This window comes from Janthinobacterium sp. 1L-D-8-B-C4, from assembly GCF_057291295.1.
Map to the genome: position 1 here is coordinate 1 of NZ_JBXAVX010000019.1, position 112589 is coordinate 112589.

The window sequence follows — 112589 nt, forward strand, 5'->3', positions numbered from 1 at the left end:
CATCCCGAACAGGACCGTGAAACAACTTTGCGCCGATGATAGTGCTGCAACCAGTGTGAAAGTAGGTTATCGTCAGGCTTGTTATTCGTAGTAGAAGAAAACCCCATCAAGAAATTGATGGGGTTTTTTTTCGTCTGTAGAGTTGTTATAGATAACCCCAAGCGAAGGCTGGGGTCAGACCCCTGCCAGGCCAACGCCGGGTGTGAAGCTGACGGTGTGGGGTCTGACCCCGGCTGTTCAAGGGTTCGGGTGAAACAACACCGTAACCAGCGAATCGGCTGTCGCCAGCAGTGCGGCTGGCGCATGGTAGATGCGCTCCATCACCACAATGCCGCGCGTCAGGGTGGCAGCCAGGCGAGCTGCGTCGGCGGGCGGCAGGTTCAATCGCGCGCGCGCATCTGCCATAGCCAAGCGCACTAACAAAATCTCTTCCAGTTCATCGAGCATGCCGCGCAAGGCGGCACGTACCGGTTCATCCATGGCAGTTTCGTCGGTGGCGATTTTTGTCGTAAGGCAGCCACGCGTGGATGCTTCCTGCGAGGGCGCGACAGGCGCTACCGCTTCGGTCATGGTATTGATGGTATAGGCGAAAAAATCGTGCAGGGCGGTGGCGGGATCGTCGTCGGCAAGTTGCAACTGCGCTGCATCGAGAAAATTGCGGCGATAGCGCTCGAACACGCGCAGGAAGATCGCCTGCTTGTCGCCATAGGCGTTGTAGAGTGAGCCGCGCAGCACGCCCGTCGCATGCGCCAGGTCCTGCATCGAGGTGGCAGCATAGCCGCGTTCCCAGAAAACGCTGATTGCGCGATCGAGGGTCTGTTCTTCGTTGAATTGTTTTTTACCGGCCATACGACGATTATGGGTATTCTTGACACTGCTGTCAAGTTTGACTAAGCTGTCAAACATGATCACTGAAGAAAGACTTTCATGAGTGTAATATCACCCATCAATGAACAAGACAATACCGGCGCCAGCTTGCGCGCAATTGCCGCCGGCCTGTGCGCCAGCCTGGTCGGTATCGGCCTGGCCCGCTTTGCCTACACGCCCTTGATCCCTTCGCTGATTGAGGCGCGCTGGTTTTCCGTGGACGACGTGATCTATCTGGGCGCTGCCAATCTGCTCGGCTATCTGGCTGGCGCCTTGCTGGGCCGGCCGATGGCGCGGCGCTTCAGCGCGCATGTCATCCTGCGCGGCATGATGCTGCTCGCTTCGCTGGCATTCTTTGCCTGTGCGTTTCCTTTGTCGGTCAGTTGGTTCTTTATCTGGCGCTTCTTGTCGGGCCTGGCCGGCGGCAGCATCATGGTGCTGGTCGCGTCGACCGTGCTGCCGCAGGTACCGGTGCAACGCAGGGGGCTGGCAGGCGGGGCGATTTTTGTCGGCGTCGGCTTTGGTGTTGCCGCCTCGGGTACCCTGGTGCCGCTGCTGATGCAGCTGGGCCTGCGCGCCGCGTGGCTGGGATTGGGCAGCTTGTCGCTGTTGCTGGCAATCATCAGTTGGACCTTTTGGCCGGCCACGCCGCCGACGGGAGCGCCTGCTCCCGCCAAACATGGCGCCGGAGCCCAACCTGGCACGGCGCTGGCCCTCAATACCCTGTTCGTGCAATATGCGCTGATGGCCGTGGCGCTGGTGCCGATGATGGTATTCCTGGTCGATTACGTGGCCCGTGGCCTCGGCTGGGGAGCGCATGAGGCCGCTGTTTTCTGGATCATCTATGGTCTGGGAGCGATTGCCGGGCCCATGCTGTATGGCGCGCTGGCAGACCGTATCGGCCCGGCCATGACCAGCCGCATGGCATTGTTGCTGCAAGCGGTGGCGTTGTGCGTGATGATGATGTCGCACCAGCATGCCGTGCTGATGCTGGCGACCTTTGTGGTGGGAACCTTCCCGCCTGGCATCGTACCAATTACCCTGGGGCGCTTGCACCAACTGCTGCAACATGATGCAAGCGCGCAACATGCTGCCTGGAGCCGTGCCACTACCGTGTTTGCGCTGTTCCAGGCGCTCGCCGGTTATGGTTATTCCTGGATGTTTTCGCATAGCGGCGGCAATTATCATCTGTTGCTGGCCACGGCCATCGGTGCGCTGTTGCTGGCCTTGCTGGCCGATATGGCACAAAAAATTCTGAGTGGAAAACGCTCGCCTGCTACACTTTGATTTTATCGATTTGAAAGCACGCCTTGTCCACTACTTTGGAACAGTTGCGCGCCGGCCAGTTGGCCGGCGCGCAGCGTTTGAGCTTGTCCTGCGGCCTGACGGCCTTTCCACCCGAAATTTATGACCTGGCCGATACGCTGGAAATCCTCGACTTGTCGGGCAATGACCTGACATCCTTGCCCGACGACCTGCCACGCCTGCACAAATTGCGGATAGTCTTCTGCTCCGATAACCGGTTCACGTCTTTGCCGGTGGGGCTCGGTTCATGTCCTGAGCTGAGCATGATCGGCTTCAAGGCCAATCAGATCCGCAGCGTGCCGGCGCAAGCCCTGCCACCCAAGCTGCGCTGGCTGACCTTGACCGATAACGCCATCGAAGTAATGCCCGACGAGATTGGGGACTGTGTGTTCCTGCAAAAGCTGATGCTCGCCGGTAACCGCTTGAGCACCTTGCCGGCCTCGCTGGCGCGTTGCACGCGGCTGGAATTGCTGCGTATTTCCGCCAACCGCCTGCCGTCGCTGCCCGCCTGGCTGCAGGACTTGCCGCGCCTGAGCTGGCTGGCTTGTGCCGGCAACCCGTTCAATGAAGCTCGTGAAGCGACCGCCCTGGACGCGGCCGGCATGGAGCATATCGATTGGAAGCGTTTGCAACTGGGACGACAGCTGGGCGAGGGCGCCTCGGGCGTGATTTCGCAGGCCACGCTTGACGGCCAGCCGGTCGCCGTCAAGGTCTTCAAGGGTGCCATGACCAGCGATGGCTTGCCGCGCAGCGAGATGGCCGCCTGCGTCAGCGCAGGTGATCATGCCAACATGATCCCGATCCTCGGAACGGTAAGCGCTCACCCGCAAGGATCACTCGGCCTGGTGATGCCGCTGATCGATCCGGACTATATCAACCTGGCAGGTCCACCCAGCCTGGCGTCCTGCACGCGCGACATCTATGACGGCGATGTGCGCTTCAGTGAGCGGCAGCTGCTGGCGATCGCGCATGGCATCGCGTCGGCGGCGCGCCAATTGCATGCGCGCGGCATCGTGCACGGCGACTTGTACGCGCACAATATTCTGCACCATCCGGATGGCCGCTGTCTGCTGGGCGACTTTGGCGCAGCCTCGCTGTTTGCGCCCGACGCGACCATCGCCGCTGTACTGCAAGGCATCGAGGTGCGTGCGTTTGGCGTGCTGCTGGCGGAATTGCTGGACCGCTGCGCGACGCCCTTGCCGGCGCTGCAGGCGTTGGCGAGTGCTTGCTTGCAGGAACGGCCTCTGCAGAGGCCCCGTTTCGGGCAGCTGGAGCAGGTGCTGGCAGCTTTGCTGGCGGCATAAAAAAATGGCGCAGCCTTCGCAGGCTGCGCCACTATTTTGAAGCCGAGCCTGGTCAGGCTACGGTTTCTTTTTCCGGCAGGGCGATCTGGTTGTCGACGCTGAACTGGTAGTCCTTGAAGACGTGTTCGGCCGACAGGATCTGGTATTCGCCATTGTCGAGTTTGTGCGTGGTGTCCTTCAGGCGGTAGGTGTAATGGCCGCAGGTCCAGCAGTTGAAGTTGCGCATGTGCGTGCACAAACAGGTCTTGTCCATCACCGACACGACTTTCAGCTCGGGGTGGGCCGCCACTTCGCGGTTGTACGAGTTGATATACGCGCAGTTGCCGGTCGCATCGAGCAGGTAGCCATACGATTCGCAGCCGGGACGGATGCCGGCGCCGATGGCCGGCGTGTTTTTCAGCATGCGCATCGGGTAGCCGGTCGGCGAGACGCCATTGACGATGATGTCTTCTTCCGACGCCTTGTAGTATTCCTGCTTGACCTTGTCCGGCAGGCCGCATTCGCTGGTGACGGTAAAGCGGGTGGCCACTTGCACGCCAGCCGCGCCCGCTTCCAGGAACGACACGGCGTCGCTGCCCGTGAAAATGCCGCCAGCGGCGATCAGCGGAATGTCGAGCTGCTCCGCTTTCAGGTAGGCCAGCAATTCGGCGGTGATCGTGTGCAGGTCGTAATTGGCCCAGTCCATGCCGAAACCCAGGTGCCCGCCAGCGAGCGGGCCTTCGACGATGACGAAGTCGGGCAGGCGGTTCAGCTTGGCGTTCTTGCGCAGGAAAATTTGCAAGGCGCGTACCGACGACACGATGATGCCCAGCTTGGCATCGCGGAAACGCGGATGGTCGGCCATCAGCGCGAACGAGCCGAAGTGCAGGCCGGCCGACAGGGTAATGCCGTCGATGCCGGCGTCCAGTGCCGCGTTCAGGCGCACGCGCAAGGTTTCGCGCGGGCCGTTCATGGTCAGCTTTTCCATGCAGTTGACGAAAATCAGGCCATCGCCTTTTTTCGCGTCCATGGTGGCGCCGATGTGGCGGCGCTGCGCGTCGGCCAGGCGGCCCAGGTCGAACTGCACCACGGCCTTGTCGCTGTTATTGATATTGAATTTGTAGAGTTTCGTCTTGTCCTTGACGAAGGTGGTGTCGAAACGGCGGTCCGACACATCTTCCACCATGGCATCGGAGATATGGCCGATACCACCGAGCCGGGCCGCTTCCAGCGCCAGCTCCGACGTGGAAATATCCACGCCCATGCCGCCGATCATGATGGGCACATACTCTTTTTTGCCAAATCGCAGGCGGAAATCATCAACACGTTTCATTGCTATCCTTAGACTACCGTCGTTATTACTGTGCGCAAGCCCAATTTTACCGCAAGCGGGCAAGGGTCTTGGTGCGACACCCCACTGTTACGAGACAAGGATCAGTCGCGGAAATTGTTAAATTCCAGCGGCATGTCCGGCACGTCCTTGCGCAGCATGGCCATCGCCGCTTGCAGATCATCGCGCTTGGCGCCCGTGACGCGCACGGCTTCGCCCTGGATGCTCGCCTGCACTTTCATCTTGCTGTCCTTGATGACGCGCACGATCTTTTTCGCATCATCCGTTTCGATGCCATTCTTGATCTTGATGATCTGCTTGACCTTGTCGCCGCCGATCTTCTTGATGTCGCCCTCGTCGAGGAAGCGGACATCAACCTTGCGCTTGGTCAGTTTGTTGGTCAGCACATCGCGTACCTGGCTGAGCTGGAAGTCGGAATCCGCAAACGCGGTCAGTTCATTTTCCTTGTGTTCGACGCGCGCGTCGCTGCCCTTGAAGTCGAAACGGGTCGAAATTTCCTTGTTGGCTTGTTCGACCGCGTTTTTCACTTCGATCATATCGGCTTCGGAAACTACATCAAATGACGGCATGGTCAGTCCTTTCGTGTTTGGAGCGGTGCGCGCCTGGCGCGCCGGCTGGCCACTGTTGCAAGCGGCGCGGCCCTGTTAAAGATGCGACATTTTAACGGACAACGGCCTGCCTGCCCTTGTCTTGCGCTGGTTTTTTGTCGCATTCACTCTATAATCGAGCAAAATAAACGGTATCCCATGTCTCCAGAGCTCACCATCGAACACAATTATCCGCTGCAAGCGCTCAATACCTTCGGCATTACGGCCCAGGCTTGCGCCTATGTGCGCATCACTTCCACCGTTCAACTGCAAGCGGCGCTGCAAGATCCGGCGCTGGCCGCCATGCCACGCCTGATGCTGGGCGGCGGCAGCAATATTGTCCTGACCGGCGACTTTCCCGGCGCCGTGCTGCACATGGCGACCACCGGCATGCGCCTGGCGCAAGCATCGTTCGACACCATTCTAGTCACCGCGGCGGCAGGCGAAAACTGGCACGCCTTCGTGCAGTGGACCCTGGCGCAGGGCGTCGGCGGGCTGGAAAACCTGTCGCTGATCCCGGGCACGGTGGGCGCGGCGCCGATCCAGAATATCGGCGCCTATGGTGTGGAAATCAAGGATTATCTGCATAGCGTGAGCGTGATGCACGCCAGCAGCGGCATCGTCTTCGACATGGACCGCGAGGCCTGCCGTTTCGGTTACCGCGACAGCATCTTCAAGCATGCCGACGGCGCCGAGCTGATCGTGCTGGAAGTGACGTTCGCCTTGCCGGCGCAGTGGCAGCCGAATTTGCGCTATGCCGAATTGGCGCAGGCGGTGGCTGAACAGCAACTGGCAAACCCAACTGCGCAGCAGGTGGCCGACACGGTGATCGCGATACGCCGGCGCAAGCTGCCGGACCCGGCCGTGATTGGCAATGCCGGCAGTTTTTTCAAGAATCCGGTGGTGTCACAAGCGCATTGCGCACAGTTGCTGGAGCGCTATCCTGCGCTGGTGCACCATGCGCAGCCGGACGGCACCGAAAAGCTGGCGGCGGGCTGGCTGATCGATCAGTGCGGCTGGAAGGGGAAAAACCTGGGGCCCGCGGGAGTGTATCCCAGGCAGGCGCTGGTCCTGGTCAATAATGGCGGCGCTCGTGGCGCGGACATTACCGGTTTGGCCGAGGCGATCCAGAAGGATGTCGAGGCGAAGTATGGGGTGCTGCTGTCACCGGAGCCGGTATTCGTTTGAATTAACCGAAATGGCAGACGTAATCGACGGTCTCTAAAGTTTCAATGTCGAAATGGCTGTTGCCCGGGATGCTGAACTGCTGGCCCGCGCCATGGCTGGTCCATTCGGTGGCATCGGCCAGGCGCACCTTGCACAGGCCGCCCACAATTTCCATGATTTCCGGTGCGCCCGTGTTGAAGCGCAGCGATGACGCGAAAATCACGCCCACGCTTTTTTTCGTGCCATCAGGAAAAATAACATTGTGCGAAATGCACTTGCCATCAAAATAGATATTTGATTTCTTGACGACGCTGACATTGTCCAGTTGTGCGCTGTTGCTCATACTTATGCTTTCCTTTCTTGCGGTTAAAAATCAGGTAGTCGTGTCCTCGGCCTTCAGCACGTTGTTGCGTCCGTTGCGCTTGACGGCGTACAAGGCCTGGTCGGCACGGTTGATCAGTTGCTCGACGGTCGACTGTGGCGACGGCACCACGCTGGCCACACCGATCGAGACCGTGACGATGCCCAGCGCGGCGACCGGGTGCTCGATCTGCAGGCTTTCCAGGTGGCGCCGGCACGCTTCGGCGATCAGCATGGCGCCGTCGATATCGGTGTCGGGCAAGACCAGTGCAAATTCCTCGCCACCGTAGCGGGCGGCCAGGTCGGCCGGGCGCTTCAGGTGCTCGGTCAGCACGGCGGCCACTTTCTTCAGGCACAGGTCGCCCGCCAGGTGGCCGAACTGGTCGTTATAGGACTTGAACAGGTCGATATCGCAGAAAAGCAGGCTCAGCGGCTCTTTGTCGCGCTGGCCGCGCTGCCATTCGATCTGCATGGTTTCATCGAAGCGGCGGCGGTTGGCAATGCCCGTCAAGCCGTCCAGGGCCGCCAGTTTTTGCAGTTCTATATTGGCTTCGGCCAGGTTTTTCTGGCTTTCGCGCAGGAAACGGAACGCCTGGTCGCGCTGCAGCCGGCTGATATGGGCGTTCGAGTGGTAGCGTATGCGCGCCAGCAATTCGAGCTTGTCGGGCAGTTTGACGACATAGTCGTTGGCGCCCACCGCAAAGCTGTAGGCCTTCAGTTTCGGGTCATCCCTGGCCGACAGCACGATCACCGGCACGTGCGCCAGCGCCTCGTGCTCGCGGTACTGCTTGATCAGCGCAAAGCCATCGGTGCCCGGCAGCACCAAATCTTGCAGAATCACCGTCGGCTGCATGCGCACGGCCGTTGCCACCGCCAGTGCGGCATCGGTAACGTAATGAAACTCGATATCCTGCTGGTCGCTCATCATGCGCCGGACCGCTTCCGCGATGATCAGTTGATCGTCCACCAGCAGGACGCTGACCTTGAATTCGGTCAGCGCGGTATCGGGAGGCAGGAAGCGGGTGGAAAATTCGGGCATTGCGGTCTTTTCAGAGGTTGGGGAAGGGTAGTCAGCCATTATTGAGCCGGCTACCCACTCGATTGCGCAAGCTTGCGCCTATCTTGTCGAGCGGCAGGATCTGCTGCGCCGCGTCGAGTTCTGCCGCCGCGCGCGGCATGCCGTAGACCGCACTGCTGGCCTGGTCCTGGGCGATCGTCGTCTTGCCGGCGCGGCGCATGGCCAGCAGGCCGTCGCCGCCATCGCGGCCCATGCCGGTCAGCAAGATGCCGACCGCCTCGCCACGCCAGTGCTGCGCCACGCAGTGAAAAAACACATCGACCGAAGGCCGGTACACATAGTCGCGAGGTGCTGCATCGTAACGCAAACGATAATTTTGATCCAGCAACAGGTGATCATTGGTCCTGGCCACCAGCACCGTGCCGGCCACCAGTTCGTCGCCGTCGCCGATCACGCGCACCGGCATGGCCAGCTGGTCGTCGAGCCATTTGGCAAAATGCGAGGCAAATGTTTCATCGATATGCTGCACCACCACGATGGCGCAGCCGGGCGGCGGGACCCAGTCCGACAATACCTTCGCCACCGCCGACGGGCCGCCGGTGGAGGCGCCGATCGCCACCAGGGTCTGCACCTGCCCATCGCCGCGCTCGCCGCCCTGTTGCTGGCGTGGCGGCGGCGCGGTGTCGCTGCTGTGGCGTATCAGCTTGCCGATGGTCTTGATCTTGGCCAGCAATTCGCTATCGCCGCCGGCCTTGCCCTGCAGCACAGGCGTGGCGGTGACGTCGAGCGCGCCGGCGCCCAGCGCGCGGAACACATGGTTGACATTGTCCTGCGGCCGGCCGGTCACTACCAGGATCGCGCACGGGCTTTGCTCCATGATCTGGCGCGTCGCTTCCACGCCATCCATTTCCGGCATGTTCAGGTCCATCAGGACCAGGTCGGGGCGCTGGTCCAGGCACATGCGCACGGCTTCGAGCCCGGTGCGGGCGATCCACAGCACCTGGTGCTCCTGCGTGCTGGCGACCACGCGCCGCAGCGCCTCGGCCGCCATCGCCACATCGTTGACGATGGCAATTTTCATGTAGTCGTTCTCATAAGCGGGCGTCTCCTATCAGGTCGGCCACGGCGTCGAGCAGGGTCTCGTCGTGGAAGCTGCCCTTGGTCAGGTAATAATCGGCGCCGGCGGACAGGCCGCGCGCGCGGTCCTCCGGGCGGTCCTTGTACGAGACGATCATCACCGGCAGTTTATGCAGGTGCAGGTCCTTCTTGACCAGCGAGACCAGTTCGATGCCGTCCATGCGCGGCATGTCGACGTCAGTGATCACCAGGTCGTATTCGCCGCTGCGCACCATGTTCCAGCCGTCGATGCCGTCGATCGCCACATCGACCGCAAAGCCGCGCCCGAGCAGCAGCTTGCGTTCCATTTCGCGCACCGTCAGCGAGTCGTCGACTACCAGAATGCGCTTGGCGCGGCGCTGCTGGGTGGCGCCGCCCTGCGCCAGCTGGTGCAGGCCGCCTTCGTGCAGCAGCTTGTCGATCGACAGCAGCAGGTCGGGCACGTCGAGGATCAGCACCGGCTCGCCATCATCCAACAGCGCGGCGGCGGAAATGTCGCGCATCTTGCCGAAGATCGGGTCGATTGCCTGCACCGCCAGGCTTTGCTCGCCGCGGATCGCGCCCACCACCAGCGCATAGCTCTGCTTGCCGCGCCCGACGACCACCACCGGCAGGTCGTCGCCGCTGGTATCGGCCTCGCCCAGTTCAAGTACCTGGGCCGCCGAGACCAGCCCCAGATGTTCGCCCTTGAGTTCGAAAAACTGCTTGTTTTCCAGCGTATGGATGGCCGTTTGCGGCACCCGCACCACGCTTTCGACCTTGACGATGGGAATCGCGTAGGCCTGGCCCTGGATTTCGATCACCAGTGCGCGCACGATCGACTGCGTCAACGGCAGGGTGATCAGGGCGCGAAAGCCGCGCCCCGGTTCCGATTCCAGGCGCACCGTGCCGTTTTGCTGGCGGATGGTTTCATGCACGATATCGAGACCCACGCCGCGCCCGGACAATTCACTGGCTTTTTCCTTCAGGCTGAAGGCGGGCAGGAACAAAAATTCCAGCAGTTCGCCAGCCGACAGCGCCGCCGCCATGGCCGGGCTGGCCATCTTGCGGGTGATCACCGACTGGCGGATTTTCTCCAGGTCGACGCCACGCCCGTCGTCGCTGATCTCGATGCTGAGCATGCCGGCGCGGTGGCGCGCTTCCATGCGGATGGTGCCCAGCGCCGGCTTGCCCGCATCGATGCGTTCGTACGGGCCTTCCATGCCATGGTCGATGGCGTTCCTCAGCATGTGGTTCAGCGGACTTTCGATCTTCGCCAGGATGTCGCGGTCGACCAGCGTGTCTTCGCCGTCGATCTCGAGCTGCACTTCCTTGCCCAAGCCGCGCGCCAGATCGCGCACCATGCGCGGAAAAGCCTGGATGCCGTCGCGGAATGGGCGCATGCGCAGCGCCAGCACTTCGTCGACCATGCCTTGCGAGACAGCCAGCAGGCGCCGCTCGTAGTTTTCGATGTCGGCGATATGCTCGAGCACGAATTGCTTGAGCGGCTGGGTTTTTTGCAGCGCCAGCAAGGACTTTTCCATCAGGCCGGCATCGCCCGAGCGCGCTATCGCCTCGTGCAACTGCTCGATGGCGGACACCAGGCTGCTCTGGTTGCGCTTGAAGCGCTGCAGCGCGCCGATAAACGGATGCATCTGGTGCGCGTTGATGCGCGATTCGCTGGCCAGCGACAGCAGGCGGTCGAAGTTCTGCGCCGGTGCCTTGGCCGGTGCCGGGCTGCCGGTACGTGGCGCGATCGCCGGCGCTGCCGCAGCTTCAGGCGGCGAAGGCGGCGGGGAACCGAGCAGCGCGGCCATCTCGCCGGCCAGCGCGGCCTGGATATCGTCGGGCAGCCCGGATAGGGCAGGCGCCGCTGGCGCCGGTATCCTCGATGGCGTGGATGGCAGCGGCGGCAGGGCCGGCAGTTCCGGCAGCTCGGCGATGCCGGCAATCGCCTTCAGGGTCTGCTCGATCTGCGCCGCGTTGGCGGCCAGCCAGGCTTCGGCGCCGGCGTCATCCAGCCGCGACAGCTGCACGATCAGGTCGACGCCCGACAGCAGCACGTCGACCCGTTCCGGCGTCAGCTTCAGGCTGCCATGCTGGGCGGCGATAAAGCTGTCTTCCATGCCGTGCGCCAGTTGCACCACCACTTGCAGGCCGACGATGGCGGCGGCGCCCTTGATCGAGTGCGCCGCGCGCATCATCGGCTCGATGGCGGCGGCGTCGCCCGCGTGGCGCTCCATGGTCAGCAAGCCGTCGGTGAGGATCTGGGTCTGGCTGTCGGCCTCCATGCGGAACAGGTCCAGCATGGAAAAGGCGCTCAGGTCGCCGTGCTGGTCCTGGCTCATCGTAATAGTCTCGCAAGTTGAAAGCCGATCAGCGCCGTATCGAGGCAGCCGATGCGCATGTCGTTTTCGGTGATCACGCCAGAAAGAAAGCGCGACAGTCCCTTGTTGAGGGTGGCGGCCGGCGTTTGCAGCGCGCTGCCCGCGTAGCGCACGATGCCGTGCAGGTCGGCCACCGGCAGCGCAAACGACTGCTCTTCCCAGCGCATCAGCAGCAGGCGCGCAAACGTGTGGCGCCCCTTGGCCGCCGGCGCGCCCTGTTCATCGATGCCCAGCAGGCTGGCCAGCGACATGCAGGGATACAGCTTGCCGCCGATATTGACGATGCCGAGCAAGCCGCGTCCGCTGCGGTGCGGCAGCACGTGCGGCGTGGCCTGCGGCGCGACGGAGTCGAAGACGCGGGTGGGCAGCGCCAGCCATTCGCGGCCGATGCGAAACACCAGCACCGAATTGTCCCGGGCGTCGCCCTCGGCCTGGCGCGCGCGGAAATGGCTGGCCCAGTCCTGGCGGTATTGCCCGTCGACGGCGCGCTGCAGGTTGCGCTGTGCGGCATCGGCATACACCTCGCAGTTGCGGCAATGGATATTGGCGGGCAGCTTGTCGCAGCTCTGGTCGCCGACCACGCCGATCTGGTTCCAGCAGTCGCTGATGGCGTCGCGCAGCCCGGTCAGGGGAAGACTGGTCAGGGCAGGGCGGTTCATGGTCGTGTACTCCGCATGTTAGTTGCCCGCGCTGGCCTGGCGGCGCTGGTAGATGCGCGCCGCGCGCGACTTGAGCGTGGTGGCGGCCGTCTGGTTGCCATTGCGCTCGGCCAGCAGCGCCAGGTGGCACAGCGCTTCGTAGTGGTCTGGCTGCAGATAGATGCAGCGGCGCCAGTAGTCGTCGGCCAGGTCCATCTTGCCGGCCAGCTCATTGATCAGCCCCAGCAGATAATACGCTTCGGCCGCCTCGGGCGCGCGCGCCAGGTGCGCATGGCACTTGTCACCGGCTTCGCGCAGCAGGCCGCGGTCGGCCAGGCTGCGCGCCTCGGCCAGCAGATCGGCGGCCGGCGCGGCGGCGGGCGCCGGGCGTGGACGTGCAGGCACGGCGGCTGGCGCGGGCGCCGCCGTCGGCACGCGGCGCGGCACGGCTTTTTTGAGCACCGGCGGCGGCGCCGGTGCCCGCGCGACGGCGGGCGGCTTGCCATCGTCTTTTTTCAGCGCAAACGCCTGGCGGTACTGCAGCGGCGCAAAGCCGTTCTGGCAGAACGAGGGCACCTCGGCATAGCCCGCCAGCAGCATGCCGTCGTCGGCCAGCAGCGCCGACAGTTTGGCAATCGCCGCGCGCGTGGTGGGCTTGTCGAAATAAATCAGCAGGTTGCGGCAAAAGATCACGTCGTAGTGCTTGCCCAGCGAATCGGTATCGAACTGCAGCAGGTTGCCCTGCCTGAACGTCACTTGCGTGCGCAGCGCGTCGATCAGACGGTAGGCGTCGTCGGCCACATGCGTGAAATAGCGCTCGTGAAAGGCCACGTCCTGGGCGCGAAAGGCGTTGCGGCCATATACGCCCGCTTGCGCGCGCTCGATGCAGGCCGGGCTCAGGTCATAGGCGTCGATGCTGAAGGCCTGTTTCGGCAGATTGGCGTCGCGCAGCGCCATCGCCATCGAATACGGCTCTTCGCCGCCGGCGCACGGAATCGAGGCGATGCGCGTGATCCTGCGGCGCGACCAGCGCTCCCGCACCAGGTCGACGGTGGCGTAAAACGCCTGCGGGTCGCGAAACAGCCATGATTCGGGCACCACCACCAGTTCCACCAGCTGGGTCATTTCCTCTGGCGTGATACTGTCCAGGTAAGCTTCGCTGTCGTCCTGGCCAGTGCGGTCCATGCGCTGGCGCACGGCCCGCTCCGCCATCGATTTCGAGACGGACAGGCCGGTGGCGCGGCGCAGCAGCGCTTGCGCCGGCGTCATGCCGCGCCGCCTTGCTGGAACAGCAGCGCACGCACTGCGGCCGGCAACAGGTGATCGAGTTCGATCAGCTGCAGCATGCCATCGGCATCGCTGGCCACCTGGCCCAGGAAGGGCGCGCTGGCCACGCCACTGTCGCCCAGCTGATCCTGATTGACATCGGCGATGCCGCGCACGCGCGAGGCCATCAGCCCCAGCGCATGCTTGCCACCATGGGGTGCGCGGTAGTCGACCACCACGATGCGGGTGTCGAATTGCAGCGCCGCAGGCGCGAACCCGGCCAGGCGCGACAGGTCGATCACCGGCACCGGCTCGCCATGCAGGTCCATCAGCCCGGCCACGTAGTCGGGCGTGAGCGGCAGCTGCTTGAGTTCGAGCAGCGGCAGCACGCGCACGATGGCCGCCAGGCGCAGGCCGTAGCGGTCATCGCCGATGTGAAAGACCAGCACTTTCATGGCTTAGACGGCGACCGCGAAGTTCGACACGCTCGACTGCAGGTCGCCGGCCGCATACTGCAGCTGGTGCACCGCTTCGCTGGTGGCTTTCAGCGATTCGACCGTCTGCTGGGTGGCGTCGTTCAACTGCATCATGGTGTCGGAAATCTGCGACGCGCCGATCGCCTGCGACTGCATGCCCTGCAGCACGGCGTCGAACTGCGGCGCCAGTTTCTGCACCTGGTCCATCACGCCAGAGAGCTGGTCGGTGACCTGGCGCACTTCGCCCACGCTGCGGCGTATTTCTTCGGAAAACTTGTCCATGCCCATTACGCTGGCCGACACGGCCGACTGCATTTCCTTGAGCATCTGCTCGATATCCCAGGTCGATACCGACGTCTGGTCGGCCAGGCGGCGGATCTCGGTGGCCACCACCGAGAAGCCGCGGCCCGCTTCGCCGGCTTTTTCGGCTTCGATGGCGGCGTTCAGCGACAGGATATTGGTCTGGTCGGCCACCTTGGTGATGGTGATCAGCACGCTGTTGATATTGCTGGCTTTTTCCGACAGGGCGGCCAGCTTGGCGTTGATGGAATCGGTGGCCGAGACCATGTGCTGCATGGTCGAATCCATGCGTTTCAGGTTGTTCTGTGCTTCGGCGGTGGCATTGGTGGTGTAGTCGGCCACGGCCGTGGCCTCTTCCATGGTTTTCAGCAGCTCGCTGGTATTGGCCGAGATTTCCTTGGTGGTGCTGAGGATTTCCACGCTGGTTTGCGCCTGCTCGATGCCGGTCGCTTCCTGCTGGCGCGCCGAGGCGGCGATCTCGGTGGCCGAGGTGGTCACCTGGATGCCGGCCTTTTGCACATTGTTGAGCAGGCTGCGCAGGTTTTCGAACATCTTCGCCAGGCCATTGCCGAGCTGGCCGATGGCGTCGCTGCCGGTGATGCTGACCTTGCCCGTCAGGTCGCCCGAGGCCGCTTTCGACACCACTTCCAGCAAGGAGTCGACCTTGGCGCGCAAACTATTGGTGGCCGCCAGTTCATTGGCCTGGTTGTCCTGGATGGTTTGCGCCATGCGGTTGAATTCTGCCGTTACCTGGCCCAGCTCGTCGCGCGACAGTATCACGGCGCGCGCGCTCTGCTCGCCGCCGGCGATGCGCCCGACCGCGTCGGTCAGGTTGTTCAGCGGCCCCAGGATGGCGCGGCCCAGCAGGTAGGAGATGCCCAGCGCCAGCCCGATGCACAGCAGGCCGCCCAGCGCCAGGGTCAGCATCATGGTTTCCTGCAGCCTGGCCGAGGTGGCCGTGCGTTCGGCCAGCAGGCGCGTTTCTTCGGCGGCGGCCTCGTCGAGCAGCTTGTTGGCCTGCACGATGGCCGGATAGCCGCCGGCCACCATGCTGCGCGCCACGGTTTCGGTGGCGCCCGGCGCATTGCCCAGCGCGCGGCGCTTTTCGATCTGCGGGTTGATCCAGTCCTTGACCCAAGTGGTGGTCAACTGGTCAATCTTGCGAAAACGCTCCGCCTGCGCCTTGTTGTCGATCGTCATGGCGAGCGTTTTTTGCGTATGCTGGGTCAGCACCGCCATCTCGTCGGTTTCCGGGTTCAGCGACGCTTCATTGCCGGTCAGAATGTAGCCGCGCGCTTCGACCTGGATCTGCAGGATGGAATTGTGGATCTTGCTGATCTCGCTGAGCACTTCCATCGTGTGGCGGTCCCACTGGTTCGCTTCGGACAGGCGTGAAAAACTGTTGTAAGCGACTGCCAGCAGGATCAAAATGATCGCCACGATGGAGCCGAAGCCCAGGTACAGTTTGTTCTTGATGCTCAGGTCTTTGAACATGGGGGCTCCGGTTCGATAAGGTCAGCTTGCTGGTACTTCATTGCAGTTCAGCATTTTGCCACGCGGGCGCAAATAATGGGGCGTTCTGGCAGGCCGGCGTGGCGGCAATCGGCCTGGAATTGACTGCCGAGTGCGTTCCAGATACAAAAAAACCGCCCGAAGGCGGTTTTTGCACCACAAGCTTGCGCTTATTTTTGGCCGCGTTTTTCGCGCGCAATCGCCGCGATGCGCATGCGCAGCGCGTTCAGCTTGATGAAGCCGCCGGCGTCGGCCTGGTTGTAGGCGCCGCCGTCTTCGTCGAAGGTGGCGATGTTCATGTCGAACAGCGAATCGGTTTTCGAATCGCGCGACACGACGATCACATTGCCCTTGTACAGCTTGATGCGTACCCAGCCGTTGACGGTCTGCTGCGTATGGTCGATCAGGGTCTGCAGCGCGACGCGCTCGGGCGCCCACCAGTAGCCGTTGTAGATCATCGACGCGTAGCGCGGCATCAGGTCGTCTTTCAGGTGGGCCACTTCGCGGTCCAGCGTGATCGATTCGATGGCGCGGTGGGCTTTGAGCATGATGGTGCCGCCCGGGGTTTCATAGCAGCCGCGCGACTTCATGCCGACGTAGCGGTTTTCCACCAGGTCCAGGCGTCCCACGCCATGCTTGCCGCCAACCTTGTTCAGTTCGGCCAGCACGGTGGCCGGCGACATGCGCACGCCGTTGATGGCGACGATATCGCCTTGTTCGTATTCGATGTCCAGGTATTCCGCTTCGTCCGGGGCGTTTTCCGGGCTGACGGTCCAGCGCCACATGGTTTCTTCGGCTTCGGCGCTCGGGTTTTCCAGGTGGCGGCCTTCAAAGCTGATATGCAGCAAGTTGGCGTCCATCGAGTACGGCGCGCCGCCGTTCTTGTGCTTCATGTCGATGTCGATGCCAGCGTCTTCCGCGTATTTCAGCAGTTTTTCGCGTGACAGCAGGTCCCATTCACGCCAAGGGGCGATGATTTTCACGCCTGGTTTGAGCGCGTAGGCGCCCAGTTCGAAACGCACCTGGTCGTTGCCCTTGCCGGTGGCGCCGTGCGAGATGGCGTCGGCGCCGGTGGCGTTGGCGATTTCGATCAGGCGCTTGGCGATCAAGGGGCGGGCGATGGACGTGCCCAGCAGGTATTCGCCTTCGTAGACGGTATTGGCGCGGAACATTGGGAAGACGAAATCGCGCACGAATTCTTCGCGCACGTCTTCGATATGGATGTTTTCCGGCTTGATGCCGAACTTGATGGCCTTGGCGCGTGCCGGTTCCAGCTCTTCGCCCTGGCCCAGGTCGGCCGTGAAGGTGACGATTTCGCACTGGTAGTTATCTTGCAGCCATTTCAGGATGACGGAGGTGTCGAGTCCGCCGGAATAGGCCAGGACCACTTTTTTAATGTCGCTCATAATGCTTCCAGTTGTCGTTGAGGTGTTTGTTTTGTTTGTTATTGCTGTTTTATGCAATTTTGCCCAGCAACAGATATTCGATCAGCGCCTTTTGCACGTGCAGGCGGTTTTCGGCCTCGTCCCATACCACCGATTGCGGGCCGTCGATCACTTCGGCGGCCACTTCCTCGCCGCGGTGCGCGGGCAGGCAGTGCATGAACAGCGCGTCGGGCGCGGCGCGGGCCATTTTTGCGCCGTCGACGATCCAGCCGTCGAAAGCGGCAATGCGGGCCGCGTTTTCCGCTTCGTAGCCCATGCTGGTCCAGACATCGGTGTTGACCAGGTGCGCGCCTTCGCAGGCGTCTGACGGGTTGTCAAAGAACGTGTAGCGTTCCGTCTTGACTTGCGCCAGGTCGATGTCATAGCCTTTTGGGGTCGACACATTGACGTGGAAGCCGAACACTTCGGCCGCCTGCAGCCACGAATACAGCATGTTGTTGGCGTCGCCGATCCAGGCGACGACCTTGCCGGCGATCGAGCCGCGGTGTTCGATATAGGTGAAGATATCGGCAAATACCTGGCAAGGGTGGTGTTCATTGGTCAGGCCATTGATCACCGGCACGCGCGAATTGGCGGCGAAACGCTCGATGATTTCCTGGCCGAAGGTGCGCACCATGATGATGTCGCACATGCGGCTCATCACCTGGCCGGCGTCTTCGACCGGTTCGCCGCGGCCCAGTTGCGAGTCGCGCGTGTTGAGGTAGATGGCGGCGCCGCCTAGCTGGTGCATGCCGGCCTCGAACGAGAGGCGGGTGCGGGTGGAGTTCTTTTCAAACACCATCACCAGGGTGCGGTCGATCAGGGGATGGTAAATCTCGTAGTTCTTGAACTTGCGTTTGATCAGGTGGGCGCGTTCGATCACATAGTCGTACTCTTCCAATGTGAAATCGGAGAACTGGAGGTAGTGCTTGATCGGTTTTTTTGTCGACATAAATGACCACTAGAAGATGCGCAGGCCGCCGGCGGCGTGCCTTTCCCGCCGGCCTGCCTCCGTGTCGATGACACTGTACGGATGGCGGTGCTGCCCGGCGCGCTGCTGTGTGCGGTTTGCCAAGTTGAAAAAAATGCAATGGCAGGTACGTCAGCCGTTCAATTATAAGGGTTTTGCTTTTAGATTGGAAAGACCGGCCGCGCCACGCTGGCCGGTCCGTGCAACACGGGCCTTCAATAGATGGCCGGCGGCATGGCGCCATCGAATTGCGGCGCCACCAGCGGCAGGTCGAGCGTAAAGCGGCTGCCGGCGCTGCTGCTGGCGACCTGGATCGTGCCGCCCAACAAGGCGGTGACGATGTTGTAACTGATCGACAAGCCCAGCCCGCTGCCGCCCTGACCCAGCCTGGTGGTAAAGAAAGGATCGAAAATGCGCGACAGATGCTGTTCGGCGATGCCGCCGCCGTTGTCCTCGAACACGATGATCACCCGCGTGTCGCTGGCGCTGGCCTGCAAGCGCATCAGGCCGCCGCCGGCCTGCCGTCCGGCGTCGCCGAACGCATGCACCAGGGCGTTGTTGATCAGGTTGGTGATCACCTGGCCCAGCGGCCCCGGGTAGCTATCCATGCCGATGCCGGGTGCGATCGCGGTCTCGATGCGGTGGCTTGATGCGCGGATGCGGTTCATCACGGTGGCGATGATTTCATGGCTGAGCTGCAGCAGGTCGAACGTGCGGCGCTGCTCGGTGGTGCGGTCGACGGCCACCTGCTTGAAGCTGTTGACCAGGTCGGCCGCGCTGTGCAGGCCGCGCATCACCAGCGCGGCCGCCTTGCCGGCATCGTCGATATACGCCGCCAGGTCCGAGCGGCGCAGGCCCGGGCCGTTCATCAGGCGCGCCACGTCATCGGTTTTTTGCTGCATGGTGCTGGCGATCAGCAGGCTGTTGCCGATCGGCGTGTTCAGTTCATGCGCCACGCCCGCCATCAGCGCGCCCAGGGCCGCCAGTTTTTCCTGCGACACCAGCTGCGCCTGCGCATCTTGCAACTGGTGGTAGGCATTGGCGTTGTCGAGCGCGATGGCGCCATACGCGCACAGGGTGCGAAAGATCAGCCGTTCGCGCTCGCCATAGGCGTCGGCATGGCAGGCTTGCACCGTCATCACGCCGAGGATGCGCTCGCCCACCGTCAAAGGCACGTACAGCACGCTCTGGTTATGCAAGGTGCCGGGCACGGTGTAGGCGTGGCGCCCTGAGGGTACTTGCGCGATATACACTTCGCTGCGGCTTTGCAGGCAGCGCACCGAATAGGCGCGCGGATTCGACAGAGCAATGGCGTTGTCGGGCAGCGGCAGGCCGGCCTCCATGCCGTGCGCGCGGCGCAGCGCCGTGCCGGCCGCGTCGAGCATGTAGACGGCGAAGGTATTGACGGGCAGCAGGGCGTGCACATGGCGGTCCAGTACCTGGAATACGGCGCCGGCGTCCAGGTGGGTGGTGATTTCCTGGCCGATCGCCGACAGGCGTTCGAGCGTGTCGCTGGTCTGCTGCAGCACTTCGGCGCGCCGCGCTTCGGAAGCGGCCAGCTCGCGGTGGTGGTCGCCCTCGGAGCGCGCATGCTCGCTCTGATGGCGTACCTGCATGGCGATCGCCCGGTTGGTGGCCTGCTGGGTATGGCTGCGCTCGCGCGCAGCGCCCGCTTCGAGGGCGATATCGTAGGCGCGCGCATAATCGCCCGCATGCGCATATTCGCGCGCCAGCGCGTCGAGCAGTTCGCCTGGCGGCGAATAGCCGCCGATGCTTGAGGCGACCTGCAGCGCGCGGTGCAGATAATGCAGTGCCGGATTACGTTCGAGCATGGCGGGCGGCGCCGGCAGCTCGTGGCGCGCATGCAGCATGGCCAGCACGCGCAGCGTCGCCACCTGGTTGACGGCGTCGCCGTGTGCGCCGGCCAGCTCCAGCGCGCGTTCGGCCGCCAGCAGCGCATCGTCGGGGCGGTCCAGGTAGGACAGGGCGTGTGCGCTGCCGCGCTGGGCCATGCAGCGAAAATCGGCCTGGTCCAGCGCTTCGGCGCGCTGCGCCAGGCGGCTGAAGGCGTCAAGCGCCATGTCGTAGTCGCCCGTATCCAGGCTCAGTTCACCCAGGTAGAACAGTGCGTTGGCATAGCTGCGCGCGCCCGACACGGGGGCCAGTACCTGCAGCGCTTCACGCAGCAGTGCGCCGGCTGCGTCGAGGCGGCCCAGCTTGCGCATGGTTTCGGCCGTATGCGTCTGGCAGGCGCCGATGCTGCGCGGCCACAAGGTCGGGCGTGCCAGGTCCAGCGCGCACTGCATCCATTCGAGCGCCGATTGATGATCGTTCAGGTTGCCGAAACAGTCGCCGATATTGATGGCGGCCGTGATCGCCGGGCGCAGCTGGCCACTGGCCAGTGCCGCTTCATAGGCCTGCATGTAATGGCCCACGGCCGTGCCCAGGTCGTGCGAAGCATAGGCCAGCACGCCGCGAAAATCGTGGACCCAGGCCGCCAGTGGCACCGGCAGTTGTTGGTCATCTGCGCCGAAGCGTGATCCCCACAGCGCTTGCGCGGCCGGCGCGTCGCGCAGCACGGCCCAGCGCGCGGTCGCTGCATCGGCCAGGCTGGCGCGGGTGGCGTCACCGGCGCTGCTCGCTTGCTGTCGCGCCAGGCGCAGTTGCGCGGTACAGCGCAGATGGTCGCCGCGGTCGACCGCAATCGACGCCAGCAGCCAGTGCGCGTCAGAGCAGGCGGCGCCGTCGCCATGCGCGCACAGCACCGCGTGTGCGGCCTGGGCCAGGGTTTCGGCTTCATCGAGCGCGCCGCGCAGCCATTGCACTTCGGCCCGCACCAATTGCAGCCGGGCCAGGGCCAGTTGCTGCGCAGCCGGACTCAATTCCGCCTGGGGCAGCCATCGTTGCGCTTCTTCCGCCAGGTGCAGCGCTCGCGCGCCGTCGCGCTGGCGCAAGTGCCAGCACAGCGGCAGCAATACCGGCAGGCGCGCCGCGCCGTGCAGGGCCGGCAAGGCGTTTTCCCACTGCGTGATGTCCTGGTCGAGCGCGAACATGTCCATACAGCTTGTCTCTCCGCAAAAAGCCGCACCAGCCTGTCGTCAGGCCGGCTGTGCGTCTTGCATTGTAAGCTGCATTGGCGGGGAAATGTTCGTCAGGGGCGCCGCGCCAGGCCTGCTGGGCGCGGCCTTGGTCAGCGCGAAACCAGGCGGATATGGGTGGCGCCGTCGGTGCTGCTGGCGGTGCGCATGTCGTCGATGACGCGCAGGCCCGGCAAGGCCTGCGCGTCATCGATCACCAGCTGTTCGCCGCTGTTGCTGAAGGCCAGACTGGCGCCCTTCCGGGTAACGAACTTGCCCGGTCCGCTGGGTTGCAGTTCGACTTCATGCCGCGCCGGACCGTTGGCGCGTTGCGCCAGCTGGCCGAAAAACTGATGGTCCTGCTGGCGCACGAAAAACACTTGGCCGTTCGACAGCCGGTACGGCCGGTCGAGCGTCGCCGCTTCCTCTGCAGTAACGTGGTATGGCGTGGCGGTTGTAACGCGCACGCTGTCGGTGACGGCGGGCGTGGCGGTGGTCTGGGCCATGGCGCCGGCGGCGGCAAAACTCAACAGGGCGGCGGCAAGCAGGGCGTAACGTGATTGATGCATGACATTCACCTTTGATCAGGATGGGTTGCTGGAAAACCTGGGAGGGGGGTAGTCACTGGCAGTGTTTGCAGCGACTGATGGCAAGATAGCAAAGGTGGTGCGGGCCGGTGAGGCGCCAGCGATGAAATGCAGCTTTTGCGGGATGAAATGCTGAAAATGAGGAATGGATGGTTTGGAAGTAAATCCGGAAAGCGACCTTGTCAGCGAAATTTAATTTCGCTTCACGGGTCGCTTTTTTGATTAAATTTGACTATGGGATGCTGTTCAATACAGCGTCTGCGCCGACTCGTGCAGCAGCTGGCCGTACAGGGTATGGCGCATCCTGGCGATCTTGCCCTCGGCCACGGCCTGCAGGATCGCGCATTGCGGCTCGATCAGGTGGCGGCAGTTGTAGAACTTGCAGCCGCCCAGGTAGGGCTGGAATTCACGGAAGGCGCGTTCCAGCATGCCTTCCGACAAATGATACAGGCCGAATTCCTGGAAGCCGGGCGAATCGATGATGGAACTGTTTTCACCCAGTTCGGGCAACTGATACAAGCGGGTAAAGGTGGTGGTGTGCTTGCCGGTGTCGAGTGCGGCCGAGATTTCGCGCACGGCGATATCGGCGTCCGGCACCAGCAGGTTGATCAGGGACGACTTGCCCATGCCCGACTGGCCGATCAAAATCGACGACTGGCCGGCCAGCAGCGGCGCCAAGGTAGCCACCGCATGTTCGGGGTTGGCCCGCGCCGACACTTCATCGACCGGGTAGCCCATCGACGAATACGGCAGCAGGCGTTCGCGGGCCCTGTCCAGTGAAGCGGTGACATCGGTTTTATTGAGGATGATGCGCGCCTCGATGCCGGCCGCGTCGGCCGCCACCAGCGAGCGCGAAATCAGGTCGTCGGCAAAGCCCGGTTCGGTGGCCACCACGATGAACAATTGCGTCAGGTTGGCGGCCAGCAATTTGGACTTGTACTGGTCCGAGCGGTACAGCAAGGTGTGCCGGTCTTCGATGCGGTCGATCACGGCCTGGTCGTTCGAGGTGCGCGTCAGGTGCACGATATCGCCGACCGCCACATTGGTCTTCTTGCCGCGCGTGACGCATTGCAGCTTGGCGCCATCGACATCGGCCAGGTAGTGGCGGCCATGGGCGGCAATGATGATGCCAGTTAGCTTGGCATCGCTCATTTTTCCACCTGTCGGCCGGCGTAAATGGAATCGGCCTTGGCGGCGCAGACGAAGTCGTTTTCCGACAGGCCGCCGGCGCCCTGGTTGACCGAGTGCGTGTCGTAGCGCACGGCGCAGGTTTTGTAAGTGATGATGAGCTCCGGATGATGGTCTTGCGTGTGTGTCATCCAGGCCAGGGCGTTGACGAACGCCATGGTCTGGTAATAGTTCTTGAAATCATAGCTGCGGCACAGCTTGCCGTGTTCCAGCGCCCATTCGGGCAGCAGCGGCAGCAGGGCGGCAATCCCGGCCTCGCTCAAGGCGTGCTGCAGCGGTGCGCAGGTTTTCAGGGTCAGTTCTTCGAAGGTAGTTGGCAGGTTCATGCGATTGCCCCTTTCAGGTGGCGGATGCGGACGCTCGCTGGCGGGTGCGAGTCGTAAAAGGCCGAGTGCAGCGGGTCCGGTGTCAGGGTCGAGGCATTGTCTTCATACATTTTCACCAGCGCCGAGACCAGGTCGTCGGCCTGCGTGTGTTGGGCGGCAAAGGCGTCGGCCTCGAATTCATGTTTGCGCGAGCTGAGCGAACTCAAAGGCCCCAGCAGGAAAGTAAATACCGGCAGCACCAGCATGAACAGCAGCAGCGCGATGGCGTCTGTCGGCTGGCCCGTCAGCGCCAGCGCCATCGGATCGATGCCCAGGCCGGCATAAAACCACGGCTGGGTTTTCAGGTAGCCCAGCAGTGCCAGGAAGCCCAGCGAAATGGCAAACATCATGCCGATGCGCTTGACGATATGCTTGAGCTTGAAGTGGCCCAGTTCATGCGCCAGCACTGCTTCAATTTCATGCGGCGCCAGGCGCGACAGCAGGGTGTCGAAAAACACGATGCGCTTGTTGGCCCCAAAGCCGGAAAAATAGGCATTGCCATGCGCGCTGCGCTTGGAGCCATCCATCACGAACAAGCCTTTCGAGGCGAAACCGACGCGCTGCATCAGGCCTTCGATGCGGCTTTTCAGCGATTCGTCGGCCAGCGGCGTGAATTTGTTGAACAGCGGCGCGATCACGGTGGGATACAGCACCATCATCAGCAGTTGAAAGCCGCTCCACACGCACCAGGCGTAGAACCACCACAGTGCGCCGGACTTGGCCATCAGTGCCAGCACCACCCACAGCAGCGGCAGGCCGATCACCGCGCCCAAGGCCATGCCCTTGAGCATGTCGATAAAAAACAGGCTGCGGCGCATGGTATTGAAGCCGAAGCGCTGTTCCAGCACGAACTGGCGGTAGTAGTCGAATGGCAGGTCGATCAGGCCCGAGATCGCGACGAAGGCGACGATCAGGCCGATCTGGTAGACCATGCCCGGCCCCGTCAGCTCCTGCAGGTGCAGCGCCAGCCATTGCAGGCCACCGAGCAGGGTAAAGCCGACCAGCACGGCCGATTCGACCAGCAGGGTCAACAGGCCGAACTTGGTCCTGGCCACCGTATAGTCGGCCGCCTTCTGATGCGCGGTGAGGGCGATTTTTTCGGCAAATTCGGGCGGCACCCGCGCGCGGTTGGCCAGCACGTGGCGGATCTGGCGCGAAGCGAGCCAGAAGCGCACGAGCAGGGTCAGAACAAGGATGGAAACAAACAAAATCGAAAACGCGAGTGAATACATTCTGTGCCTGTGAGAAAATGGCTGATTATTCAGTTGATTAGGCCAAGAGAGAATTATGTCACAAGCCACCGATTTAGCCGCACCCGCCGTCCTGCCCCGTCCCAACGAGATGAACCTGGTCTGGGTCGACATGGAAATGACCGGCCTGGAGCCCGACACCGACCGCATCATCGAAGTGGCCGTGGTCGTCACCGACATGCACCTGAACCTGCTGGCCGAAGGCCCCGTGTTCGTGATCCACCAGTCCGATGAAACGCTGAACAAGATGGATGCCTGGAACAAGGGCACCCACGGCCGCTCGGGCCTGATCGACAAGGTCAAGGCGTCGACCGTGACGGAAGCGCAGGCGGAAGCCGAACTGATCGCTTTTCTGAAAAAATACGTGCCAGCCGGTAAGTCGCCGATGTGCGGCAACACCATCGGCCAGGACCGCCGCTTCATGGTGCGCGGCATGCCGAAGCTCGAAGCGTTCTTCCACTATCGCAACGTCGACGTGTCGACCCTGAAAGAGCTGTGCAAGCGCTGGAAGCCCGAGATCGCCACCGGCTTCAAGAAGCACCAGAAGCACACGGCGCTGGCCGATATCCTCGAATCGATCGAAGAGTTGAAGTACTACCGCGAGCACTTCATCAAATTGTAAGTGGTGGTGTCGGATTACGCGGCTTCGCCGCTAATCCGACCTACGAAGCTGTGCGGCAGTATTACGTAGGTCGGCTTAGCGCGCAGCGCGTAAGCCGACGCTCAGGCGTATGCGATATTGATCAACCGTACCGTGCCATCTTCGCCGGTGGCCTCCAGCGCAAACGGCCCCGTTTGCCGCAAGCTGGTGATCCACACGGTAGCATCGGGCTGCCTGAAGTATTCCACGCAAGCGCCACCTTGCGCCAGGCTGCACACGATCAGCCCTTCGCCCGCCACCGCGCACCATTGTTCATCTGCATCGATCAGCGCGACCGCCGGATCGCCATAAAATTCGCCGATGGCCTTTTTCCTGCCATCGCCTGCCACCAGCGAGGCCGATTCATATTCATGCTCGATGCGGTAATGGCGGCTGCCTGCCAAGGTGCGCGCGCTCATGCTGTTACCTCGGGCCAGACGGTTTCCTGGTCGGCGCGCGCTTCGGCGATCAGCCATTCGCAGAAAGCATGCACCAGCGGGCGCGTCTCGGCCTGCGGCGAGCGCAGCAGGTAGTAGCAATGCGGCCCCAGCACCTGGTGTTCGAACAGGCGCACCAGGCGGCCCGAGCGCAGGTCGTCGCCAATCAAAGGGCTGGCGGCGATTGCCACGCCCTGGCCGCTGGCGGCCGCGTCGAGGCACAGATAGGTATGCGAAAAACGCGCGCCGCTGTTGCCGCTATAGGCGACGCCGCAGCTGTGCAGCCAGCGGCCCCAGTCGATTTCGCCGGCCAGGTGCACCTCCGGTTCGTCGTGCAGCAGCGGATAGCGCAGCAGGTCGGCAGGGTGCCGCAGCTTGGCGGCGCTGGCGCGAAAGCCGGGGCTGCAGACGGCCGAAAACCGCTCTTCCATCAGCAAGTCCACCTTCAGGCCCGGATAGCGGCCTGGCCCCAGCCGTATCGCCACATCCACCCCATCGCGCGCCAGGTCCACCGGATGCATCGAGGCCAGCACGCGCAGTTCGATCTGCGGGTGGCGGTCGCGCAGCCGGCCCAGGCGCGGCATCAGCCAGCGCGACACCAGCGAACTGGTGGCCGTTACCGTCACCACTTTGTCGTCGCCCTGGCGCCGCGCCGCTTCCGACACTTCGGCCAGCTGGTTCAGCACCGGCCCCAGCGCGGCCGCGTAGCGCTGGCCGGCATTGGTCAGCACCACGCCGCGCGGCAGGCGCTGGAACAGCGCCACGCCCAGCCAGGCTTCGACCTGCCGGACATGGTGGCCGATGGCGCCGGCCGACACATGCAGTTCTTCGCCGGCGCGCTGGAAGCCTTCATGGCGTGCGGCCGCTTCGAACGCGTGCAGGGCGGCAAGCGGGGGTAATTGACGGGACATGCGAGCCTTAATTAAATTGAGTCTATCCGTGAAGAATATTGGTTTGTTTCATTTTCCGCAAGCACTTATCATGTCGATGATGCGTCAAATGCACCCGCAAATTCATTGACGCATGTCCAATACTTTCAAAGCCACCCGCGAGCGGCTTTGCTCCCATTATTTGAAGAGGTAAGTCATGTCTGATCGCCGCGCCGTAGCGCTGGTGTTGTTGTCGGCCGCCGGTTTCGGCAGCTCCGCAGTCTTTGCCAAGGCGGCTTATGCGTCCGGGGTCAACCCGTCGACCATGCTGGCCCTGCGTTTCGTGATCGCCGCCATGCTGCTGTTGCCGCTGGTCTGGCTCGGTGGCTGGCGCTTGCCGCGCGGCCGCCTGCTGGCCGGCTATGTGTTGATGGGCATGATGTATACGGCCCAGTCGCAAGGCTATTTCAACGCCCTGCTGTATGCAAGCAGCAGCCTGTGCGGCATGCTGCTGTATGCCTATCCGGTATTGGTGACGATCCTGGCGCTGGCGCTGGGTTGGGAAAAACTCGACCGCCGCATGCTGGTGCTGATGGTGCTGGCGATAGCCGGCATGGCCGTCACCCTGGGCGGCAAGCTGCAGGGCCAGCCGATCGGCATCGCGCTGGCGCTGATGGCCGCCGGCGTGTACGCCGTGTATATCCTGTTCGGCAATAGCCTGTCGAAAAGCGCGGTCGTCATCCACCCACTGGCCGCCTGCGTGGTGATACTCGGCACGGCCGGCCTGGCCAATAGCGCGATTGCCGTGTGGCAGGGCGTCTCGCTGCCGGGCACGGCCACCGGCTGGCTGGCGGTGGCGGCAATCGCCCTGTTTTCCACCGCGATTGCGATCGCGGCGTTTTTTGCCGGCGTGGCGCAGATCGGCGCAGCCCGCGCATCCATTATTTCCACCTTCGAGCCAGTGATCACCATGGCCTTCGGCGTGGGCATGCTCGGTGAAAAAGTCAGCGGCACCCAATTGCTGGGTGGCGCGATGGTGCTGGCGGCAGTGGTGTTGCTGGCGCATAAGCCGGCGGCCAAGCCCGCCCTTATGCCGGGCACGCAGGCCAGCGCCTGACTTTGAAAATGGCGGAATGCCTGAGCGGGAGACTCAGGCTTTAATCCGTTTTGCCGGTGTTCTGGTGGCCTGGGGCGATAACCTGACGTCACTATTCTGACGCGGCCATTTTCCGTGCGGACACAATACAAATAAATCTTCAATCGAGAATGATTCGCATTTATAATTGATGCACCATTCCCCACCAGCCAGCTTGCCGCCAGCCAGTGTTCGCCTTGAAAGGAGACCACCGTGCCCGCCATGTTCCCATCACGCAGTATCGAGATCGCCGAAGCGTTCGCCCGTTTGCGCAGCGAAAAAAATGCGCGCCACCGTGATATCGCGCAGCAGCTGCATATTTCCGAAGGCGAACTGATCGCCGCGCATGCGGGCCTGTCGCTGGCCGACGGCGCCTTGTTGGGCGCCGAACGGCTGCAGCAGCAATGGCCGGCCATCATTGCCGCGCTCGAACCGGTGGGCGAGGTGATGGCCCTGACGCGCAATGCCTCCTGCGTACATGAAAAAACCGGGGTCTACCGCCAGGCCAGCCACAACCATCACGTGGGCCTGGTGCTCGGTGGCGAGATCGACCTGCGCGTGTTCTACCGCCAGTGGGCGCATGGCTTTGCCGTGCGCGAACTGAAGGAGAACACAGTGCAGCGCAGCCTGCAGTTTTTCGACGCCGCCGGCCACGCCGTGCACAAGATTTTCCTGAAACCGCAAAGCGACCTGGCCGCCTGGGAGGCGCTGGTGACGCGCTTTGCCGACGACGACCAGGAGCCGGGCATGGCGGTGACGGCGCCGCCGGCGCCGGCGACCGAGCTGCCCGACGCGCGGATCGACGTGGCCGGCTTTCGCGCCGGCTGGGCCGACCTGCGCGACACGCATGATTTTTTCGCCTTGCTGAAAAAATACTCGGTCTCGCGCCTGCAGGGTCTGCGCCTGGCCGAACCGCGCTTCGTGCAGCAGCTTGAGGCGTCGTGCGTGCTCGACCTGCTGAACGAGGCGGCGCGCGAAAAGGTCGCCATCATGGCGTTTGTCGGCAACCCGGGCATGCTCCAGATCCATTCGGGACCGGTGCACAAGGTCGCCGTGATGGGGCCATGGATCAATATCCTCGATCCCCGCTTCAACCTGCATTTGCGCGAGGACCATATCGCCAGCGCCTGGGTGGTGAAAAAGCCCACCGTCGATGGCCTGGTGACGTCGGTCGAACTGTTTGACGCGAAGGGCGACACCATCGTCATGTTCTTTGGCGAGCGCAAACCGGGCAACCATGAATTGTGCGAATGGCGCCATATCGTTGAAAACACGGTACGGGAGGGCGAATTATGCGCCGCATGATCGCTGCCAGCGTGGCGCGCCGCATCGCGCTGAAAAAAATGGGGGCGGGCGCTATCGCCCTGGCCGCGCCGATGCAGGTGCTGGCGGACGCCGACACCAGGGTGGCGGAGAAACCGCTCCATAAAAAACGCCGGGACGGTGCCCGGCGCTGAAGTGCCTTCGTGCTTTAGTGCGGCTTACTCGGCAGCAGGCTCGGCTGCCGGCTCGGCGCCGCAGCATTTCTTGTACTTCTTGCCGCTGCCGCAAGGGCAGTCGTCGTTGCGGCCCACTTTCGGCTCTTCGCGTTTCAGGGTCTGCACGGCCGGCTTGCGGCGCGGTACCCAGAAACGGTGGATCGCCGGCAGGTTCGCTTCCAGTTCCTGCGCCAGCTTGTGCGCCTTGACCGGGTCTTCCACCAGTTTCAGTTCTTCTTCCTCGATCTCGTCGGCGCCCAGCAGGTAGATCGGCTGCATCAGGTCGCCTACTTCCGAGTCCCAGATCTCGTTCCACGAGCCTTCGCGCAGTTCCATGCCGTCCCAGAAACCCCAGCACCAGGCTTCGGCGTCGATCAGGGTCTGGCCTTCATGGTCGTGCTCGACGAACAGTGGCTCGAATTCCTTCGGCGCCACTTCGAACGTCACCAGCACTTCGTTCATGAAGCGCATGATCAGGTTGACGATGCGTTCTTCTTCCTTGCTGTTCTTGAACTTGGGCGCGTCCTTGATGTCTTCGCCCCACACGCGCGGCAACCACTCGGCCGGCATGATCGGTTCCGGACCGATGGCCACGGCCGTCAGATAGCCGTGCAGCATATCCATGGTCATGGCGTCTTCGGAGCACCGGTCCGACAACAGGAATTGGTCTAGTTCGTCAAATTCTTTTTCTGATAATGGCTGTTCGAGTTGCATGGCTTGCTCTTTGTTTTGGATGTAAGCCGTCAGTATACGCTTAGCTGCCTGCGCCCGCCGAAGTGTTTATGCAGCACGCCGTGGCGCGCCGTACAATGGCGCTTATGCACAACGAAAACCAGCCGCACGAGGACGCCCGGCCCGTCCACCCTTATTCCGAACTGAGCCCCGACTGCGTGCTCGATGCGCTCGACAGCGTCGGCCTGTACGGTGACGGCCGGCTGCTGGCCCTGAACAGTTATGAAAACCGGGTCTACCAGGTCGGCATCGAAGACAGCGCGCCGCTGGTGGTCAAGTTCTACCGCCCCGGGCGCTGGAGCGACGCCGCCATCCTGGAAGAGCACGCCTTCGTGTCGGAACTGGTCGAGCGCGAAATCCAGGTGGTGCCGGCGCTGGAGATCAACGGCAGCACGCTGCACCAGTACCAGGGCTTCCGCTTTGCCGTGTTTCCGCGCCATGGCGGCCGCGCGCCGGAACTCGACGACCCGGCCACGCTGGAATGGACCGGGCGCTTTATCGGCCGCATCCACGCCGTCGGCGCCTTGTCGAGCTACCAGGAGCGTCCGGCGCTCGATCCGCAGACCTTTGGCGTCGAGCCGCGCGAATTTTTATTGTCCGGTAACTTTCTGCCGCCCGAGCTGGTGGCCGCCTATTCCAGCGTGGCGCAACAGGCGCTTGACGGCGTCAAGCGCTGCTATGACCGCGCCGGCGACGTCGCGCTGCTGCGCACGCATGGCGATTGCCATGGCGGCAATGTGCTGTGGACCGACGCCGGCCCGCATTTCGTCGATTTTGACGACAGCCGCATGGGCCCGGCCATCCAGGACCTGTGGATGATGCTGTCGGGCGAGCGCAGCGACCAGGTGCGCCAGATGAGCGACATTTTGGCCGGCTACGAGGACTTTTGCGATTTCGAGCCGCGCCAGCTGTACCTGGTCGAGGCGCTGCGTACCTTGCGATTGATCCATTATTCGGCCTGGCTGGCGCGCCGCTGGGACGATCCGGCCTTTCCGGTCGCCTTTCCATGGTTTAACACGCAACGTTACTGGCAGGATCGCATACTGGAATTGCGCGAACAGGTCGCTCTCATGGACGAAGCGCCGCTCTGGCCAATCTGATCTAAATAGGGAAAAGCACGGTAAACAGGCCTCTGCTTGCCGCGCTGATGCCTGCCTGCGGACGCGATAATGGCGGTAATAATTCCAGCAGGAATTTTGTACTTCACCCGATTCAGCGAGAAATTATGTCAGCACAGCACAATCAGCAAGCCGCCGCCGCCCTCGACGACGACGAGTTCGACCAGGACAGCATCGTCTCGCTGCATGATTTCCAGGACCTCGACCCGGCCGCCGGCACACCGGTGGCCCAGGCCAAGGCCGTGCCGGTATCGCCGGCGCCAGACACCGATGTCGACGGCGGCGCATCGGAGCCCGTTGCCGGGCGCCAGCAGATGGAGCTGAAAGCCATCCACGAAGCCATCGCCCGCGTCGAAGCGGAAGCGAAAGCCACCTGCGCCGCCGAAAGCCGTGCGCTGGCCGAAGCGCGCGTGCGCTCGCTGGCCGAAGACCGCGCCGCCATCGATGTGGCCGCAGCGGCCGCCGCCCAGCAGAACGCGCAAGCGGCCGAGGAAGCCATCGCCGCCAACCGCGACCGCCTGGAAACCATGCGCGCCGCCGCACAGGCCAGCGTGGCGCGGCTCGAAGCGGTGAAGCTGGAAACGGCCGAACTGCGCGCGCGCGTCGACTCGGACAATGAAATCCGCCTGGCCGCCGAACAGCGCACGCGCGCCGAGCAGGAAAACCGCCTGCGCGCCAGCGAGCAGGTGGCGGTGCAGTCGGAACTGGCCGAACAGGCCGCGCGCGCGGCCGAAGAATTGCAGGTACAAACAGAACAGGCCCGCTTGCAGGCGGTCGAACGGGTAGCCGCCGTGCAGGCGGCCAAGGACGAAATGGTCGGCATCGCTTCGGCCGACGCGCGCGTGGCGGTCATGGCGCGCGAACGCGAACGCCATGCCCACGGCGCGCGCAAGACGGCGCAAATGCTGGCCGAAGCGGAAAGCGAAGCGCTGGAGCTGACGGTGCAGCGCGAACGCGCCGACCAGATCGCGCTGGAATCGGCCTTCAACCGCGCCGCCGCCGAAGTGCGGGCACTGGAAGAAGCGCGCGCGCTGGCCCACCTTGAACAGGAACGCGAAGCGATCGCGCTGGCGCAGGCCGAATCGGAACGCCATGCGGCGCAGTCGCTGCATTTGCGCCTGCAGACGGAAAAAGAACTGCGCGACACGGCGATCCACCGCGAACGCGTGGAAATGGTGGCCGCCGCCAGCGCCCAGGCGAGGCGCGACGCCGACGTGCGCATCCTGGCCGCGACAGAAGCGCGCATCGAAGTGGACCGCCAACTGCGCGCCGTGGCGCTGGCGCGCATCGCGGCCGAGCAGGACGCCGAAATTGCCGGCCATGCGCGTCTGGAAGCGGAAAACGCGGCGCTGCAGGAAACGCGCGTGCGCGAAGCTGCCGAGCACGATGCCAGCCTGGCTGCGGCGCGCGAACTCGAAGCGCAGCAGCAGGCGGCACGCCTGGCCCTGGCGCGCGCAGAAGCGGCGCAGGCGGCCAGCGAGCAGGCCGAGCGCCAGAACGCCGCCGAACAGCAACTGCTCGCCAGCGCCGAAGCCCAGCTGGCGGTGCAGCGCCAGGCAGCCGAACTGGCTGAGGAAAAAGCGCTGCAGGCAGAACGCCTGGCGGCGCAGGAACAGGAAACCGTCAAGGCCGAACAGGCAGCCATCGCCGCCCTGAAGGCGAAGCTGGACGCAGAAGCGCTGGCCTTGCAGGCAAGCGAAGAACGCACCATCGCCGAACTGGCGCAGCTTGAGGTGCTGCGCGCGCAACAGGAGGCCGAATTGGCCTTGAAGGACGCGGCCGAGAGCGAAGCGGCCGCCACCCGCATTTTGCTGGAGCAGGCGCTGGTGGACGCAGAACAGAAACAGGCGGCCGCCCAGGCAGTGCAGGCGCAGGCGCGCCTGGCGGTGGAACTGGGCCTGGTGCATGGCGAGCGCGCCCGCGTGGAAGCCGACAAGGCGCAGGCCGCCGAAGCATTGCTGGCGTCCGAGCGTGCGTTTGTCGCCAGCGAGCGCGAATCGCTGGCGCTGATCGATGAAAAACTGGCGCAGCAGCGCCAGGCCAGCAGCGCCGAAGAGCGCGCATCGAAAGCCATCGCCGGCCGCCTCGACGCGGAAAAGCAGTCCGCCGTGGCGGCCGAAGCGCGCGCGCTGATGGAAGAGCAGGCGCAGGACGCCATGCGCTTGCGTGAACAGGCCGAAATGGCCGCCTGCCAGGCCGCGCGGGAAAAGCTCGAAGCCCAGCAAGCGCTGCTCGACAGCGCCCAGGCCCATGCGGCCGTGCAGCGCAAGGCGGCCGAGACCACGCGCGCAATGGCGGTGGCCAAGCAGCAGTTGCTGGAACTGGAAATGCGCCGCGCCCAGCAGCAGGAACGCGAACTGGCCGACCTGCGCGCCAGCCTGCGTGAAAAACAGGGCGAGTTTTCGGCAGCCCTGACGGCGGCGCGCAGCAAGGTCGAACAGCTGCACTCGGCCAACGTGACGCGCGAAGTGCTCGACCGCCTGACGCACACGAATACGGTGACGGGCACCGTATGGCGCGCGCGCCAGGAAGACCAGGGCTGAAACTAGCCGATCAAGGGTTCAGCACGACCTTGTCGGCATAGTACTCGGTCTCGCCGAAGCATTGCGTCGGCACGCCCTTGTGCTGGTTGTAGCTGATCAGGATATGCTTGCCGGCAGCGGCCGTCAGCTGTTTTGCCACGGCTTCGTCGCGCACGCTGAACTGAAATTTCTCCGGTATCGTGCCCGGCAGCGCCGTCAGCATCAATTCGCCCTCCCAGGTCTTGCAGACCCAGCCCCGCTTGGAAAACTTCAGCAAGTGGCCGGCCCGTTCGCCTTCCGAATACGAAAAGCTCAGGGCCAGCCAGGTATAGGCCGCCAGCAGCAGGCTGCCCGCCAGCAGGAAGATGACAAAGGCAATGCTGACTTTTTTGGTGGTGGGGGTCATGTGGTTTATCTATAAGGGTGGCGTTAGTCCTTGCGGCCCGCTTTCCAGTTCAAGCCGAAGTTATACCGTTCGTCCATCGCCTGGTGCGCCGTGATTTTACCTTGGCCGCCGAAGTATTCCACCAGTTTTGTCACCTGCAGGTTGCCACCCTGGTTTTCCAGCATGGCGATCGCGCACATGGCGTGCTGGCTGTCGCTGTCGAGGCGCACTTCGACGGTCGGCTGGCCAGGCACGTCGATGGTCACCACGCCGTCGGTGGCGGCCCAGTTGGGTACGCCTTCGTAGATAAAGGCGTACACCAATACACGCTTGATCTGGTCGAAGTGGGTGCCGTTGATAAAGATGTTTTCGCCGCTGCTGATGCTGCCCGTGCGGTCGTCGCCTTCCAGATGGATATACGGTGGACGGTCGAACGCGCCCCAGCTGTTGCCGAGCGCCTGCACCGCGCTCTTGCTGCCGTTGCTCATCTCGAACAGGCAGCCGATATCGAGGTCGATGCCGCCCGCGCGGCCGGCCGGCTTGGCGAACAGCTTGCCGAGGAAACCGGTATCGAGTTTCGACGCCGGCGCCTGGCCTTGCGCGGCGTTCTGGTTCCAGTTCAGGTTGACCTTGATGCGGCCATAGCCGCCGCTGTCGCGCTTGTCGAGCGAGATCTTGTCACCGCGCTTTTCCAAACGAATTTTCGACAGCGAAATTTTATTTGCCGGTGGCGCGGCTGGCGCTGGCACGGGCGTTGGCACCGGGACCGGGACCGGTGCCGGTGCGGGCGATCCTGATCCGGCTTCGCTGCCGCCGAAGTGCTTCAGCAGCGCGCCCAGGCCGCCGGCAAAACCCTGGCCGACGGCGCCGAAGCGCCAGCTGCCGTCGCGGCGATACAGCTCGCCGATGATCACGGCTTTCTCATCCTGGAAGTCGGCACCGGCAAACGCGAACGTGGCGGCGGACCCCAGCGCCAGGCTTGAGCTGCCGAGCGCGCGCATGCTGCCCTGTTCCGTCGCGGCGGTAAACACCAGCTTGTCGATCGACTGCGGCAGGCGCGCCAGGTCGATCTGGAACACCGAACGCGGGCCATTGAGCTCCACCGTGACGGCGTTGTCGGGTGCGCTTTTCTGGTTGTAGAACACCATGTAGCGGTCGTCCGACAGCTTGCCGGCAGCGTCGACGCCGAAGCAGCTGACATCGACTTCCATCGAACCGGAAGCGATATCGAGAGTGACGGCAAACGGGCCGTTCAGGCCCAGGTCGGCCAGCTTGCCTTTTTGGCCGCGTGTGAAATTGGTCATGGTCGTGCAGTCCCTTCGTCACTGGTGAGTGGATTCAAATGCAGTGGCTGGGCGGCGCCATCGACATGGCGGATGCCGAACAGGCGCGCCTGCTCGATGATGCGCTGGGCCCAGCTGCTATGGGTGGCCACCTCGCACATCGATTCCTGCATGCGGAACACGGCCGGGCTGTCCGGGTCGATGATGCGCAGCGCCAGTTCGATGTCGCTCTGCGCCACCTGGTAGTGGCGCTCGATCTGCGGCACCTGGTCGGGATGGATGGCGGTCTTGGCGATCATGCCGTGCGCCATGTCCTGCGCCACTTCGGCGGCCAGCCAGTCATCCTGCGTCAGGTGTTCGAACACGGGCGCCGTCAGCTCGAAGCCGTGCGGCTTGAAGATGGTGACGAGGCGGCCGATCACCTGGCCCAGCGGGGTCTGGTAAATCGTGCCGGTGGTCGGGCGGCGCAGGCCCAGGAGCGCCAGCAGGTCGTTGCCGCCGATGCGCAGCGCCAGGATGCGTGCGCGCACCTCGGGCGCGGCCAGGGTGCGCCGGAACAGCTTCATCTCTTCGTCGTCGAACACTTCGGCCGTTTCCAGCGTTGGCATCAAGAGGTGATGCGTGTGGCGCACCTGGTCGAAGTAGGCAGCAAAATTGTGGCGCGTCGATTTGGGCAGCACGAAGCCGGCCAGTTTTTCCACGCCCGGCATGGCCAGCACGCGCGCCATGACCTCGACATTGCGCACGCGGACAAAGCGCAAGGTATCGGACGCTTCGCTCATGTTCTGCAGCGCCAGCGACAGGTTGAACAGCGCGTAACTGAGATCGCGTTCGGCGATCGCGTCTTCGGTGCAAAAAATCACGGAGCGTAAATGGCTGAATTTGTCGCCATTGGCAATGGCCAGCAAATCCTTGTGCGTGGTCGGCACATACATCGATGCGCCGAGTGCTGCCTTGTGTTCACTTTGTGGGTGTATGGAGTTATCCATCGACTGCGCTCCTGATAAGGGCAACTGCCTGGTAAGGCAGCGCCGGTTGTACGGTAACGGGGACGGCTTTTTCGTGTGCCAGAAGCAGCAAATGTGCCACGTCCGGCGCATTCGTGTCGCGCACAATCAGTCGCTCGGGTACGCGGCGCAGCAGCACCCGCGTCGCTTCGCCGATACCGGGCTTGATCAGGTTGATGTCGGTGATGCCGTAGTCGCGCTGTGCCTGTGCCATATAGGCTCGCGAGCGCGCCGCCATGGCCGGCGCGTCGGTCGCCTCGGCCAGCGGAATGCCGCTGCTGCCGGCGATCGCGATGGCGTCGGCCACCAGGCCATCGGCGAACTGGCGCGACTGGTCGTGCGCTTCGAACTGCGCGTAGTACACGCAGCCATGGAAGTCGTCCGCGCCAATCGCTTCGTTCAAAACCGAGCGGCTGACCAGGCCGGATACCGTGGCGTTCAATATGCTCGACGGGATCAGGTAGTCGCTTGACGAGGCGGCGCAGGCGGCCGTGCCGGCCAGGTCCGACAGCACGAACAGGCCGCCGTCGATGCTGGTGCCATGCTGTGCGTTGTAGTCGCCGACGCTCTGGCGCAGCTCGCGCGAGATCACGCCTTTTCCGGTCCAGCCGTCGACAAACACGATCGATTCCGCAGCGTGGCCGTGCGCCAGCATATGCGCGATGGCGTTGGTGTCGATGCCGCGGTCGCGGATGATGGAGACCGAATAATGGCTGCACTCGCGCTGGAATACCTGGGTCAGCAAATGCTTGAGGATCACGCCTACCGGCGTGCCGGCACGCGCCAAGGACACCAGCGTAATGGCGCCTTCACGGCGCGCCGCAATCAGCGCGGCCAGGCGCAGGCAGTCGCGCGCCATCTGCAGGCGGTTGGCCGCAAACGCGCTCTGGAACAGCGCCAGGTAGGCCGGCGAGGGCAAGGACTCGGGCGACAGCATTTCGCTGTAGTGGCGCTGGCCGGACTGGATCAGCCGTTCTTTCTCGGCCAGGTCGCGTATCGGTTCGAGCGCCATCGGCGTCAGCAAAAATTCCACGTCTTGCTGGCGGTAGCTGCCGCTGAAATGCTGCGTCGTTGTGATCATAGTGCGCCCACCGTCAGCGCCGCCAGCTGGGTGCCGTTCGGGATGATGGCGTAGTCGCACGCGGCCATGAAGCGCGCGTCCGAGCGGCTGTCGCCCATGCCGAAGCTCAAAATGGGGCCATGTTCGGCTTCCAGTTCCGCGCGCAGATAGGCCACGGCGCGCGCCTTGTTCAGGCTTTTCGGCAGCACGGCCAGGTTGTTGCCGTTGCGGTGGATGAAGTAGTCCGCGCCTTCATTGGCGATCCAGTCCAGCAGCACCTGCTGCTCGATATCGGCCAGCCGTTCGCCGCGCGCTTCATGATCCTTCACCACGATATAGAACGGCGTGTTGTAGTCTTCGATCAGGCGCGCGCGCGACGGCATGCCCGCCTTTGCTTGAAAGTCGTCGATGATGCGCATGGCGTCCCGCAAGCCCGGCAGGGCGGTCTGCATGTCGTCCTGCATCAGCGCCAGCCAGCCCGTGTCGAGCGCACCGCCTGGTTGCAGCACGATGCCGCCGTAATCGAGCACGCTGTAGCTGGAAAACGGCAGGTCGACGCGGCGAAACGCGTCGCCATTCCTGGCCGTGGCCGGGATCAGGGTCATGCCGCTTTGCGCGAATTCAAAAAACGCACGCTGGCGCGCCGTGGTAAACGAGCAGGCTTCGCCGTTTTTCAGGTAGGCGGCCGGCTGAAGATCGGTTTGGCCAGGTACTTTTTTCGGGGTCTGGAACAGTGTGTCGTCCAAATCAACAAACAGGAATTTCTTCAATGGTGGTCTCTGACTGAAAGTGGAACAGGCGGCCATGGAGCTGGCCGGCGAGTTGCATGAGGGCCGGACTGGCCGGGGTTTCATGGCAGATGAAAACGTGCTGGTACTGCGCTGGTGCCACGTTGTACAGATAGTTGGCGATGCCTTCGCCGTAATTGTCGTCGCAGCAGACGATATGGCCGACCGCACCCCACGACAGGATGGGCGAGCGGGTGGTTGACTGCACCACCACCTGCTTGCCCAAGGCTTCCAGTTCGCGCCCCAGCAGGAAGGAAGGATGCATGAATTCGCCGGTGCCCAGCACCAGCACCGATTCGTCGTCCCTGACCTGCTGCGCCAGCTGCGCGGCCAGCGCTTGCGGCGGTGCCAGGGCGCGGTCGACACCGATGCGCCCGAAGGCGTCGCTGGCGCCGCGTTCCGCGTTGGCTTCAAAGCGCTGCGCACTGGGGGCGCTTGGTGCCGGCGTGTCGCCCATCTTGAAGGCGTATTGGCCGGACAAGGCCGCGCCGACCGTGGTGGGCAGGCCGAAGCGCTGGCTCAAGCCGGCGTTGGCCTCGCGGCCCATGAAATTGGTGATCACGCCCAGGTGCAGGTTTTCCAGCTGCGGATAGCGCGCGCGGCAGACCTCGATCAGGTTGGCGAAGGTATTGCCGGTCGATGCTTCATCGTCGATCAGCACCAGGCTGCGCGCGCGCGCAAAGACGGCGCTGGCGTTGTCGGAGAGATGTAAAAACTGGCGCGGCGCATGGCTGTGCGACTCTTCGAATTCAAAGAAGGGCACCGTGCCAACGCGGTAGCGCGAGCTGTGAAGGAACAATCCTTCGCTGCCTGCATTCGCCTTGAGCCACGCTTCGAACACGCCCTGGCCCAGGCCCACGGCGGTTTCCGCCATGGCGACAAACACCACCGGGCCTGGCAGGTCTGCAGGTATCTGCGCGGCCAGGTCGGCGTGGACCGCTTCCATTGCGCTGGGCGTGACGGGCCAGTGCTTGCCCAGCACTTTCGACAGGAACAGGAAACCGCGCTTGGCGTTGGCGCGCGCCGCGTAGCCGATCAGGTCGCCCAGCGCAAAGCGCGCCTCGTCGACCTGCAAGGTCAGCTCGCCGGTCGGCATGGTCTGGCGCACGAGCGTCATGGCAGTTCCACCGGATACGCCGCTTCGGCCACGCGCATGCCTTCGCGAATCGCGGGAATCGTGACGTTTTCATAGCCCTGGTCGAAGCCGGCCAGCGCGATGTAGGGCAAGTTTGGACCGGCCGCGCAGGCCATGCCGATGCCGCCCGACATGCGCGGATTGATCTCCAGCAGCGCCAGACCGTTCGCGCCTTCGCGGAACTGGATATTGAACACGCCGTTCAACTGGTAGTCGCGCGCCAGTTTTTCGCAGGCAGCCAGCAGTTCCTTGCGCAGTTCGATCAGCTGGCCGCTGCCCGGGGCATGCAATTTTTTTCGCGGTATGGCGCACACCAGCTTGCCATTGTCGGCCACGCAGTCGGCGCTGTATTCATGGCCGTCCAGGTATTCCATCAGCAGCAAGGTCTTGAAGGTCTCCATTCGCGCCAGGCCGTCGCGCAGCTCCTGCGTGTTGATCTTGTAGTCGGCGCCGGCCAGCAGCAGCTCGGCGCTGGAACGTTCGTCGAGCACGGCAAAGCCCAGGCCATACACGGATTCGGACGGCTTGATGCACAGGCGCGCATGCAGCGGGCGCAGTTCGGCAAACGCCGCATCGTATTCGGCGATATCGTTGACGGCGCGCGTGTCGGCCACCGGCGCCATCGGCAGGTCCAGCCCCGCGCAAAAGCGCGCCTTGTCGTGCATCAGGGTCAGCACTTCCTGGGTGGCCACGCTCAGCACGCGCGTGCCGATGGCCTCGAAGCGTGCGTGCGCGCTGGCGATCCGGCCGGCGGCGCGGCCAGGCCAGAAGATCGTGATTTTTCGTTCGCGGCAGAATTCCAGACACCATTCCAGATAGTCTTCGCCTTTCAGGTCGGTCGGTTCGACCGCGTATTCATCGGCCGCCAGAAAGGCCGCGGCATGTTCGTTCGGGTTGGTATAGATCAGGTGATAGCGGCGCTGGCCGCCGGCGCTGGCCATGTCGGCCTCGCGTATCAAACGCATGGCGGTGGCGACCGAGGAAAATGTTTTGTTGAACCAGACTCTTTGCATGTACGGGGACCGGTGAAGAAAGAAGCGTAAGAAAAACCGCGCGCAGTGCGGGAGCACATGCGCGCGGAGATGCTAGCCAGTCACACTTGACCTGGCCTTGGAAACTATGGCAAAACAACAAAATATTAACCTGCTTTGCCCGATGCGGTCCATTTCAGGAAGGCGTCGCGGTTGCGCGAGCAGATGAAGACTTTGCCCGAACCGGAAAAGCGCAGCACGATGCCTTCGCCACTGGTCACGCTGTTGACGATATTGCCGAGGAAACCGCCGATGCCGCCGCCGCTGGCGCCGCCGCCGGTGGTCACCGAAATTTCATATTTCAGGCTGTTGTCCCAGCAGACCACGTGCGAATTGTCGATCACCACATCCTTGCCCGGCTCGACGTCGAGCTGGAACATGGAGCCGAAGCCCGACACCACTACCTGGCCGCTGCCGGCCGTTTCCATCACGAAAAAGCCGCCCGACTGCGCGAACAGCGCATTGCCGATGCTTTGCGTGCGCACCTTCATTTCGGTGCCCGAGGTGGCGGCGACAAACGCGCCGTCGTTCAACAGGTACTGGCGCGCGCCGACGTCGACCACTTCGATGGCGCCGGGCAGGGTCGGCGAGAGCAGGCAGTCGCCGCTGCCGCGCACCGCTTCGATATGCTGCTGGAAGAATGACTCGCCATTGGCGAAGCGGCGCATAATGGCGCTGCCCAGGCCGCCCGTCATCTTGCCCTTCAGGTCGAGCGCCGTTTCCATCATCACCATCGCATCGGACTCGCAATAGATGGTTTCGCCCTGTTTCATGCTGACATGCAGGAAGGGATCGACATCACCGGTGACACTAAATACTGGCATGATAAATCTCCAAAAAAAAGCCGCCTGACATGTCCCAGGCGGCCGTGACTAGATGCTGCGGTGCTTGATCAGGCGTTCACGCCGAACGAACGTGCGAGGGGCCCCAGGCCGCCGTTGAAACCCTGGCCGATGGCCTTGAATTTCCATTCGCCGTTGTAGCGGTAGATTTCGCCAAAGATCATCGCCGTTTCGGTCGAGCTGTCTTCGGACAGGTCGTAGCGGGCGATCTCGCGTTCGCCTTCCGCGTTCAGGCAGCGGATAAAGGCTTTCGACACCATGCCGAAGTTCTGGCGGCGCGCGTCGGCGTCGTGAATCGTCACGGTGATGCTGATGCGTTCGATATCGGCCGGCACGCGGGTCAGGTCGATCTCGATGCGCTCGTCGTCGCCTTCGCCTTCGCCGGTCTGGTTGTCGCCCGTATGGACCACGGAACCGTCGGTCGACTTCAGGTTGTTATAGAAGATGAAGTCGGAATCGCCACGCACTTTACCGTCGTTTTTCAGGAGAAAGGCACTGCCGTCAAGGTCGAAGGTGGCGCCGTCGGTTGAACGAGGATCCCAGCCGAGGCCGATGATGATCTTCTTCAGGTTCGGTGCTTCCTTGCTCAGGTTGACGTTACCGCCTTTTTGCAAACTGATTGCCATGTGGTGCTCCTTTTATAGAGGTGGATTACTTTTCATGCCCGTATGGATCAAGTACGAGGACTTGTTCCATTGAATGCATATGGTGACGAAAACGCCAAAATCAAGCGTCCGCCGCGTGCCGTTTCCGGTAGCGCAAGGACGACCACAGCGACACCAGGATAAACGCCACGCCCGACAGGCCCGTGAACCATTCCGGGATATGGTACTTGACCGAGCCCAGCATGATCAATGCCAGGATGCCGATCGCGTAATGCGCACCGTGTTCCAAGTAGACGAATTCGTCCAGGGTGCCCTTGTGCACCAGGAATACCGTCATCGAACGCACGAACATGGCGCCGATCGCCAGGCCCAGCATGATGATGACGACGTCGTTGGTAATGGCAAACGCGCCGATCACGCCGTCAAAGCTGAACGAAGCATCCAATACTTCCAGGTACAAAAAGCCGCCGATGCTGCCGCGCGCCACGTTTTTCACCAGCTGGCCATTGCCGTTCTTGACTGCCACGGCATCATCGCCATCCTCGTCCTGCAGGTCCGGTTCGCCTTCTTCCAGCAAGCCGCTGATCCAGTTCACGCCCAGGTAGACGGCGATGCCGACGATGCCGGCCGCCAGCACGCTGTATTTTTCATCGGCCGGGCCCATCGCCACGCAAGCGGCCACGGCGCCCATGGTGATCAGCACGGCCAGGCTTTCGGTGCCCAGTGCGTTGACCTTTTCCTCGGCCCAGCCCAGCCAATGCAATTCCTTTTCGTCGTCGAACAAGAAGTTCAGGAACACCAGCAGCAAGAAGGCGCCGCCAAAGGCCGCCACTTGCGCATGGTTGTCGGTCAGGTGCTTGGCGTAAATTTCAGGCGTGGTGGTGGCCATGGTCCACACATCCATCAGGCCCAGGCCGGTGGCGACCGAGACGATTACCAGCGGAAACAGCAGCCGCATGCCGAACACGGCGACCAGAATGCCGACCGTCAGGAACAGCTTTTGCCAGAATTCATTCCAGTGGCGCAGCACGGAGGCGTTGACCACCGCATTGTCGAACGACAGCGACACTTCCATCACGCCCAGCACGCCCGTGATCCACAGCGCCTGCAACATGCCGCTGGTGCCGCCGTGGGTATAGCCCCACCAGCCCGAGACCGCCATCAGGATGAAGGTCACTAAAAAGGAAATTCTGAAATGCTTCATTGGGACCCCGTTACGTGTTATTCGAGACGTGTTGTTTTACGTCAATTGTTGTATACGCCATGATTTTATATTACTTGCCGCCGCACGCCGCGTTTTATACGCATGAAAATTGGCGCTGCTGCCATGGCGGGCGATCTGCGATAATTGCGGCGCGCCTTGAATGGCATCTGACCAACATATAGATAGAAGAAAAGGAACACCCGTGGATATCGCCTACCTCGTCACGCCCCTGATTACCTGGATACTGGTCGGCCCGATCAAATTCCTGATCAACAGCGCCCGCACGCGCCAGTGGGCGTTCGGCCTGGTGGGCAATGGCGGGTTTCCCAGCAACCATAGCGCCGTCGTCTCCAGCATGGCGACCCTGATCGCGCTGCGCGAAGGCATCGGCCATCCGGCCTTCGGCGTGGCCGTGACCTTGGCGTTCATCGTCATCATCGACGCCAACAGCCTGCGCCAGCACGTGGGCAAGCAGGCCGCCGCCATCAATCGTCTGGCCAGGGAAGCGGGCAGTGCGGCGCATACCCATCTGCGCGAGCGCATGGGCCACACGCTGGTGGAAATCGCCGGCGGCCTGTGCACCGGCGTGGCGATCGGCTTCCTGGTCAACGCCGTGTTCAGTTGATCAGCTTTATTGCATCTGTCAATACCCAACCCCGCCGACCGGCGGGGTTTTGCGTTTCAGGGCGTAAAAACTACGTTTCAACCCCCGATTCCGGCATTACAGGAATCGGCTGATTGACATCGCCAGAGACGCTCATGGATACTCTGGCGCTTGCGGTTTTAATAAAAAAATAATCGTGCGTGTCAGCAGCGCCTTACCCGGTTGCCTGTTTGACATGCACTGCCTTCTATCCGGAGAGTTACCCATGTTGCGCAAAACCCTGTTCGTCCTGGCCATCGCGTCTGCCTTGGCCGCTTGCGGAAAAGAGTCCAAAGACCCTGGCAAGGGGGGCGGCAAGGATGGCAAGGATGGCAAGACGGCTGCCAGCGCAGCGGCCAAACTGATCATTTCACCGGAAGACGTGCTCACCATCGAAAGCAATGCGCTGGCCTCGGGCCCGGTCATTACCGGCTCGGTCCAGCCCGAGCGCAATGCAGACCTGCGCGCCGAAGTGTCGGCCGTGGTGATCCAGGTGCTGAAGGAAAACGGCGAAGCCGTGAAGCGCGGCGATATCCTCGTCAAGCTCGACGAAACCTCGATCCGCGACAGCTTGAATTCGGCCGAAGAAGCAAGCCGCGCCGCCAGCCAGGTGCTGGAACAGTCCGAACGCATGTTCCAGCGCATGAAGACGCTGCGCGCCTCGGGCATGACCTCGACCCAGGCCCTGGAAGACACGGAAATTCGCCGCAACAATGCGCAGAGCGACCTGTCGGCCGCGAAAAGCCGCGCCGCCCAGGCGCGCCAGCAATTGCAGCGCACTCTCGTGCGGGCGCCGTTCGACGGCATCGTCAGCGAGCGCAAGGTGTCCAATGGCGACACGGCGCAGATCGGCAAGGAACTGATACGCGTGATCGATCCGACCAGCATGCGCCTCGAAGGCCTGGTGTCGGCCGACAAGATCGGCGTGGTCAAGGTGGGCCAGGCCGTGCGTTTCCGCATCAATGGCTACCCGGGCCAGGATTTCCTGGGCAAGGTGCGCCGTGTCGATCCGGCCGCCAACGCCGTCACGCGCCAGGTGGCGGTGCTGGTCGATTTCAATGACAAGACCCAGCCGCGCGTGGCCGGCCTGTATGCGGAAGGGCGCATCGAAGCCGACAGCGTCAGCGCCGTGATGATTCCCGATTCCGCGCTGGTCAAGGCCGGCGACCAGACCTATACCTGGAGCGTGAAAGACAAGGCGCTGCACAAGACCGTGCTGCGCATCGGCGCGCGCGATATCCGCACTGGCCAGTGGGAAGTGCAAAGTGGCCTGGCCAGCGGCGACACCGTGCTGCGTACGCCCGGCTCGACCTTCAAGGATGGCCAGCAGGTGGAACTGGCGGTACCCAAAAAACTGCCGGCGGCCGCCGTCGCCAGCACGCCAGCCGTCGTCAAAGGAAACTAAGCCATGTTCCTTTCCGATTTCAGTATCAAGCGGCCCACCGCCACCATCGTGTTGATCCTGGCGATGATGTGCGTCGGCCTGCTGGCGCTGACCAAGCTGCGCGTCAACCAGAACCCGGACGTCGAAGTGCCGTTTATCGTCGTCAGCATTCCTTACCCAGGCGCCTCGCCCGACACGGTCGAGCGCGAAGTGGTCAACCGCCTGGAAAAATCCTTGCAGAGCATTTCCGGCGTGACGGAAATTAACAGCTCGTCCAACGAAGGCGCGGCCAGCATCTTCCTGCAGTTTTCGTTCAAGACCAACCTGATCGAAGCGTCCGACGATATCCGCAACGCCATTGCCGCCGTGCGCTACAAGCTGCCGCTGGAAATGCGCGAACCGATCCTGCAGCGCATCGATCCGGGCGCCGAACCGATCATGCAGCTGGCGCTGTCATCGAGCTCGCAAAGCCATGCGGAAATTTCGCGCCTGGCCGAAGACGTGCTGTCGGACCGCTTCCGCGCCGTCGATGGCGTGGCGCTGGTCAATGTGGGCGGCTCGCTGAAACGCGAACTGTCGGTGCTGCTGCGCGCCGAAAAGCTGCGTGAATATAATGTTTCCGTCAGCGACGTGGTGACGGCTCTGCGCAACCAGAATACCAATGCGCCGGTGGGCAAGGTACGTGGCAGCCTGGACGAGAAAAGCATCCGCCTGGTCGGGCGCATCGAGTCGCCGTCCGACTTTGAACAGGTGGTGATCAAGCGCAGCGGTGACGAAATCGTGCGCCTGGCGCAAGTGGCCACCATCCAGGATGGCTTTGCTGAAATCAACAGCATGAGCGTGCGCAGCGGCAAGCCGAACGTGGGCATTTCCATCACCCGCGTGCGTGACGCGTCCACCGTCAGCGTGGCCAATAAAATCCGCGACATGATGGTCGAGATCAACAAGACCCTGCCGGAAGGCACCAAGCTGGAAGTGACGCGCGACGGCGGCGAAAATGCCCAGCACAGCCTGAACAATGTGATCGAGTCGCTGGTACTGGGCGCCGTGCTGACGATTTTCGTCGTGTATGCCTTTTTGAACTCCTGGCGCTCGACCCTGATCACGGCCTTGAGCCTGCCCACTTCCGTTATCGCGGCGTTCATTGCCGTCTGGCTGTGTGGCTTTACCCTGAACTTCATGACCCTGCTGGGCCTGTCGCTGGCAATCGGCGTGCTGATCGATGACGCCATCGTGGTGCGTGAAAATATCGTGCGTCACATGCAGATGGGCAAGGACCGCCGCACGGCGGCGCTGGAAGGCACGGCCGAGATCGGCCTGGCGGTGGCCGCCACCACCTTCTCGATTATTGCCGTGTTCATCCCGGTTGCCTTCATGCCCGGCATTTCCGGTGAATGGTTCCGTCCGTTCGCGCTGACGGTGACCTGCTCGGTGCTGGTCAGCCTCGGTATTTCATTTACGCTCGATCCGATGCTGTCGGCTTACTGGGGCGACCCGGCCGACCACCATACGGCGCCGAAAAAAGGCATCAGCGCCGTACTGGACCGCTTCAATCACTGGTTCGACCACCAGGCTGACCGCTATGGCAACGTGATTGCCTGGGCGCTGCATCACCGCCGCTCGATGGCCGTGATCGCCTTCGGCACGCTGGTGGGCGCGATCGTGCTGCACGCCACGCATGGCGGCACCAGCTTCCTGCCGGCTTCCGATTCGGGCAACCTGATGATCAATGTACGCACGCCTTCGTCGAGCAGCATCGAGTATTCGCGCCTGAAACTGGAAGCGGCGGCCGTGCTGGCGCGCACCTTGCCTGAAACCAAAGACACCAACAGCTCGGTCACCGCCGCTGGCGGCCGCATCTATGTCGATATCGGCAAGCGCAACACGCGCAAGCGTTCGGCCAAGGAAGTGGCGGTCGAGCTGCGCGAGAAAATGTCGCGCCTGGTGGGCGCCGAATACGTGGTGCAGGATGACCTCAGCAATGGCTCGCAAAAACCGATACAGGTGGAATTTACCGGTCCCGATTCGCGCAAGTTGATGGAAATCACCAACGCCTATATGGACAAGTTGCGCCTGGTCGCCGGCGCCGTTGATGTCGGCCTGTCGGAGCAGGATCCGAAGAACGAACTGAAGATCGAGCTGAACCGTGGTTTGGCCAACTCCATGGGTATTTCCGTCAATGACGCGGCGCAATCATTGCGCGTGGCGTTTGCCGGCGTGGAAGTGGGCGACTGGGTCGACCCGACCGGCGAGACGCGCGACGTGGCCGTGCGCCTGCACCCCGATGACCGCGTGGCGTCCGAAAATATCGAACGCCTGCCGATCAGCGTGACAGGTACCAGCCAGATGGTGCCGCTGGACCAGATCGCCAGCATTACCATGGGCAAGGGCCCGTCCGGCATCGAGCACAAGAACGGCAAGCGCACGATTACCGTCTCGGCCAATGCCCAAGGGCGCTCGAACGGCGAAGTGACGACCGATGCGATGAACCTGGCCAAGTCGATCGACTTCCCGCCCGGCTACGGCCTGGCCCTGGGCGGCGCCGGCCAGGACCAGCAGGAGTTGTTTACGCAGATGGTCATCGCGCTGGTGATGGGGATCGGCCTGATGTATCTGATCCTGGTGATGCAGTTCAATTCCTTCACGGCGCCGATCGCGGTGATGATGTCCTTGCCGCTGAGCCTGATCGGCGTGGTGGTAGCGCTGGTGATCACGAATAACACCCTGAACCTGATGAGCTTTATCGGCATCATCATGCTGATGGGACTGGTTGCCAAGAACGCCATCCTGCTGCTGGACGCGGCGCGCAAACGCGAAGAGGAAGGCTATGGCCGCGAGGACGCGCTGATGGACGCAGGTCGCATGCGTCTGCGCCCGATTCTGATGACCACGTTTGCCCTGATCGCCGGCATGTTCCCGGTCGCCCTGGGCCTCGGTGAAGGCGGCGAGTTTTATCGTCCGCTGGCCATTGCAATTATCGGCGGCACGATTACCTCGACCATCCTGACCCTGCTGGTGGTGCCGACCTTCTACGACAGCATCGAGATCGCCCGCGACGGCGCCGTGGCCAAGTTCCACTGGCGCGCCGGCCGCATGAACGTGGCTTTTGCCCTGGTGCTGACCCTGATCGAATGCGTGCTGACCTTGCTGATGATCCGCTTCATTTACCGCATGCTGAAACTGGCCGTGCTGTTCCTGATGGGGCGGCGTGCGCCGGCGGTAGCCGCACCGGTCAGCTTGCATAAATAAATACGACTTGCTCCAGGCAAGACAAGGAGCCTTCTTCGGAAGGCTCTTTTTTCGCCTGTCGCCAGGATTATCGGCCGCCCGGTGGCGTGGTCCCGGTCCCGGTCCCGGTTCCACCGGTACCCGACCCGCCGGTGCCCGATCCGCCCGTTCCTGAACCGCTGGTGCCACCCGTGCCGCCCGTGCCACCTGTCCCGCCTGTTCCAGGCGTGGTGGTGCCACCCGGTGTCGTCGTTGTTCCGTCAGGCGTGGTGCCGCCCGGAGTGGTCGGCGTGGTGGTGTCCGCCGGTGGCATGGTTGGAGTGGTGGTGTCGGCCGGTGGAATGGCCGGCGCCGGATTGGTGGCGGCTGGCGAGTTGGCCGTGCCGGTATCCTCGCGCTTGTTGCAGCCGGCCAGCAGCGCGCACAGAATGGCGCTGCCGAAGACAAGTTTGCTGGTGGTGGTCAATGTTGCCGTCATGATTTTCCCTTTCGGTTGAGAGCCTGTCAGTGGAAGCCGTTGCGGAGCTGTAACAAGGCTGGCATCGCTTGCAAAAATTAGAGTCAATCGCGGGCCACAGGTTCACGACTTTTCAGCAACTACAGCGATGGCGCAGAAGAACACGTGATAGTGTTTGCGCTGGCGCAAACAACGGTGAGAAATATAACGAAGGGCCAGGACGAGCGTCCTGGCCGCAGGGGTGCTTGTTACTTAATTGCTGTTGACTTTGCTCACTTCCACCTGCCAGTCCACGCCGGACTCGATATGGTGCTTGGCGGCAAAGTCGCCCTGGCTGATGGCCACCGCCACGTCCAGCAGGCTGTTCAGGTAGACCAGGGGCTTGCCCTTGGCCACGCCGCCAAACGTGTGTTCGAACGGCGCCGTAACTTTCGCTACCTGCTTGCCCTTGTGCAGGATGCGCACCTGCAGCGTGTCGTGCGGCTTGACGTCCAATTCATCGAGCAGCGATTTCGGGATATTCGTCCACACATTGCCATATTTCACGTCCAGCACCGGCACGATGCCGCGGATGGTATTGCCGTCGCGCACGGCGTGCTGGTAGGCGATCTTTACCACCGATTCGCTCGACAGCTGTGGCCCCACCTGTTCGTAGGTAATGGCGCCGGAGGCCAGGCGCGCGCCGACATAGGCGTACACGTCGCGGCCATGGAAGGTGTACGACTCGGCGGAGCCGGCCAGGCGGTTGACCTTTTCATCGATCTCGCGCAGCTCGGCCACGCCGTCGCGCTCGGCGATCAGGGTAAACAAACCGTTGTCGGGGCCGACGAAATAGCGGCCGTTCTTCGTTTTCAGCACCACCGACTTGCGCGTGGTGCCCACGCCCGGGTCGATCACCGAAACAAATACCGTGCCTTCGGGCCAGTAGTTGGCCGTCTGGTACAGGCGGTAGGCACCGAGCCAGATATCGTAGTCGGGAATCTGGTGCGTCAGGTCCGAGATGGTGAGCTTGGGATCGACGCCATAGGCCACGCCATGCATGGCCGACACGGCGCCGTCGGCGGTGCCGAAATCGGTCATCAGCACCAGCGGCGTGGCGGCCTGGGCGGTGGACAGCAGCAGGGCGCCAAGGCAGGCGCCGGCGACCAGGCGGGAGAGTCTTTTGAGGATCATGGGGTCTTTCATTGCAGGTTAAAAGGTATAGCTGAGCTTGGCGTAGAAATACGCGCCGTTCACGCCGATCGGGTTGATGAAGTTGTAGGGCAGGGCGCCGCCATAGGTGGCGTTATTGGTCTCGCGCACGCGCTGCGGATAGCGGTCCAGGATATTGTTGCCGCCCACGCTCAGGGTCAGCTGTCTGGACAGTTTCAGCTGGCCTTCGATGTCCAGAGACCAGACGGCGCCGAAACGCTGCGCCGGAATGCCGTCGATCAGGGGCGCATCGCTGTCATAGGAAAAGTCTTTCAGTTCGCCAAAGCGCGTCGCGCGCGCCTGCAGGCCCCAGCTTGCCGCCTGCCAGTCGGCGCCCAGGATCAGCTTGCTTTTCGGCGAGGCATGCCGGATACGGAACAGGCTGGTGTCCGTCAGCAGGGTCAGGCCGGGATCGATGGCGGAGAGCGCACCGGAACTCTGGCGCATCTGGTCCAGGCTGGTCTTGTTCAGGTTCAGCGCCGCGTTCAGGTTCAGCTTGCCGTTTGATACCGCCAGGTCGTGGTTCAGCACCACGTCCAGGCCCTTTGTACGCGTGTCGAGCAGGTTGGCCAGGTAGGCCACCGACTGGATATCATTGCGGCCCTGTTGCGCCAGGTAGGCCGTCACCGCATCGCTTTGCAAATCGCTGGTGCGCGTGATGCGGTCGCGGATGCGGATCACATAGGCGTCCACCGTCAGGCTGGTGGCTTTGGCCGGTTTCCAGGCCAGGCCCAGTGACAGATTGGTCGACTTTTCCGGCTTTAAATCCTGTGCGCCAAAGCTGCGCGCCAGGGCATCGCTGGCCGGCAGCAGGGCCGCCGTTTGCAGCGCCGTGCCGTCCGCATTGAAGTTCAGGGTGGCGAAACGGAAACCGGTTTGCACCAAGGCCGGCGCGCGGAAACTGTTCGACAGCGAGCCGCGCAGCAGGAAGTCTTCCGTGACCTTGTAGCGCGCCGACAACTTGCCCGTGCTGGCGCTGCCGAAGTCGCTGTAGTTGGAATAGCGGGCGGCAGCGCCCACCAGCAGGCGCGGCGTGAGGTCGGTTTCCGCGTCGAGGTAGATGGAACGGATCTGGCGGCTGCCATCGTATTCGTCAGACGGACGCAGCCCTGGACCGGCCTGCGCGCCCGGTGGCGCATCGGTGATGGTGCCTGCCGCATACGAGGCCGGGTCGCCGGCGGAACTCTGGTAGGTTTCACGCATCCATTCGGCGCCCACGGCCAGGTTCAAGGCAGCCGGCAGGCCAATGTCGATGCTGCGCGTGGCGTCCAGGTTCAGCGCGTTCTGGCGGAAATCAAAGCTGGCCAGATGAAAACTGGTGGGGCTGGCCGCGCCCAGCGAGGCGTTGACCGAGTGGCTGACGCCGTAGTCGAAGCGGTCGCCGCCGTGGCGCGCGCTCAGGTCCCAGCTCCAGTTGGCGGTCGTACCGCGCAGGCCGGCCACCAGGCTGACGTCGCGCTTGTCGCCATTGGTGACGGGACGGTAGCCGTTCGGATACAGCGCCAGCACGTTCGACGGATCGCCCGGATAGCGGAAGTAGGCGCTGCCGTCGGACTTGCGGTCATTAATGGTGGCAAACGAATACGCATCAAAACCATTTTCCAGCGGCAACAGCGCGTTATAGAAGGCATAGTTGTTGTGCTGGCGCGAGTCGCCCGACTTGAACACCACCTTGCCGTCGAGTGCCTGGTCGGCCGGCGTAAAATTGTACGAGGTCCAGCCCGCGTCGCTGGGGCCGGCCCGCTCGGTCGGCGAACGGCGCCGCGTTTCCGCGCCAAAACGGAAATAGCCGGCGTCGCCCAGCGGCACGCCGTAGTCGGCGTTGACGATGGTGGTCTGGCCGTCCGTCAGGGTCTGGTCGGTCGGGTCGAATTTGGTATGGTTGGCGCCGTAGCTGACCGAGGCCGAGCCGCCGGTGCGGGCTTTTTTCAGCACGATATTGATCACGCCAGCCACCGCGTCGCTGCCGTACTGGGCGCCGGCGCCGTCGCGCAGGATCTCGATATGGTCGATCGCGCCGGGCGGGATCGAATTGATGTCGACCGGCACGGTGCCCGAAAAGCTGCTTTCCGTGTCGAGCACGGCGCTGGTATGGCGGCGCTTGCCGTTGATCAGCACCAGCACCTGGTCGGGCGCCAGCCCGCGCAGCTGGATGCCGCGCACCGAGTCCGAGGCGCCGCTCGATTCGATGCGCGGGAAGTTGATCGATGGCGACAGGTTTTGCAGCGCCGCGCCGACGTCGCCGCTCGACAGCGCGTTGGACACTTCGCGCGCGCCGAAGCGGTCGATCGGCACCGTGCTGTCGAACACCGTGCGGTTGCGCACGTGCGAGCCGACCACGGTGACCTGGTCGATGCTGGCCGTTTCGGTGGAGTCGGGTGCTTCCTGCGCCGAGACGGACGACGACAGCATGGCGCAGGCGATAGCGATGGCGCGCAGCGGCGTGGAAGGAGCGGAAAAATGGCGAGATGGCACGGCGGTCCTTTAAGCTTGATCATGTGGAAACAGTTGATCGAAGCTTAAGGGAGCGTGGCGCCGCCGCTAACGATTCTTTCCGGATATGCTTATGCCTGTTGTTTTCATGTGGCCAGATGCCTGAGCAAGGCCGGTATTTCAGCTGGTATTTCGCGCGCCAGGTAGCCCAGTATGCCAAAGCGCAAGGCCAGCTGTTCACCGGCCAAGGCATGCAGGGCGATGCCCCAGGCGCAAGCCTGTTCCAGTGGCGCGCCGCGCGCCGCCAGGCCCGTGATGATGCCGGCCAGAGTGTCGCCCGAACCCGAAATCGCCAGGCCCACGTTGCCGCCTTCGTGCGACCAGCACTGGCCATCGGGCGTGGCGATGATGGTCAGCGCGCCTTTCAGCGCCACCACCGCGTTCCAGCGCTGCGCCGCTTCGATGGCCGCGCCGCGCGGATCGGCCAAAATGGCATCCTTGCTCTGGCGCGTCAGGTGCGCCATTTCGCCCGCATGCGGCGTGATCAATACCGGCTGGGCAAAGCGGAAGTTGCCAGGGTTGCACACAACGTTCATGGCGCAGGCGTCGATGATGATGCGGCTGTTGGCAAACACCGGCAACAGATTGCGCATCAGTTCGCAGCTGGCCGCGTCGTCGCTCATGCCGGGGCCGACCAGCACCGCGCTGACCTTGCCGGCCAGCGGCGCCAGCCGATCTTTCGCTTCGCGCCGGAAGCCGCCGTGGGCCGTTTCTTCCAGCGCGATCACCCTCGCTTCCGGCATGGCGATCGCCACTTGCGGCGCCACGCTGGCGGCGGTGGCCAGGGTCAGCTTGCCGGCGCCCGCGCGCAGGGCGGCGGTGGCTGCCAGCAGGATGGCGCCCGGCATTTCGCGCGAGCCGCCGATGATCAGGAGGTGGCCGCGCACTTCCTTGTCGCCGTCGGGCGTCGGCATCGGCAGTGGCCAGTCACGCAGCCGGGCAGGGGTGATGTCGGTGGCGTCCATGGATGCTCCTTGTCAGGCCTTCGGCGCGGCCGGCATGTCGGGCTGGTCGGTAACGGGCGTGCCAGATTCTTCCAGTGGCGCCACAAAATTGCACAGGTCCAGCTGCAGCTTGCCGTGCTTGCCCAAAGCTGGGTTAAAAGCGTAGGAGGTGACGCCGCAGTTGGGCACGTCGGCCGCCTTGTCGATCGCCAGGATGGCTTGCTCGTCGCAGCGTTCGAGCAGGTAGCGGAAGCAATTGACGATCACCTGGTGGCCGACGATCAGCACGCGCTCGCCGCGGTATTCGCGCGTCACGGTATCGAGCACGCTGCGCAGGCGCAAGATTACATCGCACCAGCTTTCGCCACCCGGTGGGCGGAAATAGAACTTGCCCACGTGCTGGCGCTGCTCGTGCAGTTCCGGGTATTTGCTGGCGATGCCGTGCACGGTCAGCCGGTCGAGGATGCCGAATTCCTTTTCGCGCAGGCGCTCGTCGGCCACCACCGACACCAGGCTCGATTTGTCCAGCCGTGACAGCACCGCCTGCGCCGTTTCGCGCGCGCGCACATACGGCGAATACAGCACCACAGTCGGTTGTTGTTCTGCGGGAAGGGTGAGGAACCAGTCGCCCAGCGCCTGGGCCTGCTGTTCGCCCAGGGTGGACAGGGGTACGTCGACATCGCGCTCGGCGATATTGATCAACAGGTGTTTTTCTGCTTCGGCGGTATCGCGCGCCACGTTGCCGGCGCTCTGGCCATGACGCACGATCCACAGTTGTTGCGGCCATTTCTGTTCCATCGCCTGCCTCTCTCGTCCATATCAATTGATTATCAATATAGACGAAAGCGGCAGACGGTGGCGCACTCGGTGGCCGGCCCTCAGATTGCGTGTTCGGTCTCGTCCAGGTCGGCCGCCGCATCGCTGTTGTAGACGGCCAGGTCGGTCTGCCCCATCACGCGGCTGGTGACGGTACCGGCCGTGATCGAGCCGCTGACGTTCAGGGCCGTGCGGCCCATGTCGATCAATGGCTCGACCGAGATCAGCAGGCCGGCCAGCGCCACCGGCAAGTCCATCGCCGACAGCACGATCAGCGCGGCAAAGGTGGCGCCGCCGCCGACGCCGGCCACGCCGATCGAGCCGATGGTAACAATCGCCAGCAAGGGCAGCAGGAAACTGACGGTAAACGGATCGACGCCGACGGTGGGCGCGATCATCACCGCCAGCATGGCCGGGTAGATGCCGGCGCAGCCGTTCTGGCCGATGGTCGAGCCGAACGAGGCGGCGAAGTTGGCGATGCCTTCAGGCGTGCCCAGGCGTTTGGTCTGCGTCTGCACGCTCATCGGAATCGAGCCGGCGCTGGTGCGCGAGGTGAAGGCAAACGCCAGCACGGGAAACACTTTTTTCACGAAGCGCAGCGGGTTCAGTCCGGTGCCGGCGATGATCGCCAGGTGTACCAGGAACATCAATATCAGGGCGCTGTACGAAGCCACCACGAAGTTGATCAGTTTCAGGATGTCGGTGTAGCTCGAACTCGACACGACTTCAAACATCAGTGCGAACACCCCGTACGGCGTCAGGCGCAGCACCAGCGTGACCATGCGCATGACGATGGCGTGCGCCACTTTCATGAACTGTTCGAAAGACGCGAAGATCTCGGGCTTTTTCGCGGCGATGCCGGTGGCCGAAATGCCGATGAAGATGGCGAACACCACCACCGCGATGGTCGAGGTCTTGCGCGCGCCGGTCATGTCGAGGAAGGGGTTCGATGGCACAAAGCTGATCAGCAGTTTTGGCAGCGACAGCGCTTTGGCCGTTTCCAGCGAGCCTTGCAGCTGCACCCCGCGCGCCACTTCGGCCGCGCTCGAGGTCAGGCCGACGGCGGTCAGGCCGAACAGCTTGGCCATCAGGATGCCGATGGTGGCCGCCACCGTGGTGGTGACCAGCAGGATGCCGATGGTCAGCAGGCTGATCTTGCCCAGCGAACTGGCATCCTTGAGTTTCAAGATCGCCGAGATGATGGAGACCATGATCAACGGCATGATGATCATCTGCAGCAGTTTTACATAGCCGCTGCCGACGATGTCCAGGTATTCATTGGTGCCGGCGATGGCCGCCGCATCGGCGCCATAGATGGCTTGCGCGGCCGCGCCCAGCAGCACGCCCAGGCCCAGGCCGGTAAACACGCGCACGGTAAACGTGGCATGCCGGCTTTGCTGGCGGAACATGAAGGCGAACACGATCAGCGCGACGATCAGATTGAGAATGATGGGAATTGCCATAGGAAGGCCTTATCTTGGTTTTATTGGTTTGCTGCACACGGCATTTTATAGAACTTTGCCTCAATGAACATTGCCCGTGCTGCCGCCGAGGAGGGCAGGCACTCTACCGTACTATGGGGGCGTGAAGGCCAGACTGGCTGCGAATATTACGCTATAAGAATATACAAGCCTGTTATAAGCCATCCGGTGGATAGTAGAATGCATGGTTTCATGCCAGCATGGCACGCTTGCCTGATACATAACAGGCGCACAATTGAACCAGGAAAACATGAACCAACTGAACGAAGCACAGGTACTGAACGCGGAAGAGCGGCTGCGCCTGGCCATGATGGATTCCGACGTGGCGCAGCTCACGCTCTTGCTGGCCGACGATATGCTGTTCACCAATCACCTGGGCCACCAGCTCAGCAAGGCAGCCGACCTGGCCGCGCACGAACAGCGCCTGCTGGCCATTACCGAGCTGCAAGCATCCGAGCAGCAGGTGCGCATTGTCGGCAACGTGGCCGTGGTGACGGTACGCATGCAACTGAGCGGCACTTATCACGACAAGGAAACGCATGGCGACTTCCGCTTTACGCGCGTATGGGCGCAATCGCCTGACGGTACCCTGCAGGTGATCGCCGCCCATTCGGGCGTGGTGGCTTAGGGCGGCCCATGGATCATCGTTCGAAAGGGCAACTGGTCGAGGCGGTCATCGCCGCCGGCCCCGCCACCGTGGCCGTTGCCGGGGGCTTTCCTGTGTTGCTGTACAACCTGGTGCGCACTTACTCCGACGCACCCGAAGCCAATACCGTGACGGCGCTGCTGCTGGCGGCCAGCCTGTGGGCCCTGGTGGAATTCTGGCGCATCGCGCTGGCCACTGTGGCGCGCAAGGCGTATGCCTTCGACTGGCGCTTCTGGGTGGCCGTCGCCGGTTTCCTGGCCGCCGGCGTGCATTTCCTGCCGGCCATGCCGGCCGGACTGGCGCTGGTGCTGGTGGTGCTGCCGGCGCTGGCCTGGCTGCATTTCATTTTGCTGCAGGCAAAACGGCCGCGCGGCTGACGCTATAATTTGTCACTGAGTCCACCTTGGCGCAAGCCCTTCATTTTGAAAGAGTATCGATGAAAGCTCTGTTTGTATTGCTGTTCGTATCCGGTAGCGCCCTGGCCGACGACGCCGCCATGTTGCAGTGCCGCTCGATCGCCGACGTACCCGCCCGCGTGGCCTGCTATGACGCGATTCCTGTCGGCGCGGTTGCGCCGCTTGCCGCCGCTGTCGCGCCCACGCCGCAGCAGCGCGAACAGGCGTTCGGCATGGCAAGCGTCCAGGCGCCCAAATCGGCCGTGCCGGAACAGGACAATTCGATCAGCTCGACCATCGCCGGCCGTTTTGATGGCTGGAGCGGCAATGAACTGATCAAGCTGTCGAATGGCCAGGTATGGCGCGTCGTCGACGGCAGCTCCGCCGTGCTGTCGCCGGTGAGCAATGCCAAGGTCACGGTCGAACGCAACTTCATCGGCACCTTCTTCCTGAAGATCGAAGGCACGAACAATTCGCCGAAAGTGCGGCGGGTACAGTAAGACTGAAAGCGGCCATGCAGACGCAGATCGCCGGTACGCTGGCCTCGCTTGGCGAGCTGGTCCATGCACTGGACTGGCTCGAACCCACCCATTTCAGACAGCATTTCGACCGGGCCACCACCGCGCGCGACATGCATGAAGTCATCCTGGCGCTCGGCTACGCCGCCAACTCCAAGGAATTGCGCGATACGGGCGACGAGCGCGTGCACAAGCTGTTGAACGACATCCTGCCTTTGATAGCGACGCTCAGGGCCTTCTTCACCATCAACTTGTGGCCAGCGTCGACCGGGCAACTGCAGAGCTGGACGCATGCACTGTCATCAGCGCCTGGCGGCAAATATGCGTTTCGCGATGACGGCTCGATCAGGATCGGCCTGCTGGACGCGAGCCTGCAGGGATCAATACTGTCGGTGCGGCGCATCTGGAGCCATGTCAGCGATTTTTCCGGTTCCGTGACCGAGGTCGAGCTCAAGCTGGACGCGGGGCAGGCCGCCGAATTCAAGGCCCGGCTGGCCAGCTTGCGCAGCTTTCCCTTGCCGCTTTAATCTTGCCCGTCGAGCCAGGCGATGCGACCGTTGCCAGCTTCGTCCAGATGCGCCAGCAGGGCGCTGGCGGCGCCTTCGGCCAGGCTGAAATCGAACAGCACGCTGTCGCTGTGCGCCACCGCCAGCAAGGTGGCGCCATGCGCATCGAGTTCGCGCCGCAGCATGCCTTCCATCGCGTAAGGCACCGTGCAGCGTAACAGCCGCTGGCGCACGATGGCCGTCTTTTCCGCCTGCAGCAACGCTTGCGCCACGCTGTCGGTGTAGGCCCGCACCAGCCCGCCCGCGCCCAGTTTCACGCCGCCCCAATAGCGCACCACGGTGGCCAGCACGCCTTCGAGGTCCTGGTGGCGCAGCACGTCGAGCATCGGCCGCCCGGCCGTACCGCCCGGTTCGCCATCATCGACCGCCGCCGACTGCCCGCCCGCCAGCAGCGCCCAGCACACGTGCACCGCGCCCGGATGCTGCGCCTTCAGGCCATTGACGAGCTGTTGCGCACTGGCGCGGTCCGTCATCGGCTGCACGCAGCCGATAAAACGGCTTTTCTTGATGATCAGTTCGCTGTGAACGGGGGCGGCGATGGTGAAGGGCATGGTGGCAAGATTTGATAGAGTGCCGGCATGATAGAACATGCGCGCTGAAATGCAAAAAGCCAACCGGTAAAGGTTGGCTTTTTACGCACTGCTTATGCTGCAAATTCTTGGTAGGCCGTGCGGGATTCGAACCTGCGACCAACGGATTAAAAGTCCGCTGCTCTACCAGCTGAGCTAACGACCCAAGGGCGGCTATTATGACCGGCGCCGGGCAATTTGGCAAGGCGTGGCCGGCGATTTTCTGTTACAGCGTCGAGCGCAGCGCATGCGGGCCATGCGCCAGGTGTTCCTTCAGGAACGCCACGCAGGCGTTCACCTTGGCCGAACTGGCTGCGCGCGTGCTGGTCATGGCCCACAGGTCGGCCGGCTCGTGGTATTCGGGCAGCAGGCGCACCAGCTTGCCTTCGGCGATCTGGCTTGCCACGTCCCATTCCGACAGCAGCACGATGCCGTGGCCGCTGATGGCCCAGTCGAGTACTACTTCGCCCTGGTTCGAGCCGAAGCGGCCATGGACCCTGACGGACTCCGGTCCGCGCGGCCCGACCAGGCGCCAGATGCCCAGGCCCTGTTCGCGGTAGCGCGCCACCAGGCACTGGTGCTGCAGCAATTCTTCGGCGCGGCGCGGTGTGCCGTGCTCGCGCAGGTAGGCGGGCGCAGCGCAGACGATGCGCCCGCCACGCGCCAGCAGGTGGCCGATCAATTGCTGCTGGGGCGGCTCGCCAACGCGGATATCGATATCAAAACCTTCGCCGATCAGATCGACAGCGCGGTCGGCCAGTTCCAGCCAGATATCGAGTTGCGGGTAGCGCCTGGCCAGCAGCGACAGCACGCCGGAGACCTGGTTGCGGCCGATATGCGGGCTGGTACTGACGCGTAGCGAACCGGACGGTTCCTTGCGATGGCTGGCGATGCTTTCAGCCAGCGCCGCCATGTCGTCGAGCATCTTGCGCGCGCTCTGGTGGACCAGTTCGCCATCGACGCTCATCACCATGCGCCTGGTAGTGCGGTGAAACAGTTTCACGCCCAACTGCGTTTCCAGCACGGCGATGCGCTTGCTGACAAAGGCGGGCGAGGCGCCCAACTCGGCTGAGGTGGCGATGAAGGTGCCGCAGCGCACGACGGTACAAAACACTTTCAGGTCGGACAGCAGCGGTTCGTTGGTGGCAGGGATCATTGGGGTTCTCGGTTCTGCTGGCATTATAAACAGTCTTCAGGCTTGGCCCGCCTGGCGTATTGACAGTGCTGTTCGCTAGCACAAGCAGCATCACCCCATGCACGTTTTGTCACGGTTCCTGACAACACGCTGCGTGAATAATCGGCACCTGTTCGCCTGTTACAGTCCCGTCCGTGACAAGAAATGACACATGATTCGGCGATCCTGCCCGTAGATCAGTGTCATTTCCTTGCGTCTGTCTGTCATTCGTCACAAATCGTGATGCTGCGGCTGAACGCATCCCTTTGTTTTTAATATCGAAAGCCTGCCCGGCACGTCAGTGCGCGGGCGGGCATGATCGTGAGCAATGACCATGCAAAGAAGAGACGTTTTAACCTCGATGGTAGCGCTGGCCGCCGCCACCGTCAGCACCAGCTCGGTCACCCAGGCCGAAGTCATCAGCAAGGAACTGCTATGGGAACCGGGCGCGGCCAACGCGCCGCAGCCGGCCCGCAAAAGCGGCTTGCTGTACCTGACGCCGGCCGAAGCTTCGGTGCTGGGCGCAATCGCCGATCGCCTGATCCCTGCCGATGAGCTCAGTATCGGCGGCAAGGAAGCGGGCTGCGTAGAGTTCATCGACCGCCAGCTCGACGGCAGCTACGGCAAGGCGATTGCGCTGTACCGCCTGGGTCCGTTCTACCAGGGCACCGACGCACAAGGCCCGCAGTTGCAACATACGCCGGCCGAGCGCTACCGTCTGGGCCTGGCTGCGCTGGCCGACTACACGCACAAGCAGCATGGCAAATCGTTCGAGGCGCTGGACGCCGCTACCCAGGACAAGCTGCTGGCGGCGATGGAAACCAATACGCTGGCGCTGGGCCCGGTCGACGGCAAGGCGCTGTTCGAACTGGTGCTGCAAAACGTGCGAGAAGGCTTTCTGTCCGATCCGCTGTATGGCGGCAACAAAGGCATGGCCAGCTGGAAGATGCTGGGCTTTCCCGGCGCGCGCTACGACTTCCGCGACCAGATGGACAAGAAGGGCCAGAAGCTGGTCTTCATGCCGACCAGCATGGTCGACAACAGCCTGTAGTCGAGTCATACCATAACAAGGATTAATCATGGCCAATACACCTGTCAAGGTACGTGCCAGGGCCGACGCCGTCATCGTCGGTCTGGGCTGGTGCGGCTCGCTGATGGCTGAAGAGCTGTCGCGCGCCGGTTTGAATGTGGTGGCGATCGAACGCGGCGCCTGGCGCGAAGCGGCGACCGATTTCCCACCGTCGGTCGATACCGATGAATTGCGCTGGGACACGCGGCGCAGCATGCTGATGCCGCCGGCGGTCGAGGCGCTGACGTTTCGCAATACATCAAGCGAGAGGGCGCTGCCGATCCGCGACTGGAGCTGCTTCGAATTCGGCTACAACGTCGGCGGCGCCGGCACCCACTGGGCCGGCATGGCCTGGCGCTTTACGCCATTCGATTTCCAGCCGGCGACGATGACAAAAGCGCGCTACGGCCAGCAGCAGCTGGTTGACGGCCTGATCGTGCAGGACTGGGGCGTCACCTACGCCGACCTGGAGCCGTATTACGATCGCTTCGAGAAGATCGCCGGGATCTCCGGCATGGCCGGCAACCTCGATGGCAAGCTGGTCGAGGGCGGCAATCCGTACGAAGGGCCGCGCAAGAACGACTATCCGCTGCCGCCCTTGAAAACCACGCGCCTGACCGATATTTTCGAAAAGGGCGCCAAGTCGCTGGGCCTCAAACCGTTCATGGTGCCGGCCGCGCAAACCTCGGGCGCCTATACCAATCCGCTGGGCGTCAAAATGGGGCCTTGCACGTATTGCGGCTACTGCCTGTACTACGGCTGCGGCAACTGGTCCAAGGGCAGTCCGAACGCCTGCGTGATCCCGGCCCTGATGACGCGCGACAATTTTTCCGTGATCACCAACGCCACCGTCATCAAGGCCAACCTGGCCGAGGGCGGCAAGACGGCCACCGGCGTCACCTATGTCGACAAGGACGGCCAGTACTGGGAGCAGCCAGCCGGCATCGTGGTGTTTTCCGCCTTCCAGGCGCAGAACGTGCGCCTGCTGCTGCTGTCGAAAATCGGCCAGCCTTACGACCATGCGACTAAGCAGGGCGTGGTGGGCCGTGCCTACTGTTTCCAGACCGTCTCGGGCGCCAGCATCTTCTTCGAAGACGAGCAGCTGAACCAGTACATGGGCGCCGGCGCGCTGTCGCAGCAGGTCGATGACTACAATGGCGACAACTTCGACCACAAAGGACTGGGCTTTATCGGCGGCGCTGGCATCCTGGTGGTATCGCGCGGTTCGCGTCCGATAGGCAATACCGACTTTTTGCCACCGGGCACGCCGCGCTGGGGCAGCGACTGGAAAAAAGCCTATACCCACGCCTTCCAGAACGGTACCGTGGTGTTCGGTCAGGGCACCAGTTATTCGCACCAGGATGCCTACCTGGACCTCGACCCGACCTACAAGGATCAATACGGTCTGCCGTTGATGCGCATGACCTTCGACTTCAACGAGAACGACCGCCGCTCGGCCAACTTCATCGAACAGCGCAGCGTCGAGATCGCCAAAGCCATGGGCGCGAAAACCGTGGTGCCGACCAACTCGGCGCGCGGTAAATTCACGCCCTACGACTTCGCCAGCGACCACACCATCGGTGGCGCCGTGATGGGCGAGGATCCGAAAACCAGTGTGCTGAACCGCTACCAGCAAAGCTGGGACGTGCACAACGTATTTGTCTCGGGAGCATCCTCGTTCCCGAACAACGCCGGCTACAACCCGACCGCCACCATCGGCGCGCTGACCCTGTGGACGGCGCGCGCGATCATCGAGCGCTACCTGAAGCAACCGGGCCCTTTGGTAAAGAGCTGACATGAAAAAACATCGAACATTGAAAGTGCTGGCCACGACCGCTGCCGCCACCACGTTGCTGGCAGGCGCCTATGCACTGGCCGCGGGGGGCGTTGTCCCTGGCACCGCCACCGCGCCCGCCGAGGCCGGTGACGGCCTGGTCGGCGCGCCAGCCGGCAAGCAGGCCGAGGCGCCAGCCGCTCCCGGTCGCGACACGGCGATCGCGCGCGGACGCTATATCGCTGAAGCGGGCGACTGCGTGGCCTGCCACACGGTGCCGCACAGCGGCCAGCCGTTTGCCGGCGGCCTGGCCCTGGCCACGCCGTTCGGCAAGCTGGTGGCCAGCAATATCACGCAGGATGCCAGGACCGGCATCGGCGGCTGGACCGAAGAGGAATTCACGCGCGCCGTGCGCCAAGGCAAGGGCAAGCACGGCCAGAACCTGTATCCGGCGATGCCTTACACGGCCTACAACAAGGTCAGCGATGCCGACATGCACGACCTGTGGCTATACATGCAAACCATCAAGCCGGTGGACAAGCCGGTCGAATCGAATCAGTTGCCGTTCCCGTTCAATATCCGCACCCTGATGTGGGGCTGGAATTTGCTGTTTTTCGATACCAGGCCGTTCCAGCCGGACCACACGCAGTCGGCCGAATGGAACCGCGGCGCCTATCTGGTCGAAGGCCTGGCCCACTGCGCCGCCTGCCATACGGACAAGAATTTCCTCGGTGGCGACAGCAGCAAAAAGCTGCAGGGTGGGACCTTGCAGGGCTGGTTCGCGCCCGAAATCACGGGTGACAAGCAGCACGGCCTGGGTGCCTGGTCGCTCGACGACACAGTGGCCTACCTGAAGACGGGCGCGAACAATTTCACGGTGGCGTCCGGCCCGATGGCCGAAGCGGTGGAAAATTCAACCCAGCACATGCGTGATGCCGACCTGCGCGCGATGGCGGTCTACCTGAAAAGCCTGCCCGGCTCGCAAGCCATCAGGCCCGCGCCGGTGGCCGCCAGCGACAAGCAAATGCTGCTGGGCGCCAAGGTCTACGACATCAACTGCGCCGCCTGCCACGCCAGCAACGGCAAGGGCATCGACAGCATGGTGACTGCGCTGGCCGGCAATGGTTCGATCCAGTCGCCGGTCGACAACAACCTGGTCAACGCGATTTTGCGCGGTACGCGCGGCGCCATCACGCACGCCAACCCGACCGGCGCGGCGATGCCCAGCTTTGCCTGGAAACTGACGGACGGCCAGGTCGCCGCCGTCAGCACGTATATCCGCAACAGCTGGGGCAATGCGGCAAGCGCCACCGCCGACAGCAGCGTGGCCAAGGCGCGCAAGCAGCTGGCGCTGCCCGGGCAAACGGTGTTTGCGACCGGCAAATGACGCTGCTGGCCCGGATTCTTCGCTTGCGGTGCTGCGTCCCGCAAGCCGAGGCAGCCTTGAGCGGTTAGTCGAGCAGGAATTTGCCGTTGGCAATGCTCAGCAGATGGTTTTTATGGCCGGTATCGCCAAGCCAGCGAAACCGGATGGACGATTGCACCGAATCGACGGTGAGGGCGTGCAGGATGTCGTCCGAGTTGCCGGTGTCGAGCGTCCGGTTCTGCAGGCAGCTCTGGAGCAGAAAGTCATCCCGCAGGATCGTCCTTGTGCCGTCGTAGGCAAGCAGCAGCAGATGGTCTTCGTAACCTGCGCCACAATATCCCATGGCCTGCGGCTTTTTCGACGGTATCCTGGCGACCAGTACAAAATAATGGCGCGCTGCGCCAGGCGTTGAAAATACCGGCAAGGTTTCATCACTGGCCCGCAACGATCGCCGCGTGCCCTGGTCGAACGCGGCAGCGTCGGAAAACGCAGTCGCTCGACGGCTGTTTTTGCCCGCCGTCTTGCCTGTGTAAATGGTTTCCTGTTTTTCGATCTGCAATGGCGTCAGCGGCGCCGCCACTGACGCCGGCGCGATCGCCAATGCCAGTGCAGGCACGAGCGCCAGGACAACACGCGGCGCGCGCCAATTGACGATTGATCTGCTGTGCATGTGGTTTTCCGATCCGGGCCTGGTACTTCCGTTTTCAGGGCAATGACGCGTTGCGCTTGATGTTCAGCGGCCCATAGCCCTGGCAGGTCGGCATCATCTCGATGCGGTTGACGTTGACGTGTGGCGGCAGGGTGGCGATCCAGTAAGCGGTCTCGGCGATGTCTTCGGCCGTCAAAGGCTGCGTGCCTTCGTAGACCTTGGCCGCTGCTGCGTCGTCGCCTTTCAGGCGCACATTGGAAAACTCGGTGCCGCCGCACAGGCCCGGCGCCAGGTTGGTGGCGCGCACGCCGGTACCGGCCAGGTCGGCGCGCAGGTTCAGCGTGAACTGCTCCACAAACGCCTTGGTGGCGCCGTACACATTGCCGCCAGGGTAGGGCGTGTCGCCGGCCACCGAACCGAGGTTGATGATGGTGCCGCTGCCGCGCGCCACCATCGCCGGCAGCAGCGCGCGCGTCATGGCGACCAGGCCGCTGATATTGGTGGCGATCATGGTGTCCCAGTCTTCCAGCGACGCCTCGTGCGCCGGCGCCACGTTCAGCGCCAGGCCGGCATTGTTGATCAGCACGTCGATGGTTTGCCAGGCGGCGGGGATGCTGTCGAGCGCGGTGCTGATCGAGACCTTGTCGGTCACGTCCAGCAACAGCGGCAGGGCGGCCTGGCCCAGTTCGGCGGCCAGCGCCTGCAGGCGGTCGGCGCGGCGGCCGCTGATGATCACCTGGTGGCCATTGCGAACGAAGGTGCGGGCCATGGCGGCGCCAAAGCCGGCGGTGGCGCCGGTAATAAAGACGATCATTGTGTGTCCTTTTGAGGAGATAAAAGAGATGGCATAAATTGTAGTCGATGCCGGCGACGGCCGTGCTGGCGCCACGCCGGCCGGCTGCGTGCGCGGTTTTGCGCTAGTATGGACGCCCAATAACTGTCGCCCTGACCACAATGAACGACGCACCGCCAGCCACGCCCGCCGCCCCGATCACCGAGCGCGAAGTGCGCGCTGTCTATATCGGCCTGATGGCCGTGCTGGGCCTGGGCGCGCTGGACCAGAGCATTGTTGCCACCGCCTTGCCGCGTATCGTCGATGATCTGGGTGGCATGGCGCATCTGTCGTGGGTGGTGACGGCCTATGTGCTGGCCTCGACCGCCACCATGCCGCTGTACGGCAAGCTGGCCGATCAATATGGCCGCCGGCCAATGATTTTTACCGCCTTGTTGACCTTTTTGCTGGGATCGGTCTTGTGCGGGCTGGCGCAGAACATGACGCAACTGATCATCTTCCGCGCCATCCAGGGACTGGGCGCGGGCGGCTTCATGCCGCTGGCGCAGATCATTATCGGCGACATCGTGCCGCCGGCCGAACGCGGCAAGCGCCAGGGCATGGTGCCGATCGTGTTTGCCGTCACCAGCGTGCTGGGGCCGGTGCTGGGCGGCGTGATTACCGATGCGCTGTCGTGGCACTGGATTTTCTATGTCAACCTGCCGGTCGGCGCGGTGGCCTTTTACATTATTGCAAAGGCGATGCGCAAGCCGGTCAAGGCGCACGCGCACAAGATCGATTACCTGGGTTCGGTGCTGCTGACCGGCGCCATCACGGCGGCGCTGCTGGTGCTGGCGCTGGGCGGCACCGAGTGGCCGTGGGACGGCGTGGCGGTCAAGCTCAGCGGTGCTCTTGCCGTGCTGATGGCGGTCTGGCTGCTGCTGCATGTGCGCCGCATCGATGAGCCGGTGCTGCCGCCCGACCTGTTCCTGAACCGCACCTTCAATATCGCCAGCCTGGTGATGGCGATGACCTTCATGGGCCTGATGGGCGCGAGCGTGTTCTTTCCGCTGTTTTTCCAGCTGGTGATGGGCGTAAGTCCGGCCGAATCGGGCGTGATGACGGTCGCGATGATGGTGGGGCTGGTGCTGTCGTCGCTGCTGAACGGGCGCGTGCTGTCGCGCTCGGGCAAGTACAAGATGGTGCAGGTGGTGGGGCTGGCGGTGGCGGCGCTGGCGTTTGGCGTGCTGGCCTGGGCGATGGAAACGGCGCAGGGTTACCTGGTGATCGAGCCGGCCATCTTTTTCCTCGGTGCCGGCCTGGGCCTGGTGATGCCGAACATGACGATCGCGGTGCAGAATGCCTTGCCCCTGTCGCGGCGTGGCGTGGGTACGGCCATGCTGGCGTTCTTCCGCTCGCTGGGCGGCTTGCTGGGCGTGACGGCGTCCGGCGCCATCCTCGCGCGCCAGTTGCATGCGCATGGCGTGGAGGCGGTGTCGGCGCTGGGCGCGCACGCAGCGGCGCAGACCGTCGAGGTCTACCGCCACGCGATCGCCAGCGTGTTTGGCGCTGGCGCGGTGCTGCTGCTACTGGGCTTGTTCGCCTTGCTGTTCCTGCCGGAATTGCCGCTGGAGGGATTCGAGGCCAAGGGCAAGGCGAACCAGGATCAGTAGCGTTCCAGCCAGTGCGCGTACGGCGCCGGCATGGTCCACGAGGCGCGCGGCAGGCCCAGTTCCTTGGCGGCGAAATACGCCCAGTGCGGATTGGCCAGGTGGGCCTTGCCGACCATGACCACGTCGAGCTGTTCATCCTTGACGACTTGCTCGGCGATGGCCGGCGTGCCGAAGCCCCAGGCCGACGATACCGGTACGCCCGCTTCGCGGCGCACGCGCTCGGCGATCGGACCCATGAAGGCCGGGCCCCAGGGAATTGTCGTGTCGGGGATGGTAAAGCCCATGCTGACGCTGATCATGTCCATGCCGGCGTCCTTGAACTGGCGCACCAGGCCGATCGATTCGAGCAGTGTTTCTTCATCGCGGCCGTCGAATTCGATCACGCCGAAACGGATCGTCAGCGGCAGGTGCTCGGGCCACACTTCACGCACGGCTGCCAAGGTTTCAAGCAGGAAGCGGCTGCGGTTTTCCAGGCTGCCGCCATAGATGTCGTCGCGTTGGTTCGAGTGCGCCGAGAAGAAGCTCTGGCCCAGGTAGCCGTGGGCGAAATGCAGCTCCAGCCATTCGAAGCCCACTTCGCGTGCGCGCAGGGCGGCGTCGACGAAGTCCTGGCGCACGCGGGCGATATCGCCCAGGGTCATGGCGCGCGGCACCTTGCCCAGGCCGCCGCCAAAGGCGATTGCCGACGGCGCGATGGTTTGCCAGCCGCGTGGGTCGCCTTCGGCGATATGGTCGTCGCCTTCCCATGGACGGTTGGCGCTGGCCTTGCGGCCCGCGTGGCCGATCTGGATGCCGGGCACGGCGCCGGCCTTCTTGATTTCCTTGACGATAGGCGCGAAGCCTTGCGCCAGCGCGTCACTCCAGATACCGGTGCAGCCAGGCGTGATGCGCCCTTCGGGCGAGACGGCCGTCGCTTCGACGATCACCAGGCCGGCGCCGCCACGGGCCATGCCGGCGTAGTGCGACAGGTGCCAGTCATTGGCCAGGCCGTCGATGGCCATGTACTGGCACATCGGCGGCACGGCGATGCGGTTGCGCAGGGTGATGTCTTTGAGATGATAGGGCTGGAACAGGGCGGACATGGTGGCCTTTGAATAGTTGATTGAGTTGCACAGTGCTTTAATTCTTTACTTCGAAAGTTTTCGAAGAATGGAAGGAGTATAGCGCATCGTGTATGATTCTGCCCATGCGACCACACAAACACCCTGCCGCCAGCGAATTCGTGCTTGAACGAGTGCTGTACGCCTTGAGCGATACCATACGCCTGGGCATCGTGCTGCACCTGGCCCGCGTTGACGCGGCCGCCTGTGGCGATCTCGATGGCGGACGGCCCAAATCCACTGTCTCGCACCACTTCAAGGTGTTGCGCGAAGCAGGGCTGGTGTGGACGGAAAACACCGGCACCACCCATATGAACCGGCTGCGCCGGGCCGACATGGACGGCCGCTTCCCGGGTTTGCTCACGGCGATCCTGCAGCAATCACCTGAAGGCTGACAACGCATGAAAATCACCGCACGGTGTTGCTGCTGGGGCGCCGCGCTGCTGGTGCTGGCCGGCTGTAATCCTTTTACGGAGCCGCCCACGGGCCAGTACGCCGATGTGCTGGAACGCGGTGAAAAAGTCACCAGGGCCTTGCCGTACGGACAGTTCACCGCCTTGTCGGTCGAGTATCGCCAGGGCGGTGGCTCGCTGATGTCCACCGAAAACCAGTCGATGCGCCTGCTTCATGGTGATCACATTGTGGTCAAGCATACCGACTTCATCGAGCGCTGGACCGACTTCGCCGAACCGGTCTATTTTGCGCGGTTACAAGACCAGCATGGCGTGCTGGCGCTGGTGCATGAACAGGCGGGCAAGCCCGTGGTCGACAAGATCGCCGCCTCCGTTAATGGCTACGAGGGCACCTGGAAGTATCTGCACGGCTTTCCCCTGTCGCCCGGCAGCCGCTACTTTCCGGGACAGCAGTTGCCCGGTTTCCTGGTCAGCGCATTTCCGGTCAGGACCACCGCCTTGCCGCGTGCGCTCAATGGTGGTGACAGCCTGCAACTGCATGTGCTGGCGTCCGTGTCTCCCGACGGCAAGTCGTTTGCCTATGTCGACAGCACAACGGCGCCGTCGGTGGTGATGGTGGTCGATGGCGACGGCCAGCGGCGCGAGCCGATACCGCTGCCGCGCACCTATCTGCCGGAGCTGACCGACGAGCACGCCAACCCCTACCAACCGTTATGGGACTGGTCGCGCACGGCGCTGGCCTGGCGCAGGACTGTCGCGGGCAGCTGGGATGTGCTGCCCAGGCCTGCTGCGCCTGGCGCGGCTGGCGCGCGCCAGGTGATCGAGCAATTGTTCATCGATGAGCAGTCCGGCTATCGCACATGCTTCGCTGCCGCCAACGCCGCCTGCCTGCCGGGCTGGCGCGCCGCCAGCGCCGCCGAGCTGCGCCAGACGTTTGACAAGGACGCTACCGACGCGCCGCCGTTTGCCTATGTACCGTCAGCCCCCGTCAGCGCCTTTGGCGCCCCGGTCAGCCTGTTGCTGCTGTCGAAGACTTGCTGCGCCGTAGCATCCTATCATTTGTATCTGGCTGCGCCACCGGCAGCCATCGTCGCGCAATTGTCCGCGCGCCTGCAGGGCAGCAAGATCCCCTTTGTACGCGTCGATCAATGCGGCCCCCGCACTGGCAACGAGGACAAGTGCGCGGCGCAGCTGGCGGAAAAATTGAAGCGGCCCGAATCGCAGGGGCGCCAGCTCGAGCAGTTGCTCAACACCCTGGAACCGCAGCAGGGCGTGGTGTTCGTGATGCCGACCCTGGCGGTGATGGTGCGCGCCAACGAGCAGGGCGGCAGCATGATCCAGACGCTCATGCGGGCCGATTTTTCACGTGTCGATTAATTTCTAACAGGCAACCGCGCGTCACCTCATTCTCCAGCTCGGCTATCATGTCGGCCTCTCGGGAAAATCTCCGTCCCCGCGCCAGTTCGCGCGAGGGGTGGCGAGAAGTACCTGGCAAGGCAAGGATAGGGCATGACGGCAGCAACAGCAGTTCAGGCGGACCCAAACAATCGTCCGCAGTTTGGTTGGATCAATGTACTGAAGGCGGGCGCGGCGCAACTGATCGTGCTGCACCACCTGGCGTTTTACGGCCCGATGTCCGATTATGTGCAGCCCATGTGGCCAGCCCTGCTGGACTGGCTGGGCGACAGTGCGCGCATCGCCGTACAGGTATTTCTGGTGATCGGGGGCTTCCTGGCCGCCAAGTCGCTGGCACCCGATGGCTTGCCTGGCCTGGCGTCGTCGCCATCGCCCCTGTCGGCGCTCTGGCGCCGCTATGCCAAGCTGGCGCCGCCATTCATCGCCGCCACCTTGATCGCGGCGCTGGCCAATGCGCTGGCGTCCAGCGTGATGCTGCACGATTCGATTTCGGCCCCGGCCACCTTCGGCCAGCTGGGCGCCCATGCCTTGCTGCTGCATGGCGTGCTCGGCTATGAATCGCTGTCGGCCGGCGCCTGGTATGTGGCGATCGACTTCCAGCTGTATGCGCTGGCCGCGCTGGTGTTCTGGGGCTCGGGCCGCATCGTTGGCGAGCGGCGCCTGCCGTGGCTGGTGCCGGCCATCGTTGCCTGCGCCGTGGCCGCGTCGCTGCTGTACTTCAATCTGGATGCCGGCTGGGACAACTGGGCGCCGTACTTCTTCGGCAGCTATGGCCTGGGGCTGCTGGCCTGGTGGGCCAGCGATCCGCGCCGCAAGTCGGGCGCCGTGTTCGTGCTGATGCTGCTGCTGGTGGTGCCGGCCTGGCTGGCGCTGGCGGTGGAATTTCGCAGCCGCATCGAGCTGGCCCTGGCGGTGGCTTGCGTGCTGTTCCTGTGCGGACGCATGAAAGTCGCGTCCGGCGAGCATGCCTGGCCACTGGTCAACTGCCTGGGTCGTATCTCGTATGCCGTTTTCCTGATACATTTTCCCGTCAGCCTGCTGGTCAACACGGCCTTCGTCACCTATGCGCCGCTGGAAGCCGAATGGCAGGCGCTGGGCATGCTGACAGCCTGGGCCGCCAGCCTGTGCGCCGGCGCCGCATTCCACCGCTGGGTCGAAGCGCCACTGGGACGGATGGTGCAGCCGCTGGTGGCCAGGGCGCTGGTGCGACCGGTATCGGCCTGAGTACGCATCCAAGTAGCCCTTACAAGTCGGAAATGCAGGTCCAGCCCAGCTGCTGCTCGAACTGCCGGCGGTAGGCCGTCATGATGGAATGCGGTATGCGCCGCACATAGTCTTGCGCGTGCTGGCGCGCGTCGCCCTGTTTGGCGGCCAGCAGGGCCAGCGCCTCGGTCGCGCTGGGCATGCGCCCGTTTTCGTTGTCGAACTTGGGTGGCAGCGCCGTCCACACCGCTGCATCAAACGGCTGCGACGCCAGCCATGCCGCGATGCGCGACTCTTCCCTGCCGCCGTCGGGCGCGGGAATCGAACCTATCCATTCCGGATGCGCACTTGATGCCTTCTCGCGTACACGCAATTGCGCGCGCGCCGTATCGAGATCGGTGGTTGCCATTGCCGCCCAGAATGTCGGCATCAGGGCCGCGCCGTCGGTGATGACCAGCGCCAGCTCGTCGCTGTCATCGCTGTCGCGCGCAAATTCCAGGGGCAGGGCAGGGCCGCCCGGCTGCCAGTTTGAAGACAGCTGCAAGGCTCCCGGCTTCCACAGCAAGGAACCCCAGCCGATGCAGACAATATTCATGATCTTGGTCGCTGTTCGGAAAGTGTCCAGTTTCCCATAGCTGCGGCGCCGCCATCGCACGATTGCCTGTTAGAAAGGTGCTCGCCGGCGATGGCTTTACCTTGTACATTATCTTCCGGGGGCGATAGTGATGGCTGCCCGAGCCGCTGCCCCACAAGGAGAATCATGATGGCAAAGAACACGATCTGCCTCTGGTACGACCATGACGCGCAAGAGGCCGCGAACTTTTACGCCCGCACCTTTCCAGATAGCAGCGTTGGTGCGATCCACCGTGCGCCGTCCGACTACCCGGGCGGCAAGGCCGGCGCGGCGCTGGTGGTCGAATTCACCGTCTGCGGCGTCGCCTGCATCGGCCTCAATGGCGGCGCTGCCTTCAAGCATAACGAATCTTTCTCGTTCCAGATCGCCACCGAGGACCAGGCAGAAACCGACCGCTACTGGAACGCCATCGTCGGGCATGGCGGCGCAGAAAGCGCATGCGGCTGGTGCAAGGACCGCTGGGGCATATCCTGGCAGATCACGCCGCGCGTCTTGACGGATGCCATGGCGCAGGGCGGCGAGGCCGCCGGCCGCGCCTTCGCGGCGATGATGGGCATGCGCAAGATCGACGTGGCCGCGATCGAAGCGGCGGTGCGGGGAGATGCGGCGCCGTCGTAGTCGGGCAAGGCCTGGACTTGATGCTGACTGTGAGCAAGATGCTATGCTGTAGAACTTGCTAACAGTCAACTCCGGTTCAACATGTCCGTCTTCTACAAAAATATTGCCATGAGAGGTGGCGTAGCCCATCGCGGCCCGGCCCGCATCGTTGGCTTGGTGCTGTCACTCTTGCTGCTGCTAGCGCTGGGCTATTACCAGTTCCCCACGCTGGCGCTCGACTTCAGCGGCATCTATGTGGTTGTATTGATCGCGGCCTTGCCTGCGGTCGCCTTGTCAGGCCGCAAAAGCATCGCCGCGCTGTGGCTGTTCCTGGCCCTGCTGTTTGGCGCCATCGTGTTCCTGACCAGCGCGCCGATTTTGCATGCGAACGCCTACTACAAGATGCTGGGCACGGAGACGCCAGCGAACTTCCATGAGGCCTTGCCGCCGATCGATATCGAGCAGGCGCCGCTGGTGTCGCAGGACATGGCCTTGCAGGCGATGCAAAAGCGCCTGTCCGAAATCGCATCGCTGGGCTCGCAAGTGGCGGTCGGCACGCCAGTGAAACAACTGGTGAAGGACAAGCTGGTCTGGGTCGCCTTCCTGGAACACAGCGGCTTTTTCAAATGGTTTGCGGACGGCGCCACGCCGGGCTACCTGGTGGTGTCGGCGCATGACCCGGCCGATGTGAAGCTGGTGATGGAGCTCGACGGCAAACCGTTGAAGCTGCGCTATCTGCAGTCGGCCTATTTTGGCGATTACGTCGAGCGCCACGCCTATCTGTCGGGCCACACCATGGTCGGCCTGACCGACTTCGAACCGGAAATCGATGACGACGGCGTGCCGTATTACGTCGGCACCGTGTACCAGCACAAGGTAGGTTTTTCGGGCAGCGAGTCGAGCGGCATCATCACCGTCAATGCCGTCACTGGCGACGTCAAGCGCTACAAGATGGGCGCCGAGCCGGCCTGGGTCGACCGCATCCAGGCCGAGGAATTCATCCTCGAGCAGATGCAGGACCGCGGCGAATACGTGCACGGCTATATCAACCTGAATAACGAAGGCCGCTTGCGCGTGGACGGCGTGCTGGACCTGGTCTACGGCTCCGACCAGCGCCCGTACTGGGTCGGCGGCATGACCTCGAAAGGCAAGAACAACGGCCTGTCCGGCTTTTACTTTGTCGACTCGCGCACCAAGGTGGTACGCTGGTTCAAGGTACCCTCCGTATCGCAGGACACCGCCGCCCACGCGGTGGAAAACGTCAACCCCGAAAAGCACTACAAGGCCACCAACCCGCTGCCGTTCCTGGTCAATGGCGCACCGACCTACGTGATGGCGCTGCGCGACGTGCAGGGCGTCTCGCGCGCCTTCGGCATGGTCGACATGCGCAACAACCAGGTCATCGGCGTGGCCGACACCCTGAACGCCACGCTGCGCAGCTACCAGTCGAAACGCTCAAGCAACCGCCTGGCCGCCGACATCGGCACCGAAGCGCACGAAGTGGCGGTGACCGGCGTTGTGGTGCGCATCGCCGCCGAATTCCGCAACAACCAGACCATGTACTACATCACCCTCAACACCGGCGACAAGCTGCTGGGCACCATCTTTACCGGCAGCTCGGACTTGTCGGAAGAACTGGTACTGACCAAACCCGGCGACAAGGTCGAGCTGAGCTACTCGGACAGCAATACGCGGGTGGTGGGGATGAGCAAGTTCCACAATGCGGATATACCGGGGGTGGAATAAGTCTGGATGACCTTGGCTATCGGACGATGGCCAAGGTCCTGAGGCGAGCGGAAAACAAAAAAGCCCACGAACGTGAATTCGTGGGCTTTCTTAAGTATTTGGTAGGCCGTGCGGGATTCGAACCTGCGACCAACGGATTAAAAGTCCGCTGCTCTACCAGCTGAGCTAACGACCCAAAAACTTTTTACAACAACTTCGGTAACACTGTGCAGTGAAAAAATGCTTGCGATGACTACTGCAAGCAGATCATGACTGCGTATTCGTGGTAGGCCGTGCGGGATTCGAACCTGCGACCAACGGATTAAAAGTCCGCTGCTCTACCAGCTGAGCTAACGACCCGAAGAAGAAAGATTATAGGGGGTGCCCGGGGTTCTGTCAAACGCCACGGGCAAATTTTTGCTCCGGATTACTTCTTGCCGCCGCGTTCCTTGGCTGTCTGGGCGGCGCTGGAGTCGGGGTAGCGCGCGATCAGGGCGTTCAGGGTCTTGGTGGCGTTGGCCTTGTCTTTCAGCTCGGTATAGCAGCTGGCGATGTTGAGCATGGCGTCGGGCGCTTTCGGGCTGTCCGGGTAGTTCTTCAGCACCACCTGCTGGGCGCTGATGGCGCTCTTGCAGTCGCGCTGGGCGTAATAGGCGTTGCCCAGCCAGTATTGCGCATTGGCCGCGTAGGCCGATTCAGGATAGCGTTTCACAAAGGCGTCGAGCGCGGTGGCGGCGGCCTTGTAGTCGCCCGACTTGAACACGCCGAAGGCGGTGTCGTAGGACGTTTGTTCGGACACGCCGACGGCCGCTTCCTGGCCGTCGATGGTGACCTGGCGCGGTTCGAGCTTGCGCAACCGGGCGTCGAGGTCGGTATAGAAATCTTTCTGGCGTTTTTGCGTGGTGGCCAGGTCATTGGCCACGACTTCGATCTGGCCGCGCAGGCGGGCGATCTCTTGCATGGTCTGGTCGTGCTGGTTGATCAGCGACAGCGTGCTGGTCTTGTCGGCCTTGGCGTCGAGACGCTCGGTCAGGTCACGCGCCAGTGCATCGACCTTGCTGCGCAGTTCCAGGATGGCCTTGCGGGCTTCGTCGTCGTCGAACAGGGCTGCGTTGGCGTGCAGGGGCAGATAGGCGAATGCGGCCATCAAGGCGGCGGCGAGGCCGGCTTTCGAGAATGTCATCATGGGTCGGGCTTTCAAAAGTTACGCATACATGCAAACAGGGCGCCGGGCGGTATTTCCGCGCAGCGCCCCATTATCATGCCTGTGACTGGCCGCGGGCAAGCATCAAGCTTGCCGCGTCTGGCCAGTCAGCCGGCAAACAATCAATAAACGATGTCAGCGCGGCGGTTTTCAGCCCATGCTGCTTCGTTGCTGCCTTGTGCTTTAGGCTTTTCCTTGCCCAGCGACACGGCTTCCATCTGGCCTTCCGACACGCCCAGGGCCGACAGCGACTTGCGCACGGCTTCAGCACGTTTCTGGCCCAGGGCCAGGTTGTACTCTGCGCCGCCGCGGTCATCGGTGTTGCCTTGGATCAGGATCTTGCGCGCTGGGGTTTTGACCAGGTAGCCAGCGTGGTTTTGTACCACGGCGGTGTCGGCTTCGCGCACGACGTATTTGTCGAAGTCGAAGTAGACGCTACGGTTGGCCAGCACGCCTTTTGGATCGTCCAGCGGATCGACCGAACCGGTCGTCACTGGCTGAACCTGGCGTGGGTCGGCAGCTGCTGGAGCAGCGGCTTGCGGCGCGCGCTCGACGACCGGTGTTTCTGCCAGTTTCACTGGGGTGCTGCAAGCGGACAGCAGGGTAGCTGCGGCGGCGATGAACGCCAGGCTTTTGAAGTTACTCATTTTTATATTCTCCGGGTCAATGGTTAAAGGTGCAACTGTACAGCATTTACTTCATGAAAGGACCCCAGGTGGGTTCCTTGATATTGCCAGCTTGCGTAGTCAAACGCTGTTTGACGCGGCCATCCACCGATACCACTGCCAGCGACTTGCGTCGTCCGGATTCGGTCGCGTACATGATATATTTCCCGTTGGGCGAAAAGCTCGGTGATTCGTCGTTGGCGGTGTCCGACAGGCGCAGTTCCTGGCCACTAGCCAGGTCGAGCGCGTAGAGCTGGAAATTGCCGTCGCGACGGGAAATATAAGCAAGTGTCTTCCCGTCGGACGAGATCCGCGGGCTGATGTTGTAGGAGCCGCCAAACGTCACGCGCTTGGCTTCGCCGCCGCTGACCGACATGCGGTAGATCTGTGGTCCGCCGCTGCGATCGCTGGTGAAGTAAATGCTTTGACCATCGGCCGAAAATTGTGGTTCCGTGTCGATGCCGCTGCTGGTGCTGACGCGGCGCAGTCCGCTGCCGTCGGCATTGACGACATACACCTGGGTGTGCCCGTCGCGCGACAGGGCCACGGCCAGGCGTGCGCCGTCCGGACTCCAGCTCGGCGCCGAGTTGCTGCCTTTTTCATTCGAGACGATGGTGCGCTGGCGCGTCACCAGGTTCTGCACGTAGACGATCGGTTTTTTCTTTTCAAACGATACATACGCCACCTTGGTGCCGTCGGGCGACCATGATGGCGAAATGATTGGCTCGTTCGAGCGCAGCGCGACCTGGATGCCTTCGCCGTCGGCGTCGGCCACTTCCAGGCGGTATTCACGGCCGGTTTGCGTCACGTAGGCGATGCGGGTGGCGAAAGCGCCCTTGGTGCCGGTCAGCTTTTCATAGATATCGTCGGCGATCTTGTGCGCCAGCAAGCGGTTGAACTGCGGCGCGGCCGCATTGTTCATGCTCGACAGCTGGGCGCTCTTGACGGTGTCATACAGTTTGTAGCGCACGTCCAGGCGGCCATCGGCCAGCGCCTGCACGCTGCCGGCGGCCAGCGCGTCGGCGCCGCGCGACTTCCACTGCTCGTAGCTGACGGGCGCCGTTTCCGACATTTCCGCGCCATCGATAATCTTGAACACGCCACTGCGCGCCAGGTCGGCCTTGATGATGCCGGACAGCGATTGCGGCGCTGCCGATTCATTGGCGAAGTTGGCGATGGCGACCGGGATCTGGTTGCTGCCGATACCGGTAATTTCCACGCGCAGCTGCGCCTGGGCGCCGGAGGCCCCCAGCAGCAGGCCGGCGCACAGCACCACGTAACTCATTTTTTTCATGATCATCATTGGCTATTCCTTCATCTCGAATATGAGTTCAATTTCGCGTTCCACGCTGCCGTCTTTTTTCTTCGGCAGTGGTGACGATTTATTAATGGCGTTTTCCACCGAGCTGTCATACGCCGGCAGTCCGCTGCTCTTGATCTTTCGGACAGAAATAATTTCCCCAGTTGGCAGTTGCTCGATCCTGAACACGGCGCGCGGGTTGCCCGGCACGTCGGTGCTACCGCTGTACGCGATATTGCCCTTGATCTTGGCCGTCAGGGCAGCGACATAGCCGCTGTCCTTGCGTGGCGCGGTCGCTTTCGCGGCCGTGCCGGTGGTGCCGTTGCCTGCTGCGCCCGTGATGCGGCTCATCTCATCGGCACGCGCCTTGTCGGCGGCTTTCTTGTCTTCCGCCGCTTTTTTCGCCTTGGCGGCTTTTTCAGCTGCCACCGCTTTTTTCTCGGCCGCTTCCTTCTCGGCCTTTTCCGCCGCGGCTTTCTCGGCTTTTTCAGCCTTTTCCTTCTCTTTTTCCTTTTCTTTCTCTTTCTCTTTGGCCAGCTTGGCTTTTTCCGCCTTGTCGGCCTTTTCTTTCTCCAGCTTCTCGGCCTTGTCTTTCTCTTTCTGTTTCTGCTTTTCCAGTTCGCGCTTTTCTTCCTCGCGTTCCTTGGCTTCCTCTTTGCGGCGCTCTTCGGCGGCGGCTTTGGCTTTCTCTTCCTTCAGCTTGACCTTCTTGCGTTCGAGCGCGATTTCCGCTTCGCGCAGGTCGACCTTCGGCTCGGGCGCGGCCACCGGTGGCGGCGGTGGTGGCGCGGGCTGCTCCACTTCCGGCTCGGGCGGCGGCGGGGTTGGCTCCGGTGTCGGCTCGGGGGCCGTCGTCACTTCGGGCGGCGGCGCGGCATTTTGCACCTTCAGGTCCCACACTTCCGCTTCGACCGCCACCGGTTCCGTATTTTGCCAGTGTACGCCGACCCACAGAAAAAAGAGCAGGCCAAGATGCATCGCCAGCGCCAGGCCCAGCGAGGGCCAGCGGCTGCTTTCGCGCGGCACCCGGTAAGGCGTGCCCATTACATGGTCGGTAGGTTTCGTCTGCAAAGTTCGGTCTTTAAAACGTCAGGTTCGTGGTTGCGCTGCGGTTATTTGGTGGCCAGGCCGACGCGGTTGATGCCCATCTTTTTCGCTTCCGAAATGAGCTGGATCACATCGTCATACTTGCTTTCCTTGTCGCCGGCGATCAGCACCGGATAGTCCGGATTGCTTTCATGCAAGCCGCGCAGATTGCGCAGCAGGGCGTCGCGGTTCGGTTCGGTTTCCGGCGCCAGCTGTTCCTTGCCGATCACGCCGATCGACAGCGAACCATTTGGCTTGAGCACGATCTGGATATAGTCATCAGGCGGTTTGGTGGTTTTTTCCGCGTTCGGCAAGTCCACCACGCTGGGGTTGTTCGACGATGGCATCACCATGAAGATGATCAGCAGCACCAGCATCACGTCGATATACGGCACGACGTTGATTTCCGACTTGAACTTGCGGCCGCGGCCGCCACGCATGCCGCCGCTATTGAATGAGGAACCCATCAGCAGTCCTTCCGGTTAGCGCGACTGGCGCTGCAAGATGTTGGAGAATTCTTCGACGAAGCTTTCGAAGCGGATCGCCAGGCGGTCGATATCGTGCGAAAAACGGTTGTAGGCAACCACCGCCGGAATCGCTGCGAACAGGCCGATGGCGGTGGCGATCAGCGCTTCGGCAATCCCGGGCGCGACGGCCGCCAGGGTTGCTTGCTGCACGTTGGCCAGGCCGCGGAAGGCATTCATGATGCCCCACACGGTGCCGAGCAAGCCAATGTAGGGCGAGACCGAACCGACCGACGCCAGGAATGCCAGGTGCGATTCAAGCACGTCCATTTCACGCTGGAAAGCGGCGCGCATGGCGCGGCGGGCGCCGTCGAGCACGGCGCCGACGTCCAGCGCTTCGCGCGAACCGTACGAGGCCTTGCCCTTGATAAATTCGCCCATGCCGGCGTCAAAGATGCGCGACAGCGCGCCGCTCTGGTCGCGGTTGCCGCTGGCGCTCTGGTGCAGCGCATGCAGGTTGCCGCCGGCCCAGAAGCTGCGTTCGAATTCGATGGTCTGCTTGCGCGCGGCGCGCACGGCAAACATCTTGCGGAAGATATAGGTCCAGCTGGTCAGGGAGATCAGCAGCAGCAGGGCCATGATCAGCTGCACGATCAGGTGGGCGTTGGTGATGAGCGCGAGGAAAGAAAGATCTTGTGTAACGTTCATTGGCAGGCAGTCTGTGGTGAATTATCCGGGAGTGGCGGGGCGGTTCAGGCGGCGCGCATGCGTTCGGCTACCGGCTCGGGCACGGCACGCGGGCGCATGCTCGAATCGACGCAACCGATCTTGACCTGGGCGGTATTGAGCAGCGTCTCGCCGCGCCAGGCCTGTTGCAAGAACACGATGGAAGCGCGTCCCATTTTGGCTATGCTTAAAGTTAATCTTACCGTGTCATCGAGTCTGGCTGGCGCATGATAGTCGGCGCTGACGCTTTTCACGACAAACAGCGCATCGTGCCGTTCCAGCAATTCCTGCTGGCCCACGCCGATGGCGCGCAGCCATTCGGTGCGCGCGCGTTCAAAGAACTTCAGGTAGTTGGCGTAGTAGACGATGCCACCGGCGTCGGTGTCTTCATAGTAGACCCGGACGTCCCAGTTAAAGACTGAAGGCATGTTGATGGCGCCAGTAGTGAGATTGAGCAACATTTTACGCGATTTTTCTTATCATGACGGAAAGCGCTTGCCGAAAAGCCATGTGCATTGGACCAAACATTGCAACGCAGCATATTCTCAGCTGGGTGAATACAATGACAAGCCCCGTAACATACGCTTACAAGCCGGCGCCAGGTTTAAGTGCAGCTTAAGCAATAGCAACTTTTCCCGCAAATCGGCCTGTCATCGGCTCTCGCAGCCCGATGCGCGGGGATTATAGCCGCAGCGCGGCCGCTGCGCTGCTTTCCTTGCTCAATTTGGGTACTTAACTTACAATTTGGCTTCCATTACGTCTCACGTGACTGGCGAAAAGCTGCAACAATCCCCATTTTGGTGCGATCATTGCCGGCGAAAGGTGGGCATCCACCGGGAAACGTGAGATTTCATCAGCCGTTCGCCTGGGCAGCCCACCGATGGAATTGCGCGAAGAGGCTGCCTTTCCGTTTGTTATTCACTTAACGCCGGCTCCCCTCATTCGATCCAACCTGCCAGTACAAAGCACCCACATCTTTGGAGTTTTTACATGTTTGCAAAAGATCACAACCTCGCCAACGTCGATCCTGAACTGTTCGCCGTTATTCAAAAAGAAAACACGCGCCAGCACGACCATATCGAACTGATCGCGTCCGAGAACTACACTTCGCCAGCCGTAATGGAAGCGCAAGGCTCGCAGCTGACCAACAAGTATGCCGAAGGCTATCCGGGCAAGCGCTACTACGGCGGCTGCGAATACGTCGACGTGGCCGAGCAGCTGGCGATCGACCGTGTCAAGCAACTGTTCGGCGCCGAAGCGGCCAACGTGCAGCCCAATTCGGGCTCGCAGGCGAACCAGGGCGTGTTTTTCGCCATGCTGAAACCAGGCGACCTGATCATGGGCATGTCGCTGGCCGAAGGCGGCCACCTGACCCACGGCATGCCGCTGAACATGTCCGGCAAATGGTTTGACGTTGTGTCGTATGGCCTGACGGCCGAGGAAGATATCGACTACGAAGCCATGGAACGCCTGGCCCGTGAGCGCAAACCAAAGCTGATCATCGCCGGCGCCTCGGCGTTCTCGAAAAAGATCGACTTCGAACGCTTCTCGAAAGTGGCTAAAGAAGTCGGCGCCTACTTTATGGTTGACATGGCCCACTACGCCGGCCTGATCGCCGCCGGCCTGTACCCGAACCCGGTGCCGTTCGCCGACTTCGTTACCTCGACCACGCACAAGTCGCTGCGCGGCCCGCGCGGCGGCATTATCCTGATGAAGGCCGAACACGAAAAGGCCATCAACTCGGCCATTTTCCCCGGCATCCAGGGCGGCCCGCTGATGCATGTAATCGCCGGCAAGGCGGTTGCCTTCAAGGAAGCGCTGAGCCCTGAATTCGTCGAGTACCAGAAGCAGGTCGTGAAAAACGCCGACGCGCTGGCCAGGACCCTGATCTCGCGCGGCCTGCGCATTGTTTCCGGTGGCACCGAGTCGCACGTGATGCTGGTCGACCTGCGCGCCAAGAACCTGACGGGCAAGGAAGCCGAAGCCATCCTCGGTTCCGCGCACATTACCTGCAACAAGAACGGCATCCCGAACGACCCGCAAAAGCCATTCGTCACCTCGGGCATCCGCCTGGGCAGCCCGGCGATGACGACGCGCGGTTTCAAGGAAGCCGAAGCGGTGCAAGTGGGCAACCTGATCGCCGACGTGCTGGACAATCCGCATGACGCCGCCACCATTGAGCGCGTGAAAGCGGCAGTGAAGGTGCTGGCGGATGCGAACCCCGTCTACGCTGCATAATTATTTGTCCAGAATGTGTCTTCCAGAGTAAGATTCTGTCTGACACATTTCTTGTCGTGCCCGCGGGCGCCCTGAGTGTATCCGGGCGCCCGCGCTCCATTTGTTGAACCAGAAAATTGACCCGCTGCCCATGAAATGTCCATTCTGCCACCATGACGAAACCCAGGTCCTCGATACGCGCGTATCCGAGGAGGGCGACGCCATCCGCCGCCGGCGCCGTTGCGGCAAATGCGACAAGCGTTTTACAACCTACGAACGAATTGAACTGATCATGCCGGCCGTGGTCAAAAAGAATGGCAGCCGGACGGAATTCGCTGCGGATAAGTTGCGCGGCAGCCTTATGCTGGCCTTGCGCAAGCGTCCCGTCGCGGCCGCCTCGCTGGATATGGCAATTGCCACCATCGAAGAAAAACTGCTGACCAGCGGCAAGCGCGAAGTCGATTCCGGCTATATCGGCGAACTGGTGATGCAGGAATTGAAGCGCCTCGACAAGGTTGCGTATATCCGTTACGCATCGGTCTACAAGAATTTCGAAGACCTGGCCGAGTTCCAGGACGCAATTGCCGAAGTGGGCCAGCCGCGCAAGGGCTAGTCATCACAGTTGTTTTCTTTCAGCAAGCGGCCTGGTCAATCCAGCGGCCGCTTTTTTTACCTCTTCCCAGTTTATCTCCAGGCTGTTTGCGCTGTCTCATGCGTGACACCGTGGGCGCGCCTATCGTGTAGCAGGGCCGGCTGATCCTGGCCATTCACTCTTCTCTTTCCCTGAAAGCGGAGGTAAACATGCGCCATGTCCATCATGCCGGCGGCACCACCCTGGTTGAAGTTCTGGTCGCGCTGTTGCTGCTGGCCGTGGGCCTCCTGGGCGGCAGCGCGATGCAATTGTCCTCCTTGCGCGCGCGCCATGAATCGGCTTTGCTGTCGAGCGCCATGCAACTGGCGGCCAGCATGGCCGAGCGCATGCGCGCCAACAGCACGCAAATGCAGACACCTGACGCCGACAATCCCTACCTGGGCCTCGACTACCAGGCGGGGCCGCTTGATGAGGCGGGTGGCGCGCCGGACTGCCTGGGTGACGCCGCCTGCGGCGCCGCGCAACTGGCGCAATTCGATATCGCCGAATGGAAGCAGCAGTTGCGCAAGGACTTGCCCGGCGCGCGCCTGCGCATCTGCCGCGATGCGCTGGCCTGGGACGCGGCCGCGCACGGTTTGCAATGGAGCTGCAGCGGCGGCAGCGGCGCACCGGTCGTCATCAAGCTGGGCTGGCGCGGCAGGCAGGCCAGGGACGGCGCCGCGCAAGAAGCGGCCGCCATGCCGAAAGTCGCCATGCAACTGGCGGCCGGTGCGCCATGAGCTGCCACGCGCAGCACCAGGCTGGCATGACCCTGGTCGAGTTGTTGGTGGCGCTGGGCGTGGGCGCCATGCTGATGCTGGCGTCGAGCGCGGCGTTGCTGTCGAGCAGCCGCAGCTATATGGACCAGGTGGAAGCGGCGCGCCTGGCCGACAATGGCCGCTATGCTTCTGACGCCATCGCGCGGGCGTTGCGCCAGACGGCCTGGGTGAACTGGGACGCCAGCGCCGCACCCTTGACGCATGCGGCGCACGACAGCGCCAATATCGCCGGCCTCGATGCGCGCGGCCTGGGCAAGAACAGCGAGGGCATCAGCGCGCCCTTGGCGGGCAGCATCAACGGCAGCGATGTGCTGGCGCTGCGCTTTTACGGCACCGGCGAGGGCGCGGGCGGCGATGGCGCGGTGCTCAATTGCGCCGGCTTTGGTGTCGGCGCGGCAAGCAATGAAGCGCAGCGCGGCTGGAGCATTTTCTATGTGGCGCAGGACGATGGCGGCGATGGCGAGGCGGAATTGCGCTGCAAATACCGCGCCGGCGGCGGCTGGGGCGCCGATGCCTTGATCCGTGGCGTCGACAGTTTCCAGGTCTTGTATGGCCTCGATACCGATACGCCGCCCGATGGCGTGGCCAACCAGTATGTCAACGCCAGCAGCCTCGATGCGCGCGACGCGGCGCTGGTGCTGGTGGGCGCCGATGAGGCCGAGCGCGAGCGCGACTTTCATCGCCGCACGCACTGGAAGCGCGTGGCCAGCGTGCGCGTGGCCTTGCTGCTGCATGGCGCAGGTAATCTTGGCAACGCTGGCGACGACGCCGGGCCGGCGCAGTTCGACCTGTTCGGCCCGGCATATGCAGACGCGCACGGCGCGCAAGACCCTGGCGTGCGCATCGTGCCGGCCAGCTTGCCACCCACCCAGCGCGGCCGTTTGCGCCAGCTGGTGCAAGCGACCATCATGCTGCGCAATGGGCCGGCCTGAACCGCCAGGCGAGGGTGAGCGCGGCGCGGCCCTGGTGTTTGCGCTGTGCCTGCTGGTAGCCATTTTGCTGCTGGGCGTGTCGGCCGCGCAGATGGCCTTGCACGGAGAAAAGGCGGCTCGCGGCGAGCGCGACCGGCAAATCGCTTTCCAGGCCGCCGAGGAGGCATTGATGGATGCGCAGCACGATATCGAAGGCCTGCCCGGGGCGCCTGGCCGCAGCGCGCTGTTTGCACCAGGCAGCGCGGCCGGCTTTGCGCCTGCCTGCAAAGGAGAGCCGGGGCTGTGCCTGCCAGCCGCCAGCGGCGCGCCGGCCGTGTGGCTCAGCACCGACCTGGGCGTGGCGGACTCCGGCACGGTTGCCTACGGCCAGTTCACCGGCGCGGCGATGCAGACGGGAGAGGGTTTTCTGCCCTTTAAAAAGCCGCGCTACCTGATCGAATTGCTGCCGTTCCACCCGCCCGGCGAAGAGGCTGGTGTACCTGCTGGCGCGCCGCTCGGACTGCCGTCCGGCGCCGGTTATCTGTACCGCGTTACCGCCATCGGCTTCGGCGCGCAGGACGATACGCAGGTGGTGCTGCAAACTTATTACAGGAAGCCGGGGCCGGCGCCGGGAGAAGCGCCATGATGGCTCGCTCGCTTGTTGCCCTGCTGATCTGGCTGATAACCAGTGCCCAGGTACTGGCCGCATCGCCGCTGGTCGATCTGTCGCGGGCCGATACCGGTTTGCACGGCGCGCGCGTGCCACCCAATCTGCTGCTCAACCTGTCGTTTACCCACACGGCGGCCGCTGCCGCCCATGCCGGCGATTACCGGCCCGGCCACGCCTACGCCGGCTACTTCGATGCGCGCATGTGCTACAGCTATCCCTACCGCAGCGGCGATGGCGATGGTGTCACCGTGCCGGACTGGCGCATGGCCACCGCCTACTTTTCCGTCAGCAAGCCGGCCGATGCGCGCCATGGCTGCGGCGGCGACAGTTTCAGCGGCAATTTTTTGAACTGGGCCGGTACCAGCCTGCTCGATATCGTGCGCTATGCCTTGACCGGTGGCGACCGCGTGATCGATGAGGTGCGCAAGACGGTGTTGCAGCGAGCCTACCTGCCCGAGGCTCACAACGGCGTCGATTTTTACGCCCATCCGGACTATTTTCCGCGCAAGCTGTTGCGCGCAGGCGTGCGCGAGGCCACGCCGTTTGCGGTCGAGCAGCTGGCGATCGTGTCTTGCCGCAACCGCCTGCTGTTCGGCGATGGCGCCCAGCCGCTTGACGGCAGTTGCGATGCGCCCGGCAAGGCCGCTGCGCTTGGGGTTTTCCTGGTGCGGGTGCAGGTGTGCGATCCAGCGGAAGCAGCGTCGCGCGTCGACCTGTGCATGGCTTACGGCAAAAATGCCAAGCCGGTGGGGGCGCTGCAGCGCCATGGCGGCCGGCTGCGTGTCGGCGTTTTCGGCCATGCGAGCGGCGAAGCGGCATATGGCGGGGTGCTGCAGGCGCCGCTGTCGTATGCAGGCGCGCAACGCTGGAGTGCGCCCGACTTCCTGCCGCAGGAAAATCCCGATTCCGAATGGCATGCGGCAACTGGCGTCCATGGCGGCAGCGACGGCGTGGGTGCTTATATCAATCGCCTGGGACGCGTTGATGAGGCCAGCCCGGGTGCGTATGCGGCGGCCGCCCCGCAAGCCGAATTGCTGTACGAATCGCTGCGCTATCTGCAGGGACGCCAGGCCAGCACGGCGGCTGGCACAACACCGTGGACCGATCCGCAACAGGTCAGTTGCCAGCGGCAAGTCGTGATGACCTTGGGCGATGCAGGGAGCGCCCCGGACCGCTATGTACCCGGCAATATTCCAGCGAGCAACGCCAGTGAGCGTGCGCGTGGCGTGGATACCTACGCCACGCCGCCGCTGGACGTGATGGCCTGGACGCGGGCTGTCGGTGCGCTGGAAAGCGATGGCGCTGGCGGCAATCCGCAGCCGCTGCCGGCCCTGGCGGCGCTCGACCGCCTCGATCATGGCCAGATTGGCGCCAGCTTTTATGCGGCCGGCCTGGCCTACTGGTCGCATCGCCATGCGCTGCGTGCCGGCGGCGCACCGGTCGAGCATTTTGCCGGCGACTTGCAGGTCAAGGCCGCGACTTCGCCCACGCCGCTGTTGCTGGCCGCTAAATATGGCGGTTTTGTCGATGAAAATGGCGATGGCAATCCGTTTCGCGCCACGGTGGGCGATGCCTTTGCCGAATGGAGCGTGGATGGCCGCTGGCCCAGCCATTATCTGCCCGGCAGCGATCCGCAAGCCCTGGTCGCGCTATTGCGTGCCGCCGTCATCCAGGCGGGCCGCGCCACGGTCGCCGCTACCATGGCCGGGCCGTCGCTGATGGCGCTGGCCAATGACACGGAACAGGCGTACTGGTTCCAGTTGCAAATGAACCTGGCCGACGGCGCCATGCGCCTTTCGCGCGACGCTTTTACGCTGGCCGCGGATGGCGGCGTGGTGGTCGGCAAGGCTGTCTGGCGGATCGATGGCGGGCCAGTGTCCAGGCGTTCCGTGCATACGCTCGATGCGCAGGGCGCCATGGTGCCGCTGGTCTGGGATCGTCTCGGTGCGCAGCAGCGCCGCGCGTTTGATCCCGATGGCGACGGCCAGGGACCAGCGCGGCTCGATTATCTGCTGGGTGACCGCACGCACGAGGTGGGCCGTCCCGGCGGCTTTTTGCGCCGCCGTGCGGGCGGTCTGGCGGCGGCTCCGCACGGCAATCTGGTCTACGTCGGCACGCCGGCGCTGGGCTTGCCGGGCATTGACTATCTGCAACACCGCCAACGCGGCCAGCAGCGGCGCAAAATGCTGTACCTGGCCACGGGCGATGGCTTGCTGCATGGCGTGGACGCCGGCACCGGCAGCGAGCTGTTGGCTTATTTGCCGCAGGCGCTGCTGGCCAGGTCGGCGCAGGCCGGCAGCACCGACGGCGTAGCCGTCCCTTTGCTCGACGGTACCGCCGCCAGCGCGGAAGTGCTGGCGGCGGGGCGCTGGAAAACGGTGCTGGCCGTCGGCATGGGCGCGGGTGCGCAAGGCCTGTTTGCGCTCGATATTACCGACCCGGCGCGCTTTGCACAGGACGGTGCGCTATGGGAATTTACCGACCGCGACGACGCCATTATCGGCAATCTGCGCGCGGCGCCGGGTTTTGCGCGGCTGAACATGGGCGGCAAGCAGGGCAAGCCCGTCTATCGCGACATGGTGGTGGTGTCCAGCGGCTATAACAACACGCAGGACGATGGCAAGGACAGCGCCGCCGCCATTCCCACCGCTGCCATCTTCCTGCTGGCGCTGGAAAAGCCGCCCGGTGCGCCATGGCTGCTGGGCAACAATTACCATCGTCTGAAACTGCCGGTGCGCGATGAAGAAGGCGTCGGCTATGCCCATGCACTGGCGCCGCCGGCGCTGGTGACGGGCAATGATGGCGCGCTGGCTTACCTGTATGCGGGCGACTTGCAGGGCAATATCTGGCGCATCGACATGGCGACCGGGCCGCCGTGGAAGGACGAGGTAGGGCGCAAGCTGGTGTTTGTTGCGCGCGATGCGCAGGGCCGGCGCCAGGCGGTGACGCAGCAACTGAAGGTGGCGTATGCGCCGGGCGGCGGTTATCTGCTGCTGTTTGGCACCGGCAAGCTGGTGGAAGCTGCGGATACCTGGCCGGCAGCCTTGTTGCCGCAATCGTTTTATGCCGTGCATGACGACCTGAACGAGCAAACGCCGACGCGCAGCCGGGACGATCTTGCAGCGCGCAGTGTCGGCGTGGTGGCAGGCGCAGGCAGCCTGGCCATCGATGGCGCGCCATTGCACTATACGGGCGGCGGCGCCAGGCATGGCTGGTACCTCGATTTTATCGGGACGGAAAAAACCGGCGAGCGCAGCGTGCACAGCGCCGTGCTGGCCTCGGGCCGGGTTGCGTTCAATACCGTGCTGCCGGGCCGCGACCCTTGCAGCAGGCCCGCGAGCCGTTTGTATGTGCTCGATGTGCTGAGCGGCTTTGCGGCCGACGCCGTCGGCACGGTGCAGGCGGGCGAGGAAACGGGCAGGCTGCTTGACGGCCTGGCGCGTGCGCCGCCGCAATGGCTGGAATTGACCAGCCAGGTGGGGGTGGCCGGCGCCACGGGCCGCGCCGAAGCGCGCAAGCAGTTTGCGGTGGTCCAGCCCGGCATGCCAAGCGCGGCCGCAGTCAAAGCGTCCAGCGGGCCGTTGCCAGCCGGGCGGCTGGGCTGGCGCGAAGTGGCGAACTGGCGCGAACTGCACGAGGCGGCGAAAAAATAGCGGCGTCAAACAAAGGAAAGCTCATCCATGTCATTGGCCATGTCGACCTGCCGGCGCAATGGCGGCTTCAGCCTGATCGAACTGATGGCCGCGCTGGTGATTATCGCCTTGATGCTGGCGGCCGCCTTGCCAGCCTACCAAGGCCTGATCGTGCGCGCCAAGCGGGTGCAGGGGCAGGCGACCTTGTTGAAGCTGATGCAGCAGCAGGAGCGGTATTACTCGCAAAACAACCGCTACCTGGCGTTCTCGGCGGCGTCCGACGACGCGCAGGGCAAACAGTTTCAATGGTGGTCTGGCGACGAGGGCGAGCAGGGCGCCGTGCGCAGCGCCTATGAAATCGACGCCACGGCTTGCCCCGAGGCGACGATTGCCCAGTGCGTGCTGCTGCGCGCCAGGCCGGGCACGTCGCGGGTTGATCAGCACTTCACGGATGCCGACTGCGGCACCTTGAGCCTCAGCAGCACGGGCGAGCGCGGCAGCAGTGGCCGCGCCGCGCAGTGCTGGCCATGAGGGCGCGCGCCATGGCCACTCAAGTCCAGCGTGAGCAGCGTGGTCATACCCTGCTTGAACTGCTGGCCGTGCTGGCAATCACCATCGTGCTGGCAGCCGTCGCCTTGCCCAGCCTGCAAGAGATGCTGGCGCGCCAGCGCTTGCGGGCCGCCTCGAACGACTTGTTTTCGGCAATCGAATTGACGCGTGCACTGGCGATGGCGCGCGGCCGACGCGTGTTGTTGATGCCGGCCGGCAGCGGTGGCCTGGACTGGCGCCTGGGCTGGCTGGCCTTTGTCGACCGCAACGGCAACCTGGTCTACGACCTGGGCGATGAATTGCTGCTGCGCCAGGGGCCGCTGGCGGGCGGCATCGAGGTGCGCTTCGGTTTCAGCTCTGGCGCCGCGCCGCTGTATATCGCCTACAATGGCGCGGGACGCAGTTGCAGCGCCAGCAATAGCCTGGCGGCCCGCTGGGGCACGCTGTCCTTGATTTTGGGAAATCAGGCACGACATATTAAAATCAATATGCTGGGCCGCGTGCGTGTCTGCGATCCGCAGCGCGACACGGCCAATTGCAGTGGCGTTGGCGAAGGCTGACACTTGCCGCGCCCCGATGACTCGTCAACCATGATCGAATTGTAGAAGCCTGTGGAAATACTCAATGATGTAGAAGGCATGCGCCTGGCGCTGGCATGGGCAGAGAAGGGGTTGTATACCACCTCGCCCAATCCCCGCATCGGCTGCGTGATCGTTGCCGATGGCCAGGTGATCGGCGCGGGCGTGACCCAGGCCGCAGGCCAGGACCATGCGGAAGTGCAGGCGCTGTTTGACGCGGCCGCGCGCGGCAATGACGTGCGCGGCGCCACCGCGTATGTCACACTGGAGCCATGCAACCACCACGGCCGCACGCCGCCGTGTTCCGACGCTCTGGTGCGCGCCGGACTGGGCCGCGTGGTGGCGGCCATGACCGACCCGAACCCATTGGTGGCCGGCCAGGGATTGGCCAAGCTGGCGGCGGCCGGCATCGAGGTTGCCAACGGCCTGCTGGCCGACGAAGCGCGTGAAATGAATATCGGTTTTTTCTCGCGCATGGAGCGCGGCAAACCTTGGGTGCGCATGAAGTCGGCCGCCAGCCTCGATGGCATGACGGCCTTGCACAACGGCCGCAGCCAGTGGATCACCGGGCAGGCGGCGCGCGACGACGGCCACGCCTGGCGCGCGCGCGCCTGCGCCATCCTGACCGGCATCGGCACGGTGAAGACGGACGATCCGCAACTGAATGTGCGTGCGGTCGATACGCCGCGCCAGCCGCGCCGCATCGTGGTCGACAGCCGGCTCGACATCAGCCTGGACGCGCGCGTGCTGCAAGGCGGCGGTACCTGGATCGTGGCCGCCGTGGCCAATCCTGAAAAAGAAGCGCAGCTACGCGCGCTGGGTGCCGAGGTGATCATGCTGCCGAACGCCGAAGGCAAGGTCGACCTGCCGGCGCTGATGCTGGAGCTGGGCCGGCGCCAGATCAATGAACTGCATGTCGAGGCCGGCTCAAAACTGAACGGCTCGCTGATACGCGAAGGCTGCGTCGATGAGTTGCTGTTGTACCTGGCGCCGACCCTGATTGGCGACGCGCAAGGCATGTTCGGCTTGCCGGCGCTGGCTGACCTCGATCATCAATACCGTTTGCGTTTTCATGACATCACAAAGACAGGCGACGATCTGCGCATCCTCGCCCGTTTCAACAACCTTATTCAAACTCACTGACAGGTCCATCATGTTTACAGGAATTGTTGCCGCCATCGGCAAAATCGACACCGTGCAGCCACTCGAAGGCGGCCTCGACGCAGGCGTACGCCTGTCCATCAACGCTGGCGGCCTGCCGCTGGCCGACGTGGCGCTGGGCGACTCGATCGCCATCAACGGCGCCTGCATGACGGTGGTGGAAAAGTCGGACACCAGCTTTGTCGTCGACGTCTCGCGCGAAAGCCTCAATTGCACCGTGGGCCTGGATACCACCACCGAAGTCAACCTGGAAAAAGCGCTGACGATGGCCGAGCGCCTGGGCGGCCACCTGGTATCGGGCCACGTCGATGGCCTGGGCGTGGTGCGCAAGTTTGAAGCCGTTGGCGAATCGTGGGAGCTGGTGATCGAATCGCCTCAAGACCTGGCGAAATACTTGGCCTTCAAGGGTTCGGTGGTTGTCAACGGCGTGTCGCTGACGGTGAACCGGGTGGAAGACCTGGGCGCTGGCGCCGTCGACGGCTGCCGCTTTTCGATCAACCTGATACCGCACACCATCGCCATGACCACCTTGAAACACCTGACGGTGGGCGCGAAAGTGAACCTGGAGATCGACCTGATCGCGCGCTATGTCGAGCGCATGCTGTCGCTGGATAAAGCTGTCGCCAAGGTCGCCGCTTAATCAGCCTGCGGCAGGGAGGGCCATCAGCCGCCCTCAACCGTGTGATCCTTTTTCGCCAAGCGCGCATAATGGGGCTTTGCGCTGCGAAGGAATGCCATGGATCCCGTTTCGTCCGCGACGCTGGCCAATGTGGTGCCAGCCTCTACCCGCGTTGGCACCGCTGCTGCGGTCACGCCGGCCTCGGCCGCGATCCTGGCCAATGCGGCGCTTGCCAACCCTCTGGTTTCGTCGACCCAAGTCGATATTTCGCCGCTCGGGCAATATCTGTCCGGTGTGGCCTTGTCGCGCCGGCAGTTGCTAGCTTTGCAAGGTATTGGCGATGAGGCGGCTAGTCCCGCCAATCCTGCGGTGCTCGCCAACGACGCGCTGGTGGCGCTGGCGCAGCAACTGAGCGACTCGTTTGCCCAGCTGCGCGCCAGCGGTGTCGATGCGGGGCAGTTGGCCATGACGGCCGGCTCGCAGGATGACCTGGCGCAGCGCTTCGCCTTGCTGAGCGGGCAGGTCACCCCGGGCGCGTCCGAGGCGCTGGCGCAAAATACCGATGCCTTGACGCAGGCCGATCTGGCACGCATCGGCATCGACCTGCAAAACAATCGCCCCGTTGACGTGGCCGCCCTGCAGGCAGCCTTCGAGACCGACCGCGCTGGTACTTTGAGCGTCTTGCAACAGGGCAGCGATGTGCTGGCCGAAGTGGGCGCCGCCTTGACCTTGCAGCAGGGCGTGCCGTCCGCCGCACAGGCGTTGGAAGATCTCAACGCGCCGCCACCGCAAACCGTGGCCGGGCAAGTGCAGCAGGCTCAGCAAAGCGTGGCGCAAACACCGTTGCGCTTTCCCCTGCAAGATGAGGTGGCGGGCCAGGACCCGCTTGCCATTCAAGCAGCAGTCGTGCCTGCCGATATCGATACCACCGATGTTAACGCCGCCGCCGTGGCGCAGGCTTCGCAGCCGAACCCCGCTGTGCAGACCGGGCAAGCGCCGGCCTTGGTCCAGCAACAAGAGCTCACCCAGCAACAAGAGCTCACCCAGCAGCAAGAGCTCGCCCAGCAGCAAGCACTGGCCCAGCGCCAGCTGGAAGTACAGCAGCAGCTGGAAACGGAAGAGCTGACCCAGGGTTTGCAGGAATTGCGCCAGCAACAGCAGTTGCAGCAAAATTCTGCCTTGCAAGCGGCCCAGGCCAGCCAGGCCCAGCTGGACCAGGCCGGCACCTTGCAGGCTGCCCAGCAACTACAGCAGAATCAGCTGGCTCAACAAGCGCAGCGCAGCAACCCGGCAGTGCAGGCACAGCAACTGGACGCCGAACAGGATCGCCTGCAAACCGAACGCATCGCGCGCGAAGACCTGGAAACGCAGCGGCTGGCACAGGAAAATACCCTGCGCCAGCAAAATGCGGCGCGGCTGGAAGACGAGCGCGTGGACGAGGTGCAGACCGGGCAGACGCGCCAGGCGCAGTTGCAGCAGCAGGTGCAGCAGGCGGCCGACGAAGCGGCGCAGGCGCAGCTGGCCGCCAGCGAAGCACAGCGGGCGGCCCAGGCGGCTAGCGAACGGGCGCAAACCGTGGCGCGCGAGGCGCAACTGCAGCTCGATGCAGGCCTGGCGACAACTGCCCAAGCGCAGCAGGCGCAGCAAAATGCGCAAGCCCAGCAGCAGGCGGCGCAGAACGCCGCGCAGGCCGTGCAACAGCCTTCGTCGCAAGATCCGGCGGTGGCGGCGGCAATTGCTGCCTATAACATCAACAATGCCGCCCTCAATCCAGGGCTGATGGGGCGGCCAATGAGCGCCGCCGAATCGCAGCGGCCACTGGTGGCGCCGGTTGCCCAGGCCGCACCAGTGACGCCACTTAAAAACATCAAGGCAGGAGTGTAGCGTCCAGCGTGATTTGCGCGTTCAGCAGTTTCGACACGGGGCAGCCAGCCTTGGCCTTGGCTGTCAGCTCCTCGAATTTGGCCTGGTCGGCGCCTGGAATCTTTGCCTTGAGCACCAAGTGCACGGCGGTAATCGCAAAGCCGTCGTCCTGCTTGTCCAGGGTCACTTCGGCGCTGGTGTCCATTTGCTCGGCCGTCAGGCCCGCTTCGCCAAGGATCAGCGACAGCGCCATGGTGAAGCAGCCCGCATGGGCGGCGCCGATCAGTTCTTCCGGATTGGTGCCGGGCTTGCCTTCGAAGCGGCTGGCAAAGCCGTAGGGATAGGCTTGCAGCGCGCCGCTCTTGGTGCTGATTGCGCCCTTGCCATCCTTGATGCCGCCTGACCAGACTGCTGAACCGCTTGTTTTCATGGTAACGCTCCTGTGGTTGTGCATAAAACGAGGGAATGCGCGGCTGCTGCCTGCGCGGCTTGCTGGCCCTGTTGCGGGCCGCCACCGATCTTATGTGATTTGCCCGCCCGGCGTCGCCTGCCATGTGGCGCGGTGTTGTGCGGGCGCAGATGGCCGCCGCTTGTTCTTATTTCAGGTCTGAAGCACGTAAATCCTTTAAAATAGCAGGTTATAAGAAAATTCCCGGAAACTCGCGGAATGTTTGCTCTCGATATTTCAGTTACCAAGAGGATCAAGATGTCTATTTCCAGCACCGAAGAGATCGTCGCCGAACTGCGCGCCGGCCGCATGGTGATACTGGTCGATGAAGAAGACCGGGAAAATGAAGGCGATCTGGTGCTTGCCGCCGATTTCGTGACGCCTGAAGCAATCAATTTCATGATCACCCATGCGCGTGGCCTGGTGTGCCTGACCCTGACCGAAGAGCGTTGCGACGAGCTGAACTTGTCGATGATGACCTCGCGTAACGGCACCGCCTATGGCACCAATTTCACGGTGTCGATCGAAGCGGCCGAAGGCGTGACGACCGGTATTTCCGCCGCCGACCGGGCCAAGACCATCGAGGTGGCCGTGGCCAAGGGCACCCAGCCGACCGACATCGTCCAGCCTGGCCATATTTTCCCGCTGAAAGCGCAAAAGGGCGGCGTGCTGATGCGTGCAGGCCATACCGAAGCCGGTTGCGACCTGACGGCCATGGCTGGCCTGACGCCCGCTTCGGTGATCTGCGAAATCATGAAAGACGACGGCACCATGGCGCGCCTGCCTGACCTGCTGGTGTTTGCCGAGCAGCATGGCCTGAAGATCGGCACGATTGCCGACCTGATCCATTACCGCAGCCAGACCGAGTCGCTGGTCGAGCGTGTTGCCGAACGCACCTTGCGTACCGCCCACGGCGAGTTCCGCATGATCGCGTTCCGCGACAAACCGAGTTCTTCGGCCCACCTGGCGCTGGTGCATGGCGATGTGGCTGGTGGCCTGGAAGCGTTGGTGCGCGTGCACCAGCCGGTCTCGCTGCTGGACGTGCTGGAAAGCGAAGCGACCACCCACTCTTGGACCGTGGCCGCCTCGATGGCCGCCATCAAGCAGGCAGAGCGGGGCGTGATGGTCTTGCTGAACTGTGGCGAAACGTCAAGCGAGCTGTTTGCCCAGTTCGCCGCGCTTGACACGCCACAAGCCAAGCCGAAAGGCCGCGCCGCCAGCATGGACCTGCGCAGCTACGGCATCGGCGCGCAAATCCTGCGCGACCTCGGTGTGAGCAAGATGCAATTGCTGGCAAGCCCGCGCAAGATGCCGTCGATGGTCGGCTTCGACCTGGAAGTGACAGGTTTCCAGTGCCATCCAGGCCAGAGCAGCACCTGATTGACTGATTGAAGCATCCGGCGGCCCGGCGCAAGCGTGCCGCCGCCGGCCAACTGATAAAGAGGCACAAGATGACCGTAGGAACTTATGAAACCAATTTTGCCGGCGAAGGTTTGCGCGTCGGTATCGTCCAGGCACGATTCAATGAAATCGTCGGTGGTGGCTTGCTGTCGGCATGCCTGGAAGAGTTGAGCAAGCTGGGCGTGGCCGATGAAGATATCCTGCACGTGACCGTGCCGGGCGCCCTGGAAATCCCGCTGATTCTGCAGAAGATGGCGGAAACCGAGCAATTCGACGCCCTGATCGCATTGGGCGCCGTGATTCGCGGTGAGACCTACCATTTCGAGCTGGTATCGAACGAATCGGGCGCAGGCATCACGCGCGTCGGTCTCGATTACGGCATCCCGATCGCCAACGCCGTGTTGACGACCGAAAACGACGAGCAGGCGGAAGTGCGCATGCTGGTCAAGGGTGCGGAAGCAGCGCGTGTAGCGGTAGAAATGGCCAATCTGGCGCAAGCGCTGGAAGAGTTGCAAGACACTGACGAAGATTAATATCGTGCTTGCGCCGCAGGGCGCTGCTTCAGCACCCTGCGGTATTCGTCACTATTTGTAGTAAAGAAGTATTTAGAACAGGTAACAATCATGACTGAGAAAAATTTGCTCGCCAATCCCAGCAAAAACCGCACGCCGCGTCACCGCGCGCGCGAGTTTGCCCTGCAGGGGCTGTACCAGTGGCTGCTGAACAATGAAGATGCGACCACCGTCGTGAACAATATTCGCGCCGCGCACGGCTTCGACAAGGCAGACGGCGATCATTTCACGGTGCTGCTGTACGGCGCCATCAAGGATTCGCAAGCGCTGCGCGAGAGCATGGCGCCGCTGATCGACCGCAATATCGCCGAGCTGTCGCCGATCGAACACGGCATCCTGCTGATCGGTGCATTCGAGCTGAAGAATAACGTGGAAATTCCTTACCGCGTCGTCATCAACGAAGCGGTTGAGCTGGCCAAGTCGTTTGGCGGTATCGATGGCCACAAGTATGTCAATGGCGTGCTGGACAAACTGGCGGCAAAGTTCCGCGAGGAAGAAGTCGCCAGCAAGCGCAAGTAATCAACACACACTATATATAGTGCATGTCTCGTGGTTGATGCCGCAGGACATGAAAAAAGCCACCGTACGCAAGTACCGGTGGCTTTTTTACTGGAAGGCGCTGGCAGCGCCTTTAACGGGTCACAGGCCTGCGATCTCGTTGTGCGGCAATACTTTGATGGTCAGGCTGCCGGTCTCGGCGACCGGTGCAGCTGCGGACGGCTTGGCTGGCGAGGAGGTATTCGACGCCATCACGGCATTGCTGGTCGGCACGCGCTGGCCGGCCGAGACTTGCTTCAGGCGCCGGTATTCGGCCAGCACGCGCGAGCCGTAGCCCGAATCGGTGGCGAAGTTGGCTGCGCCCACATAGGTTTTCAGGCCGGCTTCGACCGAGCCGCCACGGGTGACATAGTCTTTCAGGATCAGCGAGCCGACGCGGATATTGGCAACCGGATTCAAGGCAGCTTGCACGCCGCCCATTTCCTGGAAGCGCTCGTGGTGCACTTTCGACATGACCTGCATCAGGCCTTGTGCGCCGACCGGGCTTTCCGCGAACGGGTTCAGGCCCGATTCGATGGCCATCACGGCCAGGATCAGGAGCGGGTCGAGCTTGATTTCACGCGCCGTCAGGTAGGCTGTCGAGACCAGCATATTGGTCGCATCGTTGGCCACGCGGTAGCGCTTGGACAGCCAGGTGGTAACCCATTGCTGCTGCTTTTGCGTGCCCAGCAAGGCTTTTTCTTCCTTGGTCAGCTGCGTGTCGGCACCTGCCACGGTTTGTACCGGGGCAGGCGCTGCCATCAAGGCCGACAGGGCCGGCGCTTCGACGGCTTGCGCTTCCGTCATCGGCAGCGGGAACAGGCTGTGCGTCAGTTGCTTGCCCAGGTCAGGGCGGAACATCAGCAAGGCGATCAGTGCAAGAGCGGAAATGCCGAACACGGTCAGTGTGTGCTGGGCGGTGGTCAGCACGCCACGTGCCGAAATTGCCGTTGCGCGCGCGCGCAAACGCGCCAACGCTGGCTGGCCAGCCACGGTTGAAACAGGCAATGCTGCTTCAGTGCTACGATGAGTCATAGAGTTTCCCCGAAATGTCGCGTCAACAGGCAGTCCCTCCGCTGTCTCGCGGTGATGGGTGCTGCCAATGCCGTGCATCAGAAATATCATCGTCTGTCGCCGCGTATGGATGCGCGCGAGAGACGCCGTCATTGCTTGCTTGAGCTGATCGGTCCCTGTGGTATTGGATCAGTTGCAATACAACTTTTACCGGGGGTAAGGCAGACGCCTTTTGAAAACACTCCTTAAAATGTCATGTGGAGCCCCGACTCCGTGAATGAATGAGAGACGCTAAAATCAAGCTCTGGGCCGGCGTCCTCGTTCAAGTTGGGCGAATTGTAAGAGCCGTTTTATATCAAGTCAATACTAACGAATTCATTCTTTATTACTTTTATGTCTTACTTTTTGTCTTGCATTGTGCCAAAAGCCAATAAAATCAATTACTTGGCATAGTTCCTTCAGCAACGGCGTCCGACGTCAAAAAAATTTAAAAACACATGAAATATTCAGATTTGCGAGATTTTATTTCCCAGTTGCAACAAATGGACGAACTTAAGGCCATTTCGACGCCTGTTTCCCCCTATTTGGAGATGACAGAGGTCTGCGACCGCACGTTACGCGCGGGCGGACCGGCCCTCTTGTTCACTCATCCGACCAATCATGACATGCCGGTGCTGGCCAATCTGTTCGGTACTCCACGCAGGGTGGCATTGGGCATGGGCGCCGAGGATGTCAGCGAATTGCGCAAGATCGGCCACGTACTGGCGCGCCTGAAGGAACCGGAGCCGCCGAAGGATTTCAAGGACCTGCTGGGCCTGGGTTCGCTGGTGAAATCGGTGTGGGACATGTCGCCGAAGGAACTGCGCGGCGCCAAGTGCCAGGAAATCGTCTGGGAAGGCAATGATGTCGACCTGGCGCGCCTGCCGATCCAGCATTGCTGGCCTGGCGACGTCGCGCCTTTGATTACCTGGGGCCTGGTGATTACCAAGGGCCCGAACAAGAAGCGCCAGAACCTGGGCATCTACCGCCAGCAGGTGCTGGGCCGCAACAAGGTCATCATGCGCTGGCTGGCGCACCGCGGCGGCGCGCTGGACTTCCGCGAACACGCGCTGCAAACCAAGGGCAAGCCGTATCCGATCGCCGTCGCGCTCGGCGCCGACCCGGCGACCATATTGGGAGCGGTCACGCCGGTGCCCGACAGTCTGTCCGAATACCAGTTCGCCGGCCTGCTGCGCGGCAGCCGCACCGAGCTGGTGAAAGCGATCGGCAGCGAGTTGCGCGTGCCGGCCTCGGCCGAGATCGTGCTCGAAGGCCATATCTATCCCGATGCAAACCATCCGAGCGGCTACGAGCATGCGCTCGAAGGGCCGTATGGCGACCATACGGGCTACTATAATGAGCAGGACAGTTTCCCGGTCTTCACGATCGACCGCATCACCATGCGGCGCGACCCGATCTACCACTCGACCTATACCGGCAAGCCACCGGACGAGCCGGCCGTGCTGGGCCTGGCGCTGAACGAAGTGTTCGTGCCGCTGCTGCAAAAGCAGTTCAGCGAAATCACCGACTTCTACCTGCCGCCCGAAGGCTGCAGCTACCGCATGGCCGTGGTGCAGATCAAGAAGCAGTACGCGGGCCACGCCAAGCGCGTGATGTTCGGCGTGTGGAGCTTCTTGCGCCAGTTCATGTATACCAAGTTCATCGTGGTGGTTGACGAAGATGTCAATATCCGCGACTGGAAAGAAGTCATCTGGGCCATTACCACCCGCGTCGACCCGATCCGCGACACCACCCTGGTCGACAACACGCCGATCGACTACCTCGACTTTGCCTCGCCGATCAGCGGCCTGGGCAGCAAGATGGGCATCGACGCCACCAATAAGTGGCCGGGCGAAACCACGCGCGAGTGGGGCACGGTGATCGCCATGACGCCGGAGGTCAAGGCGAAGGTGGACAGTATCTGGCAGGAACTGGGGTTGTAAGGAAAACCCAAGAGCAAACCCCGGGGTTTGCCTCAGGGTTTGGTTTGCTTGCACGGCAACTTCCCCAATTGGCGCCAGACCGGTTATAATTGTCCCCGGCGGGCCCCTGCGCATCGTGGCATGGCTAACCTGGTCAGGTCGGGAACGAAGCAGCCACGGCTATTAACCATGAGTGCCGCAGATCAGGCTCGCCTCCTTCGGGAAACAAATCGCAAAGCTGCCCCAGGGCAGCTTTTTTGTTTTGGCGATGCAATATGGTCATGCGCTACAATTGCCGCCTTGGCTGGCCCGGCCATGAAGCTTGCGCCCGCCGCGCAGGGTCACCGCAACATCGCATGGTAAAATCTCAGCATGTCCTATCAAGTACTCGCCCGTAAATACCGCCCCAAGAATTTCGAGACGCTCGTCGGCCAGGAGCACGTCGTGCGCGCGCTCACGCATGCGCTGCACAGTGGCCGATTGCATCACGCCTATCTGTTTACGGGCACGCGCGGGGTCGGCAAGACCACCTTGTCGCGCATCCTGGCCAAGTCGCTCAATTGCATTGGCCCGGATGGCACCGGCGGCATCACGGCCCAGCCTTGCGGCCAGTGCGAAGCATGCACGGCAATCGATGCGGGGCGCTTCGTTGACTATATAGAGATGGATGCGGCGTCGAACCGCGGCGTCGATGAAATGGCGCAGCTGCTGGAGCAGGCGGTGTATGCGCCGAGCAATGCGCGCTTCAAGGTCTACATGATCGATGAGGTGCACATGCTGACCAATCACGCGTTCAATTCCATGCTGAAAACGCTGGAAGAGCCGCCTGAGCACGTGAAATTCATCCTGGCCACCACCGATCCGCAAAAGATTCCCGTTACCGTGCTGTCGCGCTGCCTGCAGTTCAACCTCAAGCAGATGCCGCCTGGACATATCATCAGCCACCTGGACAATATCCTGGGGCAGGAGGGCATCGCCTTCGAACAGCCGGCCTTGCGCCTGCTGGCCCAGGGCGCCCACGGTTCGATGCGCGATGCGCTGTCGCTGACCGACCAGGCGATTGCGTACGCGGCCGGCGAAGTGACGCTCGACGCCGTGCAAGGCATGCTGGGCGCACTCGACCAGTCTTACCTGGTGCGCCTGCTCGATGCTTTGGCGCAGCAGGATGGTGCGGACCTCTTGGCCGTGGCCGACGAAATGGCCTCGCGCAGCCTGTCGTACAACAATGCCCTGCAAGACCTGGGCACCTTGTTGCACCGTATCGCGCTGGCGCAAAGCGTGCCGGCAGCGGTGCCGCAGGACTTGCCCGAATACGCTGATATCGTGCGCCTGGCATCCGCCTTCGACGCGCAGGAAGTGCAGCTGTTCTACCAGATCGCCGTGCATGGCCGCAATGAACTGGGCCTGGCGCCCGATGAATACGCGGGCTTTTCCATGACCTTGCTGCGCATGCTGGCGTTTCGTCCCGGCATGGGCGGCGCCGAGGGCTTGCCAGCTGCCGCGCCCGCTGCTGCCCCCGTCAGTCGTCCGGCCGCTGTTGCCGCCGCGCGCGCCGCCGCCCAACCAGCGCCACCGGCACGCGCCGCCGCCCATAGCGTGGCCAGCCATGCGGCCGTGACGCCGCCAGTGCCGCCGGCGGTAGTGGCCGCCGCAGCCGCGCGCGCCGACACATCGCCGCCGCCCGCGGCTGCACCAGGCCCAGCTTCAACGCCAGCTGCAGCGCCAGCGCCGGTCAGCTCGGCCCGCGCCGCCATCAATGCGGCGCTGGAAGCGGCCCGCGCCGCTTCGAAAGGCCGTCCGGGCAGCGCGCCATCGGCGCCAAGTTCGGCCCCCAAGGCACCCACGCCGGCGCCAGCGGCTGTCGCACCTGCCGCGCCGGTGCGCACCGCGCCGCTTGCCGCCGCCAAGTCGCCCGCACCGTGGGACGATGTACCGGTCCCGATACCGGCCCCGGTCCCGGCCCCAGTCCCAGCCGTTGCCGCGATGGGAGCCCCCGCGCCCGTCCGCCAGGCGCCGCCGCAAGCCGAGCCCGAAGACGACCTGCCGCCCTGGGTCACCGAATTTTCCGACGACAGCGCCTCGGCCGCCGTGCAAAGCGCGCCGGCCCAGCAGAGCAACGAACAGCCGGCCGTGGTGATGCCGCAGCGCGCGCCAAAGCAGGCTGCGCCCAGCGCGCCGTATGTGATCACGCCCGTGCCGGGCCTGGACTGGGATGGCAACTGGCCGGCCGTGGCCGCCGTGCTGCCGCTGCGCGGCGTGGCCCAGCAACTGGCGGTGCAAGCCGAACTGATCGAATGCCTGCACGATGGCCACAGCACCACCTTCCGCCTGCGCGTGCCGATCGATACCTGGCGCAGCCCGGCCAACGTGGAAAAACTGGCGGCGGCGCTGGCCGAGCGCTTTGGCCGCAAGGTCAATGTCGACACGGAACTGGGTGCGGTCTGGTACACGGCCAGCGCCGAAGCGCAGGCGCACCGCGAAGCGTGCCAGCGGCAAGCCGAAGAAACCATTGAAACCGACCCCTTTGTGCTCGATATGAAGCGTGCATTCGACGCCTTTGTGGTGCCGGGGACGATTACACCTGCACCGGCCGGCGCTGCGCCGACCTTGCATTGATTAACTTGACTAAATAATACGGAGCATTTTCCCATGATGAAAAATCAACTGGCTGGCCTGATGAAGCAGGCGCAAGCAATGCAAGACAACATGAAAAAAGCCCAGGAACAGCTGGCGCTGGTGGAAGTGGAAGGCCAGTCCGGCGCCGGCCTGGTGAAAATCGTCATGACTTGCAAGAACGACGTCAAGCGCGTGTCGATCGACCCGTCGCTGCTGGCCGACGACAAGGACATGCTGGAAGACCTGGTGGCCGCCGCCTTCAACGACGCCGTGCGCAAGGCTGAAGCGACCTCGGCTGAAAAAATGGCAGGCCTGACCGGCGGCATGAACTTGCCAGCCGGCTTCAAAATGCCATTCTGATGACCAGCCGCATGCGCCCGAGCGCCGTGGCTGGAGTGGACTGATCCATGTCCAAGTCGCTGGAATTTCTGACCGAGGCGCTGCGGCGCCTGCCCGGCGTCGGCCCCAAGTCGGCGCAGCGCATGGCGTTTCATTTGTTGCAGCACGATAGGGAAGGCGCGGCCATGCTGTCGCGCGCCCTGTTCCAGGCCGTCGATGCCGTGCATCACTGCGCCCTGTGCAACACCTTTACCGAACATGAAATCTGCGAGAACTGTCTCGACGACACGCGCGACAAGCGCTTGCTGTGCGTGGTGGAAACACCGGCCGACCAGCTGATGATCGAGCAGACGCTGACTTACAAGGGTTTGTATTTCGTGCTGATGGGACGATTGTCGCCGCTCGATGGCATCGGCCCGAAAGATATCCACCTTGAAAAATTGCTTGGCCGCGCCAACGATGGCGTGGTCACGGAAGTGGTGCTGGCCACCAACTTCACCAATGAAGGCGAAGCGACCGCCCACTACATCAGCGAAATGCTGAAAGCGCGCGGTCTGCGTGTGAGCCGGCTGGCGCGCGGCGTGCCGGTGGGTGGCGAACTGGAATACGTCGACGCGGGCACGATTGCGCGCGCGATGCTCGACCGCAGGGCAACCTGATTCATGGAAAAAACGACTTCTGCCGGACCATTGTCCGGCATCAAGGTGCTGGAACTCGGTACCCTGATCGCCGGGCCGTTCTGCGCCCGCATGCTGGCCGAATTCGGCGCCGACGTGATCAAGATCGAGTCGCCCGACGGCGGCGACCCGATCCGTTCCTGGCGCGTGCTGAAAGACGGCACCTCGCTGTGGTGGTCGGTGCAGGCGCGCAACAAGAAAAGCCTGACCCTGAACCTGAAGGCGCCGCAAGGGCGGGCCATCGCACGCCAGCTGGCGCTCGAAGCGGACATCATCATCGAGAACTACCGCCCCGGCGTGCTGGAAAAGTGGGATCTCGGCTATGAGCAGCTGAAGAAAGACAAGCCCTCCCTGATCATGGTGCGCCTGTCCGGCTTTGGCCAGACCGGGCCGATGAAAGACCTGCCCGGCTTTGGCGCGATTGGCGAATCGATGGGCGGCTTGCGTTATGTATCGGGCTTTGCCGACCGGCCGCCGGTGCGCGTAGGGGTTTCCATCGGCGACTCGGTGGCGGCCCTGCACGGCGTGATCGGCGCCATGATGGCGCTGCGCCACCGCGACGTCACCGGTGGCCGTGACGCCGGCGAAGGGCAGATGGTCGACGTGGCGCTATACGAAGCCGTGTTCAACATGATGGAGTCGCTGGTGCCCGAATACGACCAGGCCGGCGTGGTGCGCGAACGCACGGGCGGCTCCTTGCCCGGCATCGTGCCGTCGAATACCTATACCACCGGCGATGGCGAAAACATCGTGATTGCCGGCAATGGCGACGCCATCTTCAAGCGCCTGATGCTGGCCATGGGCCGCATCGACATGGCCGGCGACCCGCAACTGGCGCGCAATGACGGGCGCGTTGCGCGCACCCGGGAAATCGACGACGCCATCGGCGCCTGGTGCGCCACCCATACGATCGATAGCGCCATGGCCGTGCTGAAGGCGGCCGATGTGCCCGCCGGCAAAATCTATTCGGTGCGCGACATGATGAGCGATCCGCAATTTCTCGCGCGCGAGATGTTTGAACAGCACCAGTTTGCCGACGGCACGCCGGTCAAACTGCCGGCCATTACGCCGAAGCTGTCGGCCACGCCGGGCAAGACGCAGTGGCTGGGACCGACCCTGGGCCAGCATAACGACGAGGTGCTGGCGTCGCTGGGGTTTGATGCGGCGGCGATAGCCAGGCTCAAGGCCGATGGGGTGGTGTAATCATTCAGACCCAAATGCAACTGCCGGGGTCGGACCCTCAGGGACTCGGCGTCCCCGTCCGACCCCAGTCTCTGCCTTCGGGTTTCAACAAGAACCAGGATCATCGTGAATTTGTCCCCCTTGCGCGCCATTTGCGCCGTGGCATCGGCCACCGTACTGCTGTCCGCCTGCGCCACGGTCGCCGCCGAAGCACCGATCACTGGCCTGCGCCTGATCGGCGAACAGCGCATCGCCCTGAAGCAGCCGTTCAATGGCACCCTGGTCGGCGGCCTGTCCGGCATCGACTACGATGCGGCCAGCGGCGACTGGGTGCTGGAAAGCGATGACCGTTCGGAGTTCAATCCGGCGCGCTTCTACCGCGCCACGCTCAGCTACGACAGCAACGGCTTTTCCGGCGTCAAGCTCAACAGCGTTCATTTCTTCAAGCAGGCCGCTGGCGGCAATTACCCGAACCTGGCGCATGCCAGGCTGGAGCTTGGCGAGCAGGTGCCCGATATCGAAACCATGCGCGTCGATCCTTTTGACGGCAGCCTGTGGTATGGCAGCGAAGGCAACCGCAAGGTGGGTCTCGACCCGTTCGTGGCGCATGCCAGCCGCGACGGCCGCTTTATCGCGACCTTGCCGACGCCGGCCATGTTCAAGGTCAGCAAGGAAGAGCTTGGTTCGCGCAACAACATGAGCTTTGAAGGCCTGTCGTTTTCAGCCGACGGAAAAAGCCTGTGGCTGGGCATGGAAGGTGCGCTGTACCAGGATGGACCGCTGGCCACGCCCGAGCACGGTTCGGTGGTGCGCATCACGCAGCTCAATCGCGCCGGCCAGGTGCTGGCCCAATACGCCTACGGCATCGAAGCGATCGCGTCAAAGCCGGCGCCGGGGCGCAATGCGGACAATGGCGTGTCGGAAATCCTGGCAGTCGATGCGCAGCGCCTGCTGATCGTCGAGCGGGCCGGCGTGGAAAACGCCGAAGGCCAGTATGCGAATCATGTGCGCATCTATGAAATGGATGTGGACGGCGCCACCGATATCAAGGACCTGCCGGCACTGGCGGGAGCGAAATATGTGCCGGCGCGCAAGCGGCTGCTGCTGGACCTGGAAAAGATCGGCTTGCCGCGCGTGGACAACCTGGAGGGCATCGCCTGGGGGCCGCGCCTGGCCAATGGGCGGCGCAGCCTGGTGATGGTGTCGGACGATAATTTCAACGCCCAGCAAGTCACGCAACTCCTCGTCTTCGAAGTGTTGTAACGCTTGCCGTGCTGGCGGCCGCGTGCGCCTGCCGCGCCAGCATGGCCGTGATCGCATCGTGCGGCGACGGGTGGCCCAGAAAGTAGCCCTGGGCCATGTCGCAGCCGTATTCTTCCAGCATCAGCAACTGCTCGTCGGTTTCCACCCCTTCGGCCACCACCACCATTTTCAAGCCATGCGCCATGGCGATAATGGCGCGCGTGATGGCCGCGTTTTCTGCATCCTGCGGCAGGCCGGCGATAAAGCTGCGGTCGATTTTCAATGCCCGCACGTCGAAGCGTTTCAGGTAATTCATCGACGAGTAGCCGGTACCGAAGTCGTCGATCGACAGGTAGACGCCGATGCCGCGCAGCTGCTCCAGGGTCACCATGGTGGCGCGCGCGTCGTCCATCAGGGTGCCTTCCGTCAATTCCAGTTCCAGCAGGCGCGCGTCCAGGCCCGTATCGGCCAGGGCGGACAGCACGATCTGCATCAGGTTTTCATCCTTGAACTGCTTGGCCGACAGGTTGACCGCCATGCGTATCGCCGGTTGGCCGCTGCGCTGCCACGCCCTGGCCTGGTTGCAGGCCGTGCGCAGCACCCATTCGCCGATCGGCACGATCAGCCCGGTTTCTTCGGCCAGCGGAATGAATTCGGTGGGCGAGATGATGCCGCGCTCGGGATGGCGCCAGCGCACCAGCGCTTCCACGCCGACGATCCGCGTGCTGGGCACGTCGATCTGCGGCTGGTACAGCAGGTACAGCTCATTGTTTTGCAGCGCTTTCCTCAGGCCCACTTCCATCTTTACGTGGCTCATGATTTCCATCGTCAGCGAAGAGCTGTAGAGCTTGGCGTTGTTCTTGCCGCAGTTCTTTGCGTGGTACATCGCCGTGTCGGCATATTTCAGCAGCGAATTGCAGTCTTCGCCGTCCTCGGGATACAGTGAAATGCCGATGCTGGCGGTCACGAAAATTTCATGCGCGTCGATCGTGAAAGGCCGGCGCATGGCTTCCTTGACCCGGTGCGCCACGTTGAGCGCGTCTTCCACCCGCTCCAGGTCGGGGATCAATATCGTGAACTCATCGCCACCGAGGCGCGCCAGGTTGCTGCCGCCGGCCTGGCCGTCAAGCTCCAGTTCCGCGCGCAGCACCAGGTCGCTGGGGCGGATGGTTTCACGCAGCCGTTCCGAGACGATTTTCAGCAGATGGTCACCCACGTCGTGGCCCAGGGTGTCGTTGACGCGCTTGAAGGCGTCCAGGTCCATGAACAGCACGGCAAATTTCTTGTCGTGCTCTTTCGAGCGCCGCAGCTCGCGTTCCAGCGTTTCCAGGAATGCCTGGCGGTTCGGAATGCCGGTCAGGCTGTCGCAATACGCCAGGCGCCGTATCTGTTCTTCGGTGCGCTTGCGTTCGCTGATATCGCGTACCAGGCCCAGCACTTCGTCGGCGCCGGTCGCCACCAGCCGCGCTTCGAAGTGGCGCGTGCTGCCGCCATGCGTGAGCGTGTAGTCGACCGAGCCGATCTGCTGGGTGGCCAGCACCTTGTGCATCTGCTCGACCAGACGCGTGGCTATGTCAAAAGGCAAGACTTCGCCGATATGGCTGCCGACGCAATTGTCTATGGAAAAGCCGGCGCTGGCGTCGTGGCCCTGTTCATAATCGAGATAATAGCCGTCGCGGTTGAGGCGAAAGAAGGTGTCGGGAATCGCGGCCAGCACGGCGCGGTTGTGCGCGTCGGCAATGCGCAGGCGGGCGATGGCGTCGCTGGCACGCAGCACGTACAGCACGCGGTGGCCCAGGATCGGCCAGTTGATCGGCTTGGAAATGAAATCGGTGGCGCCCACCTCATAGGCGTGGGTGACGGCGTCGATTTCATCGCCGCCCGTCACCATGATGATGGGCACGCTCACATTGCCTTCCTGGCGGCGGATTTCGCGGCACACGCCAAAGCCGTCCAGGGCCGGCATGTCCACGTCGAGCATGACCAGGTCGGGGCCTTTGAGCTTGTAGCTGGCCAGCGCCTGCACGCCGTCTTCGGCTTCGATCACGTCCAGGCCCACTTGCGTGAGCATTTGCCGCATCAGCATGCGCATCACGGGGTCGTCGTCGGCCACCAGCACCAGGCCGCGTTTGGGAGAAAGAGGCGCTATCATGTCAATGTTCCTTCACGAGGAGTCGGCCCAGGGCGTCGCGCACTGCCAGAAATTGCTGATCCATGGTTTGCAGCAGCCTGGCCGCGCCATCGGTGCTGCCGGCGCGACCCAGTTTTTCCATCTCCTTGCACTGCAGCGCCAGCGCATCGGCGCCGACGTTGGCGCTGCCGGACTTGAGGCTGTGCGCCACTTTGCGCATGGCCTCGGTATCGTGCGCGGCGATGGCGGTGTGCAAGCTGGCCAGCTGGCGCGGCGTGTCGCCGGTAAACGCGTTGATGACTTTTTCCAGCAAAGTATCTTCACCGCTGCCGGCCAGGGCGCGGATATTGTCCAGCGCCTGCCGGTTCAGCTCCACGGCAGGTGCTGCCGAAGGCTGGCTCATCGGTTGCGATCTCGCCGGCGGCGCTTCCATCGCCTCGTCTGCATGGTGCACGGTGGCCGCGCGCGGCAGGGCGATCCAGCGCGCCAGGGTGTTGGCCAGTTCCTGCTGGGTAAACGGCTTGCTCAGGTAATCGTCCATGCCGGCCGCCAGGCACGATTCGCGGTCGCCCTGCAGCGCGTTGGCGGTGATCGCCACGATCGGCAGCATGCGCGCGTGGCTGTCGTGCTGTTCGTGGCGGCGAATTTCCGCCGTGGCCGCAAAGCCGTCCATCACCGGCATCTGGCAATCCATCAGCACCAGGTCGAACTCCCCGGCCCGCGCCGCCTGCAGCGCTTCCTCGCCATTGTGGACGCAGACCACGTCCAGGCCCAGGCTGTTGAGCATGGCCAGCGCCACTTCCACATTGACCGGATTGTCCTCGGCCAGCAGCACGCGGCGGCGCTGCCGGCGGCTGGCTTGCTTTGGCGCATGCGGCGGATGGATGCGCAGGCCTTCGCTGGCGCGCGGCGGGGTAACGATGCAGTCGAACAGGTCGCATTCGCGTGCCGGCTTGATCAGCTGGAAGGCGACACCCGCTTCGCGCCGCTGGACCGGGTCGGCAGCGCCGCGCTCGGTGCTCAGCAGCAGCAGTTTCAGTTCGTCCAGCTGGGCATCGCTCTTGATGGTGGCGGCCAACGCCAGGCCGCTGGTACGCGGCAATTCCATGTCGAGCAGGGCGACGGTATAGGGCTGGCCGGCGTCCACTGCGGCGCGCAGCCTGGCCAGGCAGTCGTCGGCCGAGCTGGCGCTGTCGCTGGCGATATGCCAGCTGGCCAGTTGGCGCTCGAGCACGGCGCGGGTGGCGGGTGTGTGGTCGACGATCAAGGCGCGTATCCCCCGCGTAGTGTTCAGATTGAAAGATGGGTCGTCGCTGTCGACGCGCCGCTTATCGAAATTTACGTCGAACCAGAAGATGGAGCCTTGCGTTAAAGCATTATCGACCCCGATTTTCCCGCCCATCAGCTCCACCAGCTGCTTTGAAATCGTCAGGCCCAGGCCGGTGCCGCCGTGCTTGCGCGTGGTGGAGCCGTCGGCTTGCGAAAACGAGTCGAAGATGCGCGAGCGCGCCTCGCTTGACACACCGATGCCGGTGTCGTGCACCTCGAAGCGCAAGCCCACGCTGGGGTTGTCCTCGCGGCATACCTCCACCTTTACCGTGACCTTGCCCGTTTCCGTGAACTTGATGGCGTTGCCCAGCAGGTTGACGATGATCTGGCGCAGCCGGTTCGGGTCGCCGCAGATGGCGATCGGAATATCGTTGGCGATATCGAATTCCAGGCGGATATTTTTTGCTTCCGCCTGGGGCGTGAACACATGTTCGATATCGTCGAGCAGTTCGCGGAAATTGAAGCGGATATATTCCACGCTGAGCTTGCCCGCCTCGATCTTTGAAAAGTCGAGGATGTCGTTGATGATGACCAGCAGATTCTGCCCCGAGCGCTGCACCATGCTGGTGTAGTGGCGCTGCTGCGGTGTGAGCGTACTGGCCAGCAGCAACTCCGTCATGCCCAGCACGCCATTCATGGGGGTGCGGATTTCATGGCTCATGGTGGCCAGGAAGGCGCTTTTCGCCTGGCTGGCGGCCTCGGCCGCATCCTTGGCCTTTTCCAGCTGCTCGGTGCGCACGCTGACCTGGCGTTCGAGCTGGTCGCGGTAGTTGGCCAGCGTGGCATCACGGCTGTCGATCTGCGCCAGCATGTCGTTGAAGCTGTCGATCAGCACGCCGAGTTCGTCGCTGCGCTGGTGGGCGATGCGGTGGCTGTAGGTCTGGCTGCTCGACACCTTCTTGGCCGTATCGATCAGCTTGGTAATCGGTTCGGCGATCAGGCTCTTGAAGCGCCCCGCCAGTATCAGCGCCACCAGGAACGACAGCAAGGTGGCGCCGCTGATGGCGCCCAGGTGGCGCACGATATCGCGCCACATCGGGTACAGGTCGGTTTCGATCATGACGGCGCCGACCACTTCGTCGTGCTGCAATACCGGGCGGTACAGCCGCATCGAGCGCGCCAGCGCGGCGCGCGCGCCGGGCATCACCGGGGCGTCCAGCAATTCGGCCAGGCGCTGCGGCTCGATGGCCTCGGCCGGCGGGCTGTCCGGCCGTGGCGGCGCGGCGCGGTATACGGCAAATACCTTGCCGTGGCGGTCATACAATGCGGCCTGCACGATCTCGTCGCGCGCCTGCAGCGCGGCCAGCAGCTGCTGCGCCTGGCCCGTCTTGCCGGCAAGCATGGGCGCCGCGCCGGCGGCGCCGATCACGCCGGCCAGCGAGAGCAACTGGCGGCTCTGGTCTTCCTTGTGGCTCATCACGGCCGTGGCGGCAAACGCCACGAACACCAGCAGCAGCGCACTGCCGGAGGACAACACCGAGATCATGGTCAGTTTCTGGCTGATGCTGGCGCGTTGAAAATTGAACATGGGACGGACATCCTCCGGGCAATTATTGCTATTATTTAATTAATTCCCATGGGAAAAATATAAGCGTGATGGCTGACCCGGATGTTGATGTGGGTCTAAAAACAGGGAAGGGGGCGAAAGGGAGGGGAACCAAATAAAAAAGCGTAGGTCGGGTTAGCGCGTAGCGCGTAACCCGACAACATCGTTGGCTTGAGCCGGTGGTGATGTCGGATTACGCGTTCGCTAATCCGACCTACGGTCCAGGGAAGACATCAACAACAACCGCCGCGCTTGCCGGCGCCGCCGTAGCGCGCTTCCTGGCGCTCGCGGAAGAATTCCTCGTACGTCATCATCGGTTCGCCGGGATGGGTCACTTCCCGGTGCGCCACGTAGGTATCGTACTCGGGCAGGCCGCACATCAGCCGCATGCTTTGCCCGAGGTAGCGGCCTGCCTTGAGGATTTCGTCGATCATCACTGCACCGTCGGCATGGCCTGGTACGGCGTTTCTTTGGTGCTAGGACGGCTGTCGGCGCGCGCTTTCATGATGGTGCGGATGCCGAACACCAGCACGCTGATCACCACGATCACGAAGAAGCCGGCCAGGCCTGCATCGAGGTAATCGTTGAAGATGATCTGCTGCATCTGCGCCACCGACTTGGCCGGCGCCAGTAATTGACCTGCGTCAAGCGCTGCCGAATACTTGTCGGCATGGGCCAGGAAGCCGACGCGCGGATTGGCGTCGAAAATCTTTTGCCAGCCGGCCGTCAGGGTGCACAGCAGCAGCCAGATGGTCGGCGTGATCGTCACCCACGCATACTGGCCGCGCTTCATCTTGAACAGCACGCAGGTGCCAAGGATCAGTGCAATGGCCGCCAGCATCTGGTTGGCGATGCCGAACAGCGGCCACAAGGTGTTGATGCCGCCCAGCGGATCGACCACGCCCTGGTACAGGAAGTAGCCCCAGGCCGCCACGCACAGGCCGGTGGCCAGCAGGTTGGCGATCACGTTGTCGGTCTGTTTCAGGCTTGGCACGAAGCTGCCCAGCAAATCTTGCAGCATGAAGCGGCCGGCACGGGTGCCCGCATCGACGGCGGTCAGGATGAACAGCGCTTCGAACAGGATCGCGAAGTGGTACCAGAAAGCCATCATGGCCTTGCCGCCCATGGCGCCCGACAAGATTTGCGCCATGCCGACCGCCAGGGTCGGCGCGCCGCCGGCGCGCGAGATGATGGTGTGCTCGCCGACATCCTTGGCCGTTTGCGTCAGCATTTCAGGCGTCACATAAAAGCCCCATTGCGAGATCGCCTGCGCGGCCGATTCGGCGGTGGAGCCGATCAGGGCGGCCGGGCTGTTCATGGCGAAATAAATGCCCGGCTCGATGGTCGAGGCAGCCACCAGCGCCATGATGGCAACGAAGGACTCCATCAGCATGGCGCCATAGCCGATAAAGCGGGCGTGGCTTTCGTTTTCTATCATCTTCGGCGTGGTGCCCGACGAGATCAGGGCATGGAAACCCGACACGGCGCCGCAGGCAATCGTGATGAACAGGAACGGGAACAGATTGCCCGACCAGACCGGGCCGGAGCCGTCGATGAACTTGGTCATGGCCGGCATTTTCAGGTAAGGCGCAACCACGATGATGCCGATCGCCAAGCCCAGGATGGTGCCGATTTTCAGGAAAGTGGACAGATAGTCGCGCGGCGCCAGCAGCAGCCACACGGGCAGCACCGAAGCGATAAAACCGTAGCCGATCAGCATCCAGGTCAGCTCAGTGCCGGTGAAGGTGAACATCGCGCCCAGCACGGCGTGTTCCTGCACGTATTGGCCGCCGATAATGGCCAGCATCAGCAAAATGAAACCGATCACCGACACTTCGCCGATACGGCCGACGCGGATAAAGCGCGAGTAGACGCCCATGAACAGGGCAATGGGAATCGTCGCCATCACGGTAAAGCTGCCCCATGGCGAGCCGGTCAGCGCTTTCACGACGATCAGGGCCAGCACCGCCAGGATGATCACCATGATCATGAAGCAGCCCAGAAGGGCGATCATGCCGGGTATCTCGCCCAGCTCGGCCTTGATCAAATCGCCCAGCGAACGGCCGTCGCGGCGCATGGAAATGAACAGCACGATGAAATCTTGCACCGCGCCGGCAAACACCACGCCGGCCAGTATCCACAGCATGCCGGGCAGGTAGCCCATCTGCGCGGCCAGCACCGGGCCGACCAATGGGCCGGCGCCGGCAATGGCCGCAAAGTGGTGGCCGAACAGCACATATTTATTGGTCGGCACGTGGTCCAGGCCATCGTTGTGCTTGAAGGCCGGCGTCATGCGGCGCGCGTCCAGGCCGAGGACTTTGTCGGCGATAAACAGGCTGTAGAAACGGTAGGCGATCAGGTAGACGCAGACGGCGGCGATAACGATCCAGATGGCGCTGATCGGTTCGCCGCGTTGCAGGGCGACCACGCCCAGTGACGCCGCGCCGGCCAGCGCAAGCGCTGCCCAGCCGAGCTGTTTGAAAATGCGGTTCATGCTTCCTCCAGAAATTTGACGGGCGCTGCGCCGTAATTTGTTACCCTGTATTGCCCTGGTCGTTGCCAGTTTGTTCAGTATGCGCAGCTTATGCCGAGTATTCACCAATCGTATAATGCTGGCAAGCGCAGCACTACGCAGTAATGCTCAGTATTACTACGCAGAGCCAGCGACAGGCAGCCGCGTAAAATCGCCGTTTTGACTATTCACTTCCACCACCATTGCGCCAGGTCATGAAACTACGACAAAAAGTCATCTTCCTGGCCATCACGCCGCTGATCCTGGCCCTGTGCGCGATCGCCTTTGCGGTGCGTCATCAAGCCTTGACCTTGGCCGAGCAGCAGCGCGCGACCATCGAGCAGGCTTACCTGGCCAGCAAGGAATCGGAACTCAAGCACTATGTGA

102 protein-coding genes, 3 tRNA genes, 1 other RNA gene and 1 riboswitch (1 of these 107 running past the window's edge) are annotated in these 112589 nt (G+C 63.1%); of the genes, 47 read left to right on the top strand and 59 right to left on the bottom strand.

Going from position 1 to position 112589, the window contains the following annotated elements; genetic code table 11:
* Positions 1–237: 237 nt before the first annotated feature.
* Positions 238–849, bottom strand: a complete 612-nt coding sequence (locus AC0Z42_RS25855; RefSeq protein ID WP_485470944.1) for a TetR/AcrR family transcriptional regulator — start codon at positions 847–849, stop codon at positions 238–240.
* 78 nt (positions 850–927) lie between these two features.
* Between AC0Z42_RS25855 and AC0Z42_RS25860 the strand changes: the two genes are divergently transcribed.
* Together AC0Z42_RS25860 and AC0Z42_RS25865 are read left to right on the top strand one after the other, a co-directional pair.
* Positions 928–2154, top strand: coding sequence for a YbfB/YjiJ family MFS transporter (locus tag AC0Z42_RS25860; RefSeq protein WP_485470945.1), 1227 nt, complete (start codon positions 928–930; stop codon positions 2152–2154).
* A gap of 23 nt (positions 2155–2177) precedes the next feature.
* Entirely contained in the window at positions 2178–3476 is a 1299-nt protein-coding gene (locus AC0Z42_RS25865; RefSeq protein ID WP_485470946.1) for a leucine-rich repeat-containing protein kinase family protein, read from the top strand.
* Between the two features lie 52 nt (positions 3477–3528).
* Here AC0Z42_RS25865 and AC0Z42_RS25870 read toward each other — a convergent pair whose 3' ends face one another.
* Positions 3529–4788, bottom strand: a complete 1260-nt coding sequence (locus AC0Z42_RS25870; protein WP_485470947.1) for a nitronate monooxygenase — start codon at positions 4786–4788, stop codon at positions 3529–3531.
* 101 nt (positions 4789–4889) lie between these two features.
* Entirely contained in the window at positions 4890–5375 is a 486-nt protein-coding gene (locus AC0Z42_RS25875) for a YajQ family cyclic di-GMP-binding protein (protein ID WP_065306321.1), read from the bottom strand.
* 177 nt (positions 5376–5552) lie between these two features.
* On the opposite strand from AC0Z42_RS25875, the gene murB reads away from it, so the two are divergent.
* Complete coding sequence (murB, locus tag AC0Z42_RS25880; RefSeq protein WP_485470948.1) at positions 5553–6581, top strand: UDP-N-acetylmuramate dehydrogenase; 1029 nt, start codon at positions 5553–5555, stop codon at positions 6579–6581.
* 1 nt (position 6582) lies between these two features.
* On the opposite strand, the gene ppnP is transcribed toward murB, so the two are convergent.
* From ppnP to AC0Z42_RS25955, 15 genes are all read right to left on the bottom strand, one after another.
* Positions 6583–6903 carry a pyrimidine/purine nucleoside phosphorylase gene (gene ppnP, locus AC0Z42_RS25885; RefSeq protein WP_485470949.1) on the bottom strand — a complete coding sequence of 107 codons (321 nt, stop codon included), beginning with the start codon at positions 6901–6903 and terminating at the stop codon, positions 6583–6585.
* Positions 6904–6933: 30 nt separating this feature from the next.
* Positions 6934–7959: a GGDEF domain-containing response regulator gene (locus AC0Z42_RS25890; RefSeq protein WP_485470950.1), complete on the bottom strand. Its 1026-nt coding sequence runs from the start codon at positions 7957–7959 to the stop codon at positions 6934–6936.
* A gap of 31 nt (positions 7960–7990) precedes the next feature.
* Entirely contained in the window at positions 7991–9019 is a 1029-nt protein-coding gene (gene cheB / locus AC0Z42_RS25895) for a chemotaxis-specific protein-glutamate methyltransferase CheB (protein ID WP_485470951.1), read from the bottom strand.
* A 10-nt stretch (positions 9020–9029) separates the two neighbouring features.
* Positions 9030–11381, bottom strand: coding sequence for a hybrid sensor histidine kinase/response regulator (locus AC0Z42_RS25900; RefSeq protein ID WP_485470952.1), 2352 nt, complete (start codon positions 11379–11381; stop codon positions 9030–9032).
* Positions 11378–12079, bottom strand: coding sequence for a chemotaxis protein CheW (locus AC0Z42_RS25905; RefSeq protein ID WP_485470953.1), 702 nt, complete (start codon positions 12077–12079; stop codon positions 11378–11380). The genes AC0Z42_RS25900 and AC0Z42_RS25905 overlap by 4 nt, the downstream gene beginning before the upstream one ends.
* An 18-nt stretch (positions 12080–12097) precedes the next feature.
* On the bottom strand, positions 12098–13327 hold the full coding sequence (locus AC0Z42_RS25910) for a CheR family methyltransferase (protein WP_485470954.1): 1230 nt from the start codon (positions 13325–13327) through the stop codon (positions 12098–12100).
* Positions 13324–13779: a chemotaxis protein CheW gene (locus tag AC0Z42_RS25915; RefSeq protein ID WP_485470955.1), complete on the bottom strand. Its 456-nt coding sequence runs from the start codon at positions 13777–13779 to the stop codon at positions 13324–13326. The genes AC0Z42_RS25910 and AC0Z42_RS25915 overlap by 4 nt, the downstream gene beginning before the upstream one ends.
* Positions 13780–13782: 3 nt before the next feature.
* Positions 13783–15594, bottom strand: a complete 1812-nt coding sequence (locus AC0Z42_RS25920; protein ID WP_485470956.1) for a methyl-accepting chemotaxis protein — start codon at positions 15592–15594, stop codon at positions 13783–13785.
* A 188-nt stretch (positions 15595–15782) separates the two neighbouring features.
* On the bottom strand, positions 15783–17018 hold the full coding sequence (locus AC0Z42_RS25925) for an argininosuccinate synthase (RefSeq protein ID WP_485470957.1): 1236 nt from the start codon (positions 17016–17018) through the stop codon (positions 15783–15785).
* A 49-nt stretch (positions 17019–17067) separates the two neighbouring features.
* Entirely contained in the window at positions 17068–17988 is a 921-nt protein-coding gene (gene argF / locus AC0Z42_RS25930; protein ID WP_485470958.1) for an ornithine carbamoyltransferase, read from the bottom strand.
* A 233-nt stretch (positions 17989–18221) separates the two neighbouring features.
* Positions 18222–21065 carry an ATP-binding protein gene (locus tag AC0Z42_RS25935; protein WP_485470959.1) on the bottom strand — a complete coding sequence of 948 codons (2844 nt, stop codon included), beginning with the start codon at positions 21063–21065 and terminating at the stop codon, positions 18222–18224.
* A gap of 131 nt (positions 21066–21196) precedes the next feature.
* A complete protein-coding gene (locus AC0Z42_RS25940; RefSeq protein ID WP_485470960.1) occupies positions 21197–21652 on the bottom strand; it encodes a hypothetical protein in 456 nt (151 codons plus the stop codon).
* Positions 21653–21916: 264 nt separating this feature from the next.
* Entirely contained in the window at positions 21917–22822 is a 906-nt protein-coding gene (gene rsgA / locus AC0Z42_RS25945; RefSeq protein ID WP_485470961.1) for a ribosome small subunit-dependent GTPase A, read from the bottom strand.
* The gene (locus tag AC0Z42_RS25950) at positions 22819–23184 is read right to left on the bottom strand and encodes a 4a-hydroxytetrahydrobiopterin dehydratase (protein ID WP_485470962.1); all 366 of its coding nucleotides are present in this window, start codon (positions 23182–23184) and stop codon (positions 22819–22821) included. The genes rsgA and AC0Z42_RS25950 overlap by 4 nt, the downstream gene beginning before the upstream one ends.
* Complete coding sequence (locus AC0Z42_RS25955) at positions 23181–24455, bottom strand: M48 family metallopeptidase (protein WP_485470963.1); 1275 nt, start codon at positions 24453–24455, stop codon at positions 23181–23183. The genes AC0Z42_RS25950 and AC0Z42_RS25955 overlap by 4 nt, the downstream gene beginning before the upstream one ends.
* Positions 24456–24510: 55 nt before the next feature.
* Between AC0Z42_RS25955 and orn the strand changes: the two genes are divergently transcribed.
* Entirely contained in the window at positions 24511–25095 is a 585-nt protein-coding gene (orn, locus tag AC0Z42_RS25960) for an oligoribonuclease (RefSeq protein WP_193317150.1), read from the top strand.
* A 101-nt stretch (positions 25096–25196) separates the two neighbouring features.
* Here orn and AC0Z42_RS25965 read toward each other — a convergent pair whose 3' ends face one another.
* Together AC0Z42_RS25965 and gcvA are read right to left on the bottom strand one after the other, a co-directional pair.
* Entirely contained in the window at positions 25197–25532 is a 336-nt protein-coding gene (locus AC0Z42_RS25965) for a hypothetical protein (protein WP_485470964.1), read from the bottom strand.
* Complete coding sequence (gene gcvA / locus AC0Z42_RS25970) at positions 25529–26461, bottom strand: transcriptional regulator GcvA (RefSeq protein ID WP_485470965.1); 933 nt, start codon at positions 26459–26461, stop codon at positions 25529–25531. Before gcvA ends, AC0Z42_RS25965 begins: the two co-directional genes overlap by 4 nt.
* A gap of 175 nt (positions 26462–26636) precedes the next feature.
* Between gcvA and AC0Z42_RS25975 the strand changes: the two genes are divergently transcribed.
* From AC0Z42_RS25975 to AC0Z42_RS25985, 3 genes are all read left to right on the top strand, one after another.
* A complete protein-coding gene (locus tag AC0Z42_RS25975; protein ID WP_485470966.1) occupies positions 26637–27536 on the top strand; it encodes a DMT family transporter in 900 nt (299 codons plus the stop codon).
* 240 nt (positions 27537–27776) lie between these two features.
* Positions 27777–28859 (top strand): hemin-degrading factor, encoded by a 1083-nt coding sequence (locus AC0Z42_RS25980; RefSeq protein WP_485471052.1) that lies wholly within the window; start codon positions 27777–27779, stop codon positions 28857–28859.
* Positions 28847–29011, top strand: coding sequence for a hypothetical protein (locus AC0Z42_RS25985; protein ID WP_485470967.1), 165 nt, complete (start codon positions 28847–28849; stop codon positions 29009–29011). The genes AC0Z42_RS25980 and AC0Z42_RS25985 overlap by 13 nt, the downstream gene beginning before the upstream one ends.
* Positions 29012–29035: 24 nt before the next feature.
* Here AC0Z42_RS25985 and AC0Z42_RS25990 read toward each other — a convergent pair whose 3' ends face one another.
* Positions 29036–29746, bottom strand: a complete 711-nt coding sequence (locus AC0Z42_RS25990; RefSeq protein ID WP_485470968.1) for a UPF0149 family protein — start codon at positions 29744–29746, stop codon at positions 29036–29038.
* 104 nt (positions 29747–29850) lie between these two features.
* Between AC0Z42_RS25990 and AC0Z42_RS25995 the strand changes: the two genes are divergently transcribed.
* Together AC0Z42_RS25995 and AC0Z42_RS26000 are read left to right on the top strand one after the other, a co-directional pair.
* The gene (locus tag AC0Z42_RS25995) at positions 29851–30864 is read left to right on the top strand and encodes a serine/threonine protein kinase (RefSeq protein ID WP_485470969.1); all 1014 of its coding nucleotides are present in this window, start codon (positions 29851–29853) and stop codon (positions 30862–30864) included.
* 125 nt (positions 30865–30989) lie between these two features.
* Positions 30990–33425, top strand: coding sequence for a coiled-coil domain-containing protein (locus AC0Z42_RS26000; RefSeq protein ID WP_485470970.1), 2436 nt, complete (start codon positions 30990–30992; stop codon positions 33423–33425).
* A gap of 10 nt (positions 33426–33435) precedes the next feature.
* Here the strand turns inward: AC0Z42_RS26000 and AC0Z42_RS26005 are convergent, their stop codons facing one another.
* The 10 genes from AC0Z42_RS26005 to AC0Z42_RS26050 all read right to left on the bottom strand — a co-directional run bounded on the left by AC0Z42_RS26005 (position 33436) and on the right by AC0Z42_RS26050 (position 42744).
* Positions 33436–33810, bottom strand: a complete 375-nt coding sequence (locus AC0Z42_RS26005; RefSeq protein ID WP_485470971.1) for a hypothetical protein — start codon at positions 33808–33810, stop codon at positions 33436–33438.
* A gap of 23 nt (positions 33811–33833) precedes the next feature.
* Positions 33834–35093 (bottom strand): TerD family protein, encoded by a 1260-nt coding sequence (locus AC0Z42_RS26010; protein ID WP_485470972.1) that lies wholly within the window; start codon positions 35091–35093, stop codon positions 33834–33836.
* Complete coding sequence (locus AC0Z42_RS26015; protein ID WP_485470973.1) at positions 35090–36061, bottom strand: HpcH/HpaI aldolase/citrate lyase family protein; 972 nt, start codon at positions 36059–36061, stop codon at positions 35090–35092. The genes AC0Z42_RS26010 and AC0Z42_RS26015 overlap by 4 nt, the downstream gene beginning before the upstream one ends.
* Positions 36054–37160, bottom strand: a complete 1107-nt coding sequence (locus AC0Z42_RS26020; protein WP_485470974.1) for a cysteine protease StiP family protein — start codon at positions 37158–37160, stop codon at positions 36054–36056. Before AC0Z42_RS26020 ends, AC0Z42_RS26015 begins: the two co-directional genes overlap by 8 nt.
* Positions 37157–37885 carry an HAD family hydrolase gene (locus AC0Z42_RS26025; protein WP_485470975.1) on the bottom strand — a complete coding sequence of 243 codons (729 nt, stop codon included), beginning with the start codon at positions 37883–37885 and terminating at the stop codon, positions 37157–37159. Before AC0Z42_RS26025 ends, AC0Z42_RS26020 begins: the two co-directional genes overlap by 4 nt.
* Position 37886: 1 nt before the next feature.
* Positions 37887–39044 (bottom strand): phosphoribosyltransferase domain-containing protein, encoded by a 1158-nt coding sequence (locus AC0Z42_RS26030; protein WP_485470976.1) that lies wholly within the window; start codon positions 39042–39044, stop codon positions 37887–37889.
* On the bottom strand, positions 39041–40075 hold the full coding sequence (locus AC0Z42_RS26035; RefSeq protein WP_485470977.1) for an ATP-grasp domain-containing protein: 1035 nt from the start codon (positions 40073–40075) through the stop codon (positions 39041–39043). Before AC0Z42_RS26035 ends, AC0Z42_RS26030 begins: the two co-directional genes overlap by 4 nt.
* Before the next feature lie 125 nt (positions 40076–40200).
* Entirely contained in the window at positions 40201–40917 is a 717-nt protein-coding gene (locus AC0Z42_RS26040) for a TIGR00266 family protein (RefSeq protein WP_308922411.1), read from the bottom strand.
* A gap of 68 nt (positions 40918–40985) precedes the next feature.
* Positions 40986–41561, bottom strand: a complete 576-nt coding sequence (locus tag AC0Z42_RS26045; RefSeq protein WP_485470978.1) for a TerD family protein — start codon at positions 41559–41561, stop codon at positions 40986–40988.
* Positions 41562–41661: 100 nt separating this feature from the next.
* Entirely contained in the window at positions 41662–42744 is a 1083-nt protein-coding gene (locus tag AC0Z42_RS26050) for a DUF475 domain-containing protein (RefSeq protein ID WP_485470979.1), read from the bottom strand.
* A 202-nt stretch (positions 42745–42946) separates the two neighbouring features.
* On the opposite strand from AC0Z42_RS26050, the gene AC0Z42_RS26055 reads away from it, so the two are divergent.
* The 3 genes from AC0Z42_RS26055 to AC0Z42_RS26065 all read left to right on the top strand — a co-directional run bounded on the left by AC0Z42_RS26055 (position 42947) and on the right by AC0Z42_RS26065 (position 48020).
* Positions 42947–43369, top strand: a complete 423-nt coding sequence (locus AC0Z42_RS26055; protein ID WP_485470980.1) for a divergent PAP2 family protein — start codon at positions 42947–42949, stop codon at positions 43367–43369.
* 244 nt (positions 43370–43613) lie between these two features.
* Positions 43614–44792 (top strand): efflux RND transporter periplasmic adaptor subunit, encoded by a 1179-nt coding sequence (locus tag AC0Z42_RS26060; protein ID WP_485470981.1) that lies wholly within the window; start codon positions 43614–43616, stop codon positions 44790–44792.
* A gap of 3 nt (positions 44793–44795) precedes the next feature.
* Positions 44796–48020, top strand: a complete 3225-nt coding sequence (locus tag AC0Z42_RS26065) for an efflux RND transporter permease subunit (protein WP_485470982.1) — start codon at positions 44796–44798, stop codon at positions 48018–48020.
* A gap of 67 nt (positions 48021–48087) precedes the next feature.
* Here AC0Z42_RS26065 and AC0Z42_RS26070 read toward each other — a convergent pair whose 3' ends face one another.
* The 6 genes from AC0Z42_RS26070 to AC0Z42_RS26095 all read right to left on the bottom strand — a co-directional run bounded on the left by AC0Z42_RS26070 (position 48088) and on the right by AC0Z42_RS26095 (position 55363).
* Positions 48088–48477, bottom strand: a complete 390-nt coding sequence (locus AC0Z42_RS26070) for a hypothetical protein (protein WP_485470983.1) — start codon at positions 48475–48477, stop codon at positions 48088–48090.
* A gap of 231 nt (positions 48478–48708) precedes the next feature.
* Complete coding sequence (locus AC0Z42_RS26075; RefSeq protein WP_485470984.1) at positions 48709–49629, bottom strand: SAM hydrolase/SAM-dependent halogenase family protein; 921 nt, start codon at positions 49627–49629, stop codon at positions 48709–48711.
* An 18-nt stretch (positions 49630–49647) separates the two neighbouring features.
* A complete protein-coding gene (locus AC0Z42_RS26080) occupies positions 49648–52122 on the bottom strand; it encodes a TonB-dependent receptor plug domain-containing protein (RefSeq protein WP_485470985.1) in 2475 nt (824 codons plus the stop codon).
* Between the two features lie 104 nt (positions 52123–52226).
* On the bottom strand, positions 52227–53105 hold the full coding sequence (locus tag AC0Z42_RS26085; protein ID WP_485470986.1) for an NAD(P)H-hydrate dehydratase: 879 nt from the start codon (positions 53103–53105) through the stop codon (positions 52227–52229).
* 12 nt (positions 53106–53117) lie between these two features.
* Positions 53118–53882, bottom strand: coding sequence for a histidine phosphatase family protein (locus AC0Z42_RS26090; protein WP_485470987.1), 765 nt, complete (start codon positions 53880–53882; stop codon positions 53118–53120).
* Between the two features lie 80 nt (positions 53883–53962).
* Complete coding sequence (locus tag AC0Z42_RS26095; RefSeq protein ID WP_485470988.1) at positions 53963–55363, bottom strand: L-cystine transporter; 1401 nt, start codon at positions 55361–55363, stop codon at positions 53963–53965.
* 268 nt (positions 55364–55631) lie between these two features.
* Here AC0Z42_RS26095 and AC0Z42_RS26100 point away from each other — a divergent pair, with 268 nt between their 5' ends.
* Genes AC0Z42_RS26100 through AC0Z42_RS26115 form a run of 4 tightly spaced genes read left to right on the top strand, consistent with a single transcriptional unit; the run spans position 55632 to position 57467 of the window.
* Positions 55632–56009 (top strand): nuclear transport factor 2 family protein, encoded by a 378-nt coding sequence (locus AC0Z42_RS26100; RefSeq protein WP_485470989.1) that lies wholly within the window; start codon positions 55632–55634, stop codon positions 56007–56009.
* A gap of 8 nt (positions 56010–56017) precedes the next feature.
* Positions 56018–56404, top strand: a complete 387-nt coding sequence (locus tag AC0Z42_RS26105) for a hypothetical protein (protein WP_485470990.1) — start codon at positions 56018–56020, stop codon at positions 56402–56404.
* 59 nt (positions 56405–56463) lie between these two features.
* Positions 56464–56922 (top strand): hypothetical protein, encoded by a 459-nt coding sequence (locus tag AC0Z42_RS26110; protein WP_485470991.1) that lies wholly within the window; start codon positions 56464–56466, stop codon positions 56920–56922.
* Positions 56923–56936: 14 nt separating this feature from the next.
* Positions 56937–57467 carry a hypothetical protein gene (locus tag AC0Z42_RS26115; protein WP_485470992.1) on the top strand — a complete coding sequence of 177 codons (531 nt, stop codon included), beginning with the start codon at positions 56937–56939 and terminating at the stop codon, positions 57465–57467.
* Here the strand turns inward: AC0Z42_RS26115 and AC0Z42_RS26120 are convergent.
* The 3 genes from AC0Z42_RS26120 to AC0Z42_RS26130 form a co-directional block, all read right to left on the bottom strand.
* On the bottom strand, positions 57464–58057 hold the full coding sequence (locus tag AC0Z42_RS26120) for an IMPACT family protein (RefSeq protein ID WP_485470993.1): 594 nt from the start codon (positions 58055–58057) through the stop codon (positions 57464–57466). The genes AC0Z42_RS26115 and AC0Z42_RS26120 overlap by 4 nt on opposite strands.
* A 108-nt stretch (positions 58058–58165) precedes the next feature.
* Positions 58166–58241, bottom strand: a tRNA-Lys gene (locus AC0Z42_RS26125).
* A gap of 60 nt (positions 58242–58301) precedes the next feature.
* A complete protein-coding gene (locus AC0Z42_RS26130; protein WP_485470994.1) occupies positions 58302–59231 on the bottom strand; it encodes a LysR substrate-binding domain-containing protein in 930 nt (309 codons plus the stop codon).
* A 352-nt stretch (positions 59232–59583) separates the two neighbouring features.
* Here AC0Z42_RS26130 and AC0Z42_RS26135 point away from each other — a divergent pair, with 352 nt between their 5' ends.
* The 3 genes from AC0Z42_RS26135 to AC0Z42_RS26145 are packed head-to-tail and all read left to right on the top strand — an operon-like array spanning position 59584 to position 63479.
* The gene (locus AC0Z42_RS26135; protein WP_485470995.1) at positions 59584–60300 is read left to right on the top strand and encodes a gluconate 2-dehydrogenase subunit 3 family protein; all 717 of its coding nucleotides are present in this window, start codon (positions 59584–59586) and stop codon (positions 60298–60300) included.
* Between the two features lie 28 nt (positions 60301–60328).
* Entirely contained in the window at positions 60329–62113 is a 1785-nt protein-coding gene (locus AC0Z42_RS26140; RefSeq protein WP_485470996.1) for a GMC family oxidoreductase, read from the top strand.
* A 1-nt stretch (position 62114) separates the two neighbouring features.
* Positions 62115–63479, top strand: coding sequence for a c-type cytochrome (locus tag AC0Z42_RS26145; RefSeq protein WP_485470997.1), 1365 nt, complete (start codon positions 62115–62117; stop codon positions 63477–63479).
* A gap of 64 nt (positions 63480–63543) precedes the next feature.
* Here the strand turns inward: AC0Z42_RS26145 and AC0Z42_RS26150 are convergent, their stop codons facing one another.
* Both AC0Z42_RS26150 and AC0Z42_RS26155 read right to left on the bottom strand, forming a co-directional pair.
* A complete protein-coding gene (locus AC0Z42_RS26150) occupies positions 63544–64074 on the bottom strand; it encodes a hypothetical protein (RefSeq protein WP_485470998.1) in 531 nt (176 codons plus the stop codon).
* 88 nt (positions 64075–64162) lie between these two features.
* Complete coding sequence (locus AC0Z42_RS26155) at positions 64163–64921, bottom strand: SDR family oxidoreductase (protein ID WP_485470999.1); 759 nt, start codon at positions 64919–64921, stop codon at positions 64163–64165.
* A 140-nt stretch (positions 64922–65061) separates the two neighbouring features.
* Between AC0Z42_RS26155 and AC0Z42_RS26160 the strand changes: the two genes are divergently transcribed.
* Positions 65062–66552 carry an MDR family MFS transporter gene (locus tag AC0Z42_RS26160; RefSeq protein ID WP_485471000.1) on the top strand — a complete coding sequence of 497 codons (1491 nt, stop codon included), beginning with the start codon at positions 65062–65064 and terminating at the stop codon, positions 66550–66552.
* Here the strand turns inward: AC0Z42_RS26160 and AC0Z42_RS26165 are convergent.
* On the bottom strand, positions 66546–67634 hold the full coding sequence (locus AC0Z42_RS26165; RefSeq protein WP_485471001.1) for an NADH:flavin oxidoreductase/NADH oxidase: 1089 nt from the start codon (positions 67632–67634) through the stop codon (positions 66546–66548). The two genes, AC0Z42_RS26160 and AC0Z42_RS26165, sit on opposite strands and share 7 nt — an antisense overlap.
* Before the next feature lie 104 nt (positions 67635–67738).
* Here AC0Z42_RS26165 and AC0Z42_RS26170 point away from each other — a divergent pair, with 104 nt between their 5' ends.
* The 3 genes from AC0Z42_RS26170 (at position 67739) to AC0Z42_RS26180 (ending at position 70705) form a co-directional block, all read left to right on the top strand.
* Positions 67739–68047: an ArsR/SmtB family transcription factor gene (locus AC0Z42_RS26170; protein WP_485471002.1), complete on the top strand. Its 309-nt coding sequence runs from the start codon at positions 67739–67741 to the stop codon at positions 68045–68047.
* 6 nt (positions 68048–68053) lie between these two features.
* Complete coding sequence (locus AC0Z42_RS26175; RefSeq protein ID WP_485471003.1) at positions 68054–69442, top strand: TolB-like translocation protein; 1389 nt, start codon at positions 68054–68056, stop codon at positions 69440–69442.
* Between the two features lie 132 nt (positions 69443–69574).
* Positions 69575–70705: an acyltransferase family protein gene (locus tag AC0Z42_RS26180; protein WP_485471004.1), complete on the top strand. Its 1131-nt coding sequence runs from the start codon at positions 69575–69577 to the stop codon at positions 70703–70705.
* 19 nt (positions 70706–70724) lie between these two features.
* On the opposite strand, the gene AC0Z42_RS26185 is transcribed toward AC0Z42_RS26180, so the two are convergent.
* Entirely contained in the window at positions 70725–71279 is a 555-nt protein-coding gene (locus AC0Z42_RS26185) for a hypothetical protein (protein WP_485471005.1), read from the bottom strand.
* 165 nt (positions 71280–71444) lie between these two features.
* On the opposite strand from AC0Z42_RS26185, the gene AC0Z42_RS26190 reads away from it, so the two are divergent.
* Both AC0Z42_RS26190 and AC0Z42_RS26195 read left to right on the top strand, forming a co-directional pair.
* On the top strand, positions 71445–71936 hold the full coding sequence (locus tag AC0Z42_RS26190) for a VOC family protein (RefSeq protein WP_485471006.1): 492 nt from the start codon (positions 71445–71447) through the stop codon (positions 71934–71936).
* A 108-nt stretch (positions 71937–72044) separates the two neighbouring features.
* Positions 72045–73661, top strand: a complete 1617-nt coding sequence (locus tag AC0Z42_RS26195; RefSeq protein ID WP_485471007.1) for a hypothetical protein — start codon at positions 72045–72047, stop codon at positions 73659–73661.
* A 99-nt stretch (positions 73662–73760) separates the two neighbouring features.
* On the opposite strand, the gene AC0Z42_RS26200 is transcribed toward AC0Z42_RS26195, so the two are convergent.
* The 9 genes from AC0Z42_RS26200 to ybgC all read right to left on the bottom strand — a co-directional run bounded on the left by AC0Z42_RS26200 (position 73761) and on the right by ybgC (position 79513).
* Positions 73761–73836 (bottom strand) — tRNA-Lys (locus AC0Z42_RS26200).
* An 88-nt stretch (positions 73837–73924) separates the two neighbouring features.
* Positions 73925–74000: transfer RNA gene (locus AC0Z42_RS26205), tRNA-Lys, on the bottom strand.
* Positions 74001–74067: 67 nt separating this feature from the next.
* Positions 74068–74826, bottom strand: coding sequence for a tol-pal system protein YbgF (gene ybgF, locus AC0Z42_RS26210; protein WP_485471008.1), 759 nt, complete (start codon positions 74824–74826; stop codon positions 74068–74070).
* 140 nt (positions 74827–74966) lie between these two features.
* Entirely contained in the window at positions 74967–75491 is a 525-nt protein-coding gene (gene pal, locus AC0Z42_RS26215) for a peptidoglycan-associated lipoprotein Pal (RefSeq protein ID WP_485471009.1), read from the bottom strand.
* Between the two features lie 46 nt (positions 75492–75537).
* Positions 75538–76812, bottom strand: a complete 1275-nt coding sequence (gene tolB, locus AC0Z42_RS26220) for a Tol-Pal system beta propeller repeat protein TolB (protein WP_485471010.1) — start codon at positions 76810–76812, stop codon at positions 75538–75540.
* Positions 76813–76815: 3 nt separating this feature from the next.
* Entirely contained in the window at positions 76816–77880 is a 1065-nt protein-coding gene (gene tolA / locus AC0Z42_RS26225) for a cell envelope integrity protein TolA (RefSeq protein WP_485471011.1), read from the bottom strand.
* 41 nt (positions 77881–77921) lie between these two features.
* Entirely contained in the window at positions 77922–78362 is a 441-nt protein-coding gene (locus tag AC0Z42_RS26230; RefSeq protein ID WP_308922374.1) for an ExbD/TolR family protein, read from the bottom strand.
* Positions 78363–78377: 15 nt separating this feature from the next.
* Positions 78378–79067 (bottom strand): protein TolQ, encoded by a 690-nt coding sequence (tolQ, locus tag AC0Z42_RS26235; RefSeq protein ID WP_485471012.1) that lies wholly within the window; start codon positions 79065–79067, stop codon positions 78378–78380.
* Positions 79068–79111: 44 nt separating this feature from the next.
* Complete coding sequence (gene ybgC, locus AC0Z42_RS26240) at positions 79112–79513, bottom strand: tol-pal system-associated acyl-CoA thioesterase (protein WP_485471013.1); 402 nt, start codon at positions 79511–79513, stop codon at positions 79112–79114.
* Positions 79514–79840: 327 nt separating this feature from the next.
* Positions 79841–79963: riboswitch (ZMP/ZTP riboswitch) on the top strand.
* Between the two features lie 112 nt (positions 79964–80075).
* Between ybgC and glyA the strand changes: the two genes are divergently transcribed.
* The 11 genes from glyA (at position 80076) to AC0Z42_RS26295 (ending at position 92716) form a co-directional block, all read left to right on the top strand.
* A complete protein-coding gene (glyA, locus tag AC0Z42_RS26245; protein ID WP_485471014.1) occupies positions 80076–81323 on the top strand; it encodes a serine hydroxymethyltransferase in 1248 nt (415 codons plus the stop codon).
* A 130-nt stretch (positions 81324–81453) separates the two neighbouring features.
* Complete coding sequence (gene nrdR / locus AC0Z42_RS26250) at positions 81454–81915, top strand: transcriptional regulator NrdR (RefSeq protein WP_485471015.1); 462 nt, start codon at positions 81454–81456, stop codon at positions 81913–81915.
* 188 nt (positions 81916–82103) lie between these two features.
* Positions 82104–82673, top strand: a complete 570-nt coding sequence (gene pilV / locus AC0Z42_RS26255) for a type IV pilus modification protein PilV (protein ID WP_485471016.1) — start codon at positions 82104–82106, stop codon at positions 82671–82673.
* On the top strand, positions 82670–83644 hold the full coding sequence (locus AC0Z42_RS26260; RefSeq protein WP_485471017.1) for a PilW family protein: 975 nt from the start codon (positions 82670–82672) through the stop codon (positions 83642–83644). Before pilV ends, AC0Z42_RS26260 begins: the two co-directional genes overlap by 4 nt.
* Positions 83631–84269, top strand: a complete 639-nt coding sequence (locus AC0Z42_RS26265; protein ID WP_485471018.1) for a pilus assembly PilX family protein — start codon at positions 83631–83633, stop codon at positions 84267–84269. Before AC0Z42_RS26260 ends, AC0Z42_RS26265 begins: the two co-directional genes overlap by 14 nt.
* The gene (locus AC0Z42_RS26270) at positions 84266–87946 is read left to right on the top strand and encodes a pilus assembly protein (RefSeq protein ID WP_485471019.1); all 3681 of its coding nucleotides are present in this window, start codon (positions 84266–84268) and stop codon (positions 87944–87946) included. Before AC0Z42_RS26265 ends, AC0Z42_RS26270 begins: the two co-directional genes overlap by 4 nt.
* A gap of 27 nt (positions 87947–87973) precedes the next feature.
* Entirely contained in the window at positions 87974–88456 is a 483-nt protein-coding gene (locus AC0Z42_RS26275; RefSeq protein WP_485471020.1) for a type IV pilin protein, read from the top strand.
* An 11-nt stretch (positions 88457–88467) separates the two neighbouring features.
* Positions 88468–89034 (top strand): GspH/FimT family pseudopilin, encoded by a 567-nt coding sequence (locus AC0Z42_RS26280; RefSeq protein WP_485471021.1) that lies wholly within the window; start codon positions 88468–88470, stop codon positions 89032–89034.
* Positions 89035–89112: 78 nt separating this feature from the next.
* On the top strand, positions 89113–90195 hold the full coding sequence (gene ribD, locus AC0Z42_RS26285; RefSeq protein ID WP_485471053.1) for a bifunctional diaminohydroxyphosphoribosylaminopyrimidine deaminase/5-amino-6-(5-phosphoribosylamino)uracil reductase RibD: 1083 nt from the start codon (positions 89113–89115) through the stop codon (positions 90193–90195).
* A 10-nt stretch (positions 90196–90205) separates the two neighbouring features.
* A complete protein-coding gene (locus AC0Z42_RS26290; RefSeq protein ID WP_485471022.1) occupies positions 90206–90853 on the top strand; it encodes a riboflavin synthase in 648 nt (215 codons plus the stop codon).
* Between the two features lie 96 nt (positions 90854–90949).
* On the top strand, positions 90950–92716 hold the full coding sequence (locus AC0Z42_RS26295; protein WP_485471023.1) for a hypothetical protein: 1767 nt from the start codon (positions 90950–90952) through the stop codon (positions 92714–92716).
* Here the strand turns inward: AC0Z42_RS26295 and AC0Z42_RS26300 are convergent.
* Positions 92700–93125 (bottom strand): OsmC family protein, encoded by a 426-nt coding sequence (locus AC0Z42_RS26300; RefSeq protein WP_485471024.1) that lies wholly within the window; start codon positions 93123–93125, stop codon positions 92700–92702. The two genes, AC0Z42_RS26295 and AC0Z42_RS26300, sit on opposite strands and share 17 nt — an antisense overlap.
* Positions 93126–93401: 276 nt before the next feature.
* Here AC0Z42_RS26300 and ribBA point away from each other — a divergent pair, with 276 nt between their 5' ends.
* The 3 genes from ribBA to nusB all read left to right on the top strand — a co-directional run bounded on the left by ribBA (position 93402) and on the right by nusB (position 95635).
* Entirely contained in the window at positions 93402–94523 is a 1122-nt protein-coding gene (ribBA, locus tag AC0Z42_RS26305; protein WP_485471025.1) for a bifunctional 3,4-dihydroxy-2-butanone-4-phosphate synthase/GTP cyclohydrolase II, read from the top strand.
* 71 nt (positions 94524–94594) lie between these two features.
* A complete protein-coding gene (gene ribH, locus AC0Z42_RS26310) occupies positions 94595–95077 on the top strand; it encodes a 6,7-dimethyl-8-ribityllumazine synthase (protein WP_076570670.1) in 483 nt (160 codons plus the stop codon).
* Between the two features lie 90 nt (positions 95078–95167).
* Entirely contained in the window at positions 95168–95635 is a 468-nt protein-coding gene (nusB, locus tag AC0Z42_RS26315; protein ID WP_485471026.1) for a transcription antitermination factor NusB, read from the top strand.
* 120 nt (positions 95636–95755) lie between these two features.
* Here nusB and AC0Z42_RS26320 read toward each other — a convergent pair whose 3' ends face one another.
* Positions 95756–96688 (bottom strand): transglycosylase SLT domain-containing protein, encoded by a 933-nt coding sequence (locus AC0Z42_RS26320; RefSeq protein WP_485471027.1) that lies wholly within the window; start codon positions 96686–96688, stop codon positions 95756–95758.
* Positions 96689–97164: 476 nt separating this feature from the next.
* On the opposite strand from AC0Z42_RS26320, the gene ubiD reads away from it, so the two are divergent.
* From ubiD to AC0Z42_RS26355, 7 genes are all read left to right on the top strand, one after another.
* A complete protein-coding gene (gene ubiD, locus AC0Z42_RS26325; RefSeq protein ID WP_485471028.1) occupies positions 97165–98649 on the top strand; it encodes a 4-hydroxy-3-polyprenylbenzoate decarboxylase in 1485 nt (494 codons plus the stop codon).
* 97 nt (positions 98650–98746) lie between these two features.
* Positions 98747–98845, top strand: an RNA gene (gene ffs, locus AC0Z42_RS26330) — signal recognition particle sRNA small type.
* 155 nt (positions 98846–99000) lie between these two features.
* On the top strand, positions 99001–101244 hold the full coding sequence (locus AC0Z42_RS26335; protein WP_485471029.1) for a DNA polymerase III subunit gamma/tau: 2244 nt from the start codon (positions 99001–99003) through the stop codon (positions 101242–101244).
* 33 nt (positions 101245–101277) lie between these two features.
* Complete coding sequence (locus AC0Z42_RS26340; protein WP_034759121.1) at positions 101278–101604, top strand: YbaB/EbfC family nucleoid-associated protein; 327 nt, start codon at positions 101278–101280, stop codon at positions 101602–101604.
* 47 nt (positions 101605–101651) lie between these two features.
* Positions 101652–102242, top strand: coding sequence for a recombination mediator RecR (recR, locus tag AC0Z42_RS26345; RefSeq protein WP_485471030.1), 591 nt, complete (start codon positions 101652–101654; stop codon positions 102240–102242).
* Between the two features lie 3 nt (positions 102243–102245).
* A complete protein-coding gene (locus tag AC0Z42_RS26350; protein ID WP_485471031.1) occupies positions 102246–103463 on the top strand; it encodes a CaiB/BaiF CoA transferase family protein in 1218 nt (405 codons plus the stop codon).
* Positions 103464–103568: 105 nt separating this feature from the next.
* Positions 103569–104705 carry an esterase-like activity of phytase family protein gene (locus AC0Z42_RS26355; RefSeq protein ID WP_485471032.1) on the top strand — a complete coding sequence of 379 codons (1137 nt, stop codon included), beginning with the start codon at positions 103569–103571 and terminating at the stop codon, positions 104703–104705.
* Here AC0Z42_RS26355 and AC0Z42_RS26360 read toward each other — a convergent pair.
* From AC0Z42_RS26360 to AC0Z42_RS26375, 4 genes are all read right to left on the bottom strand, one after another.
* Positions 104674–106836 carry a putative bifunctional diguanylate cyclase/phosphodiesterase gene (locus AC0Z42_RS26360; RefSeq protein WP_485471033.1) on the bottom strand — a complete coding sequence of 721 codons (2163 nt, stop codon included), beginning with the start codon at positions 106834–106836 and terminating at the stop codon, positions 104674–104676. The two genes, AC0Z42_RS26355 and AC0Z42_RS26360, sit on opposite strands and share 32 nt — an antisense overlap.
* Before the next feature lies 1 nt (position 106837).
* Complete coding sequence (locus AC0Z42_RS26365) at positions 106838–109672, bottom strand: response regulator (protein WP_485471034.1); 2835 nt, start codon at positions 109670–109672, stop codon at positions 106838–106840.
* 251 nt (positions 109673–109923) lie between these two features.
* A complete protein-coding gene (locus tag AC0Z42_RS26370; RefSeq protein ID WP_094445960.1) occupies positions 109924–110124 on the bottom strand; it encodes a YbdD/YjiX family protein in 201 nt (66 codons plus the stop codon).
* Positions 110124–112184, bottom strand: a complete 2061-nt coding sequence (locus AC0Z42_RS26375) for a carbon starvation CstA family protein (protein WP_485471035.1) — start codon at positions 112182–112184, stop codon at positions 110124–110126. Before AC0Z42_RS26375 ends, AC0Z42_RS26370 begins: the two co-directional genes overlap by 1 nt.
* Positions 112185–112417: 233 nt before the next feature.
* Here AC0Z42_RS26375 and AC0Z42_RS26380 point away from each other — a divergent pair, with 233 nt between their 5' ends.
* Positions 112418–112589, top strand: partial view of a cache domain-containing protein gene (locus tag AC0Z42_RS26380; protein WP_485471036.1) — the beginning only. The gene runs 1199 nt beyond the window's last position; 172 of the gene's 1371 nt are visible here — the first part of the coding sequence; it begins with the start codon at positions 112418–112420; the stop codon falls past the right edge of the window.

Bases quoted from the DNA above. Each gene is read 5' to 3' on its own strand.
- AC0Z42_RS25855 (WP_485470944.1), bottom strand. From the start codon at position 849: ATGGCCGGTAAAAAACAATTCAACGAAGAACAGACCCTCGATCGCGCA.
- AC0Z42_RS25860 (WP_485470945.1), top strand. From the start codon at position 928: ATGAGTGTAATATCACCCATCAATGAACAAGACAATACCGGCGCCAGC.
- AC0Z42_RS25870 (WP_485470947.1), bottom strand. From the start codon at position 4,788: ATGAAACGTGTTGATGATTTCCGCCTGCGATTTGGCAAAAAAGAGTAT.
- AC0Z42_RS25875 (WP_065306321.1), bottom strand. From the start codon at position 5,375: ATGCCGTCATTTGATGTAGTTTCCGAAGCCGATATGATCGAAGTGAAA.
- murB (WP_485470948.1), top strand. From the start codon at position 5,553: ATGTCTCCAGAGCTCACCATCGAACACAATTATCCGCTGCAAGCGCTC.
- ppnP (WP_485470949.1), bottom strand. From the start codon at position 6,903: ATGAGCAACAGCGCACAACTGGACAATGTCAGCGTCGTCAAGAAATCA.
- AC0Z42_RS25890 (WP_485470950.1), bottom strand. From the start codon at position 7,959: ATGCCCGAATTTTCCACCCGCTTCCTGCCTCCCGATACCGCGCTGACC.
- cheB (WP_485470951.1), bottom strand. From the start codon at position 9,019: ATGAAAATTGCCATCGTCAACGATGTGGCGATGGCGGCCGAGGCGCTG.
- AC0Z42_RS25900 (WP_485470952.1), bottom strand. From the start codon at position 11,381: ATGAGCCAGGACCAGCACGGCGACCTGAGCGCCTTTTCCATGCTGGAC.
- AC0Z42_RS25905 (WP_485470953.1), bottom strand. From the start codon at position 12,079: ATGAACCGCCCTGCCCTGACCAGTCTTCCCCTGACCGGGCTGCGCGAC.
- AC0Z42_RS25910 (WP_485470954.1), bottom strand. From the start codon at position 13,327: ATGACGCCGGCGCAAGCGCTGCTGCGCCGCGCCACCGGCCTGTCCGTC.
- AC0Z42_RS25915 (WP_485470955.1), bottom strand. From the start codon at position 13,779: ATGAAAGTGCTGGTCTTTCACATCGGCGATGACCGCTACGGCCTGCGC.
- AC0Z42_RS25920 (WP_485470956.1), bottom strand. From the start codon at position 15,594: ATGTTCAAAGACCTGAGCATCAAGAACAAACTGTACCTGGGCTTCGGC.
- AC0Z42_RS25925 (WP_485470957.1), bottom strand. From the start codon at position 17,018: ATGAGCGACATTAAAAAAGTGGTCCTGGCCTATTCCGGCGGACTCGAC.
- argF (WP_485470958.1), bottom strand. From the start codon at position 17,988: ATGTCGACAAAAAAACCGATCAAGCACTACCTCCAGTTCTCCGATTTC.
- AC0Z42_RS25935 (WP_485470959.1), bottom strand. From the start codon at position 21,065: ATGGACATGTTCGCGCTCGACCAGGACATCACGCAGTGGGAAAACGCC.
- AC0Z42_RS25940 (WP_485470960.1), bottom strand. From the start codon at position 21,652: ATGCATCAATCACGTTACGCCCTGCTTGCCGCCGCCCTGTTGAGTTTT.
- rsgA (WP_485470961.1), bottom strand. From the start codon at position 22,822: ATGAGCGATGCCAAGCTAACTGGCATCATCATTGCCGCCCATGGCCGC.
- AC0Z42_RS25950 (WP_485470962.1), bottom strand. From the start codon at position 23,184: ATGAACCTGCCAACTACCTTCGAAGAACTGACCCTGAAAACCTGCGCA.
- AC0Z42_RS25955 (WP_485470963.1), bottom strand. From the start codon at position 24,455: ATGTATTCACTCGCGTTTTCGATTTTGTTTGTTTCCATCCTTGTTCTG.
- orn (WP_193317150.1), top strand. From the start codon at position 24,511: ATGTCACAAGCCACCGATTTAGCCGCACCCGCCGTCCTGCCCCGTCCC.
- AC0Z42_RS25965 (WP_485470964.1), bottom strand. From the start codon at position 25,532: ATGAGCGCGCGCACCTTGGCAGGCAGCCGCCATTACCGCATCGAGCAT.
- gcvA (WP_485470965.1), bottom strand. From the start codon at position 26,461: ATGTCCCGTCAATTACCCCCGCTTGCCGCCCTGCACGCGTTCGAAGCG.
- AC0Z42_RS25975 (WP_485470966.1), top strand. From the start codon at position 26,637: ATGTCTGATCGCCGCGCCGTAGCGCTGGTGTTGTTGTCGGCCGCCGGT.
- AC0Z42_RS25980 (WP_485471052.1), top strand. From the start codon at position 27,777: ATGTTCCCATCACGCAGTATCGAGATCGCCGAAGCGTTCGCCCGTTTG.
- AC0Z42_RS25985 (WP_485470967.1), top strand. From the start codon at position 28,847: ATGCGCCGCATGATCGCTGCCAGCGTGGCGCGCCGCATCGCGCTGAAA.
- AC0Z42_RS25990 (WP_485470968.1), bottom strand. From the start codon at position 29,746: ATGCAACTCGAACAGCCATTATCAGAAAAAGAATTTGACGAACTAGAC.
- AC0Z42_RS25995 (WP_485470969.1), top strand. From the start codon at position 29,851: ATGCACAACGAAAACCAGCCGCACGAGGACGCCCGGCCCGTCCACCCT.
- AC0Z42_RS26000 (WP_485470970.1), top strand. From the start codon at position 30,990: ATGTCAGCACAGCACAATCAGCAAGCCGCCGCCGCCCTCGACGACGAC.
- AC0Z42_RS26005 (WP_485470971.1), bottom strand. From the start codon at position 33,810: ATGACCCCCACCACCAAAAAAGTCAGCATTGCCTTTGTCATCTTCCTG.
- AC0Z42_RS26010 (WP_485470972.1), bottom strand. From the start codon at position 35,093: ATGACCAATTTCACACGCGGCCAAAAAGGCAAGCTGGCCGACCTGGGC.
- AC0Z42_RS26015 (WP_485470973.1), bottom strand. From the start codon at position 36,061: ATGGATAACTCCATACACCCACAAAGTGAACACAAGGCAGCACTCGGC.
- AC0Z42_RS26020 (WP_485470974.1), bottom strand. From the start codon at position 37,160: ATGATCACAACGACGCAGCATTTCAGCGGCAGCTACCGCCAGCAAGAC.
- AC0Z42_RS26030 (WP_485470976.1), bottom strand. From the start codon at position 39,044: ATGACGCTCGTGCGCCAGACCATGCCGACCGGCGAGCTGACCTTGCAG.
- AC0Z42_RS26035 (WP_485470977.1), bottom strand. From the start codon at position 40,075: ATGCAAAGAGTCTGGTTCAACAAAACATTTTCCTCGGTCGCCACCGCC.
- AC0Z42_RS26040 (WP_308922411.1), bottom strand. From the start codon at position 40,917: ATGCCAGTATTTAGTGTCACCGGTGATGTCGATCCCTTCCTGCATGTC.
- AC0Z42_RS26045 (WP_485470978.1), bottom strand. From the start codon at position 41,561: ATGGCAATCAGTTTGCAAAAAGGCGGTAACGTCAACCTGAGCAAGGAA.
- AC0Z42_RS26050 (WP_485470979.1), bottom strand. From the start codon at position 42,744: ATGAAGCATTTCAGAATTTCCTTTTTAGTGACCTTCATCCTGATGGCG.
- AC0Z42_RS26060 (WP_485470981.1), top strand. From the start codon at position 43,614: ATGTTGCGCAAAACCCTGTTCGTCCTGGCCATCGCGTCTGCCTTGGCC.
- AC0Z42_RS26065 (WP_485470982.1), top strand. From the start codon at position 44,796: ATGTTCCTTTCCGATTTCAGTATCAAGCGGCCCACCGCCACCATCGTG.
- AC0Z42_RS26070 (WP_485470983.1), bottom strand. From the start codon at position 48,477: ATGACGGCAACATTGACCACCACCAGCAAACTTGTCTTCGGCAGCGCC.
- AC0Z42_RS26075 (WP_485470984.1), bottom strand. From the start codon at position 49,629: ATGATCCTCAAAAGACTCTCCCGCCTGGTCGCCGGCGCCTGCCTTGGC.
- AC0Z42_RS26085 (WP_485470986.1), bottom strand. From the start codon at position 53,105: ATGGACGCCACCGACATCACCCCTGCCCGGCTGCGTGACTGGCCACTG.
- AC0Z42_RS26090 (WP_485470987.1), bottom strand. From the start codon at position 53,882: ATGGAACAGAAATGGCCGCAACAACTGTGGATCGTGCGTCATGGCCAG.
- AC0Z42_RS26095 (WP_485470988.1), bottom strand. From the start codon at position 55,363: ATGGCAATTCCCATCATTCTCAATCTGATCGTCGCGCTGATCGTGTTC.
- AC0Z42_RS26100 (WP_485470989.1), top strand. From the start codon at position 55,632: ATGAACCAACTGAACGAAGCACAGGTACTGAACGCGGAAGAGCGGCTG.
- AC0Z42_RS26105 (WP_485470990.1), top strand. From the start codon at position 56,018: ATGGATCATCGTTCGAAAGGGCAACTGGTCGAGGCGGTCATCGCCGCC.
- AC0Z42_RS26110 (WP_485470991.1), top strand. From the start codon at position 56,464: ATGAAAGCTCTGTTTGTATTGCTGTTCGTATCCGGTAGCGCCCTGGCC.
- AC0Z42_RS26115 (WP_485470992.1), top strand. From the start codon at position 56,937: ATGCAGACGCAGATCGCCGGTACGCTGGCCTCGCTTGGCGAGCTGGTC.
- AC0Z42_RS26120 (WP_485470993.1), bottom strand. From the start codon at position 58,057: ATGCCCTTCACCATCGCCGCCCCCGTTCACAGCGAACTGATCATCAAG.
- AC0Z42_RS26130 (WP_485470994.1), bottom strand. From the start codon at position 59,231: ATGATCCCTGCCACCAACGAACCGCTGCTGTCCGACCTGAAAGTGTTT.
- AC0Z42_RS26135 (WP_485470995.1), top strand. From the start codon at position 59,584: ATGCAAAGAAGAGACGTTTTAACCTCGATGGTAGCGCTGGCCGCCGCC.
- AC0Z42_RS26140 (WP_485470996.1), top strand. From the start codon at position 60,329: ATGGCCAATACACCTGTCAAGGTACGTGCCAGGGCCGACGCCGTCATC.
- AC0Z42_RS26145 (WP_485470997.1), top strand. From the start codon at position 62,115: ATGAAAAAACATCGAACATTGAAAGTGCTGGCCACGACCGCTGCCGCC.
- AC0Z42_RS26155 (WP_485470999.1), bottom strand. From the start codon at position 64,921: ATGATCGTCTTTATTACCGGCGCCACCGCCGGCTTTGGCGCCGCCATG.
- AC0Z42_RS26160 (WP_485471000.1), top strand. From the start codon at position 65,062: ATGAACGACGCACCGCCAGCCACGCCCGCCGCCCCGATCACCGAGCGC.
- AC0Z42_RS26165 (WP_485471001.1), bottom strand. From the start codon at position 67,634: ATGTCCGCCCTGTTCCAGCCCTATCATCTCAAAGACATCACCCTGCGC.
- AC0Z42_RS26170 (WP_485471002.1), top strand. From the start codon at position 67,739: ATGCGACCACACAAACACCCTGCCGCCAGCGAATTCGTGCTTGAACGA.
- AC0Z42_RS26175 (WP_485471003.1), top strand. From the start codon at position 68,054: ATGAAAATCACCGCACGGTGTTGCTGCTGGGGCGCCGCGCTGCTGGTG.
- AC0Z42_RS26180 (WP_485471004.1), top strand. From the start codon at position 69,575: ATGACGGCAGCAACAGCAGTTCAGGCGGACCCAAACAATCGTCCGCAG.
- AC0Z42_RS26185 (WP_485471005.1), bottom strand. From the start codon at position 71,279: ATGAATATTGTCTGCATCGGCTGGGGTTCCTTGCTGTGGAAGCCGGGA.
- AC0Z42_RS26190 (WP_485471006.1), top strand. From the start codon at position 71,445: ATGATGGCAAAGAACACGATCTGCCTCTGGTACGACCATGACGCGCAA.
- AC0Z42_RS26195 (WP_485471007.1), top strand. From the start codon at position 72,045: ATGAGAGGTGGCGTAGCCCATCGCGGCCCGGCCCGCATCGTTGGCTTG.
- ybgF (WP_485471008.1), bottom strand. From the start codon at position 74,826: ATGATGACATTCTCGAAAGCCGGCCTCGCCGCCGCCTTGATGGCCGCA.
- pal (WP_485471009.1), bottom strand. From the start codon at position 75,491: ATGAGTAACTTCAAAAGCCTGGCGTTCATCGCCGCCGCAGCTACCCTG.
- tolB (WP_485471010.1), bottom strand. From the start codon at position 76,812: ATGATGATCATGAAAAAAATGAGTTACGTGGTGCTGTGCGCCGGCCTG.
- AC0Z42_RS26230 (WP_308922374.1), bottom strand. From the start codon at position 78,362: ATGGGTTCCTCATTCAATAGCGGCGGCATGCGTGGCGGCCGCGGCCGC.
- tolQ (WP_485471012.1), bottom strand. From the start codon at position 79,067: ATGAACGTTACACAAGATCTTTCTTTCCTCGCGCTCATCACCAACGCC.
- ybgC (WP_485471013.1), bottom strand. From the start codon at position 79,513: ATGCCTTCAGTCTTTAACTGGGACGTCCGGGTCTACTATGAAGACACC.
- glyA (WP_485471014.1), top strand. From the start codon at position 80,076: ATGTTTGCAAAAGATCACAACCTCGCCAACGTCGATCCTGAACTGTTC.
- nrdR (WP_485471015.1), top strand. From the start codon at position 81,454: ATGAAATGTCCATTCTGCCACCATGACGAAACCCAGGTCCTCGATACG.
- pilV (WP_485471016.1), top strand. From the start codon at position 82,104: ATGCGCCATGTCCATCATGCCGGCGGCACCACCCTGGTTGAAGTTCTG.
- AC0Z42_RS26260 (WP_485471017.1), top strand. From the start codon at position 82,670: ATGAGCTGCCACGCGCAGCACCAGGCTGGCATGACCCTGGTCGAGTTG.
- AC0Z42_RS26265 (WP_485471018.1), top strand. From the start codon at position 83,631: ATGGGCCGGCCTGAACCGCCAGGCGAGGGTGAGCGCGGCGCGGCCCTG.
- AC0Z42_RS26270 (WP_485471019.1), top strand. From the start codon at position 84,266: ATGATGGCTCGCTCGCTTGTTGCCCTGCTGATCTGGCTGATAACCAGT.
- AC0Z42_RS26275 (WP_485471020.1), top strand. From the start codon at position 87,974: ATGTCATTGGCCATGTCGACCTGCCGGCGCAATGGCGGCTTCAGCCTG.
- AC0Z42_RS26280 (WP_485471021.1), top strand. From the start codon at position 88,468: ATGGCCACTCAAGTCCAGCGTGAGCAGCGTGGTCATACCCTGCTTGAA.
- ribD (WP_485471053.1), top strand. From the start codon at position 89,113: ATGCGCCTGGCGCTGGCATGGGCAGAGAAGGGGTTGTATACCACCTCG.
- AC0Z42_RS26290 (WP_485471022.1), top strand. From the start codon at position 90,206: ATGTTTACAGGAATTGTTGCCGCCATCGGCAAAATCGACACCGTGCAG.
- AC0Z42_RS26295 (WP_485471023.1), top strand. From the start codon at position 90,950: ATGGATCCCGTTTCGTCCGCGACGCTGGCCAATGTGGTGCCAGCCTCT.
- AC0Z42_RS26300 (WP_485471024.1), bottom strand. From the start codon at position 93,125: ATGAAAACAAGCGGTTCAGCAGTCTGGTCAGGCGGCATCAAGGATGGC.
- ribBA (WP_485471025.1), top strand. From the start codon at position 93,402: ATGTCTATTTCCAGCACCGAAGAGATCGTCGCCGAACTGCGCGCCGGC.
- ribH (WP_076570670.1), top strand. From the start codon at position 94,595: ATGACCGTAGGAACTTATGAAACCAATTTTGCCGGCGAAGGTTTGCGC.
- nusB (WP_485471026.1), top strand. From the start codon at position 95,168: ATGACTGAGAAAAATTTGCTCGCCAATCCCAGCAAAAACCGCACGCCG.
- AC0Z42_RS26320 (WP_485471027.1), bottom strand. From the start codon at position 96,688: ATGACTCATCGTAGCACTGAAGCAGCATTGCCTGTTTCAACCGTGGCT.
- ubiD (WP_485471028.1), top strand. From the start codon at position 97,165: ATGAAATATTCAGATTTGCGAGATTTTATTTCCCAGTTGCAACAAATG.
- AC0Z42_RS26335 (WP_485471029.1), top strand. From the start codon at position 99,001: ATGTCCTATCAAGTACTCGCCCGTAAATACCGCCCCAAGAATTTCGAG.
- AC0Z42_RS26340 (WP_034759121.1), top strand. From the start codon at position 101,278: ATGATGAAAAATCAACTGGCTGGCCTGATGAAGCAGGCGCAAGCAATG.
- recR (WP_485471030.1), top strand. From the start codon at position 101,652: ATGTCCAAGTCGCTGGAATTTCTGACCGAGGCGCTGCGGCGCCTGCCC.
- AC0Z42_RS26350 (WP_485471031.1), top strand. From the start codon at position 102,246: ATGGAAAAAACGACTTCTGCCGGACCATTGTCCGGCATCAAGGTGCTG.
- AC0Z42_RS26360 (WP_485471033.1), bottom strand. From the start codon at position 106,836: ATGATAGCGCCTCTTTCTCCCAAACGCGGCCTGGTGCTGGTGGCCGAC.
- AC0Z42_RS26365 (WP_485471034.1), bottom strand. From the start codon at position 109,672: ATGTTCAATTTTCAACGCGCCAGCATCAGCCAGAAACTGACCATGATC.
- AC0Z42_RS26370 (WP_094445960.1), bottom strand. From the start codon at position 110,124: ATGATCGACGAAATCCTCAAGGCAGGCCGCTACCTCGGGCAAAGCATG.
- AC0Z42_RS26375 (WP_485471035.1), bottom strand. From the start codon at position 112,184: ATGAACCGCATTTTCAAACAGCTCGGCTGGGCAGCGCTTGCGCTGGCC.